The sequence below is a fragment of the Pseudomonadota bacterium genome, assembly GCA_026388275.1.
GTDB lineage: Bacteria > Desulfobacterota > Syntrophorhabdia > Syntrophorhabdales > Syntrophorhabdaceae > JAPLKB01.
Genome location: JAPLKB010000058.1, coordinates 676 through 116018 on the forward strand (window position 1 = coordinate 676; position 115343 = coordinate 116018).

At 41.4% G+C, this 115343-nt stretch carries 107 protein-coding genes, 2 tRNA genes and 1 riboswitch (1 of these 110 running past the window's edge); of the genes, 54 read left to right on the forward strand and 55 right to left on the reverse strand.

All coding sequences use genetic code 11. The features are described 5' to 3' along the window. Window positions 1-36: 36 nt before the first annotated feature. From NT010_13130 to NT010_13140, 3 genes are all read right to left on the reverse strand, one after another. A complete protein-coding gene (locus tag NT010_13130) occupies window positions 37-366 on the reverse strand; it encodes a four helix bundle protein (protein ID MCX5806981.1) in 330 nt (109 codons plus the stop codon). A gap of 760 nt (window positions 367-1126) precedes the next feature. Further along, window positions 1127-2023: a hypothetical protein gene (locus NT010_13135; protein MCX5806982.1), complete on the reverse strand. Its 897-nt coding sequence runs from the start codon at window positions 2021-2023 to the stop codon at window positions 1127-1129. 80 nt (window positions 2024-2103) lie between these two features. Next, window positions 2104-2203: riboswitch (cyclic di-GMP riboswitch) on the reverse strand. Window positions 2204-2455: 252 nt separating this feature from the next. Next, entirely contained in the window at window positions 2456-4054 is a 1599-nt protein-coding gene (locus NT010_13140; protein ID MCX5806983.1) for an MFS transporter, read from the reverse strand. 182 nt (window positions 4055-4236) lie between these two features. Here NT010_13140 and tig point away from each other — a divergent pair, with 182 nt between their 5' ends. The 7 genes from tig (at window position 4237) to NT010_13175 (ending at window position 10664) form a co-directional block, all read left to right on the forward strand. After that, window positions 4237-5514, forward strand: a complete 1278-nt coding sequence (tig, locus tag NT010_13145; protein ID MCX5806984.1) for a trigger factor — start codon at window positions 4237-4239, stop codon at window positions 5512-5514. Then, window positions 5511-6095, forward strand: a complete 585-nt coding sequence (clpP, locus tag NT010_13150; protein MCX5806985.1) for an ATP-dependent Clp endopeptidase proteolytic subunit ClpP — start codon at window positions 5511-5513, stop codon at window positions 6093-6095. The genes tig and clpP overlap by 4 nt, the downstream gene beginning before the upstream one ends. Window positions 6096-6100: 5 nt before the next feature. Then, complete coding sequence (gene clpX / locus NT010_13155; GenBank protein ID MCX5806986.1) at window positions 6101-7351, forward strand: ATP-dependent Clp protease ATP-binding subunit ClpX; 1251 nt, start codon at window positions 6101-6103, stop codon at window positions 7349-7351. A 143-nt stretch (window positions 7352-7494) separates the two neighbouring features. Continuing rightward, a tRNA-Val gene (locus NT010_13160) sits at window positions 7495-7569 on the forward strand. 7 nt (window positions 7570-7576) lie between these two features. Continuing rightward, window positions 7577-7646: transfer RNA gene (locus NT010_13165), tRNA-Asp, on the forward strand. A gap of 20 nt (window positions 7647-7666) precedes the next feature. Further along, on the forward strand, window positions 7667-9718 hold the full coding sequence (locus NT010_13170) for a DUF1926 domain-containing protein (GenBank protein MCX5806987.1): 2052 nt from the start codon (window positions 7667-7669) through the stop codon (window positions 9716-9718). 112 nt (window positions 9719-9830) lie between these two features. After that, window positions 9831-10664 (forward strand): glycosyltransferase, encoded by an 834-nt coding sequence (locus tag NT010_13175; protein ID MCX5806988.1) that lies wholly within the window; start codon window positions 9831-9833, stop codon window positions 10662-10664. 15 nt (window positions 10665-10679) lie between these two features. Here NT010_13175 and thiE read toward each other — a convergent pair whose 3' ends face one another. Together thiE and thiM are read right to left on the reverse strand one after the other, a co-directional pair. Continuing rightward, window positions 10680-11315: a thiamine phosphate synthase gene (gene thiE, locus NT010_13180; GenBank protein MCX5806989.1), complete on the reverse strand. Its 636-nt coding sequence runs from the start codon at window positions 11313-11315 to the stop codon at window positions 10680-10682. Between the two features lie 8 nt (window positions 11316-11323). Beyond that, window positions 11324-12172, reverse strand: coding sequence for a hydroxyethylthiazole kinase (gene thiM / locus NT010_13185; GenBank protein ID MCX5806990.1), 849 nt, complete (start codon window positions 12170-12172; stop codon window positions 11324-11326). A 732-nt stretch (window positions 12173-12904) separates the two neighbouring features. Here thiM and NT010_13190 point away from each other — a divergent pair. Next, window positions 12905-15460: a sodium-translocating pyrophosphatase gene (locus NT010_13190; protein MCX5806991.1), complete on the forward strand. Its 2556-nt coding sequence runs from the start codon at window positions 12905-12907 to the stop codon at window positions 15458-15460. Window positions 15461-15524: 64 nt separating this feature from the next. Here the strand turns inward: NT010_13190 and NT010_13195 are convergent, their stop codons facing one another. From NT010_13195 to NT010_13210, 4 genes are read right to left on the reverse strand one after another with little or no spacing between them, the layout of a single operon-like run. Continuing rightward, on the reverse strand, window positions 15525-16691 hold the full coding sequence (locus NT010_13195) for an ABC transporter permease (protein ID MCX5806992.1): 1167 nt from the start codon (window positions 16689-16691) through the stop codon (window positions 15525-15527). A gap of 1 nt (window position 16692) precedes the next feature. Further along, window positions 16693-17850: an ABC transporter permease gene (locus tag NT010_13200; GenBank protein ID MCX5806993.1), complete on the reverse strand. Its 1158-nt coding sequence runs from the start codon at window positions 17848-17850 to the stop codon at window positions 16693-16695. Next, window positions 17850-18539 carry an ABC transporter ATP-binding protein gene (locus NT010_13205; GenBank protein ID MCX5806994.1) on the reverse strand — a complete coding sequence of 230 codons (690 nt, stop codon included), beginning with the start codon at window positions 18537-18539 and terminating at the stop codon, window positions 17850-17852. Before NT010_13205 ends, NT010_13200 begins: the two co-directional genes overlap by 1 nt. Then, window positions 18540-19757: an efflux RND transporter periplasmic adaptor subunit gene (locus NT010_13210; GenBank protein MCX5806995.1), complete on the reverse strand. Its 1218-nt coding sequence runs from the start codon at window positions 19755-19757 to the stop codon at window positions 18540-18542. A gap of 242 nt (window positions 19758-19999) precedes the next feature. Between NT010_13210 and NT010_13215 the strand changes: the two genes are divergently transcribed. Together NT010_13215 and NT010_13220 are read left to right on the forward strand one after the other, a co-directional pair. Then, window positions 20000-20980 carry an MBL fold metallo-hydrolase gene (locus NT010_13215; protein ID MCX5806996.1) on the forward strand — a complete coding sequence of 327 codons (981 nt, stop codon included), beginning with the start codon at window positions 20000-20002 and terminating at the stop codon, window positions 20978-20980. A 71-nt stretch (window positions 20981-21051) separates the two neighbouring features. Then, window positions 21052-22038: a hypothetical protein gene (locus tag NT010_13220; protein MCX5806997.1), complete on the forward strand. Its 987-nt coding sequence runs from the start codon at window positions 21052-21054 to the stop codon at window positions 22036-22038. Between the two features lie 98 nt (window positions 22039-22136). Here NT010_13220 and NT010_13225 read toward each other — a convergent pair whose 3' ends face one another. Then, window positions 22137-22970 carry a 50S ribosomal protein L11 methyltransferase gene (locus NT010_13225; protein MCX5806998.1) on the reverse strand — a complete coding sequence of 278 codons (834 nt, stop codon included), beginning with the start codon at window positions 22968-22970 and terminating at the stop codon, window positions 22137-22139. 44 nt (window positions 22971-23014) lie between these two features. Next, window positions 23015-23887 carry a helix-turn-helix transcriptional regulator gene (locus tag NT010_13230; GenBank protein ID MCX5806999.1) on the reverse strand — a complete coding sequence of 291 codons (873 nt, stop codon included), beginning with the start codon at window positions 23885-23887 and terminating at the stop codon, window positions 23015-23017. A gap of 179 nt (window positions 23888-24066) precedes the next feature. On the opposite strand from NT010_13230, the gene NT010_13235 reads away from it, so the two are divergent. From NT010_13235 to NT010_13260, 6 genes are all read left to right on the forward strand, one after another. Further along, window positions 24067-25002, forward strand: coding sequence for a substrate-binding domain-containing protein (locus NT010_13235; protein MCX5807000.1), 936 nt, complete (start codon window positions 24067-24069; stop codon window positions 25000-25002). Window positions 25003-25007: 5 nt separating this feature from the next. Next, window positions 25008-25856, forward strand: coding sequence for a substrate-binding domain-containing protein (locus NT010_13240; GenBank protein MCX5807001.1), 849 nt, complete (start codon window positions 25008-25010; stop codon window positions 25854-25856). A gap of 138 nt (window positions 25857-25994) precedes the next feature. Further along, window positions 25995-26693: an ABC transporter permease gene (locus tag NT010_13245; protein MCX5807002.1), complete on the forward strand. Its 699-nt coding sequence runs from the start codon at window positions 25995-25997 to the stop codon at window positions 26691-26693. 59 nt (window positions 26694-26752) lie between these two features. After that, window positions 26753-27877, forward strand: coding sequence for an ABC transporter ATP-binding protein (locus NT010_13250; GenBank protein MCX5807003.1), 1125 nt, complete (start codon window positions 26753-26755; stop codon window positions 27875-27877). A gap of 241 nt (window positions 27878-28118) precedes the next feature. Then, window positions 28119-28349: a hypothetical protein gene (locus NT010_13255; protein MCX5807004.1), complete on the forward strand. Its 231-nt coding sequence runs from the start codon at window positions 28119-28121 to the stop codon at window positions 28347-28349. Window positions 28350-28409: 60 nt separating this feature from the next. Continuing rightward, window positions 28410-29240, forward strand: a complete 831-nt coding sequence (locus tag NT010_13260) for a uridine kinase (protein MCX5807005.1) — start codon at window positions 28410-28412, stop codon at window positions 29238-29240. Between the two features lie 135 nt (window positions 29241-29375). Here NT010_13260 and NT010_13265 read toward each other — a convergent pair whose 3' ends face one another. From NT010_13265 to NT010_13305, 9 genes are all read right to left on the reverse strand, one after another. Continuing rightward, window positions 29376-30722, reverse strand: coding sequence for a putative porin (locus NT010_13265; protein MCX5807006.1), 1347 nt, complete (start codon window positions 30720-30722; stop codon window positions 29376-29378). Between the two features lie 522 nt (window positions 30723-31244). Continuing rightward, window positions 31245-32456, reverse strand: coding sequence for a thiolase family protein (locus NT010_13270; protein MCX5807007.1), 1212 nt, complete (start codon window positions 32454-32456; stop codon window positions 31245-31247). 193 nt (window positions 32457-32649) lie between these two features. Continuing rightward, complete coding sequence (locus NT010_13275; protein MCX5807008.1) at window positions 32650-33855, reverse strand: thiolase family protein; 1206 nt, start codon at window positions 33853-33855, stop codon at window positions 32650-32652. Between the two features lie 60 nt (window positions 33856-33915). Beyond that, a complete protein-coding gene (locus NT010_13280; GenBank protein MCX5807009.1) occupies window positions 33916-34695 on the reverse strand; it encodes an enoyl-CoA hydratase-related protein in 780 nt (259 codons plus the stop codon). 14 nt (window positions 34696-34709) lie between these two features. Then, entirely contained in the window at window positions 34710-35573 is an 864-nt protein-coding gene (locus NT010_13285; protein ID MCX5807010.1) for a 3-hydroxyacyl-CoA dehydrogenase NAD-binding domain-containing protein, read from the reverse strand. Between the two features lie 571 nt (window positions 35574-36144). Then, a complete protein-coding gene (locus tag NT010_13290) occupies window positions 36145-38172 on the reverse strand; it encodes a response regulator (GenBank protein ID MCX5807011.1) in 2028 nt (675 codons plus the stop codon). Further along, window positions 38169-40460, reverse strand: coding sequence for a CHASE2 domain-containing protein (locus NT010_13295; protein MCX5807012.1), 2292 nt, complete (start codon window positions 40458-40460; stop codon window positions 38169-38171). The genes NT010_13290 and NT010_13295 overlap by 4 nt, the downstream gene beginning before the upstream one ends. A gap of 4 nt (window positions 40461-40464) precedes the next feature. Continuing rightward, a complete protein-coding gene (locus NT010_13300; protein ID MCX5807013.1) occupies window positions 40465-40845 on the reverse strand; it encodes a response regulator in 381 nt (126 codons plus the stop codon). A 7-nt stretch (window positions 40846-40852) separates the two neighbouring features. Then, complete coding sequence (locus NT010_13305; protein ID MCX5807014.1) at window positions 40853-42523, reverse strand: FecR domain-containing protein; 1671 nt, start codon at window positions 42521-42523, stop codon at window positions 40853-40855. A 275-nt stretch (window positions 42524-42798) separates the two neighbouring features. Here NT010_13305 and NT010_13310 point away from each other — a divergent pair, with 275 nt between their 5' ends. After that, window positions 42799-44508, forward strand: a complete 1710-nt coding sequence (locus NT010_13310) for a proline--tRNA ligase (protein MCX5807015.1) — start codon at window positions 42799-42801, stop codon at window positions 44506-44508. Next, complete coding sequence (locus tag NT010_13315; protein MCX5807016.1) at window positions 44483-45685, forward strand: Xaa-Pro peptidase family protein; 1203 nt, start codon at window positions 44483-44485, stop codon at window positions 45683-45685. The genes NT010_13310 and NT010_13315 overlap by 26 nt, the downstream gene beginning before the upstream one ends. Before the next feature lie 47 nt (window positions 45686-45732). Here the strand turns inward: NT010_13315 and NT010_13320 are convergent, their stop codons facing one another. From NT010_13320 to guaB, 5 genes are all read right to left on the reverse strand, one after another. Then, on the reverse strand, window positions 45733-47082 hold the full coding sequence (locus tag NT010_13320) for a glucose-6-phosphate isomerase (GenBank protein MCX5807017.1): 1350 nt from the start codon (window positions 47080-47082) through the stop codon (window positions 45733-45735). Further along, window positions 47079-48038 carry an acetyl-CoA carboxylase carboxyltransferase subunit alpha gene (locus NT010_13325; protein MCX5807018.1) on the reverse strand — a complete coding sequence of 320 codons (960 nt, stop codon included), beginning with the start codon at window positions 48036-48038 and terminating at the stop codon, window positions 47079-47081. The genes NT010_13320 and NT010_13325 overlap by 4 nt, the downstream gene beginning before the upstream one ends. After that, entirely contained in the window at window positions 48022-51471 is a 3450-nt protein-coding gene (locus NT010_13330; protein MCX5807019.1) for a DNA polymerase III subunit alpha, read from the reverse strand. Before NT010_13330 ends, NT010_13325 begins: the two co-directional genes overlap by 17 nt. A gap of 107 nt (window positions 51472-51578) precedes the next feature. Continuing rightward, entirely contained in the window at window positions 51579-53123 is a 1545-nt protein-coding gene (gene guaA, locus NT010_13335; protein MCX5807020.1) for a glutamine-hydrolyzing GMP synthase, read from the reverse strand. 6 nt (window positions 53124-53129) lie between these two features. Continuing rightward, window positions 53130-54596 carry an IMP dehydrogenase gene (gene guaB / locus NT010_13340; protein ID MCX5807021.1) on the reverse strand — a complete coding sequence of 489 codons (1467 nt, stop codon included), beginning with the start codon at window positions 54594-54596 and terminating at the stop codon, window positions 53130-53132. Between the two features lie 192 nt (window positions 54597-54788). Between guaB and NT010_13345 the strand changes: the two genes are divergently transcribed. The 4 genes from NT010_13345 (at window position 54789) to NT010_13360 (ending at window position 58259) form a co-directional block, all read left to right on the forward strand. Further along, window positions 54789-55754: an ABC transporter ATP-binding protein gene (locus NT010_13345; protein ID MCX5807022.1), complete on the forward strand. Its 966-nt coding sequence runs from the start codon at window positions 54789-54791 to the stop codon at window positions 55752-55754. Next, window positions 55747-56688: an ATP-binding cassette domain-containing protein gene (locus tag NT010_13350; GenBank protein MCX5807023.1), complete on the forward strand. Its 942-nt coding sequence runs from the start codon at window positions 55747-55749 to the stop codon at window positions 56686-56688. Before NT010_13345 ends, NT010_13350 begins: the two co-directional genes overlap by 8 nt. Window positions 56689-57007: 319 nt before the next feature. Next, window positions 57008-57190 (forward strand): hypothetical protein, encoded by a 183-nt coding sequence (locus tag NT010_13355; GenBank protein MCX5807024.1) that lies wholly within the window; start codon window positions 57008-57010, stop codon window positions 57188-57190. Between the two features lie 16 nt (window positions 57191-57206). Further along, window positions 57207-58259 carry a Fic family protein gene (locus NT010_13360; protein ID MCX5807025.1) on the forward strand — a complete coding sequence of 351 codons (1053 nt, stop codon included), beginning with the start codon at window positions 57207-57209 and terminating at the stop codon, window positions 58257-58259. Between the two features lie 517 nt (window positions 58260-58776). Here NT010_13360 and NT010_13365 read toward each other — a convergent pair. From NT010_13365 to NT010_13390, 6 genes are read right to left on the reverse strand one after another with little or no spacing between them, the layout of a single operon-like run. After that, window positions 58777-61197, reverse strand: coding sequence for a hypothetical protein (locus NT010_13365; protein ID MCX5807026.1), 2421 nt, complete (start codon window positions 61195-61197; stop codon window positions 58777-58779). Continuing rightward, on the reverse strand, window positions 61184-61393 hold the full coding sequence (locus NT010_13370) for a hypothetical protein (protein MCX5807027.1): 210 nt from the start codon (window positions 61391-61393) through the stop codon (window positions 61184-61186). Before NT010_13370 ends, NT010_13365 begins: the two co-directional genes overlap by 14 nt. A gap of 23 nt (window positions 61394-61416) precedes the next feature. Then, window positions 61417-61881, reverse strand: coding sequence for a hypothetical protein (locus NT010_13375; protein MCX5807028.1), 465 nt, complete (start codon window positions 61879-61881; stop codon window positions 61417-61419). A 44-nt stretch (window positions 61882-61925) separates the two neighbouring features. Beyond that, window positions 61926-62153, reverse strand: coding sequence for a hypothetical protein (locus NT010_13380; protein MCX5807029.1), 228 nt, complete (start codon window positions 62151-62153; stop codon window positions 61926-61928). A gap of 21 nt (window positions 62154-62174) precedes the next feature. Continuing rightward, on the reverse strand, window positions 62175-63155 hold the full coding sequence (locus NT010_13385; protein MCX5807030.1) for a DUF4263 domain-containing protein: 981 nt from the start codon (window positions 63153-63155) through the stop codon (window positions 62175-62177). Window positions 63156-63157: 2 nt separating this feature from the next. Continuing rightward, window positions 63158-63493, reverse strand: coding sequence for a hypothetical protein (locus NT010_13390; protein ID MCX5807031.1), 336 nt, complete (start codon window positions 63491-63493; stop codon window positions 63158-63160). A gap of 703 nt (window positions 63494-64196) precedes the next feature. Here NT010_13390 and NT010_13395 point away from each other — a divergent pair. Then, the gene (locus NT010_13395; GenBank protein MCX5807032.1) at window positions 64197-64397 is read left to right on the forward strand and encodes a hypothetical protein; all 201 of its coding nucleotides are present in this window, start codon (window positions 64197-64199) and stop codon (window positions 64395-64397) included. Then, entirely contained in the window at window positions 64394-64648 is a 255-nt protein-coding gene (locus NT010_13400; GenBank protein ID MCX5807033.1) for a type II toxin-antitoxin system RelE/ParE family toxin, read from the forward strand. Before NT010_13395 ends, NT010_13400 begins: the two co-directional genes overlap by 4 nt. 365 nt (window positions 64649-65013) lie before the next feature. On the opposite strand, the gene NT010_13405 is transcribed toward NT010_13400, so the two are convergent. From NT010_13405 to NT010_13430, 6 genes are all read right to left on the reverse strand, one after another. Beyond that, window positions 65014-65250 carry a DUF2442 domain-containing protein gene (locus tag NT010_13405; protein ID MCX5807034.1) on the reverse strand — a complete coding sequence of 79 codons (237 nt, stop codon included), beginning with the start codon at window positions 65248-65250 and terminating at the stop codon, window positions 65014-65016. A 9-nt stretch (window positions 65251-65259) separates the two neighbouring features. Beyond that, window positions 65260-65529, reverse strand: a complete 270-nt coding sequence (locus NT010_13410; GenBank protein ID MCX5807035.1) for a DUF4160 domain-containing protein — start codon at window positions 65527-65529, stop codon at window positions 65260-65262. 130 nt (window positions 65530-65659) lie between these two features. After that, a complete protein-coding gene (locus NT010_13415; GenBank protein MCX5807036.1) occupies window positions 65660-65962 on the reverse strand; it encodes a nucleotidyltransferase domain-containing protein in 303 nt (100 codons plus the stop codon). Between the two features lie 297 nt (window positions 65963-66259). After that, complete coding sequence (locus NT010_13420; protein MCX5807037.1) at window positions 66260-66499, reverse strand: CopG family transcriptional regulator; 240 nt, start codon at window positions 66497-66499, stop codon at window positions 66260-66262. Window positions 66500-66993: 494 nt separating this feature from the next. Beyond that, entirely contained in the window at window positions 66994-67371 is a 378-nt protein-coding gene (locus tag NT010_13425; protein MCX5807038.1) for an ArsR family transcriptional regulator, read from the reverse strand. Further along, window positions 67368-67625 (reverse strand): DUF6516 family protein, encoded by a 258-nt coding sequence (locus tag NT010_13430; protein ID MCX5807039.1) that lies wholly within the window; start codon window positions 67623-67625, stop codon window positions 67368-67370. The genes NT010_13425 and NT010_13430 overlap by 4 nt, the downstream gene beginning before the upstream one ends. A 381-nt stretch (window positions 67626-68006) precedes the next feature. On the opposite strand from NT010_13430, the gene NT010_13435 reads away from it, so the two are divergent. Further along, on the forward strand, window positions 68007-69404 hold the full coding sequence (locus NT010_13435) for a CoA-binding protein (GenBank protein MCX5807040.1): 1398 nt from the start codon (window positions 68007-68009) through the stop codon (window positions 69402-69404). A gap of 4 nt (window positions 69405-69408) precedes the next feature. Beyond that, on the forward strand, window positions 69409-70071 hold the full coding sequence (locus NT010_13440; protein ID MCX5807041.1) for an acetate--CoA ligase family protein: 663 nt from the start codon (window positions 69409-69411) through the stop codon (window positions 70069-70071). A 320-nt stretch (window positions 70072-70391) separates the two neighbouring features. On the opposite strand, the gene NT010_13445 is transcribed toward NT010_13440, so the two are convergent. From NT010_13445 to flgM, 4 genes are all read right to left on the reverse strand, one after another. Next, a complete protein-coding gene (locus NT010_13445) occupies window positions 70392-70841 on the reverse strand; it encodes a PEP-utilizing enzyme (GenBank protein MCX5807042.1) in 450 nt (149 codons plus the stop codon). 94 nt (window positions 70842-70935) lie between these two features. After that, window positions 70936-71580, reverse strand: coding sequence for a TetR/AcrR family transcriptional regulator (locus NT010_13450; protein MCX5807043.1), 645 nt, complete (start codon window positions 71578-71580; stop codon window positions 70936-70938). 469 nt (window positions 71581-72049) lie between these two features. Next, a complete protein-coding gene (locus NT010_13455; GenBank protein ID MCX5807044.1) occupies window positions 72050-72706 on the reverse strand; it encodes a flavodoxin family protein in 657 nt (218 codons plus the stop codon). Between the two features lie 189 nt (window positions 72707-72895). Continuing rightward, window positions 72896-73201 carry a flagellar biosynthesis anti-sigma factor FlgM gene (gene flgM, locus NT010_13460; protein MCX5807045.1) on the reverse strand — a complete coding sequence of 102 codons (306 nt, stop codon included), beginning with the start codon at window positions 73199-73201 and terminating at the stop codon, window positions 72896-72898. Window positions 73202-73518: 317 nt separating this feature from the next. Between flgM and NT010_13465 the strand changes: the two genes are divergently transcribed. Continuing rightward, window positions 73519-74094, forward strand: coding sequence for a flavodoxin family protein (locus NT010_13465; GenBank protein ID MCX5807046.1), 576 nt, complete (start codon window positions 73519-73521; stop codon window positions 74092-74094). An 89-nt stretch (window positions 74095-74183) separates the two neighbouring features. Here NT010_13465 and NT010_13470 read toward each other — a convergent pair whose 3' ends face one another. Together NT010_13470 and NT010_13475 are read right to left on the reverse strand one after the other, a co-directional pair. Beyond that, window positions 74184-74516, reverse strand: coding sequence for an arsenate reductase family protein (locus tag NT010_13470; protein MCX5807047.1), 333 nt, complete (start codon window positions 74514-74516; stop codon window positions 74184-74186). A gap of 150 nt (window positions 74517-74666) precedes the next feature. Beyond that, window positions 74667-75569, reverse strand: a complete 903-nt coding sequence (locus NT010_13475; GenBank protein MCX5807048.1) for a hypothetical protein — start codon at window positions 75567-75569, stop codon at window positions 74667-74669. 48 nt (window positions 75570-75617) lie between these two features. On the opposite strand from NT010_13475, the gene NT010_13480 reads away from it, so the two are divergent. After that, window positions 75618-75854 (forward strand): hypothetical protein, encoded by a 237-nt coding sequence (locus tag NT010_13480; GenBank protein ID MCX5807049.1) that lies wholly within the window; start codon window positions 75618-75620, stop codon window positions 75852-75854. A 6-nt stretch (window positions 75855-75860) separates the two neighbouring features. Here NT010_13480 and NT010_13485 read toward each other — a convergent pair whose 3' ends face one another. From NT010_13485 to NT010_13495, 3 genes are all read right to left on the reverse strand, one after another. Then, window positions 75861-77222, reverse strand: a complete 1362-nt coding sequence (locus NT010_13485) for an HD domain-containing protein (GenBank protein MCX5807050.1) — start codon at window positions 77220-77222, stop codon at window positions 75861-75863. 2 nt (window positions 77223-77224) lie between these two features. Further along, window positions 77225-77809: a hypothetical protein gene (locus tag NT010_13490; GenBank protein ID MCX5807051.1), complete on the reverse strand. Its 585-nt coding sequence runs from the start codon at window positions 77807-77809 to the stop codon at window positions 77225-77227. A 222-nt stretch (window positions 77810-78031) separates the two neighbouring features. Continuing rightward, window positions 78032-78286, reverse strand: a complete 255-nt coding sequence (locus tag NT010_13495; GenBank protein MCX5807052.1) for a translation elongation factor-like protein — start codon at window positions 78284-78286, stop codon at window positions 78032-78034. Window positions 78287-78655: 369 nt separating this feature from the next. Between NT010_13495 and ftsH the strand changes: the two genes are divergently transcribed. Genes ftsH through NT010_13520 form a run of 5 tightly spaced genes read left to right on the forward strand, consistent with a single transcriptional unit; the run spans window position 78656 to window position 83921 of the window. Further along, window positions 78656-80575, forward strand: coding sequence for an ATP-dependent zinc metalloprotease FtsH (ftsH, locus tag NT010_13500; GenBank protein ID MCX5807053.1), 1920 nt, complete (start codon window positions 78656-78658; stop codon window positions 80573-80575). Beyond that, window positions 80547-81431: a hypothetical protein gene (locus NT010_13505; protein MCX5807054.1), complete on the forward strand. Its 885-nt coding sequence runs from the start codon at window positions 80547-80549 to the stop codon at window positions 81429-81431. The genes ftsH and NT010_13505 overlap by 29 nt, the downstream gene beginning before the upstream one ends. Window positions 81432-81445: 14 nt before the next feature. Continuing rightward, a complete protein-coding gene (locus tag NT010_13510) occupies window positions 81446-81673 on the forward strand; it encodes a zinc ribbon domain-containing protein (GenBank protein ID MCX5807055.1) in 228 nt (75 codons plus the stop codon). 21 nt (window positions 81674-81694) lie between these two features. After that, window positions 81695-83086 carry a tRNA lysidine(34) synthetase TilS gene (gene tilS / locus NT010_13515; protein MCX5807056.1) on the forward strand — a complete coding sequence of 464 codons (1392 nt, stop codon included), beginning with the start codon at window positions 81695-81697 and terminating at the stop codon, window positions 83084-83086. Between the two features lie 10 nt (window positions 83087-83096). Further along, window positions 83097-83921 carry an alpha/beta hydrolase gene (locus tag NT010_13520; GenBank protein ID MCX5807057.1) on the forward strand — a complete coding sequence of 275 codons (825 nt, stop codon included), beginning with the start codon at window positions 83097-83099 and terminating at the stop codon, window positions 83919-83921. A gap of 70 nt (window positions 83922-83991) precedes the next feature. Here NT010_13520 and NT010_13525 read toward each other — a convergent pair whose 3' ends face one another. The 3 genes from NT010_13525 to NT010_13535 are packed head-to-tail and all read right to left on the reverse strand — an operon-like array spanning window position 83992 to window position 86145. Then, window positions 83992-84351, reverse strand: a complete 360-nt coding sequence (locus tag NT010_13525) for a DUF2304 domain-containing protein (protein MCX5807058.1) — start codon at window positions 84349-84351, stop codon at window positions 83992-83994. A 13-nt stretch (window positions 84352-84364) separates the two neighbouring features. After that, complete coding sequence (locus NT010_13530; protein MCX5807059.1) at window positions 84365-85075, reverse strand: glycosyltransferase family 2 protein; 711 nt, start codon at window positions 85073-85075, stop codon at window positions 84365-84367. Next, a complete protein-coding gene (locus NT010_13535) occupies window positions 85072-86145 on the reverse strand; it encodes a glycosyltransferase family 2 protein (GenBank protein ID MCX5807060.1) in 1074 nt (357 codons plus the stop codon). The genes NT010_13530 and NT010_13535 overlap by 4 nt, the downstream gene beginning before the upstream one ends. Before the next feature lie 421 nt (window positions 86146-86566). On the opposite strand from NT010_13535, the gene NT010_13540 reads away from it, so the two are divergent. From NT010_13540 to NT010_13570, 7 genes are read left to right on the forward strand one after another with little or no spacing between them, the layout of a single operon-like run. Further along, window positions 86567-88105, forward strand: a complete 1539-nt coding sequence (locus tag NT010_13540) for a hypothetical protein (protein ID MCX5807061.1) — start codon at window positions 86567-86569, stop codon at window positions 88103-88105. A gap of 54 nt (window positions 88106-88159) precedes the next feature. Then, window positions 88160-89329 (forward strand): UDP-galactopyranose mutase, encoded by a 1170-nt coding sequence (glf, locus tag NT010_13545; GenBank protein ID MCX5807062.1) that lies wholly within the window; start codon window positions 88160-88162, stop codon window positions 89327-89329. Further along, window positions 89326-90030: a glycosyltransferase family 2 protein gene (locus tag NT010_13550; GenBank protein MCX5807063.1), complete on the forward strand. Its 705-nt coding sequence runs from the start codon at window positions 89326-89328 to the stop codon at window positions 90028-90030. Before glf ends, NT010_13550 begins: the two co-directional genes overlap by 4 nt. After that, on the forward strand, window positions 90027-91763 hold the full coding sequence (locus tag NT010_13555; protein ID MCX5807064.1) for a hypothetical protein: 1737 nt from the start codon (window positions 90027-90029) through the stop codon (window positions 91761-91763). Before NT010_13550 ends, NT010_13555 begins: the two co-directional genes overlap by 4 nt. Window positions 91764-91793: 30 nt before the next feature. Next, window positions 91794-93176, forward strand: coding sequence for an FAD-dependent oxidoreductase (locus NT010_13560; GenBank protein ID MCX5807065.1), 1383 nt, complete (start codon window positions 91794-91796; stop codon window positions 93174-93176). Between the two features lie 43 nt (window positions 93177-93219). Continuing rightward, entirely contained in the window at window positions 93220-94317 is a 1098-nt protein-coding gene (locus NT010_13565; GenBank protein ID MCX5807066.1) for a DegT/DnrJ/EryC1/StrS family aminotransferase, read from the forward strand. Then, complete coding sequence (locus NT010_13570; GenBank protein ID MCX5807067.1) at window positions 94298-95629, forward strand: B12-binding domain-containing radical SAM protein; 1332 nt, start codon at window positions 94298-94300, stop codon at window positions 95627-95629. Before NT010_13565 ends, NT010_13570 begins: the two co-directional genes overlap by 20 nt. Before the next feature lie 76 nt (window positions 95630-95705). Here the strand turns inward: NT010_13570 and NT010_13575 are convergent, their stop codons facing one another. Next, window positions 95706-96014, reverse strand: a complete 309-nt coding sequence (locus tag NT010_13575) for a hypothetical protein (protein MCX5807068.1) — start codon at window positions 96012-96014, stop codon at window positions 95706-95708. Between the two features lie 171 nt (window positions 96015-96185). Next, window positions 96186-96371, reverse strand: a complete 186-nt coding sequence (locus NT010_13580) for a hypothetical protein (GenBank protein MCX5807069.1) — start codon at window positions 96369-96371, stop codon at window positions 96186-96188. Between the two features lie 18 nt (window positions 96372-96389). Between NT010_13580 and NT010_13585 the strand changes: the two genes are divergently transcribed. From NT010_13585 to NT010_13635, 11 genes are all read left to right on the forward strand, one after another. Next, entirely contained in the window at window positions 96390-97541 is a 1152-nt protein-coding gene (locus tag NT010_13585; GenBank protein ID MCX5807070.1) for a glycosyltransferase family A protein, read from the forward strand. A gap of 11 nt (window positions 97542-97552) precedes the next feature. Further along, entirely contained in the window at window positions 97553-99706 is a 2154-nt protein-coding gene (locus NT010_13590; protein MCX5807071.1) for a glycosyltransferase, read from the forward strand. Then, window positions 99703-100491, forward strand: a complete 789-nt coding sequence (locus tag NT010_13595) for an ABC transporter permease (GenBank protein ID MCX5807072.1) — start codon at window positions 99703-99705, stop codon at window positions 100489-100491. Before NT010_13590 ends, NT010_13595 begins: the two co-directional genes overlap by 4 nt. Window positions 100492-100495: 4 nt before the next feature. Then, window positions 100496-101266: an ATP-binding cassette domain-containing protein gene (locus NT010_13600; GenBank protein ID MCX5807073.1), complete on the forward strand. Its 771-nt coding sequence runs from the start codon at window positions 100496-100498 to the stop codon at window positions 101264-101266. Further along, the gene (locus NT010_13605; GenBank protein ID MCX5807074.1) at window positions 101241-102224 is read left to right on the forward strand and encodes a glycosyltransferase family 2 protein; all 984 of its coding nucleotides are present in this window, start codon (window positions 101241-101243) and stop codon (window positions 102222-102224) included. Before NT010_13600 ends, NT010_13605 begins: the two co-directional genes overlap by 26 nt. Before the next feature lie 420 nt (window positions 102225-102644). Beyond that, window positions 102645-104585, forward strand: coding sequence for a tetratricopeptide repeat protein (locus tag NT010_13610; GenBank protein ID MCX5807075.1), 1941 nt, complete (start codon window positions 102645-102647; stop codon window positions 104583-104585). 113 nt (window positions 104586-104698) lie between these two features. Further along, window positions 104699-105271: a flavin reductase family protein gene (locus tag NT010_13615; protein ID MCX5807076.1), complete on the forward strand. Its 573-nt coding sequence runs from the start codon at window positions 104699-104701 to the stop codon at window positions 105269-105271. 55 nt (window positions 105272-105326) lie between these two features. After that, window positions 105327-105500 carry a redoxin domain-containing protein gene (locus tag NT010_13620; GenBank protein ID MCX5807077.1) on the forward strand — a complete coding sequence of 58 codons (174 nt, stop codon included), beginning with the start codon at window positions 105327-105329 and terminating at the stop codon, window positions 105498-105500. Beyond that, a complete protein-coding gene (locus NT010_13625) occupies window positions 105469-106221 on the forward strand; it encodes an ABC transporter ATP-binding protein (GenBank protein MCX5807078.1) in 753 nt (250 codons plus the stop codon). The genes NT010_13620 and NT010_13625 overlap by 32 nt, the downstream gene beginning before the upstream one ends. Beyond that, window positions 106218-107027, forward strand: a complete 810-nt coding sequence (locus NT010_13630; protein ID MCX5807079.1) for an ABC transporter permease — start codon at window positions 106218-106220, stop codon at window positions 107025-107027. Before NT010_13625 ends, NT010_13630 begins: the two co-directional genes overlap by 4 nt. Before the next feature lie 145 nt (window positions 107028-107172). After that, window positions 107173-108363 carry a pyridoxal phosphate-dependent aminotransferase gene (locus tag NT010_13635; protein MCX5807080.1) on the forward strand — a complete coding sequence of 397 codons (1191 nt, stop codon included), beginning with the start codon at window positions 107173-107175 and terminating at the stop codon, window positions 108361-108363. Window positions 108364-108493: 130 nt separating this feature from the next. Here NT010_13635 and NT010_13640 read toward each other — a convergent pair whose 3' ends face one another. Beyond that, on the reverse strand, window positions 108494-109372 hold the full coding sequence (locus NT010_13640) for a dihydropteroate synthase (GenBank protein MCX5807081.1): 879 nt from the start codon (window positions 109370-109372) through the stop codon (window positions 108494-108496). A 359-nt stretch (window positions 109373-109731) separates the two neighbouring features. Between NT010_13640 and NT010_13645 the strand changes: the two genes are divergently transcribed. Then, window positions 109732-111606: an ASKHA domain-containing protein gene (locus NT010_13645; protein MCX5807082.1), complete on the forward strand. Its 1875-nt coding sequence runs from the start codon at window positions 109732-109734 to the stop codon at window positions 111604-111606. 6 nt (window positions 111607-111612) lie between these two features. Here NT010_13645 and NT010_13650 read toward each other — a convergent pair whose 3' ends face one another. From NT010_13650 to NT010_13660, 3 genes are read right to left on the reverse strand one after another with little or no spacing between them, the layout of a single operon-like run. After that, window positions 111613-112314: a DUF1638 domain-containing protein gene (locus tag NT010_13650; GenBank protein ID MCX5807083.1), complete on the reverse strand. Its 702-nt coding sequence runs from the start codon at window positions 112312-112314 to the stop codon at window positions 111613-111615. Beyond that, on the reverse strand, window positions 112278-112940 hold the full coding sequence (locus tag NT010_13655; protein MCX5807084.1) for a cobalamin-dependent protein: 663 nt from the start codon (window positions 112938-112940) through the stop codon (window positions 112278-112280). The genes NT010_13650 and NT010_13655 overlap by 37 nt, the downstream gene beginning before the upstream one ends. A gap of 7 nt (window positions 112941-112947) precedes the next feature. After that, window positions 112948-113706 carry a GntR family transcriptional regulator gene (locus NT010_13660; GenBank protein MCX5807085.1) on the reverse strand — a complete coding sequence of 253 codons (759 nt, stop codon included), beginning with the start codon at window positions 113704-113706 and terminating at the stop codon, window positions 112948-112950. A 298-nt stretch (window positions 113707-114004) separates the two neighbouring features. Here NT010_13660 and NT010_13665 point away from each other — a divergent pair, with 298 nt between their 5' ends. Continuing rightward, entirely contained in the window at window positions 114005-114634 is a 630-nt protein-coding gene (locus NT010_13665; GenBank protein ID MCX5807086.1) for a cobalamin-dependent protein, read from the forward strand. 4 nt (window positions 114635-114638) lie between these two features. Continuing rightward, a protein-coding gene (locus tag NT010_13670; GenBank protein ID MCX5807087.1) for a uroporphyrinogen decarboxylase crosses the window boundary here: on the forward strand, window positions 114639-115343 show its 5' portion. 633 nt of this gene lie beyond the right edge of the window; 705 of the gene's 1338 nt are visible here — the first part of the coding sequence; the start codon lies at window positions 114639-114641; its stop codon lies off the right edge, out of view.

The window sequence follows — 115343 nt, forward strand, 5'->3', positions numbered from 1 at the left end:
AGTGTACGGTTTAATCCCGCTTAATGCGGGACATAGTTAAAGACATTTTATTAATCCAGTAATCATTTTATTTATTGCGTTAATATCAGCTTGAATATCCCTGTTTTTATCTTTCTTCAAAAAACCCAATTCCTCAGAAAGCAGCACCTGAGTTTCCAGCTCTGCTAATGACCCGAGTGCTATATACAAAAACTGTTTATATTCCTTATTATACCTTCTCATGAAACCTTCGGCTATGTTTGAAGTTACTGACACAGCAGATCTCCGCATCTGACTTATTATTCCGTAAGTCTCTTTTGCAGGAAAAGAATCTGTTTCTTGATAAATAACCTTTGCTAATTCCATACTAGTTTGCCATATCTTCAAATCTACTAGTTTGCCATATCTTCAAATCCTTGAAATTTTTAATCTTATCTTCCATTTTTTACTATTCACTAAATACTATTCACTGTTCACTGCTTTTTTATGATTTAACTTAAGATGCCCCGACAAAAGATGTACTTACAAAGATGTGCTTTAATTTATAAACATGTATTGTAATAGATACACTATATCAAATATTATTTTCAAGAATATTTTTACAAAAAAATACAAAATATTCAAAAACTTTTATCCGGCCTTTCCCTGTGATCCCTGTGAGAGACAAATGCATTTGTAGTTTTTCCTCAAGGCTTGGGTATTATAATAGGTATTGTCAATAGTTGCATGAAAAATTGGTTCACAGAATGAATATATACAAGCTTTTACAAAGAGAAAACAGGGGGAGGGAGAGCAACAAATTGAAGATGGAAAAATTTGCCCCCTTGTTTATTCCGGATTCACATAATCGTATATGTGAATCCGGGTTGAGTGGGTTGCGGCATGTCGGGGATGTTGCAGATGTGGATGGGCTGTGAGATTTGCAGGCCGCAGACGTACTGAACGTACGTCGGAGGATCGCAAGGCGAAGCAGAACGCCGCAGATCAATATCCCCGAACATGCCGCAGACCGACCGAGAGAAAAGAGCTAAAAATACTCAAAGAGGAGCTTGTTCGACAGGGAATTTAAAGTTGAGAAAAGGGAAGATCAGATGAACAAAAAAGGCAGGGCTGAATTGACCCTGCCTCGATGATTGATCGTTTATGATTACTTTGTGAATCTTCTCCTTATTGCTGCAATACCTGCAAGGCCGGGGGCGAGAAGCAGAAGGCCGGATGGCAGGGGCACGGGGTGGGAATCAACAAGCGTGGCATAGTAGAGCCCGCCCACATCGACACTTGTGAATGATGGGTCTAATCCTTCCGCTAATCCTCCCGGAGCAAAAGAGATCAGGAGGCGCGGGTCGCCGTTAAAATGCACACCGGTAAAGGTCATAATCGTCACGGGAGTAAGGTCACTCCACGTGCTGGTGTCGGTAGAAGCAAAGTAGCCCAACTGTAATTCCGTCTTGTCAGGGTCAGGGTCAGGTTTGTAGTTGAGTTCCAGTCCGCCCGAGGTACCCATATAACTGCCGCCGCCCTTGCCAAGGACTGACAAACCATTTGCGCTATATTCTTTCCATCCTATGATGTCTTGACCTGAGGGGTTTACGGCCCGGGAAATGAGGAAATAGGGATTGGACGCAACGCCGCCCACCCAGTCACCAATGGCCAGAGTGATTGAAGGAGGCGGATTCGTGCCCCCTGAGGCAAAATTCCCGGAATGTTCAAAGTTGAAGAAGGTCAAGCCGGCCCCGAAGTAGCCTGAAAAGGTGTTCTTTGTCACGAGCCTGGCGCGGTCATAGTTAGCGGTTCCGTATCCTTCCGCATGGAGCACATAGTTCGACGGGGAGTTCAAAATGCTTGGCCGGACGCTGAGATAGTTGGTAGTGCCGCCCGGCATCCACTTGTCAGTATCGATGTACCCTTTCCAAAAGTTGTCATATGTATTGATAGTTGCGGCAGAGGCACCCTGTCCCAGGGAGAAAAGGATGACAAAAATGATTGCAAAGGTGAGTACCCAAGCGCTCCGCGCTGTCTTAATGCTTCTCGATACGGTTTTCATTATGATATCCTCCTTAATGGAATATTATTGCTCTTTCGACTGTCGAAAAAATAGCGCTGCACCATAGCCTGCAGCACATCTTCGGCAGCCGGCTGTCTTCTCGTGAGAACGCAAAAATATCTCTACCGAGACCCTTTAGCTTTCCATCCCGTCCTCGCGGATAGTTTGGTTTTTTCATACTTACTTTAACAAAGTATGACAAATTTAATTTTTTGTATGTAGGATAAGTACGACATGTTGTGTAGGATAAGTACGACATTTATTATAATATTATGACAGGATATTTTATGCCCTTTAGATTCTTACTTCTGACGATTCTCAAGACCCATGAAAATACTTGATTTCAAAACATAATTCACGATCAAAGCTAAAAGGCCATATGCTCGAATTGTGAAAGAGGAGTTGTCCCAATAAGGACGGAAAGGGCGCATTTCAATCCGTAATGTCCTCTGCGATGAAATGTTTGACGATTTGGGGTTCAGAACCAGCATGAAAGGATCTGGCGAGATTCCATATCGCATGGTCTGATACAGTCATACGTTCATGCTGCCGCATATGCTCTCCCCATGATTCAACGATAAAGGATTCAGTATAATTTTTTGGGTTTGCTATTTCGTGAAAGAGGTTCCACTTTATTGCACCGTCTCTCCGGCGTATTGTCTTTAATGCTTTCATTGCCTGTATGAACTCCTTTGACTGTGAAGGTTCAACACAATATTCCACAATAATAAGCACCGGCCCCTCGTCGGTTTCCGGTTCATTGGAGACAGTCAGTACAGGCCAATGCTGGGATGGGGTGAGATCCAGACCTTCTCCGCTCGTGAGTTTGAACCGCAAGGTAAAAATGGCGCTGATAATAAGGCATAACGATATGATGGTGAGTGCCCAGGGTATGCCTCCTATGGTTGCCATTGATCCGCATAGAGCGCTCCCGGTTGCCATCCCTCCAAAGAAGATAAGCAGATATACAGACAAGACCCGTCCCCGTACCCAGGATGGTATTACGGATTGTACAACCGTATTGAAAACTGAAAGCAGTATCAGCCAGGTTATGCCGCCTGCTGCCATGGTTATACCGAGCAATATAAACGATTTGACATAAGCGAGTGAAATTATGGCCAGTGCAAAAATGATTTTAGCCGTCAATACAAGTAGATTCAAAGAAATTTTATTTCTCAGCAAATTTAGAAGAGCTGCACCTGAAAGTCCGCCTATACCGAAAAGCCCCATCAGAATTCCATAACCCAATGAACTCAATCCAAGGTCTTTCCGAGCTATAATCGGCAGAAATGCCCAGAGAGAACTGCTGAAAATAGAAAAGAATATAGAATGGATTAAAACAGCCCGTACCTGAGGTGCATTTCTCACATATCTTATCCCGGTCTTTATGGCGCCGATCAAACGTTCTTCGGGAAGTGTATTTTTTTTGTACTCTCTTTTCCAACCTTTCAGAACAATGATTACCCCGAGAAAAGATGCGCCGTTTAAAAGAAAAGTTGCGCCTGTGCCGATAGCTGCTATTACAATGCCGCCAAGAGTAGGGCCTGCGACTCTTGCTATATTAAATCCGGCTGACGTAAGGGTGATGGCTGAAGGCAAATCATCACGATGGACAATTTCCGGGATTATAGCTTGCCAGGCAGGGGCATTTATTGCAGCACCCAAAGAGAGAAAAAAAGTAAAGAAAAGTAAAATTAAGGGTGTTGTTAAACCAAAAACCGTTGTTATACCCAGACATACAGACACACAAAGCATCCATATCTGGGCAATAATAAGAAGGCGCCGCCTGTCAAAAATATCAGCCAGTGCGCCGGCAGGGAGGGAAAGCAAAAAAAAGGGCAAAGTAGTGGCTGTTTGAACCATAGCAACCATAAAAGGAGAGGGCGCAATTGTTGTCATAAGCCAGGAAGCTCCGACCTCATGCATCCACGTTCCTATCAGCGATACCACATTGGTAATCCAAAGCATCCTGAAAAAAGGCTGTTTGAGGGAATTCCAGACTGGTGTTGTTGAATGTCCTTTTTGTAACATGTCGGCTGCTACAGTATATCAGATTTGAATGATACTTAAGCGTATTTTATACGGCATATATTTAGAAACAAGATTGAGTTTACATCTAAGGCTGTTGCCTGAAGCTGGCGCCATGCCCCGAAATATCTTGATAATTTGGGAAGTTGTGTTTATAATACATAATCTGACAATGGAGGATTTGGATGAAAGTAGAAGTGGTAGAAATTGATCGTGTAAAGAAAAAGGTTGAGGTCGTATTTCCCGAAGAGAAGTTTGCGGAGACGAGGGAAGGGGTATATGAAGAACTGAAAAAGCATGCCAAGATAAAAGGTTTCAGACCCGGAAAGGTTCCAAAGTCAATTCTGACAACCTATTACAAGGACTATATCGATGATGAAGTAAAAAAGAGACTTTTAGAAGTTTCAATGGCAGATGCCATTTCTGAGGCAAAGATTGAACCGATTACTGAACCCATAGTGGATTTTATCGAAGAAGACGGACGTTATGGCTATACACTTGAATGTGAAGTTATGCCCGAAATAGAGATACCCGTTTATAAAGGTGTTGAGGTTGAGGTTGATGCTATTGAGGTAACGGATGAAGATGTTGAAAAAAGGTTGAATAGTTTAAGAGAAATGCATGCACAGATGTCAATAAAGGAGCCTGATGCAGTGGCACAAAAAGGCGATTTTGTTATTATTAAGTATCAGGGGTATATGAACGGGAAGCCTGTAAAAGATATCATTACTGAAGGCTACCCTATGGAACTCGGTTCTCCCCAATCAATGCCTGAGTTTGAAAACGGGGTTTTCGGTATGAAATCCGGTGAAGAGAAAGATATAAGCGTAGATTTTCCGGAGGATTACCCGAATAAGGATATTGCAAAAAAGACGATTCTATTTAAAGTGATGATAAAGGAGATTCGCGAGAAGAAACTCCCTGAGATAAACGATGAATTTGCAAAAGACATTAATTTTGAAAATATGGAAAAGGCCAGAGAAGGTTTGAGGGAAGAGATTAAAAAGGAGAAAGAGAATTCGAGGAATCAGTTTATATCACAGAGAATAATTGAGACTTTGATTAATGGTGCCGATATCCCCGTTCCGGAGAGACTTCGCGAAAAACGCATAGAGGGTATGATGAGTGATGCGTTATCACGCTTTGACGTAAATAAATTTTCTGCTGAAGATCTCCAGCAGTTTGAAAAAAATATCAGAATAGATTTTGAAAAAAAGGCTGAGGAAAGGATTAAAGCAGACTTTGTACTTTCGAAGATAGCAGAAAAAGAAGGGATAAAACTGGAAGAAAACGAAGTATACGAAAAGATGAAAAAACTTGCCGACGAAACGAAAAGGTCTTATGATGATGTGAAAAGCTTTTATGAAAAGAACGGACTTATGGGTTATGTAGAGGGCAGCATTGTACAGGAAAAGACAGTTAATTTTTTGAGAGAAAACGCTGTCATTAAGGAGAAGGTATGAACCTTGTACCAATTGTCATAGAGAAGGATGGAAGGGGTGAAAGGGCTTACGATATATATTCAAAACTCCTTAAAGAAAGGATTGTTTTTCTCGGGACAGCTATTGATGATAATGTAGCCAATATTGTTATTGCGCAGCTCCTTTACCTTGAATCTGAAGATCCTTCAAAGGACATATATCTATATATTAATTCTCCCGGCGGGCATATTACCAGCGGTCTTGCCATATATGATACGATGCAGTATGTGAAATCTCCTATTGTAACAATGTGTTTAGGCCAGGCGGCAAGTATGGGCGCAGTTCTCCTTACGGGTGGAGCAAAAGGCAAACGATATGCCCTGCCTCATTCGAGAATCCTTATTCATCAGCCGCTCGGCGGCGTGCAAGGGCAGGCGACAGATATTAACATTCAGGCAAAAGAGATTTTAAGGATGCGTGAAGAGATCAACAAGATTTTTACGGAGCACACTGATCAACCTATTGAAAAAATTGCCCTTGATACAGAAAGGGATTTTTATATGAACCCCGAGCAGGCTAAAGAATATGGTATTATTGATGAAATTGTGGAGAAAAGACGATGACAATGATTAAAAAACCTAATGGCAGGGCAATGAAATTGTACTGTTCATTTTGTGGTAAAAGTCAGGATGAAGTAAAAAAACTTATCGCAGGACCCATGGTATACATTTGTGATGAATGTATAGGATTATGCAATGAGATTATACAGGAAGAGGTAAAAAAAGAAAGATTTGATTACATAAAAACATCCATACCGAAACCGCATGAGATCAGAAAACTTCTCGATGAATATGTTATCGGACAGGATTATGCAAAAAAGACCCTTTCTGTAGCTGTATACAATCATTACAAGAGGATAGAATCCAAGCTCAGCTTTGATGAGGTTGAGATTCAGAAGAGCAACATTCTCATGATCGGACCAACGGGTTCCGGCAAAACCTTGCTGGCGCAGACACTTGCAAGGGTCCTTCATGTCCCGTTTACAATAGCAGATGCAACTACGCTTACCGAGGCCGGATATGTTGGTGAAGATGTAGAAAACATAATACTGTATCTTCTTCAGGCTGCAGATTATAATGTGGAAAAGGCAGAAAAAGGCATTGTCTATATAGACGAGATAGATAAAATTTCAAGAAAAACGGATAGTCCGTCGATAACGAGAGACGTATCGGGAGAGGGCGTTCAGCAGGCGCTTTTAAAGATTATAGAGGGTACAGTTGCGAATATACCGCCAAAGGGCGGCAGGAAACATCCTCAGCAGGAATACATTAAGGTAGATACATCAAATATACTTTTCATATGCGGCGGCGCTTTTAACGGTGTAGATTCGATTATTGCAAACAGAATCGGGAAAAAAGGAATTGGCTTTGGAGTTGATGTAGAGGGCGGACGCGATAAAAGATACTCAGAACTGATTAAGGAAATCCAGCCGGAAGACCTTTTGAAATACGGGCTTATCCCGGAGTTTATAGGAAGACTTCCTATAATAGCTACGCTTGACGAACTGACCGAAGATGTGCTTGTAGAGATTTTGAAAAGGCCGAGAAACGCTATTATTAAGCAGTATAAAAAACTTTTTGAACTGGAGAACGTAAAGCTTACTTTTACAGAGGGGGCTATCAGAGCAATCGCAAAAGAGGCCATGAAGAAAAAAACCGGCGCCAGAGGTTTGCGCTCAATCATGGAAAAGACTATGCTGGACGTAATGTATGAGATACCCGAACTCCCCAATGTTAAAGAGTGCGTTTTAAGTGAAGATGTAATTATAAACAGGGAACGTCCGATTTTCATATACGAAGAAGAGGCTGAGATAGCCTGAAAAACCGAAAATTAAAGAAATGAAATTGTGAGATATGAATTTGACAATATGTTCTATTACCTCTCATTTTTCTTTCTCATTACGGGATTTTGACTTTGAACAGTTTGACATTTAAAAATGAACCTGCTATATTAACCGAACATGGGCGGATAGCTCAGCGGGAGAGCATCGGCCTTACAAGCCGGGGGTCGCAGGTTCAAAACCTGTTCCGCCTACCATTTAAGCGGGGATGTAGTTAAGTTGGTTATAACGCCGGCCTGTCACGCCGGAGGCCGCGAGTTCGTCGTCCCCGCCATTTTATTTAAAAGGATGCACATGCATCTAATCATTTGTATTCATAATCATCAACCAGTCGGAAATATGGATTTTATCCTCGAAGAGGCTTATGAAAAGGCTTATAAACCTTTCTTCGAAGTAATGGATGAATTTACGGACATCAAAATAAACCTCCATTTTTCGGGTTACCTCTTGATGTGGTTGAATCAGAATAAACCTGATTACATCAAATTATTGAAAAGACTTGTAAAAAAAGGGCGGATTGAGATTCTTTCCGGCGGTATGTATGAGCCCATACTGTCATTCCTGTCGGAAGACGATGGGATTTCTCAAATTAAAATGCATATGGATTATGCTGAAAGTATTTTTGGAAACAGGCCGAAAGGGATGTGGCTTGCCGAAAGGGTCTATGAGCCTTATATGCCGAAAATCATAAACAAGGCCGGTATCCATTACACCCTTGTTGATGATAACCATTTCAAGTCTGTCGGTGTTGCAGATGAAGACCTCTTCGGTTATTTTATTACTGAATATGAAGGAAAGAAGCTGTTTATTTTCCCGGGGCTGGAATCCTTGAGATATACAATCCCCTTTAAACCGATTGAAGATATCGATCTATATTTCAAAGGCGTTGAGAAAAGGGGAGGGGATCTGACAGTTTTTGGAGATGACGGTGAGAAATTCGGTCTTTGGCCTGGAACATATGACCATGTTTATACTAAAGGCTGGCTCAGAACGTTTTTTGCATACCTTCAGAAAAATAAGGCATGGCTGAAAACAACTACATTCAGTAAATACATGTCTGATAATCCTCCTAAGGGACGTATATATCTAAACTGTAATTCCTATAAAGAGATGGCAGAGTGGTGCCTCCCTGCATGTCAATCCGGAAAATACGATGCCTGTATAAACTGCGCAGAAGACAACTACAGAGATTTTTTAAAGGGCGGCTATTTTAAGTATTTTCTCATAAAATACGATGAGAGCAACGATATGCACAAAAAGATGCTCGATGTTACGCAAAAAGTTGGGCAGAATGAAGAAGCCCGAAGACATGTTTTCATGGGACAGAGCAACGACAGCTACTGGCATGGAGTATTCGGCGGTCTGTACCTTCCCCATCTGCGCGCATCGGTGTACGAGCATCTTATTGAGGCTGAGAAACTGCTGGAGCTTAAAAAACCCTTTGCTGAAGGTGTATTGAAAGATATAAATATAGATGGTTATGATGAGGCAATACTTGATAATAACGATATAAAAGCCTGTTTTTTTCTTAAAGAGGGCGGTGTCATGTATGAGCTTGATTACAAGCCTTCTTCGGTAAATATAATGGCAACGCTTCAGAGAAGATACGAGGGTTATCACGATAAGATAAAAGCAGCTGTATCTGCTGATGTTGCCGATGGGACAAAGACAATTCATGATATGGTGATTGCCAAGGAAGAAGGTCTCAGTAAGTACCTCCATTATGACTGGTACAGAAGAGCTTCCTTTATTGATCATGTAATGGGAAAAGATGTTGAATTTGATAGTTTTTACAAAAGCAGCTACTTTGAACCGGGTGATTTTGTGAAGGAGCCCTATGAAGCTGTAATAAAGAAAGAAAAGAATCTTGTAAGACTTTCCATGGAAAGAAAAGGTCGTTTTCTTAAACACGGACAAGACATTGCATTAAAAATAAAGAAAGACATTATTTTAATTAAAGGCGAAAACACAATTCTTGCCGATTATATGATTGAAGGCGAATTTGATGAGACATTTTACCTGGGTATTGAGTTCAATTTTTCTTTTCTTGGAAGCGGCGGCGACAGATATGTTGAGATAGATGGAGAAAGGTTATCTCTTACGACACAGGGTGTGTTGAAACCGTCCGGACGCGCGTTATTTCATGATCCCTACCAGCATATTGATGTTTCGCTTGACTTTGATGATCCTTTTGCTGTCTGGACCCATCCGGTGGAAGTTGTTTCGCTATCCGAAAGCGGGTTCGAAAGAAATTATCAGAGCACCATGTTTATGCCTGTCTGGGGTATTAATCTCTCAGAAGGTCCGAAAAGAATAACAATAAGACTTCAATTGAATAAAGCGTGATATTTGTTTACGATCTAAGGTTCAAAGTTAGCAATTTAAAAAATTATTGCTTTAATCCTAAATCCGCAATCCGTTTTTTAAAACCCGACAAAAATAGAGAAGTTTCATAATAATGAATAATTTGGTTTCAGTAATAATCACAACCTATAACAGGCGCAGTTTTCTCAAAGAAGCAGTTTTTTCTGTTGTAAATCAGGATTATCAGAATAAGGAAATTATAGTTATTGATGACGGCTCTACGGATGAATCTGTTAAAGAGATAGACGGGTTGCCTGTAAAGTATATTTGGAAAAAGAATGGTGGAATCAGCAGTGCGAGGAATAAAGGTATTGAAGTCGCGCAGGGAGATTATATTGCTTTTCTTGATGTAGATGATTTGTGGAAGAATGGTAAACTTGCTGTGCAGATGAAACGAATGATGGAAGAGGGATTTTTAATTTCTTATACGGACGAAATTTGGATAAGGAATGGAAAAAGGATGAACCAGAAATTGAAACACAGGAAATATTCAGGCTATATTTTTGAGAAATGTCTGCCTCTCTGCATTATAAGTCCTTCGTCTGTTGTGATAAAGAGAGAAATGTTTGATAAGGTTGGTTTATTTGATGAGTCTATGCCCGTCTGTGAAGACTATGACTTATGGCTTAGAATTTCTGCACAATATCCTGTTTTATTTATTGAGCAGCCGCTGATTGTTAAAAGAGGCGGGCACGATGATCAGCTTTCGAAAAGCTATGAAGCAATGGATAAATTCAGGATTCAAAGTCTTGCCAATTTATTGAATAGCGGAATATTGGATGAAACACAGAAAATCAAGGCAGCGGAAGAACTAAAGACAAAATGTCTGATAGTCGCCAACGGCGCAAAGAAAAGGGGTAAATCAGAGGAAGCGGAACATTACCTTAGACTTGCTGACATTGATTATATGTATCCTGTTATACCGTGATGTTGAAAAAAGACCTTATTCATCCATAATATCAAGAAAAGACCTGCAGGTTTGAGGAATATTGTCTGACATGGTAATGGCAGTTACAACTGCTATGCCGTGAGCCCCTGCTTCGATAACACTGCGGCAGTTACTCAGAGTTATTCCGCCGATACCGATAACGGGCAAACGGGTAATCTCACGTATGCGGGTAATTCCTTCAAGTCCGACACAGTCTCCCAGATCTTCTTTGGTAGCAGTTGGGAAAATACCATTGACCGCTAAATAATCTGCCCCGTTTTCCTCAGCATAAACAGCTTCATCCTCGGTTTTAACGGATATTCCGATAACCGCACCAGCGCCCAGAATATTCCGGGCTTCTTTAATAGATATATCCTCCTGGCCCAGGTGAAGTCCATCTGTCCCTACAGCCATTGCCACTTCAATGGCGTCGTTGATTATCAAAAAAGCATCGTGAGCACGGGTAAGCTTCAATGCTTCCGAAGCCAGTTTAATGTAGTCCAGTATGGGCATTTTTTTTTCTCTTATCTGGATGATCTTTACTCCTCCTATAAGGGCAAGCTCTACCTGTTCAAGCACAGAATAACCCTTGTTTAAAAGAGGGTCTGTTACCAGGTATAGCCGGAAATCATGCAATAATGGTTTTTTCATAATGTTTGTTATGTTTCTTTTGGAACCGGTATTATTTTGAGACCTTCAAGTATTTTATCTTCGGAAAGGTTATAAAGCGCATCATATAAGGCCACTTGAAAGCTCCCTGGCCCTTTTGATATGCGAGCCGCTTCTTCTCCTGCAAGTCCATAATAACCGAGAGCTGCTGCTGTTGCCACAAGAGGATCCGGTTCAACTGCACAAAAACAGGAAATAGCAGTAGTTGCGGCACAGCCCGTACCGGTAACCAACCCGAACATTGGATGCCCATTGTGCACTTCTATAGCATGTTCACCGTTTGTTATAAAATCAACCTTGCCAGTGACAGCAATAACCTTATTAAGTATTTTTGCCAGATGATGTGCGCCGTCACGAACAGCATCAACTGTTTCAAGTGAATCCACTCCGCGAATTTTTATTTCTTCTTCAGGCGCTATTAAAGACATTATCTCGGACGCATTACCCCTGATGACAGTTACAGGTATCTCTGCAATAATTCTTTTAACGGCTTCGGTTCTCATTGAGGTTGCTCCCGAACCTACAGGATCCAATATAATCGGGATGCCTCTTCTCCCCGCGGTTTTTCCTGCTATAAGCATTGAATCTATCCAGTACGGTGTTAAAGTACCTATATTCAGGTTAAGTGCGCCGGCAAAGGCAGACATTGCTTCCATTTCTTCATGGGCATGAGCCATAACAGGTGAGGCGCCTATTGCAAGCGTCACATTGGCTGTACTGTTCATGACGACAAAATTGGTTATATGATGAATCAAAGGATGTTTTATTCTGATATCATTCAGTATTTTGACAGTTCTTTTTGAAAATTTATGCTCATTCAGTGAAATATATTCGTTCATAATGTTGTCTCCTCGGCTGCTTTTTCTTTTGTCTTTGTAATCAGGAACAGGGCCCTTTTTTCAACTGGTTTAAAATCTGATTATGTCCATTTTTCTTTGCTATATATTGCATCTTGCCGGCAAGCTTAAGCAGGTCTGAAGCCTGCTGGCCCTCTGTGGGTCTCCTTGAAAGAACTCTATTATCTTAAGATGCTGACGCTTTGGTTCCAGTTCTTGAATTAACTGCTCCCTTGTCTTTTCTTGATCTTCTATAAGCGTGTCCTTAAGAGAAACTATGTATGGAATGTTTGTGTATTCATTCCACCTGGTTATTCATTTGTTGAAATCTTACCATATAATCAGTATGAAGAAAAGCTTGTGAAGTACGGCACTTACTTTAAATTGCTATTTCCGGGGTTTACACTTGTCTTTCAAAGAGTTAGCGGAGGCGGACCACCCTTTCCCAACGGCAAAACTGTCTGGAATTTCGCAGGATTATTAATGTTTATCATTTTTACTTATAATAGATAATAAAATATTAAATTTTTGTTTGACATGCAAAAATGATTGAGTTATATTTCACAAATGGAAGATTGGTTTACTGTCAAGGAGAAGATTAAATTATAATTCAGAAGTAAATGAGAAAGTTGATATCATGATATTTGAGTACTAATGAAGAACATTGTCAATGCTGGTTTAATAAAATAACGTCATTGACAAATATTTTATTCAATTTACAGGAGGATGTATACAATGATGAATCTACAGAACCTCTTTAAGAAATTTTCTAAAACATCCAGGCGTAATTATCTTATAGCAATGATGTTTTTCTTCGCAGGAGCATATCTTTTCTTACCTGGAACCTCTTTTACTCAGGCAGAAGCGACTGCATCTCATGAATCGGTTTTCAAACTGTTTTCGCTTTTCAGCGACCCCCGCTTCAAACCTATTGAAATTTACGGGCTTCTTGCTGTCCTTTGTATCGCTATTGCAGGTTTGTTATATGCTGCCATGCTTGTTAAACAAGTAAGGAGAGCAGACCAGGGCACAAAGCAAATGCAGGATATTGCCTCTGCAGTCCGTGAAGGTGCAAATGCCTATCTCAGAGCACAGTTTAAAAAGATCGGACCATTAATCATCATTATTACCATTTTGTTATTTTTAACTTACACCGGTACAGTAGATCTATTTCGTTGGGGTCGTGCCGGCGCATTTTTTATCGGTGCACTGTTCAGTGGATTGGTTGGTTTTGTCGGTATGCGTCTGGCAACAGAAGGCAACCTCCGTGTTGCAGCAGCGGCAAAGCACAGTTATGGAGAGGCCCTTCAACTTGGATATAGAACAGGAACCATAACGGGCATGCTCACAGATGGACTGGGTCTCCTTGGTGGAACCATGATTTTCATAATGTACGGTGAACAGGCATACGAAGCCCTCCTGGGATTCGGATTCGGCGGTACGCTCCTTGCTTTGTTCATGAGAGTCGGCGGTGGTATTTATACAAAGGCCGCAGATGTCGGCGCTGATCTTGTCGGAAAGATCGAAAAGGATATTCCTGAAGATGATCCGCGTAATGCCGCAACTATTGCCGACAACGTCGGCGACAACGTAGGCGACTGTGCCGGTATGGCAGCAGACATTTTCGAAAGCTATGAAGTAACTATTGTTGCTGCAATGATCCTTGGTATGGCAACTTTTGGTCATAAGGGTGTTATCTTCCCGCTTCTTGTTCGCGGTATCGGCGTGCTCGGCTCCATTATCAGTACCTATACTGTTAAGGCAGGTGCTGACGATACATCAGATACGGCATTGAAAAGCGTTCATCGTGGATTCTGGATCGGTTCTGTAATTAGTATAATTGGGTTTGTCCTTATCGGATATTTTTATTTAAATTTTGACGCTGTCTATCTTACCGGTAACCCGACGGCATTAGCAGGCTTTCCGGGTGGCGATCCTTCTAAACTTGGATGGCTTGCAAATTTCGGCATTGCCGGATTGGATATGCGTCCGGCAATTACATGCCTCATTGGTATTTTTCTTGCTGTTGGATTGAATAAAGTTACCAGCTATTATACACACACAAGTTATTCACCGGTAAAGAGTCTGGCAAAAGCCTGCCAAACCGGACATGCGACAAACATCATTCAGGGGTTTGCAGTAGGATATGAGAGCACTGTCGCAGCCGTTGGCGTCATAGCTGTTGCAATCTTCCTTTCAGTCCTGACCTATGCCGGGACACCTCCTCTCTTTATTGCTTATGGTGTTGCAATGACTGGTATCGGTATGTTGACCCTGACAGGCAATACTATTTCTATGGATGTATTCGGCCCTGTAGCAGACAATGCCAATGGTATCGGCGAAATGGGGTACAATAAGGAAGAGATGGAGAAAGAGAGACCGGGCAGCTACAAACGTGCCCGTCAGATACTTGCCGATCTCGATGCTGTCGGGAATACTACAAAAGCTGAAACAAAGGGTATTGCAATAGGTTCTGCAGTTATCGCAGCAGTCTCATTGTTTGCAAGCTTTATCGCCGTCATAGCAGTTGGCAGCGAAGAAAAAATTCACTTAATGACTGTGTCGCAGTATGTTATTGAAGCTGGAAAGATCACTGTTGCAGATCCTACGGTTTTTATCGGATTCCTCCTTGGCGGGGCAGTTCCATTCCTCTTCAGCGGAATGTTGATCCGCGCTGTAGGACGCGCTGCATACTGGATTGTCAAAGAATGCCGTATTCAATTCCATGATCCTGATATATGGAATGGCACCAAAAAACCTGATTATGGTCGTGTAGTAGATATTTGTACACAGACTGCACAGAAAGAATTAATCGGCCCGGGTCTGCTTGCCATCGTGACGCCTTTGCTGGTAGGATTCCTGCTCGGCCCATATGCACTTGGCGGATTTTTAGCAGGCATGATCCTTGTTGGCCAGTTGCTTGCAGTTTTTATGGCAAATGCAGGCGGCGCATGGGATAATGCCAAGAAGATGATTGAAGACGGCATATACGGCGGCAAGGGTTCAGAAGCTCACAAAGCAGCTGTCACAGGCGACACTGTCGGTGATCCGTTAAAAGATACAGCAGGTCCTGCGATCAACCCATTGATAAAGGTTATGAACATGGTCAGCTTGTTGACGCTTGGGTTGGTCCTTAAATATAACCTGATTGCCCCGCGGGTAGCACAGGAACAACTCGGTACATCGCGTATTGTCAGTGTTATTGTTATTGTTGTGTGTGTGGCTGCTTTATGCTGGGCCATCTATCAGAGCAAACGCGATACCGGCGAATTGGTTGAGACGGAAGAATAATATTATATAGAACTCAAAAAAATAAAGCCCGGTAGGTTTATATCTGCCGGGCTTTATTTTTTAGTCAGGCTTGTCGTAATGCATCAACGATATTCATCCGCGATGCTCTCAAGGCAGGAAGAACGCCGCCTACAAAACCCATAATTAATGAAAATATGAGCGATTTGAAGGCAATATTAATGTTGAGAGAAAAAGAAAAGGCAAGTTCGGAAAATGTCTGGAAGTTCATGGTAGATATGGTAAAAAACTGTAGAAATGAAGCAAAAAATAATCCTGCAATTCCTCCTGCAAGGCTGAGAAGCAATGATTCCAAAAGAAAGGCGCCCATAATGCTCCTCCTTTGAAAACCCAGGGCGCGCATTGTGCCGATTTCTGCAACCCTGCTTGCTACAGATGCATACATGGTAATCATGGCGCCGATGACTGCCCCGAGGGAAAATATTATCGTCAATGACATTCCAAGAATACGTAGGAATTTTGCCATCATTTCCGACTGATCGGCATAATATTTTGTTTCTCTTTTAACTTCATGATTCATACGGGGGTCTTTTTCAATACGTTCTTTCAATTTTCCAAATTCGGAAGACTCTTTTAATTTAAATAAAAGAGATGAATAAACCGGCCTTCGAAAGGCCTGCATAAGCTGATCATTATCGCCCCATATTTCGGAATTGTAACCTGTATTACCTGCATCAAATATGCCTACAATATTCCAGTCACGCATACCGAATCTAAGCGTCATGCCAATATCGACCCCCTTAAACCTTTTTACCACACTTCTACCTGCTGCAACTTCGGAAGAACCCTGTTTCGGCATACGTCCGTCTATAAGTTTTACCTGTGGACGTAGTTTTAGCGAGGCATTTCCTATACCCCTTATTGTTACATTTGATTGTTTGTTGTCGCCTTTTTTAGGGAGTGTTATGAGAATGTTTAATTCTTTCGCAAAAAGCGGTTTTCCGTCAATTCCGATTGCAACCTGAGGATCTGATTCGACAATAGAGGCTTGTGAACGGGAAACCCAGCTCATTAACTCAGCACCAGATCCCTTGCGGATTACCATACCGTTATCATAAGAGCCGGTGTCTATAAGTGTTTTTTCAAGACCATGGGCCATCATCAAAATTGTTGTAAAAACGAATACTACAAGAGCCATACCCGATGCAGTCAAAACGGTAGTTATCTTACGGGTCAGGAGATTTTTTATACTGTACGATAAAGGAATAAACAACTTAACCGATCCTCCGCAAGCCGTCTGCGATAGGGATTTTTATGCTGTGATATGTAGGGATAATTGCTGCAAGTATACCGACAAGTATAGAGAATACAATATCCATAAGTATTGTATCTGCAGTAACATTAAAAGTAGGGAAATAAGAACCCACAGTATTTGCAAAGGCCTTGGCAGATGGGAATGTAAAGATGATGCCCATTGTACATCCCATCATGGTTATGATAAGTGATTCGCCAAAGATTAATCCTGCTATGCGCCATCCTCCGAATCCAAGTGTCTTGAATACCGAATATTCACCGATGCGTTCACGGGCTGTCATGTTGATGGTATTTGCAACTACGGCAAGTATAATGAAAATAACTATGTAGGTCACCAGTCTCAAAGCGGTAATAATAGCATCAGACATGGAGACAAAACCCAACTGAAAAGCCTTTTCCGTTTCTGTCAGCGTTTCAGCAAGGGAATTGTGAAAGGTTTTGTCGATCCTTAATGCAACATCAGCAACAATGTCAGGGCTTGTAACTTCCATCATATAATAACCTACGTGGTCGGCCCTGGTAGGTGATGTCTTTTTAAGGGCCTCATTCAGATAATTGAAATGAAAGAAAAACTGGCTCTCATCGGTATTTTTATCCTGTCCCCTATAGATGCCGCGCAAAACAAATTCCCAATTTCCGGGATATATGGTTCCCTTCAGTGTCACTATATCACCTATTTTCCAGCCGAATCTCTTTACGAGTTTTGCTCCTGCAGCACATGATTTCTTATCACGAAGAAAGGCCGCTTTTTCGTCAGGTTGCAGTATATACTCAGGGTATAACTCAAGGAAGCTTTTTGCCTCAACGGCAAAATTTGCAAAGAAATTTTTTTCCTCAATATAAAATCCGCCAAACCAGGTTCCATATGATACAATTTTTACCCCTTCGATCTGACGGATCTTTTCTGTATAAGAGATCGGAAGTGTTAGCACCATTGATACGGCATGTCTTGTAACAAGCCTGATTACAGACGATGCCTGAACCCCGGCATACCAAGCGTCAATGACCGTTCGCAAAAGACCGAAGGCTAAAATAGCAATAGCAACACTCAAAATAGTGAGGCATGTCCGAAGTTTGTGACGGAAGGTGTTTTTAATGAGCAGCTTGATTATATACATTATAGATTACTGTTAAAAATACCCTTGTCGAGATGTCTTAATACACGTGCTTTTCCTGCTGCACGGGGGTCGTGTGTTACTAAAATGATTGTTTTGCCCGATTCAATATTAAGGCGCTCCATTAGTGCCATGATTTCTTCTGCTGATGTACGATCCAGATCTCCCGTCGGCTCATCAGCTACAAGTATCGTCGGGTCAGTTACAATAGCTCTTGCAATCGCTACACGTTGCTGTTGTCCACCGGAAAGCTGGCCTGGATAGTGATCCATGCGGTCGGCAAGGTTTACTACATTGAGCGCAATCTTGACGTGTTCTTTGCGCTCTTTTTTTGAAAGATTGGTCAAAAGTAGCGGAAGTTCCACATTGTCGAAAGCGGTAAGAACAGGAATAAGATTGTAGAACTGGAACACAAAACCGACGTTGACCCCGCGCCATCCGGCAAGTTCAGTCTCGGACAATGTGGTAATATCAACGCCGCCTACCCGGATTATGCCGCTATCAACTTTGTCAATGCCTGCAATAAGGTTTAAAAGTGTTGTCTTGCCTGAGCCTGATGGTCCCATGAGAGCAAGAAAGTCACCTTTATATATATTAAAAGTAATATTGCTCAATACCGGTATGATCTGATTTCCGCGGTTGTAAGATTTATTGAGGTTGATTACCTCTACAATAGGAACCGAATTATTCATTTATCGCTCTATAACCTTTATTTTTGATCCATTCCTAAGTTTATTTGAAGGGGTTGTCACTATTTTATCTCCTGCATTTATCCCGTTTGTTATCTCAATCATTTCGCCAAAGGTTCTACCGGTAGTCACAGGTGTTTGTGTAACACTATTTCCTTTAACGAGGAAAACCATTTTTTTGCCGCTAAGTTCAACAATGGCCTTATTCCCGATAAGTGTTCTCGGTTTTTCATCAGCTTCACTTACAGATTTTGAGAGGAAGGCTACCTTTGCGCTCATTTCAGGAAGTATGCGGATGTCTTTGCCAATAAAACGAACCTTTACCATTACTGTTGCTTTGCTTCTGTCAGCAGTAGGGACGATCATGTGTATAATCCCGCGAAACCTTGAATCAGGAAAAGCATCGAGTTGGATTTCACAAGGCTGTCCTACCCTGATTTTCTCAAGATTAGACTCGGAAACATCAGCCTCTACCTGCAGTGAATCCATATCAGCTATTGTTACAACAGCAGCCTTTGCATTTGCGGCTGCTCCCAGAGGGGTTATAATATCACCTATATCGGCATTTTTTGTCAGCACGATGGCGTCAAAAGGGGCACGTATCGTGGCATACCCTAATGTTACACGGGTATTTTCGAGCGCTGCAGCATATGATTTTACCGATGCTTCCCCGCCGGTAACTGCCGCCGCAGCTTTTTTGTAACGAGCTTCTGCTGAATCATAGGATGCTTTTGTAGTAAATTCTTTCTCCAGAAGGTTCTTTTCCCTAGTAAAATTGATGCCTGCATCTTTTAATTCTGCCTTGTACTGCTCAAGGTTTGACCGTGCAGCTTCAAGATTGGCAGCAGCCTGCTTCTCAAGAGCAACAATGTCATCATTTTCAAGCTTTGCAATGACCTCTCCCTTTTTGACCTTACTTCCTTCCTCTACGTGAAGGGATAAAATCTTGCCGGTTATTTTGGATGCTACCGCAGCCTTACGTTGTGGCACAACATAACCACTGGCATTTAACAGGGCAAAGGTCTGAGCAGGGTAGACTTGCGATACAGTTGCAATATCAACCTGAACAGCGAAGGTGAATACCCCTTTTATATAGAGGAGCATGATTATTAAAATAAGAAATATTGCCGATATCCAATAGAACAATTTTTTACTTGATCCTTGCCGTATCGTTGTCTTAGATTTGTCTATCTTAAGTTTTGAAAGATCTTCATCAGCCATTTATTGACTCCTTATGTACTTTTCTACTACTTTTCCTGAAAAAAATCATGCCGTACTGTCAAGGAATGCATTGAGATTCCGTCCTCATTTGCTTTTTTTCGCTCAATCCTGATAAATAAGGTATTATATTGTTGTATATTTGTAGCATTTTGTTTATTAATTATAGATAATTTACATTATTTAGATTGATGGTAACAACGAAAAAGGGAGAGGTTTACCAATATTCTTCATTGGAGGGGTGAGTGAAGGTATATTTCTGGGGGACACGGGGTTCATTGCCTGCTTCTTACACATCTGAAATAATAAGGAAAAAAATATTTAATATTATCAAGGCATCGCAAGGCCTAAGGCTTTGTAGTGATGAGGATATTGAGAAATTTATTTGCAACGATCCTATAAACAGAAACCTTAATTTCTCTGCAACCGGTAGTTATGGCAGCAATACCTCATGCATGGAAATAGACGGAGGCGACGATTATATCATCTGTGATGCCGGAACCGGGTTAAGAGACTTTGGAAACGATGTTATGAAATCTGCTGCTAAAGGACCCCAGGAAAAGTCTAATGTATTCCACATTTTCATATCTCATCTCCATTGGGATCATATACAGGGGTTCCCTTTTTTCGTACCCGCCTTTATCCCGGGGAACCAGGTGCATATATATGGATTTCATAAAGAACTGGAACATGCCTTTATAACCCAGCAGGAATATCCATTTTTCCCTATACCTCTTAAATCATTGAGCGCAGATATAAGATTTAACATGCTGGAAGAAAATAAAGAATATAAGATAGCCGGCTTTACCGTTAAAGGTATCAAACAGAACCATCCCGGGGATTCTTATGGATACAGGTTTGAAAAAGATGGCAAAAGTATCGTGTACTCAACTGATTCGGAACATAAAGAGAATGCTTGCGACGAGGAATACAGTTTTAGAAATTTCTTCAAAAATGCCGATCTTCTTGTTTTTGATGCTCAATATTCCTTTGCCGATGCGACTTCTGCAAAGGAAAACTGGGGTCATTCAAATAATATTGTAGCTGTGGAGCTAAGCGTAAAGGCCGGTGTGAAACATCTGTGTATCTATCATAACGAGCCTACCTTCGATGATGAAGGTTTGGATGATTTTTTGGAGAATACAAGGCGGTATTTAAAAATTTATTCAGAAACATCTCAACTCACGATAGATATTGCTTATGACGGTATGCAGATTGGTTTATAGAAAAAATTTGTAATCTGCTTTACATAGTAGCTTTCCTGTGTTAAAAATTCCAAAAAGTCCTAAGGTGGAAAATGATTACAGGAATAGGAAGTTTCCCTTTTACAGACATAGACGAGGCCATTGATGTAATATTTTCTGTTTGTCCGGAAATACCTTTTTGGCCGCAGTTGCCTAAAAGATCTAATAGAGAAAATATGTACACAACTTTTCTTGAGGCAGTGCCATGCATTGTTCTTGATGATATTAACGGCACAGTTTTTATGAATACGGAAGAGACAAAAGGTATAGAACAATTCTATGAAGATTACTATAGCGGAAATTTAGGGGTTTTCTCGCTTTCTAAGAAGGTGGCTCCAGGTTTTTACAAATTTTTAGAGAGACTTAAAGATATAAAGGAAAATGTTTGTTTTATTAAAGGTCAATTAACAGGACCTTTCAGCATGGGACTTGGTTTAAAGGATGAAAACGGCAAACCTATAATATACAATCATAGTTTTTTCGATATTATTAAAAAAGCCCTGAACATGAAGGCAAAATGGATGGTTAATGCCTTTAAAACAATGTATCCCGAAAAGGATGTGATTATTTTTTTTGATGAGCCCTACATGGTTTCATTTGGTTCAGCCTACGTGTCCATATCAAAGGAAGAGACAATTTCCCTACTGAATGAAACATTGGAAGGAATAGATGCAAAAACAGGTGTCCATTGCTGCGGGAATACAGACTGGTCGGTACTATTTGGTGCTAATGTCGATATTGTAAACTATGATGCCTATAACTTTTTGGAGACAATATTTTTTTTCAAAGAAGATCTGTCAAAGTTTCTGAAAAGAGGCGGATGGATATCTCCTGGTTTTATTCCTTCATCTGAGGAAGTGTTAAATATATCAAAAGACGATATTATAAAACTTATGGACAGGTTTGCAGAGTTTATGATGAATCTTGACCTGAAGTCTGAAAGCAAGAACTGGCTTTTAACAACAAGCTGTGGACTTGGCAGCCTAAATATCCCTGAAGCCAAAAGGGCAATGGAACTGCTTAAGGAGATTTCATCTTAAAAAACTGTTTTATAGGCGATAAAAAACACTATCGTAAACCAGACAAATCTGCTCTTCAATATTTACTACCTTCAAAATTTATATACTACATTCTCAAATTATACGTTACGCCCGAACACAAATCCGCACCAGGCATTTTTCTTTTCTGTTTGTGTGAGTAAAAAAGGATGAAAAAGAGGAACCAGCTTTTTTCTTTCCTTCCACAATATGCCGGAGACGATGATGTACCCATATCTTTTCACGAATTCTTTTATCTTTTCCGAGTAACTGGTGAATGTCCTGATATCAAGGTTTGCCAATACAATATCATATCTTCCTGAAACATGCTGGAGATCTGTACAGGCGAGGGATATTTTTTCCGTATTGTTGAGAGCGACGTTCTTTTTTGCAGAAAAAACCGTATCAGCATCATTATCAATTGAAGTGACTTTCCTTGCTCCGAGAAGGACAGCATTTATAGAAAGTATTCCTGAGCCACACCCGAGATCAAGAACTGTTTTGTCCTCCATGTTAATATGCTCCATAAGTTTCATCATTATTCTTGTTGATTCGTGCCTGCCAGTTCCAAAAGCCATTCCCGGATCAATGATGATCGATCTTCTATTTGTATTCTGTTTGTTCCAGGGAGCAAAGATAGTTATGTCGCCAATTTTTATTGGCCGAAAATATTTTTTTGTCAGCCCGGCATAGTCCTGTTGTTCTTCTTTTTTAATATCGGTTTTCTTAATATTAATTTTCAGCTTTTTGAGATATTCAAGGTATATTTCAATGTCTTCAGGATAGGATTTTATTACAATATCGTTGCCGTTTTCTTCAATCCATGTTCCGGAATTTGATAAAAGACTGTATATTTCTTCAGTAAACAGTTCTTCTGTTCCTTTTTCTGTCAGGATGTCTACACGTGTTTTAAATGTTTTTTGTGTTTGTTTCACAAATATTTGTCATTCAGTTGAAGAAATGGATTTAAAGAACTTTCTCATACATTGGGATAAATTATATTACCCATTCTGGACGCATCATAGCCGGTAAAATCCTTAATGTGAGTATGCAGAACAGGTTGCTCAAAAAATGTCAGGAAGTTCTTTACATAGCTACTGAGGGAATGTTCCTTTGGAATGACCATGTCGAACCTTTCCCTGAATAAAGGGACAAAGTTTAAGCCGAGCATGTGGGCTAAATGTATAACACCAAAAGCAACATCAGCATTACCCTTTACAACATTCAAGCCTGCCTGAAGGTGCGATTCTACTTCGTTGTTGTATCCTTTAATATCTGATGGATCTATCTTCTTTTCTCTGAGCAGAAAGTCGAAGAGAAGTCTGGTGCCTGACCCCTGGTTCCTGTTTATAAATGTTGCACCTTTAGCTGCAATATCCTCAATGGAGTTTATTACTTTTGAATTATTTTTCTGGAGATAAAGCCCTTGTTCCCTGAAGAACATTTGAATGACAATATAATCATCACCTGAAAGGTATCTTTCTATATAAGAGGTATTATATTCTTTTTTTTCTATATCAAGAATGTGGACACAGGACATGGTTGCAGCGCCTTTTTTTAAGGCTTTTAATCCGTTGATGCTTCCGACAGGTGCATAGTAGATTGTAGAGCTGTTTTTGCTATTATACACATCAATAATCCTGCGTAACAGGATATCATCACTGCCTGCAATAAATATATTTTCTTCTCTTGCGGTACTTTCTAGTATCCATTTATCGATCGTCTCTTTTGTAAATGCTATCTTGCCGCCAATTTTTATATGCGGCAGTTTTGATTCCTGAACGAGTTTATAAATCTTTTTCTCGTTTATTTTTAAATACTTTGAAAGATCTCTTGCAGATATAATTTCCATTTATTAATTATAACTAAAAGAAAGAATATTATCAAATTTAAAATATAAGTTTTTTCAATAAATGCAGTTCTATAAAATATTTATTGTTAGTAATGTAGCATAAAGGTAATTAAATATATTAAATGGTAATAATAAGGGTGTTTAAAGGCATTTTATAATGCAGTTGTCTTGATTTTACGATGTTTATAGTATATTCTATAAAATTAACTGAAGATATTAGCTATTCAGGGAGTGTCGAAATAAAATATTTCTTTTTCACAGTTGCATTATGCATCGTTTTTGTTTTGCCTCATTCCGGTAATGCGGAAAGTAGTAATTTTATCCTTTTGTCAAGTACAATAGGTCCTATCGATTCAGGTATCGTCAGTGTTCTGGAAGATCAGTTTGAAAAAGAGACAGGGATAAGGGTGCGCCACGTTGGTGCAGGGACCGGTGCCGCCCTGGATATTGCACGAAAAGGCAATGTTGATCTTGTCATGGTCCATGCCAAATCACTTGAAGAGAAATTTATACAGGAGGGATTCGGAACAGAAAGGATTGACCTCATGTATAACGATTTTGTTATTGTAGGCCCCAAGGACGACCCTGCCGGTATCAGGGGAATGAAGCAGGCCACGGAAGCCATTAAGCAGGTTTCTGCAAAAGGTGCAGCATTTATTACAAGGGGAGATAAATCAGGAACACATATGGCAGAGATGGCGCTTTGGGAGAAGGCTGGTATAAAGCCTGCGGGCGCATGGTATGTAGCTTACGAAAAAGGTGCAGAGGGAAATGTCCCCACTCTTCGATTTACAGACCAGAAGGGCGCATATACAGTCATCGACAGGGCAACATTTCTTTCGATTAAAGACTCAATCAAACTTTTAGTGCTTGCGGAAGGCGATGAAGTCCTTTTAAACTATATTTCTCTGATCCCGGTAAATCCTAAAAAATTTACTGGAGTAAATGAGAAGGATACTGCAACATTTGTCCAGTGGCTCACAGCGACGGACAAAGGCCAGGCCATTATCAGGGACTTCGGCAAAGACAAATATGGCAGTCCTCTTTTCTTCCCGAATTCAAAGGAATGGAAGGATGCTCAAAGGGTAAAAAATAATATTCTTATAAAGGAGTGAGAGTTATGAAAAAATTGGTAAGTTTATCAATAATCTTATTGGCAATATTTTTATTGTCCGGCATTTCACCTGTTCAGGCTATAGATAAGAACATAATTATGGCTACTACGACAAGCACCCAGGATTCAGGTCTTCTCGATGTACTTTTGCCTGTTTTTGAAAAGAAGACGGGCTATTTTGTGAAAACTATTGCTGTCGGATCAGGACAGGCAATGGCAATGGGCCAGAAAGGAGAAGCAGATGTACTGCTTGTTCATTCCCCGGCTGCCGAACAGGTGTTCGTGAAAGAGGGCTATGGTATCAACAGAAGACTTGTTATGCACAATGACTATGTTGTTGTGGGACCGGCCTCAGACCCTGCGAAAATCAAAGGCATGAAATCTACCATAGATGTCTTCAAAAAAATAGCTTCGACTGGAAATGTTTTTATGTCAAGGGGCGATAATTCCGGAACACATTCAAAAGAAAAGGATATCTGGAAAAAAGCCGGTGTGAAATATGAAGGTGAAAAGTGGTATCAGCAGACGGGTCTTGGTATGGGACAGACATTGAATGTTGCGTCAGAGAAAGCGGCATATACACTGGCTGACCGCGGCACTTACATGGCATTAAAGAAAAGACTCAGCCTTGACATACTTGCCGAGGGTGACTCCGTACTTCTTAATATTTACCATGTAATCGAAGTAAATCCTTCAAAATGGCCCAAAGTAAATGCTCCCGGAGCCAGAGCATTCGCAGATTTTATGGTATCAAAGGAAGTGCAGGACATTGTTAAGACATTTGGCGTGGACAAGTTCGGTTCTCCGCTTTTCTTCCCTGATGCAGGCAAAAAGGTAGAGGATCTTGGGAAGTAAGTACAAAGATCTTAAGGATTACAAAATACTAATAAAATAAAAAAGCATATAGAATAATATTTTATTTACAGTTAAACTTGCTTTACCTTGATTTGCTTTGCAGGGTAAAGCAAGATTTTTTTTGTAACAGGGGTCAAGATGGACTTGATTTTTGAAGGAATTAAGAAGGCAATTCTATTGCTCTTTACCATGGACCGCGAAGTGCTGGAGATTACCTTCCTGTCTCTAAAGGTTTCCGGTATAGCAACTATAATCAGTCTGCTTATCGGTATATCAATCGGCACACTTGTTGCCCTTACACGATTCCCGGGAAAAAAAATAGTTGTGAGTCTTATCAATACTGCCATGGGATTACCGCCTGTTGTAGTTGGACTTTTTGTTTCAATTTTTTTATGGCGAAGCGGCCCATTAGGTTTTTTAGGACTTCTTTATACTCCATCAGCTATTATTATTGCACAGTCTGTCATAGCTACCCCGATAGTGATGGGTATTACTGTTGCAGCTATGCAGCAGCTTCCAAAAAAAATGAGGCTTCAGATACTTGCCCTTGGCGCTAACAGGCTTCAGATGGTCTGGATGCTTATTAAAGAAGCAAAGCTTTCTTTACTGGCAGCAGTTATGGCAGGTTTTGGCGGAGTAATTTCAGAAGTAGGTGCTTCAATAATGGTCGGTGGAAACATAAAAGGTTATACACGTGTCCTTACAACAGCTACTGTAATGGAAACAAGCAAGGGCAATTTCGATATCGCTATCGCTTTGAGTATAATATTGCTTGCCCTGGCGTATTTTATAAATATTATTTTGACGTATGTGCAGCAGAGAGAAAGACCAAAGTGATAACAATAATTAAGAATTTGGAATGTTAGAATTCATAATTATTGATGAAGGCCGTTACGATGGATGAAAATAAAAATATATATATACTTAAAGCACTTAAAATTAAGGTCGAAAGAGGAAATACTATTCTTGTCGACATACCTTTTTTTGCTATAAGAGAAGGCGAGACTGTATCGCTTATCGGTCCTAACGGTGCAGGAAAAACAACTCTCCTGCAAACCCTTTGCTATTTATTAAAACCTTTTGAAGGTGAAATATATTTCAGAGGTGACAGAGTAGGGGAAAAATATCCTTTGAACGGATACAGGCGCAAGCTTGCCATGGTTTTTCAGGAGCCTCTGCTTTTTGATACAACAGTTTTTAACAATGTTGCATCAGGTCTGAAATTCAGGGGGGTTAAAAGATCAGAAATCAAAAACATAGTTATGGATAATTTACGCCGCTTTGGTATTGAACATCTTAGTGACCGTTCGGCCAGAACGCTTTCAGGCGGAGAAGCGCAGAGGACAAGCCTTGCAAGAGCATTTGCCACAATGCCGGAGATATTGCTTCTTGATGAGCCTTTTTCAGCTCTTGACCCTCCCACACGTGAAGCTCTGGTGGAGGATGTGGAAAAAATATTAAAAAAATCCGGGATTACAAGCATACTTGTTACTCATGACCGGATGGAAGCATTAAGGCTTTCTCATCGCATTGCAGTAATGAAGGATGGACAAATTCTGCAGATAGGCTCTCCAGCTGAAATAATGAATCATCCGGCCAGTGAGTTTGTTGCTTCCTTTGTGGGTGTTGAGACAACGCTTGACGGAACAGTTGCAGGAAAAGAAGACGGTGTCCTTACAGTCTCAGTTGAAGGGCAAATTATTGAAGCTGTTGGAGATATGAATATCGGAGAACATGTAATTCTTTGCATAAGACCGGAACAGGTTGTTGTCTCACATAATTCCGTAAAAGGATCGACAAGTTTAAGAAATATATTTTCGGGAACCGTATTAAAAGTAACCCCACTCGGGCCCTATCAGAAAATACATCTTGATTGCGGTTTCCCTCTGGTGGCGTATATTACGAACAGTTCAAACAGGAAACTTGCCTTAGAGGAAGGAAAAGAAATAACCGCGTCCTTTAAAGCAACATCTGTTCATGTAATAGCAGCAAAAGAATCTAATAATACACAAAAGGTATAATTCAGGATATTTTTCGAAATAAATATTATTTTAGGATACGGTTAATTCAAATAGCGCAAAAAATGTTAACATGATTAACAACAGATAAATATGCATAATTATTATGATAATAGAAATTGGCCGACTTGACAAGTAGTAAAATGTATGCTTAAACTAAAAAATATAGAAACTGTTCAGTGCCTCTTTAATTAGGTGTTATTGAGATACTGACAGAGTTTTAAAAAAAAGGAGGTATAGTATAATGGCTGGGAAAATATTTTACAGAGAAAGGGAAAAAGTTGAAGAAGGTAAAAAACAGCCGAGATTCAAACTGGTTGCTGTGGCAGATGTGAGCTTGAAGATTTACGGTAAACATCTGAGGAAAAGCGAACTTGAACAGATTGCCCGGGCAGTTGGCGCAGAGCTTGTGCTGCTTTCGCATGGCGACAAAAAATATAAAGAAAATTCTGAAAATGTGGAGGTTGAGTCCTGACATAAGATGAGATTTATCACAAGAAGTATATAAGTAAATAAATCGCTGGAAGAGGTATATATGACCCTTATAAGAGAGAGGGATGGACGTCGTCTGCATATCAAAAGCAAGCTTATGGGTGAAAGCCTTGTAGGTAAAACCTTTGTCGAAGGTTTAGAAATAGCTCCACAGGAAAGACTTTTTCCTGATGTAAATATCATAAAAATTGGCGGTCAATCTATTTGTGACAGAGGTGCAAAGGCGCTTCCGCCGATTATTCAGGAAATTATAGAAAACAGCAAGAACCATAAGATGCTTTTAACAACAGGCGGTGGAACAAGAAGCAGACATATTTACACGATCGGTCTTGAACTCGGCATGCCCACAGGCATACTTGCGAAATTCGGAAGTTCCATATCAGAGCAGAATGCATTGCTTGTTTCAATGCTCCTTGCTCAACATGGTGGTATAAAGATCGGCCACGATGAGATTGTCAAACTTGTTAATTATTTTGCACAGGGGTGTATTCCGGTTATGCACGGCATGCCGCCATATGATTATTTTGCATTGCCTCCGGCAAAGGGACGTATACCTGTTCATCGTACGGATGTCGGAACAATACTTATGGCAAATTTGATCGGTGCACGCAAATGTATCTTTATTAAAGATGAAAAGGGCCTCTACACGGATGATCCTAAGAAAAATCCCCAAGCTGAATTTATACCTGAAATAGGTGCAAAATCATTGATTGAGAAGGATCTGGAAGATCTTATTATTGAACGTCCATGCCTTGAGATCCTTCAGAACAGTGAAGTGCTTAATGAAATCCAGATCATTAACGGTCTGGAAAAAGGAAATATAACACGTGCTCTTAATGGGGAACATGTGGGAACCACTATCTTCAAAGAGTAAAGTTATAGACTTAATACCATGCTTATTTGAACAGGGAATTTCCGCAGAAGATTTAATTCCGTTTATAGGTTAAAACATCAAAAAAAAGGGAGGCATTCAGCCCCCCCTTTTTAACCGAATATATTCAAAGTATTGTTAGAACTTGAAGAGGAAATCCAACTGTCCCAAGTTTTCCACAGACTGGTTGCCGTTTCTATTAGCGGCTGCTGGAACCGGTCGAACTGTCCAGGTATTGTAGTAATTCAGCCCGAGACTTATATTTTTTGTCAAGCCGAAGGCAGCCTTAATCCTGTGACCCATCGCATTCGTGGCGCCGCCGTAAAAGCTTGTGTCAGGGAATATATCGAGCACGGAGTCTCTTTCATACCTGCGGAATGTGTATTCGAGGTTCCAGTCGGCAAAGTTTACAATGCTCGGATATCCTATGTTGAACCCGGCAAGATACGCCTTGTTGTCACGTCTGGGATCAGAGTTGGTAATATATCCGCCCAGAATGGCGAAATAAGGTATCATCTTTGAACCGAAGGGGTTCTTGAAGCCCAACTCGGTGCCGAAGGTGTATGCATTGTACTCGTAGAGATAATTCCCTTTACTATTGAGCGTGTTGGTAGCTGTTGTCCCCGTAAAGGGAGTAAATCTTGCGACATTGTCGAAACCATAGTATCCGGCGGTGAGCCTCAGGGATGTATCCTTGGTGAAATTAAGCTTGATACCTGGCTGGGCCACATACATGATGGCATCAGGATCGGTTGTTCTCTCTGAAAGGAGATAGAATGCTCCGTCAAAAAAGAGATCGACATAGGGAGATACGGTACCGCTCAGTTTGATTGCAGCACCTTCAGGGTTTACTTCGCTGCATAGAAAAAAGTCTGAGGGCTGCCATACAGGGTTATTGAATTTACCGCCCATGATGGAGAACCACTTTGCCGGCTTGTACGTAACGTATGCAGTGTCTATCCAGACCGGTTTCCTGGTAAAGGAGTCGCTCAATGTCTGGTTTCCGGAGCGCGCATTGCCGTTTGCACCGGCTAAGGTACTGGCATATTCTCCACTGCCGAGCCCAAAGCCTACCGTAACCTGGTCGGTTATTGCTGTTTCAGCGCCCACTCTCAGTCTATACCGGAGTCTTTCACGCGTGCCCTTTGTGTTGTTCTCCAGCCTGTCACTAACTTCACCGCGCAGCCTGAGGTCTCCCTTGAATTTTGTATTCTTTAGCCAATCCGGTGTTTCCCATTCCTTTTTTGCTTCATCATTCTTTGCCAATGTTTGTTTTGTCGCTGCTTCCTCTTTTGCCTTTGCTGCCTCTTTGGCAGCAATCTCCTTGGTTTCTTTTGCAATACTTTGAGCTTCTGAAGACGTGATGATCCCTTTTTTCTCGAGTATCTTCAGCAAAACCTCCATTTCACTGCTTGATCCATACGCGGAATGTGTAAAAAAGATTGCAATAAATAAACCTGTCAAAGCATAGAACCATTTTTTCATCTCTCTTCTCCTTTCTAATAATCTAACATTCTGTATTTCTTCCGAATGATCCTCTAAATTCCTGTTTTCATATTTTGCTACTACATTTCATAAAACTTTTGACAATACCCTAATGCTGAAAGTCATAATATAAAGTTTTTCTACTACAATATTTTTTTAATGTATCACAAAAAGGTATTATTATCTATAATAAAGAAAATATGTAACTAATAATCAATATATGGATATTATCAAGTATTTAACTATCGAATATATATTCTTAGATTATCCCTCAATTATTGTTGGAAAATATTTACAAAAGCATTGCCTGATGTATTATTTTGTAATTTTCCTGTTTTTACGGGGACAGGCTCAATATAAGCAGATAAAACAAAGCGATATCCCACGTAGGCGGGACATACAATAATTTAAACTATATTTTTCATTGAATAAAAAAAGGCCGTTCCTCTTTGCGAGGAACGGCCGAAGCAATGTGAGCATGAACCTGAAAGCAGTTCCGGCTTATGCTCTTGTATTTCTGGTTTAGCCTACCTTAAAGATCATAGCAGCGCCGGTGTCGCCTGCTGCGCAGCCTGTCCAGAGACAATAGCCGCCACCGAGGATAACCATTTCCTCGAGCATCTCGGCAATAATTCTGCCTGCTGTCGGAGCCTGGGGGTGACCATAGATCAAAGAGCATCCGTAGTTGTTCATCTTCATAATATCGTTGCCCATCTTCTTTGCGAAATTGAGATCGTTGGCTGTAAAAGGGTTGTGGCTCTTAATGGCCTTCATATCAGAGATCTTGAGGCCTGCATTGGCGAGAGCCATCTGAGCAGCCGGTACGGGAGCTGCAGCCATGAAACCAGGATCGACGCGGGTGTAACCGTAGGAGACAATTTGTATTTCTATCTTTGGATCAGCACTCAACTCTTTTGCTTTGTCACGAGTGGTCACGATGAATCCGCAGTTGCCGTCAGCAGGGAATGTCTGTGCGCCGAAGCTGTGGATTCCACCCTTCTCAGCCGGTCCAAGCTTTGCCAGACCTTCTGCTGTGGTAGAGGTTACGCCTTCGTCTGTTTCTACAAGCATGGTTTTCTTCTTGGAAAGCTTTACCTCTGCAGGGAACATATATTTTTTCTGGAATTCTCTGTCGTTCTTAAGTGAGTCCTGATACTGCTCGTAGCGGCGTAGGACTACTGCATCAGACTCTTCTTTGGTAAATCCACCTAACTTGGCTACATTCTCAGCAGTCCCTACCATCTTTGTAGGTGGCATAACATTTGGGTCAGCGTTGAAGTTGTCCATCAGCCAGTTCTCAGCGATTACTTCTCCACCTGGACCCATCGGGTTCGGCCAAATGGTGTGAGCCCCGTTGGAAGTGCGGTCGGTCATAAGGCCAAAGGCTACGTTCATAGAGCCCTGTTCTATAGCAAGAGCAGCAAGGTTAAGGATAGTGGTGGATGTGGTGCACGCCTGATTGATCATGAGGCCGGGTACATTCTTTTTGTTGTCTGTCAACATGCCTGCTGCCCAGTTGTGGCTGTAAAACAGGTGATGCTGGTGAATGGTGATGCCAAAATACAGATAGTCAATGATGCCCGGATCTATCTTCTTTTTCTCCAAAAACCACCTTCTTGCTGTTTTGGCGCCTAATTCAATGGCGTTCTCATTCTGCATACTTCCCTGCCAGCGGCAAAACGGTGTTGAGTAGTAGCCGTTGTAAGGTATATAAGCTTTTGTAAAAGTGTTCATGTAATTACCTCCTGGTTAATTGATTTGAACTGCAAGGGATTTCTGTATACATAATTTTATTAAATTTTAAAATCTTTTCATTCTTAAAACAACTAAATTCCTTCATATTGATGAAAAAGGCTGTTCCTCGTAGGAAAGAACAGCCATGTTATGTGAAATGGACATATAAATCCATCTCCCGGAAATTGCCTTATCAGCCTACCTTTACAATTAAAGTAGCAGCAGTGTCGCCTGCTGCGCAACCGGTGAACAGACCATATCCTCCACCGAGAATGGTCAATTCTTCTATCATTTCAATAATGCCCCTGCCTGCTGTAGGTCCCTGTGGATGTCCGTAAATAAGGGATGATCCATAGTTATTCATCTTCATAACATCTACGCCAAATTTTTTAGCAAAGTTAACATCATTGATTGCAAAGGGGTTGTGTGATTTAAACGATTTTATATCGCCAATTTTCAAACCTGCATTGGCAAGTGCCATTTCGGATGCAGGCACAGGGGCTGCAGGCATAAACGCCGGTTTTGTTCTTGCAAAACCATAGGAAACGATCTGTATTTCTACACCGGGATCTGTACTAAACTCTTTAGCCTTGTCTTTTGTAGTAACGATAATACCGCAGTTGCCGTCGGCAGGGAATGTCTGTGCGCCGAAGCTATGTACTGCACCCGGACGTACCGGTTTCAGTTTTGCAAGTCCTTCTGCAGTGGTTGGAGTCCATCCCTCATCCACTTCCACGAGTTTTTTATTTTTTTTGTCAACAACGCATAACGGAGCAAACATATAACGCTTCTGAAATGCCCTGTCATTGGCAAGAGCATCCTGATACTGTTGATAGCGTTTCAAAACTACTGCATCGCACTCTTCTTTTGTAGCGCCTATTTCCTTGGCAACGTTTTCTCCTGTTTCTACCATAGCAACAGGCACGCGTGGATTACCGCCGAAATTATCCATATTCCAGTCTTCACGATAGGGTTCGCCGCCTGGTCCAAGTGGGTTTCCCCAGACAGTGTGTGGTCCGTTTGAGCAACGATCAGTCATAAGGCCAAAAGCTACATCATATGCACCAAGTTCCATATCTTTGGCTGCAAGAGCAAGAATGGTTGTAGAGGTTGAACATGCCTGATGAATAAACAGGCCGGGTACTAATTTCTTGTCGTCTGTCAATATTGCTGCTGACCATTGATGACTGAAAAACCAGTGATGCTGGGCAATGGTAGTGCCGTAGTACAGATAGTCAATTACAGTTGGATCCATTTTTCTTTTTTCCAGGAACCATCTCCTGGCTGTCTCAGCGCCAAGTGTAATGGAGTTGTCATGCTGCATGCTTCCCTGCCAGCGGCAGAAAGGAGAAGAATAGTAACCCCCGTAGGGTATATATGCTTTTGTAAAACTGTTCATAATAAATTGCCTCCTGAGTTATATAATTCAAGCCACTAGGGCATGTAAGATATGCAAAATTTATTTGCCTTTAAAGGTCGGTTTCCTTTTTTCATTAAACGCCGCAAAGCCTTCTCTGCCGTCTTCTGAGACGTAGGTAATGACAAAGCAGTTATTCTCGTATGTGATCGCCGACTGAAGATCCATGTTTATACCGTTGTCAATGGCGTTCTTTAGAAGACTTAGAGCCACTTTAGGCTTTGCAGCGAGCTTCTTTGCCATTGCTTTTGCTTCATCCAGGAGCTTATCTTTTGGAACGACTTTATTTACCAGTCCTATGCGATATGCTTCATCACCGCTAACTGTATCGCCCATAAAAAGAAGTTCCTTTGCCTTTGCAACCCCTATAAGCCTGGGCAGCCTCTGTGTGCCGCCCGAACCAGGTATAATACCAAGATTTACTTCAGGGCAGCCTATGTTTGCGTCGCTTGCTGCAATTCTTAGATCACAGGCAAGAGCAAGTTCACATCCACCTCCAAAAACAAAACCAAAAAGTACCGCAATTGTAGGTTTCTGAATACCAGCAACCTTATCAAGGCACATTCTGGAGATCCGTCCAAAGGCGAAATAATCCGGTATAGATTTACCTGCTACTTCTTTAACGTCGAGACCTGCTGCAAAGGCCTTTGCGCCTTCCCCTGTAAGTAGAATAACATTTACTGATTCATCATTTTCAAGATCGCAGAAGGCATTGTAAACATCAGTATATGCCTGAGCATTCAATGAGTTGACAGGCGGTCTGTTCAGTTTGACTATTGCAACTCCTTCTTCTTTCTCAATTAATAAGGTTTCGTAAGCCATATTTACCCCCTTAATTATTTTTTTGGATAGTCATACCAGCCTGCCCCTGATTTCATGCCGAGACGGCCAGCCTTAACCATATCCTTCAAAAGACGAGGCGCTACCCACTTAAGTTCCTTGTTGTGTTCCTGGAAGAAATAGTTAACAACGTTCAAAAGGATATCAACGCCTGTGAGATCGATGAGTTCCAACGGTCCCATTGGGTAGTTTAGTCCAAGCTTTGCAGCCTTGTCAATATCTTCTTTTGATGCTACGCCTTCCTGGAGCAGACAAATGCCCTCAACCAGATGTGGCACCATGAGCCTGTTGACTACAAAACCGGGTACGTCTTTTTTTACTTCTATAGGTTCTTTACCGAGTTTTCTGGAAAGGTCCATACAGGTTGCAATGGTCTCATCGCTTGCATAGTAGCTTCTGATAACTTCAACCAGCCGCATAAGTGGAACCGGATTAAAAAAATGCATACCTGCAACCTTATCCGGTCTCGATGTTGCTTTTGCGATTTCGGTAATCGACATTGATGATGTATTGCTGGTAATAATAGCCTCTTTCTTTGTAATCTCATCTAACTGTTTGAATACCTTTTTCTTTAGGTCCATTTCTTCAAGAACAGCTTCAACAACAAAATCGGCATCTTTCATGTCCGCTATATTTGTCGTTCCCTTGATTTTCCCCATAATCGTGGCCTTAACATCGGCAGTTATCTTGCCCTTTTCCACGCTCTTAGAAAGGAATTTGTCAATGTTCTTCAGGCCGTTCTGTACAAACTTGTCTTCGATATCGCACAATACAACATCATAGCCTGCCTGAGCAGCTATCTGTGCAATCCCGTTTCCCATTGTTCCTGCACCTAAAACGCCAATTGTCTTAATAACCATTATTTCCTCCTTTATTTATTTTGATTATTTTATGCATTTGCATAAATGCAATCAATCAGTTGTGCTATTTATGATTAATAATAATATAAAATAATTGATAAATAAGTAAAAAAATAACAAATAGATAACAATTATCCCAATATTAATAGCATATAAGGTAAGCTGTATCAACAAAATAATAAAAATCCTATTTATTTTTGTAAAAATGATTCAATGAAAAACAATTAAGTTTGGTAGATTTGTGTCAATATATTTTCGATGGGATTAAATATTGCGGATGGCATCAATAACAACTGCTGATTCCAATTCACCTTCAATCATATAACTTTGTTGACTCCTCCTTACGCTCCTCTATTTCTGGGGCTCACGTCGCCCCCTCCACCGGCATTAAGCCACGACCCGCAAGCGGGTACCCCGGCCTCCCCTTCTCGCTCACTGTGTGAGCTAATACCTGCGTTGGCTCGTCGTCGTCGCCTCGTTCTATTTATGAATCCGAATTGGTATAATATCTGATTTATTCAGCTAATTATGCATAGACAATGGGAAGTAAAAGACGTTTTCCGATGATTGTTTAGTTTTTGTCGAGTTCTTGTCTTACGGCTATGCCTATATTTTCTATGGTATACGGTTTTTTTATATATTGACCGACACCCAGTTCTAAACATTTTGAAATCAGTTCTCCTTCAGAATAACCGCTCGCTATAATAGCTTTTTGATCCGGATGAAATTCATGTATGCGTTTAAATGTTTCAAGGCCATCAATACCGGGAGCCATAACCATGTCAAGAATAATTAAATCAGCCTGATTTTTCCTGATGTACTCGACTGCTTCTTCTCCACAGGATGTTGTCGATACGGAATATCCTAACATTGTCAGAATCATTGATACCATTTGTCTTTGTTTTTCCACATCATCTACAACCAATATTGACTCGCCCTTTCCTTTATACTCTCCAATCGGTATCCGACTACTTTTTTTGGTTAATTCCTGTCTGGTTGCAGGGAAATAAAGAGAGAAGGTAGTTCCTTTACCTGAAGAACTTGCTACGTTAATGTAGCCCTTATGATCTTCCATTGTTCCCCATACAACCGTCATACCCAAACCCGTTCCGCTTCTACCCATAATCTTATTTGTATAAAAGGGGTCAAATATTTTGTCTATATCCTCAGCGGATATGCCTACTCCGGTATCAGAAACTGTAAGAATTACATAATCACCTTCTTCAATTTCCTTATTACCGCAACTTACCCTTATCCCTTTATCTACATATCTGTTTTCTGTGGATACAATAATTTTTCCACCATCGGGCATAGCTTCTGCAGCATTGAATATCAGATTCATGATTGTTTTTGACAGATGCGTTGGTGAGCCTGAGATATTGAGAAGATTGTTTTCGAGGATTGTTTCCAGATAAGTTGTCGAGTGAAATGATTTCAGTTTTTCACATTCAGGACTGTTTAGAAAATCAAAAATTATACTATTCAAATCAACCACTTCATTAGTGTTAACACCTCTTCTTGCCATAGTTAATAAATCCTGTACCACATCAGCCGCTTTTTTCCCCGATTCCTTAATAGTGAGTAAAATTCTCCTGTAAGAACTATCTGCTGGAAGTTCAAGTAACAAAAGATCAGGGTAACCTACTATAGCGGTTAAAATATTGTTCAGGTCATGTGCCACTCCTCCTGCAATGATTCCAATGGCCTCCATTTTTTGTATGTGCTGAAGTCTTTCATGGGCTTTTTTTAAATCGGAAGTACGTTCTTCTACCAAAGATTCAAGATGGTTTTGGTAGCTTTGTATTGCTTCTTCGGCGCGTGTACTTTCGGTTATGTCAGATATTAAAAGAATGGTTGTGTCGTCATCGTTTTTAAGTGGAAGTTTTTTTATAGATAATATTTTATTTTCAAGGTGCAGCGGTCCTTTCCAGTTAATAGTTGTGCTTTCATAGTTTTTGGATTTTATTATAGATTCAACCTTTGATTTTTCAGTTTCAACAAACAAAGATGATAGATTTACAGTCAAAAGTTGATATAGTGGCTTGCCTAAATTTGTTGCTGCAGCAGGATTAGCATAAACGATTTGTCCCTGGTAAATCTCGACTATACCTTGTGCGATACTGTCTAATATTGTTTCGATATGGCAATATTTTTCCAAAAGTTCTTTAGTTATCTGTCGGGGATATACAGAATCAATCCCGATAATGGTACGAACTTCATCGTTGTTAAAAGGTTTTTCCAAATCTGCTATTGCAGAGAAAACATGTTCAGCAGTTTCTTTGAAAATTCCTTTTGCAATTAATGCGTTTGCACCTATTTTTGAAGCATCAAGCTGTAATTCTTTTGCTGCGGCAGACATTACAACTATGCATATATTTTTTAAATTTTCCATATTGCGAATAATTTGACAAAGCTTATCGGCATTAATATCCGGAAGAAAAAAATCCAGGAAAATGATATCCGGGGTATAATTTGCCAATTGATTGATTGCCGACATGCCTGTAGACTCTGTTAAAACTTCATGCCCGGTATCATTGAGCAATCTTTTCATATATGAGATAAAATGGGGATTATCATCTATTATCATTATTTTTTTCATGATCCCACCTTTCTTGAAAATATGATCGAAAAAATTGATCCATTACCGTATCTGCTTTCCAATGAGACCTCCCCGCCCTGTGCTTCTATTGCCTCTTTTACAAAAGTAAGACCAAGGCCGGAGCCTTTTATATTTTCATTGCCATCATATGATGCACGGTAAAATTTATCAAATACTTTGTCAACATCTTTTTCCTGAATACCAATACCATGGTCTATAACATCAACCTGTATCTGTTTAATCCCGTCAATAAGTCTTAATATAACATTTTTACCCGGAGGACTGTATTTAATTGCGTTCTCCACAAGGTTTATAATGCATTGTTTGGTAAGATCCCTGTCGATCATTACCGGATTTGTAACTACAGGCATTTCCGATTCTATTGCTATATTCTTTTCATCTGCAATTGATTTCAATTCAAGAGCTACCTCTTTCACAACATCTGAAATGTCTGTGGAAGTAATCCTGATTTGCTGCTGGCCTTCCTCAATTCTTGAGATATCAAGAAATGTATTCAAGAATCGGATAAGTCTCTCTGACTCTTTATGGACAATGCCTGCAAACTCTTTCATTTCTCCCTCAAGGCTGTTGAAAAGAATTTCGCCGAATCCCTGAATGGATGTCATGGGTGTTTTTATCTCATGAGACACAAGCGAGACAACATGTGCTCTCAATATTTCAAGTTCTTTAACTTTTGTAATATCTGAAAATATAAAAAGAGGATATATTTTTTCTTTGATTGAAAGGGATGATATATCAACTTTGAAATATTTTTTTTCCGGCAACGGAAAAGAAACATTAAAAGATAAGTATTTTTTACCGGAGTATAATTGATCCAGATAGCTTTCAATATCAGGATTATCCAATAAGTATGACACCATATCTTTTGTCAATGTATCAATGGATGACATATCAAGTGAATTCTCTTTACATAATGCAACGGCAAGGTTGTTCGCGAGAACATTCATCCTGTCCGGTCCGAAAAGAAGTATAGCCTGGATATCACTGAAAATAGCTCTGTCTGTAAGTTCTTTTTCAAAAATGAGCTGATTTGTAATGTCGGATAGAACATGTGCCTTGGAATAAACCCCACCAGGTGTAAGTAACCCCTTTACACCCTTTTTAAATTGCCTTTGCTTCTCAGTTTCATTATACCACCTCAAGTGAGAACTGACAACCATGTATGCCGCATCGAGCTTGATAACGGCATCATTAAATTTAAAAGCATAACTTATTATAAAAGTGGAGAGAATGGTAAAAAGAAATATTGAAGGGGCAAGCCAGATATTGAATATAGAAAAAAATAAGTAGGCAATTACCGCAACAAAAAAAATTATGATGATGGCAGATATGGCTGTTCGCAGTTCATTCACTTTAAGAAAAATGAAATAAGAAAAAAGTGACAGGAAGATCGCGAGGAACCATCTGACTAAATAAGGGATGATCCCGATTTCATTGCCGAGAAGAAGGGTATTCAGTATGTTCGCATGGACTTCAATACCCGGCATCCCTCGCCTTTCCTGTGAAAAGGGGGTCATGATTATATCACCGATGCCCGTTGCAGTGATGCCTACAAGACATATTCTGCCCTTGAAGTAAGTTGGAGGGTACATCCCTCCGAGCACATCGGATAAACTTATCCTGTCAAAAGTATCGGGGCCGCCGCAGTAATTGATATTCATTCTGTCAAGCTGAGTAATATTGTTTTTTTGTCCTTGGTATTGCTTATGATATTCCCTTTTAAATGCTTTGCCGGCAGTAATTTCGTATATGACCGAGGAAAAAGATGGCAAAGAAGTATTATTATAAAAGAGCGTATGATAAGCCTCGCGTACAATCCCGTCAATGTCCTGTTCAAGATGGATGTGTCCTATGCGTTCAGGCGCAAAAGTTATGACAGGGTATTTTGTGGCAATTCCGGTTTCGATGAGAACAGGTAGTATAACTTTTCCATATTGTCTTATAGCTTCTGAAAGTATTGCGTCATCCTTTGACGGTTCAGTCATAATAATATCAAAGGCAACTGCATCCGCCTCCTTAAGCCATTTCAGAAGCGTTGCATAATGGATCCTTTTTATGGGCCATCTGCCGAGTTTTTCAAGAGTTTTGTTGTCTATTGCAATGATTACAGTTTTTTTTGATAATTCTCCAGGCCCTCGAAGTCTGAAAAAAAGATCATAAAAATAATTATTTATGCCATTGAAAAGGCCGATATATTCAATAAAGATGACAAAGACCATGAATACAACTAATACAATGACCTTCCCGTTTTGGCCGGTCGGTTTCATTGTCCTATCCAATAGATAAAAGTTTTATAACTTTTGGCATAATATCGCCTGAGTTAAATGGTTTAGAAAGCCAGTCGTCCGGTCGATATTCAAGATCTTCAGATGCCATTCCCATCGGCTCACTCCCGGTGAGAAGCAGTATCGGTATGTCAGATGTCTCAGAAGCTTTTTTCAATCTTTTTACAAGCTCATAACCATCCATAACCGGCATTTTGAAATCGCTGATAATCAGTTTGAATCTGTATTTATTTATCAATTCAAGAGCTTCAGCACCGTTTGCAGCCTGCATAACAATATGACCGGCCTTTGAAAGGATAAAATTCAATAAAAGACGTATATCCTTATCGTCATCAACAATAAGTATTTTTCCTGAGTTATCCGACATAAAATCCTTACGGTACTAACAGCAGGGTAATACCCACAGCAGTGAAAAATGCCATTAAACCGTAAATAATTTTGCTTTTTATCTCAAAGGACTGAGGCGATGAGAAGTCGCCTTCGCGACCTTTCCTGTCTATGCTGCTTGTGCGAACATAGTATTCACCGGAGTCTTCAGGCTTTTCGAAACTAATTTCAGACTTTTCAATCTTTTTATCAAGAATTACTTCTTTAAACTCCATATCTCTTGCAATCTGGAAATGATAAGTTATGCTTTCGCCAAGGTTCTTCCATTTTAGAAAAATATTTTTTTCACTTACAGTCGGTTTATCAAGTTGTGGTGATGGCGGAGGGGGGACAAGCCTGAAAGGAACGATCTCGGACCAGCCTGCTTCATAACCGTCATCAGCAATAGAACTTACTCTCAAATAATATTGATTGAAGTCAAGGGCACCTGTTTTATATGTTTCGCTACTATGGTCGGTTTTTTCTTCCATTATGGCTGCAAAATTTCTCTCAGATGCAACCTGCACATGATATTTTGCTGCATCTTTCACTTTAAGCCATTTAAATTCGGCTGATTTTCCGATAAATTCTGCTTCATCACCTTTTAAATGAATAAGCGGAGGAAGCGGATTGGCTTTAAGTTTTATTTCATAGGGCCGAGACTGGAAGCCCTCTATGCCGAGTTCATCAATCCCCTGGCAAAAGAGATAATAAGTGTCGTCAAGAAGGTTTATAAATTCAAGCGATTCCTTCTGCCTGATGATTTTTTCATCCATAATGTTCCTGCCTTCCCTATCTTTTGTAATCAAACCTCTTATAGATAAAAGACCGGGCATTTCCTTAAAGGTAAACTTAAGAGGCATATCTTTATAGATAGATCTGTGGTCGAGCAATTCAGGCGGAGGAAGAAGTTTTGCAGGCTGGGTGGGCGCGGAACCTTTCTGTACATATGTGCCTTCGCCTTCCTTCAATTTGATTGTTTTTTTCATAGCTGTGACGCCGACAATTCCGGTGAGCACTTCTGTTCGCATTGATTCTGCCTGATCCACAGAAACCCTGAATTCTGTTCCCCTGACTGCGGCAGCAGCCGAAGGTGTGTTGATTGTTATACGTGAATCGCTGCCTGTGGCTTCTTTTATTTTTGTTACAACCCTGCCGGTTTTCAGATAGAAATTATTTACAGTATAATTTGAACCTTTTTTCTCGGATGTAATGATACCCAGCGTTGTATCGGATTTTATAAAAATTGAATTTTTATCCTCAAAGGTTATTTCAGCAGAACTTGCTTTGCCTGTTTGTATTCTACTTCCACGAGAGACTGAATCTCCAATCCTTAGCTTAGCCCATTCAGATATTTCGTTTTTTTGAATTTTTACATCACCGTAAATAAAGGTAGTCCTTCCGTCAAGGGGAACGCCCTGGATAAGCCTTGCAGGTATTTTTATTCTTTGACCCGGGAGGATAAAATCCGGATTTTCCATGCGGTTAAACTTTGCAACCTCACGCCACTTTGCGGGATTTGAAAGATATTTATTACATATGTTTATAAGCTTATCGCCCTTTTCAACTCTTAACTCTACATAATCATTATCTGAAGAAGCTACAGCAGGAAGACACATGAACAGGCATAGCATCATGGCCACAAAAATATAAAGTGTAAAAAAAAGAGCTTTTTTCATTTTTTCGGCCTCACTTGATTTTGGATTATTATATTAAAGCGAAACATATCTTATAGTTAATCATGGTTTATTCCTTATATTCAAGGGAAATTCAAACAGGCGATGATAACAAAACATTAATTATAAATCCCTTGATAATCTTTACATTATACAGTAATTTTAGAGAATCTGGAATTGAGGAAACATTACCTGAAACAGGTTCTGGAATATAATGTGGTCTGAATTCCGGATTCAAAAAAATCGTGCTTCACGCATCGTTAAAAACAGGAGGCAAAATGCTGCTTTCAAAGATGTTTATCCCTACAATGAAGGAAGTTCCGAAAGAAGCTGAAGTAATTAGCCACAAATTGATGTTAAGGGCTGGATATATCAGAAAATTATCGTCCGGAATATATACATGGCTGCCTTTGGGCTTAAAGTCTGTGCGAAAAGTAGAAAATATCATTCGTGAAGAAATGAACAGGAAGGGAGCACAGGAGATACTGATGCCTCTTGTTCAGCCTAAGGAATTGTGGGTGGAAAGTAAAAGATGGGATAAATACGGGAAGGAATTACTGAGGTTTCATGACAGAAATGACAGGGAATTTTGCCTTGCCCCAACCCATGAGGAAGTTGTAACTGATCTTGTAAGAAGAGAGGTAAGGTCATATAAGGAACTGCCCTTGAGTCTGTATCAGATACAGACAAAGTTCAGAGATGAAATACGGCCGAGATTCGGAGTTATGAGAAGCAGGGAATTTTCCATGAAGGATGCCTACAGTTTTGACATGGACGAGGCTGGTGCGGAAAAGAGCTATATGGAGATGTATGATGCCTATAATAATATATTTAAAAGATGCGGGTTCCGTTTCAGGCCTGTAGAGGCAGATACCGGCCAGATAGGAGGGAGTTTTTCCCATGAATTTATGGTACTTGCTGAAACAGGAGAGGACGTTATCGTGTCATGTGATACATGTGATTATGCAGCCAATCTTGAAAAAGCAGAGGCAGGCAACAGAGGTGGTGCTTTCACAGGCAAAAAAGGCAACTACAGGCGTGTTGAGACGCCTAATCAGAGAAAGGTTGAAGAGGTGGCGTCATTTCTGAATGTTGACCCGCACAAAATTCTGAAAACAATGATCTACAATACAAATAAAGGTGTTAGCGGTGTATTGGTCAGAGGAGACAGGGAAATCAACGAAACAAAACTTGTAAATATTTTATCCCTTGATTATCTGGAACTTGCAGACAAGTATACCATAGAAGAACATACAGGCGGGCCGCTTGGTTTTTCCGGACCGATAGGACTTAAAATACCCCTCTATGCGGATAGCGATGTCCAATATATGGAGGATTTTGTAATTGGCGGAAATGAGGAAGATGTCCATGTTGTCGAGGTTAATACAGGCGATTTTAAAGTTGAAGGTTTTTTTGAGTTAAAAACAGTACGCGAAGGAGACCCCTGCCCGAGATGCAACGGCAGGTTGTTGTCCACAAAAGGAATTGAGGTGGGACATATCTTTAAACTGGGTTTGAAATACAGCGAAGCCATGACGGCAACTTTCCTTGATAAAGATGGAAAAGAGAGAAACATGGTGATGGGGTGCTACGGTATTGGAATTGGAAGAACTGTGGCAGCAGCAATTGAGCAGGGATATGATGAGAATGGAATAGTAATGCCTATGGCTATTGCACCATTTGAAGTAAATGTGCTTCCTGTAAACAATTCACATGCTGAAAGCATGGAACTGGCCGATACAATATACAGGGCACTAATGGATAAAGGCATAGATGTTGTAATGGATGACAGAGATGAACGTCCGGGGGTAAAGTTCAAGGACTGCGACCTTATCGGCATACCATTGAGAGTTACAATCGGTGAAAGGAATCTGAAAGAAGGACTTGTGGAACTAAAGATGCGTAACGAGAAAGAATCTCAGCGGATCAGCAAGGAAGATATTGTCAGGAGGGTAGTAGGCTATGTTGAAGAACTTAAACATATGTGATCTCACGCCTAAAGCGGAAATCGAAGACCGAATAGAGAAACTTAAGCAAAGAATGGCTGAAAATGACATTGATTTTGCAGTTATTTTACAGAATGTAGATATGTTCTATTTTACAGGTACATTGCAGAAGGGTGTCCTTGTTGTGCCTGTTGGAGGAGATCCTTTACTTTTTATTGAAAAGACCATGGAAAGGGCGGTTTACGAGACACCTCTCAATATAATACCCATCAAGAGAGATAAGGACGTAAAAGCCATCCTTGCAGAAAAAAAGGTATTGAAGGGTAGGGGGGCAATGGAGTTTGACGTATTACCCGTTTCTATCTTTGAGCGCTGGAAGGGTTTGCTCGGATTTGAGAACTTTGTAGACCTTTCTTTATTGATTAAGGATGTAAGGTTGATAAAAAGTCCCTTTGAGATAGAGCAGATCAGGAAATCAGGTGAGATTGTGACCCATGTTTTTGAACAGGCAAAGGATGTTGTTAAAGAAGGCATGAGCGAGGTAGAGATTGGCGCCATACTGGAAACCAAGGGGAGAATTTTCGGTCATCAGGGATTTTTGCGTATGAGGGGTTTGAACCAGGAAATGATGAATATGTATATAAGTCATGGTTATTCAGGCACCATTCAATCACATGCGGATGTGCCTATTTCAGGCGCAGGCGTTACCCATGCCGTTGCCCAGGGACCTTCAATAAACAGGATTAAAAACGGTGTGCCTGTGCTTATTGATTACGGCGGAGGATACAACGGATATATTACTGACGAAACAAGACCTTATGTGGCAGGAAAGATGAAAGATGTTTTTCGCAAAGGATACGATATTGCAAAGGAAATTATTGAAGATACAGGAGTATTTGCACGGGAAGGGGTGAACGGAACAGAAGTTTTCATGAGGGCAATGGATAAGGCAAAGAAGGCACAACTCGAAGAATATTTTATGGGTTATGGAGCCGGTAAAGTTAGTTTCATCGGACACGGACTTGGCCTTGAGATTAATGAGCTTCCTGTTATTACGCCGAGGCATGATACTATTCTTAAAGAAGGGATGGTTTTTGCATTTGAGCCTAAATTTATCATCCCCGGAGAAGGGGCGATAGGTATAGAGGTTGATTTTATTGTCCGCAAAGACGGGCTGGAAAGAGTGACGGACTTTCCGATAGATATTGTATATGTTTAGCCCACAATTACTGGTCTGGTCCCTGGCGTAAGTGTCAGGTCAGGCCGTCAAAACTTTATAATTGTTTTTGCAAAGGAAAGTTTCGAATCGATGGTTTCCTTTTTATCTTCAAGACCCTTTTTACCCATAATTGCCTTTGTATAAATCTTTCCCTGTTCTACGCCGGGCTGGTCAAATGGATTGACTTCGTAAAGATATCCGAGATAGGCAATAACCATTTCATACAGCATGAAGAGCGCACCCAGATTATACCCGCTGATTTTGTCAATGATGATAATAAGGTTAGGAGTGTTGGATTCAGTGATTGAAAGAGTAGTCCCGAGGAATTCAGCATAAAAAAGATCACGCAGATTTTTCCCTGCAAGATAATCAATGGATTCGATGTAAGTGAATGAATTAGGAATGGTCCGGTCATCATCGGCGCTGTATATGAGGGTGATGAATTTGTCTTTTGGACCGTCAATATACAGTTGGAGCTGTGAATGCTGGTCAGTAACGCCTATGGATTTTAATGGGGTAGGTCCCTTCATATTTTTTCCGAGACTCTCCCCTTCAAGCTGCCTGAACCAGTCTGCAAAACCGGAAAGTCTTTCACAGTAAGGCATCATAACATGGATGTTCTTGCCCTGTTTGTCCATAAGGTAGAGGATACTCGCAAGAATAATAGCCATATTTTCATTGTGAGATTTCTCTTTAATGTGCTGAGCCATATCTTTGGCTCCTTCCATTATCTCATCGATATCAATGCCCATGACGGCTGCTGGAAATATGCTGACAGGGGTAAGCACGGAAAACCTTCCTCCTACGCCATCAGGAACGTTCAGGACAGGATAACCTTCTTTATTGGCTATTTCCTTGAGAATCCCCTTCTCTTTGTCGGTTATTACGACTATTCTTTCCTTCGCATTGCCAAGCAATTCCTTGAAAATCATAAATTGAGATATTGTTTCAGGTGTTTCGCCTGATTTGCTTATTGCTACTAAAAGGGTATCTTCTTTTTCAGGCGTGATGATATCGATAATCATATTTATTTTATTGGGATCTATATTGTCGAGTATGAAATACTTCGGTTTATCGCCTCTTGCCGTATCACTAAGATTATGGAAGGGTTTAAGCAGGGCGTTAAAAATAGTCTCAGTGCCGAGAGAAGAGCCTCCGATGCCGAGAAGAACAATGTTCTTCAGCTTTTTCGTGTTCAGAACTTCGCAAAGTTTCTTCATTTCAGAAAATTGAAATTTGTTTACAGGCAGGTCCATAAAAGGGTAAGGTTTTGCCCAAAGCTCCCTGTTGTAGTAGTGGAGTTTTTCAGAGATAGTTGTTATTGAAGAGTTTTCGAGACCTTCTTTATTGACTGCAGTTGAAAGCACATTTGTAATATCAAAAGATATGCTGTTCATTTTTCCTCCATGAATACACCCATTTTTCTGAATTTATTATATCGCTGTATCCGTAGTTCTTCTTTTGAAATTTCCAGCAATTCTTTTAAATTTTTAGCAAAAACAGTTCTTGTATTAAAAAAAGTTTCTTCCCAGTTTCTATGGGCGCCGCCAAAAGGTTCATTAATAATATCATCAATAACATCCAGTTTCTTAAGTTCAAAAGCAGTAGGCTTTAAGGCATCGGCAGCCAAAGCTCCTTTTGTTCCGTCTCTCCAGAGGATAGCTGCACAACCCTCAGGTGATATTACTGAATAGGAAGCGTTTTCGAGCATGAGAATCCTGTTGCCTACGCCTATTGCAAGCGCGCCTCCGCTGCCTCCTTCGCCGATTACTATTGAAATTATTGGAACGGAAAGGGAGAACATAAAATAAATACTCGATGCAATCGCTTCTGCCTGGCCTCTTTCTTCAGCGCCGATTCCCGGAAAAGCTCCTGGTGTATCGATAAAAGTAATAATAGGCTTTCCAAGTCTGTTGGCCATATCCATAATTCTCACTGCCTTTCTGTAGCCCTCCGGGTGAGCCATGCCAAAATTTCTGTTGGCCATCTCCCTTGCGTCCTTTCCTTTCTGCTGCCCCACAACTGCAAGGGAAATATCCTCGTATCTTGCAAAACCGGCCACAATAGCCGGATCATCTCTGAATTTCCTGTCCCCGTGAAGCTCTGTGAAATCTGTAAAAAGATAGTTAACGTAATCAAGAGTGTGTGGTCTGTTTAAATGCCTCGATATCTGAGACCTTTGCCAATTGCTGAGCTCACCGTATGTCTCCTTTTCAACCTTGGAAATCTTTTTTGAAAGAGACGTAACCTCTTTTGAGTAGTGAGGGTCGTTTATATCGTAGAATCTTTCAATTTCATTAATCCTTCTCTCCAGGGGTTCAAGTCTCTTCTCAAAATCAAGATAAAATCTCATTTTCCACCTCGAATGTTATACCATCTGTAAAATGTTTATACAAAACAGTCATTTTATTATGGTCAACACATAAGTCTTGTATGTTTAACAATCGGTTTTCACCGTTCAGTTGTAATTCAATAGATACCTTTGATTTGCCTTTCAGGCCATAAAGAATGTCTTTCAACAGTTTCAATCCATTCTCTGGAAACAACTCGCAGTTAATTTTAATTTTTACAGCCTTTCCCATATCACGGGTAATATCTTCAAGCAGTGTAATGTTTTTTACCCTTATTTTAGCGTTTCCTTCTTCGGACTTTTCAACTGTCCCGTTGATTATCAAAGGTTTGTCTTCCTTCAATATATTGGGGCATTTTGAGAGCAAATCAGGGAAGACGATTGTCTCAACAGTGCCGTTTGTGTCTTCTATTGTGACATAGGCCATTCTATCGCCGCGTCTTGTAACAACCTCCCGATATGCGCTTACAACGCCTACAATATCCACATCCTCTGTGATATCCATCTCTTTTATGTTTTGTGTATTGTACGGTGTAATCGCACCTATAATATGTTCATACGATTGCAGGGGATGGCGGCTGAAATAAAAACCGAAGGCTTCTTTTTCCGCCCTCAGCATTTCATCATGGGTAAGTTCCTCCATATCAGGGATGTCAATAACATTGTTCATGCCGAAGTTATCCCCGAACATATCCATTTGCTGGCGGCCGTTTTTATCTTCCTTTTTTTGAAACCTGTCCAATTTTTCTTTCAGCAAATAAAGAATTTGTGATTTCTTCAGGCCCATATTGTCGAAACATCCGGCCTTGGCAAGGCTCTCAAGAACTTTTTTGTTTGATTTTCTTGAATCAACAACACCTAAGAATTCTGTAAAAGATTCAAATCTGCCGACTTTACTGCGCTCATTTAGAATATAATCAATGGCAGCGTCTCCGACATTTTTGATCCCCGACAGCCCAAATCTGATTTTATTGTTTTCTATGGAAAAAGGTTTTTTGCTTTCATTTATGTCGGGCGGAAGGATCTCTACACCTGATTCCCTGCACTCCTTGATGTATTTAAACAGTTTATCCGTATCGTTTATCTCAACTGTGAGCATGGCGGTAAGGTAATGGGTATAATAATGGGCTTTTAAATAAGCAGTTTGGTATGAAATCAGACCATAGGCCGTACTGTGCGACTTGTTGAAACCGTATTCCCCAAACCGTTGGATGACGTCATATGTTTTTGAAGCTATTTTGGTTGGTACTTTATTAGCCTCTGCGCCCGCAATGAAGCTTCCTTTATATCTTTCGAGCTCTTCAGGGATTTTTTTGCTCATGGCCTTTCTCAAGGCATCGGCATCCTTCAGTGAAAACCCGGAAAGAGCGCGAGCGATTTTCATTATCTGTTCCTGGTATATAATTACTCCGTATGTATCATGAAGAACTTCTTCGTGCACCGGTGTTTCATATTTTACAAGGGAAGGGTTATTTTTTCTCTTAATAAATTCATCAACCATTCCGCTTTTTAAAGGACCGGGTCTGTAGAGCGCGATAAGGGGCATGATGTCTTCAAACTTGGAAGGTTTTAACTTTCCGAGAAGCTCCCTCATTCCCCTGCTTTCAAGCTGAAACACGCCCGATGTATCGCCTGAAGAGAGAAGCTCATATGTTTTCTTGTCGTCGAGAGGGATATTTGTAATATCTATTTCTATGCCCTTGGATTTCAGCAATTGAAGGACATTATCTATCAGGGTAAGGGTTTCAAGACCAAGAAAGTCTATTTTGATAAGACCGATTTTTTCAATAGTTTTCATAGTAAATTGAGTGACGGTCTCACCCTTTTGACCCTTGTAGAGCGGAAGATGTTCGGTGAGCAGTTTATTTGAAATCACGATGCCTGCCGCATGGGTTGAGGCATGTCTTGCAAGCCCTTCAAGGACCATGGCATTATCGAGAAGTTCCTTTATGTTGCTGTCTTTTTCGTATAACTCTTTGAGTTGTGGTTCATCCTCAATAGCGTTTTTAATCTCCTTGCTCATTGCCGGTATGAGTTTGGCAATCTTGTCGACTTCCGCATAGGGCAGTCCCAGTGCCCTGCCTACGTCCCGGACAGCGGCTTTTGACTGCATTGTTCCAAAGGTAATTATCTGGGCTACATTATCTTTGCCGTATTTTTCCGTTACATATCGGATGACTTCTTCTCTTTTATCTTTGCAAAAATCAACGTCGATATCGGGCATACTGATTCTTTCAGGATTTAAAAATCTTTCAAAGATCAGATCATATTTTATGGGATCAATATCTGTAATGCCGAGGCAATAGGCTACAAGGCTTCCGGCTGCAGAGCCTCTTCCAGGTCCAACGGGAATGCCGTTTGATTTTGCATAGTTGATGAAATCAGCAACAATGAGGAAGTATCCTGAGAAACCTGTATTTTTAATGACTCCGAGTTCGTATTCAAGTCTTTTCTTATATTCCTGTGAAAGTCCTTCAGGAAATGATTCATAGAGTTTCCTGATCTTGGGGATTCTCTGTGTAAGACCAATACGGCAGAGCTCTTCCAGGTATTCATTCAGTTCCATTTCCTTTGGCGGTTTAAACTCAGGAAAGTGATATACGCCTGTTTCGATGGTTACATTGCACATTTCGGCAATTTTCATGGTATTCGACAGGGCTTCAGGGTAGTTTGCAAAGGCCGACTCCATGCGTTCGGAGCCTTTGAAATAAAACTCGTCACTTTTAAAGCTGAGCCTGTCCTTGTCGAGCATTGTTTTGCCTGTCTGGATGCACAAAAGAAGCTCATGTGCCTTTGCTTCTTCTTTTCTCAGGTAGTGGCAGTCGTTTGTCGCCACATAGGGTATGTTGTAATGCGAAGATAACTCAACGAGCCTGTTGTTGATGATTTCCTGTTCCTTCAGGCCGTTGTCCTGCAATTCAAAAAAAAGCCTGTCTCCGAAGATCGAGTAATATTCTTCTATAAGATCTTTCAGGTGCCTTTCGTCGCCCTTCAGGATTGCGTTGGGTATTTCGCCTTTAATGCAGGCAGTGAGACATATAAGACCCTCATGATGAGATTTTAACAGCTCTTTGTCTATTCTCGGCACATAGTAGAAACCTTCAAGCTGTGCAGAGCTTATCATTTTTATCAGGTTTTTATATCCTGTGTTGTTTTGCGCCAGAAGAATGATGTGGTAGGCATTGTCCTCGCCCCTGCCTTTTTTATCAAAACGTGATTTTGGGGAGATGTATGCCTCACAGCCGAGGATCGGTTTAATGCCTGCTTGTTTTGCAGCAAAATAAAAATCGGCAACGCCGAACATATTTCCATGGTCTGTTATGGCGCATGCATGCATTTTATATGTATGGGCAAGATCAAAGAGACGGTCGAACCTGATTGCGCCGTCAAGGAGACTGTACTGTGTATGCACATGGAGATGGACAAAGTCTTTCATTAATTATGACCAATTAAAGTTTTTATGATTCATTTCATTTATTTTCATTTATCCTTCTTTGGATTCGCAATTCAAAATTCGCAATTAAAAATTCAAAATTGCTGTTATTATTCCCATTCTATTGTGCTGGGCGGTTTAGATGATATATCATAGACAACACGGTTAACACCGGGGACCTCGTTTATTATCCTTCTCGCCACCTTGTCAAGTGTTTCATAGGGGATACGAGCCCAGTCTGCAGTCATTGCGTCTTCGCTCTCAACGCATCTTAAGGCTATAACGTGGGCGTATGTTCTTTCATCGCCCATGACTCCTACTGTTTTTACCGGTATCAATATGGCAAAAGACTGCCAGATATGGCGGAAATGTACGTCTCTTTCGATATCCTGTCTGATGATATCATCTGCCTCTTTTAAGGTGTGGAGTCTTTCTTTTGTCACATCCCCGATGATTCTTATAGCAAGGCCCGGTCCGGGGAAAGGTTGTCTGTAGACCACATTATCAGGCAATCCGAGTTCTTTTCCGACTATCCTTGTTTCGTCTTTAAAAAGCTCTCTCAACGGTTCCAGGAGTTTAAGCTTCATCTTTTTCGGGAGTCCCCCTACATTATGATGGCTTTTAATTGTTGCAGACGGACCCTTGAAAGATGTGCTTTCTATTACATCAGGGTATAGCGTGCCCTGTGCAAGATATTTTGCATTGCCGAGCTTTAATGCCTCTTCCTCGAATATTTTGACAAAAAGCCTGCCGATGATTTTTCTCTTCTTTTCAGGGTCTGTTACACCTTTTAAGGCATCAATAAATTTCTCTTCTGCGTCTACATATCTCAGATTGAGATGGAGCCTGTCCTTAAAAAGATCGAGCACTTCCTGAGCCTCGTTTTTTCTGAGCACACCGTTATTTACAAAAACACAGGTCAGCCTGTCGCCGATAGCCTTATGAATTAAGGCAGCAACAACCGAAGAATCAACACCGCCGCTGAGACCGCATATGACACTCTCATTACCGACCGCTTTCTGAATCTTTTCTATTGAAAGCTCAACAAAAGATTTTGGGGAAAAAAGTCCCTTTGCTTTACAGATATTGTATAAAAAGTTTTTCAGGATGCGTTTTCCCTTTGGTGTGTGGTGCACTTCAGGATGAAACTGGACTCCGTATATATTCTCATTTTGTTTTTTTATCGCAGCATAAGGTGAATTATCAGATTTGGCAATGGAGATAAAACCTTCCGGCATTTTAAAAATCCTGTCCTGGTGGCTCATCCATATAATATCGTTATCTTTTATCCCTTTCAGCAGGCCATCGGGTTTTTCAATGAAAATATGTGCCTTCCCGTACTCCCTCTTTTCCGACTTGTCCACCTCGCCGTTGTATAGTTTTGTGATAAGCTGGAGGCCGTAGCATATCCCCAGTATCGGAATATGTAATCTAAAAATATCGTTGTCACATATGGGTGCATCGGATTCGGATACGCTTTTAGGGCCGCCTGACAGGATGATACCCCTGGGTTTCAATGTTTTAATAGCATTAAGATTCATGTTGTATGGATATATTTCGCAATATACGCCAAGCTCCCTGACCTTTCTTGCTATGAGCTGGGTATACTGGGAGCCGAAGTCAAGTATTAAGATAATTTCCTTATGATAATCCATATTTCCTCATTCAATTCTGTAGTTGGGAGCTTCTTTTGTGATAAACACATCGTGAACATGACTTTCTCTTAATCCGGCAGAGGTTATCCTTATGAATTTGCATCCGGTCCTGAGTTCTTCCAAATTAGTACATCCTGTATATCCCATCCCGGCCTTGAGCCCGCCAACGAGCTGTTGAATACAGATAGAGAGGGAGCCTCTGTATGGGACTCTGCCCTCTATGCCTTCGGGAATTATTTTGGATTCTATCTCGTCTTCTGCGATGCAATATCTGTCTCTTGTTTTTCCTTCTTTCATGGCCTCAAGAGATCCCATGCCTCTGTATACCTTATAGGTACGCCCCTGATACAGGACCGTTTCACCGGGAGTCTCATCTGTTCCTGCGAAAAGATTTCCTATCATTACGGTATTGGCGCCTGACGCAATGGCCTTTGTTATATCGCCGGAAAATTTGATGCCGCCGTCGGCAATAGTCGGTATCCCGTGTTTTCTTGCTGCCCTTGACACTTCAGCGATGGCTGTAACCTGCGGGACGCCGATGCCTGCAACGATTCTTGTGGTGCATATCGAGCCCGGTCCGACGCCGATCTTTACACCGTCGCAGCCTGCCTTAATGAGGGCTTCGCATCCTTCTGCCGTTGCTATATTTCCTGCTATGATTTGAACATTTTTAAAGTTCTTTTTGACATCAATGATTGACTCGATGACATTTCTTGAATGTCCGTGGGCAGTGTCAATGATGATTACATCGCATCCTGCCTTTAAAAGCGCATCAACGCGGGCGTCCCGGTCCTTGCTTACGCCTACGGCTGCTCCGGTTCTGAGTCTGCCGAGATTATCCTTGCAGGAATTAGGGAATTTTCTCATCTTTTCAATATCTTTTATGGTAATCAATCCTCTAAGGTTGTATTTCTTATCAACTACAAGGAGCTTTTCAATTTTGTGTTTATGAAGGATTTTTTTCGATTCCGAAAGGCTGATGCCTTCTTCTACAGTGATCAGATTATCCTTTGTCATGACATTTTCTACAGTTTCTTCAAGGTTGGTTTCAAATCTCAGGTCTCTATTGGTTATGATGCCGACGAGTTTCTTCCCTACTGTTACCGGAATACCGGATATGCTGTATTTTGACATGAGGTCGAGGACATCTTTAATTTTATTTTTAGGTGATATGGTAATGGGATCAACAATCATCCCGCTTTCGGATTTTTTTACCTTTTCTACCTCATGGGCCTGATCTTCAACGCTCATATTCCTATGTATAATGCCTATGCCTCCCTCCTGTGCAATACAGATGGCTGCTTTTGCATCTGTTACAGTATCCATGGCAGCACTTAAAAGAGGAATATTCAGTTTTATCTCCCTCGTTATATGGGCTGACACATCTACGCTCTTAGGCATTATTTCACTGTATGACGGCACCAGGAGGATATCGTCAAATGTAAGGCCTTCTTTTATGCTTTTTTCATCCATAACGACTCCTTGTTGTAATTGTGTATCAGGTATGCTTCTTTTCTATTAATAGATTCCGGTAGTTTTATCAAATTCATAACTTGTATATTATTTGTATAAACAAAGAAGATAAACGTTATAGCCTATAAAAGGCTTGCCATTTTTTATTGGTTTAGTATAATGCATAGGGTTAAAATAATCAAAGGGATTTTTATGAACGAGCCTGCAATCAGTGTAACAGGATTAAATACATCATTTATAACGGATTCTTATATAGTCCGGGCTGTTGAAGGCGTCAGTTTTGACATTATGAAAGGTCAGATATTCGGACTGGTAGGAGAGAGCGGGTGTGGAAAAACAATGATATCCCTTTCAATTATGCGTCTTGTGCCTTCTCCGGGAAAGATAACCGAAGGTCAGATTATCTTCGAAGGCAGAGACCTTGTTCAATTAACCGGGACTGAGATGGAAAGCATAAGAGGCGACAGGATCGGAATGGTTTTCCAGGAACCCATGACAGCTCTGAATCCGGTCATAAGGATAGGGGAACAGATAAGCGAAACAATAGTGATACATAAACATGTCCAGATGAATGAAGCAAAAGAACGGTCAATCGATCTTTTAAAACAGGTCGGTTTCGATGAACCGGAAAAAAGATATATGCAATATCCTCATCAGTTAAGCGGCGGCCAGAGGCAGAGAGTGTTGATTGCCATTGCAATATCCTGCAACCCCTCTCTGATAATAGCGGATGAGCCGACGACAGCCCTTGATGTTGTCACAGAATCACAGATACTTTTTCTGCTTAAGGAGCTGGTGCGGCAATATAATACCTCGATGCTTTTCATAACGCACAATCTCAATATTGTCAGAAAATTATGCAATATAATAAGCATCATGTATGCGGGACGGATACTTGAGCAAAGCTCTGTTGATGATTTTTTCAAAGAGCCTCTGCATCCTTACAGCAAAGGGTTGTTGAATTCTGTTTTCGGATTTGGAGGCACTGAAAAAAGGTTGACGGCAATCCCCGGTTTTGTGCCGAAACTGTCGGAAATCCCTGAAGGATGTAAATTCCATCCGAGATGTACATCCGTTATGCCGATATGCAAGGAGAAAGAGCCGCTGATGATTGAGAAAAGTGAGGGCAGGTGTGTGAGGTGCTTTCTCTATGAGTGAAGTGCTTTCTGTATCAGAACTGAAAAGGACATATGAAGTCAAAAAAAGTGCCTTTTCTTACGCAAAGGAAACAATAAAAGCGGTTGACGGCATATCTTTTAGTGTGGATAAGGGGAAAACCCTTGGTGTTGTCGGCGAAAGCGGTTCAGGAAAAAGCACCCTGGCGCGATGTGTCATGTTCCTTGAAAGACCGGACTCCGGGAATATTGTTTTCCAGGGAAATAACCTTAATGACATCAATGGGCATGATTTAAGGAAATTACGAAGAGAAATGCAGATTATATTTCAAGACCCATACTCCTCCCTTAACCCGAGAATGAAGATTTTCGAAACTCTGGCAGAACCTGTTCTATTCCATAAAGCTGCGCAAAAAGACCATGTCATGGACAGGGTTGAAGAAATACTTGAGATTGTCGGGCTCAGCAACGACTTTCTCAACAAATACCCCCATGAAATGAGCGGAGGACAGAGACAGAGAGTTGCAATAGGCCGGGCACTCACGACAAATCCCTCATTGATTGTTGCTGATGAGCCTGTATCGTCTCTCGATGTGTCAATCCAGGCGCAGATAATAAACCTTTTTATGGATATAAAGGAAAAAGCCGGGATAACGATGCTGTTTATATCACACGATTTGAATGTTGTAAGATTTTTATCAGATGAAATTATTGTCATGTATAAGGGTAGGGTGGTTGAAGCAGGGAAGGGGGATGAAGTATTTTATAACCCACTCCATCCTTATACAAAAATGCTCATAGATTCCGTAAAGGGTGAGTTTGCAAAAAGGGCAGGGGATGATGGGCAGGCAGCAGGTGGGTGTCCATATTATCCGAGGTGCGAGAGGCGGCAGAGTGAGGTGTGTTTGGCAGCAGAGCCGGGGTTGGACGCATTCTCCACCAATAATCATGCTGCGGCATGCTTCCTCGTGGAGTGACCGGGCCTTTGCTATGTGTTATTTCCATGTTTTCTCTTTAGCCGGACATCGGCATGTTCAAAAATTTTGATCTGCGGCGGTCTGCTGCGCCTTGCGATCCTCCGACGTACATTAAGTACGCCTCCGGCCTGCAAGACTTACAGCCCATCCACATCTGCAAAATTTCCGAAATGCCGATGTCCACTCAACCCGGATTAGCATAAGCGTTTATGCTAATCCGGAAAATGAAAAGACATAGATTGTTTTTCATATCTTCTATTTCATTCCACTATTTTATTATAAAAACTTGAATATATTATCATGTAACCTTGCGAGAGAAATGGAACTTGTGGCAAGGGAAGAAGGCAAGCCTATCAGCGCATTGATTCAGGATGCTGTAAGGATTTCGCTGAAAGAAAGGCAGAAAAAGGAATTCTATCAAATTAAGTATATTGTGAGAAACGCAATACTTTTGGCAGACTTGACAAACAGCATACAATCACATATAATCGAATATAGTTAACAATATGCAAAAGGCAATGACTAAACTCGACAGAAGACTATCCCCCATTCCTTCTGAGGTTTTATCGAAAATAGCCAAAATTGATGAAATTAAAGGGCGTTGGATTGGCGGGCTGCAAATTAACCCTCAAGCTTTAGGCCGCTTAAAACGGTCTGTTTTGGTTACTTCCACCGGAGCTTCTACCCGTATTGAAGGGGCGAAACTCACTGATAAAGAAATTGAAAAGCTGATGCAGGGCATAACTACAAAAAAGTTTACTGATAGAGATTCACAGGAAGTGCAAGGATACTATGAACTGCTTCATAATGTATTTGATTCCTGGAAGTCTATCAAATTCAGTGAAAGCACAGTCAAACACTTTCACAATCAGTTGCTCAAATATGTAGAGAAGGACGAAAGACATCGAGGGGATTATAAGAAGACAGAAAACACTGTCGAAATGTTCGATCAAAACGGCAAGAGTATCGGTACCGTATTTGAACCTACCAAAGCCTATCTTACCCCTAAAGAAATGCAGGAACTTATGGAGTGGGCAACGCAGGCACTTGAAGAAAAGAAATATCACCCCCTCCTTATAATCGGCAACTTTCTGGTTGAATTTCTCAAAATTCATCCTTTTCAGGATGGTAATGGAAGGGTTTCCCGTATTCTGACAAACCTGCTTCTGCTTAAAGAAGGCTATGCCTTCATGCCCTATGTTTCGCATGAGAAGATAGTGGAAGATAATAAAAACAATTACTATTTAGCGCTTGTAAAAAGTCAGAAAAGTTTCAATAGAAAAACCGGGAATATTTTTCCATGGCTTAATTTCTTCCTTGATGTTTTGCTCAAACAGTCCGAGATAGCCATCAAACTAATGGGAAGCGAGGATGTGGAAAAGCTGCTTTCGCCGAAACAAATGGAAGTCTGGAACTATCTGCAAAAAGTTCCAGAGGCAGCGCCTATTGAAATTTGCCGGGAAACCAAAATAGTAAAACCTACGGTGCTTCAGGCTCTCAACAGGCTGGTTGCTCTCAGAAAGGTTGAAAGAATTGGAATGGGAAGAGGAACGAGATATAGGAAACTGTAGGCAAGTTCTATCAGAGAGCAATTCGTCAAATTTTCTGGTCATAGATTGCCGCAAGCTCCCCTGCGGCAATCTACACAGTGAGCACAGCTCGCGAGAAGGGGAGGCTCACACGGCTTTGCCGGGGGAGGGGGCGACGCAAGCCCCGGTAATAGTATAATTGAATGTGCCGTGTCGGGCAAAGCCGATGTAATTGTAACAGGCGACAAGGAGATGCTGAAATTGAAAGAATTTGAAGGGATCAGGATTATTAGTTTGAGAGAGTATTGGGAGAGTTAATAAGCGATGACTGAGTGAGGGGCCGAAGATCTTTTCGCGCCTGACCACGTTGCGCGTCGGACTGTGCTTCTTCGACGTACTAGTTTAGTACGCCTGCAAACCCCAGCCCTCGCGCGCCTACTCATCCATCGAAAATCCCTTTCGGGCAGAAGAACTGATGATTCAAAAAGTGTCGAAAGTTACGAACGTTGCCTACATATGTAGAATAATAGAAAGCCTCTAACGGTCGGATAGGTTCATTTTACTGCTTCCAATCGTAGGTCAACTTGCCGCACCCACACCTAATTTTATTTTCCACATTGTCAAAGTATTTGATAGAAATAGACTTTCCACACTCATCACAGTAAAAGATAAGAATGGTTTTCTCAATGTCTTCCCATATTGCCGCCAAGTCTGCAATACTTTCATTGAACTCGTTGTCATGGGACGTGACATTACCGATAAACATTGGTATTCCCTTTAGTCTTTGAATGTTGGCCTTGTCCTTCAATTCGCTTCCTTTTTTTGAAATTCTACTGTGCACAGCATCCAATAGTTCGGGGGCCATTCTTTTTTCATTTATTTCATTGTAACGAAAAGCCACTTGTGCATCTATGTTGTTGGCGATTTCTTTCATTATCTTTTCAGTATAAACCCTGATATCGTTACCAAGTCCATTAGTGTTTTTGTCCTCAAATTTTTTAAGAATTCGTTCTTTGATATCGGTTGTACCTTTTTCAATTCCTACCCCGTTCTCTTTTGACCATGTAAAATTTTGAATTAGCCATCCTTTGTTCTTGACATCACTGGCTACTAGTTCAAAGAATCCCTGATCGTGTGTGAGCAACAGAATTTGGTATTCGCCGAACTTATCAGTTAGCAATTTTGCAAACCTCGTTCTGTGTGGTCTGTCGAAACTGGAAATCACATCGTCAAGAATAAAAAGCTCGTTCTGCTTATTGAATGCTTTCACGGAAGCTAAAAAAAATGATAGGCCAAGACAATTGATGTGACTTTCACTTAAATAAGCGATTGGTGGCGTTTTGGTCTCATCAAAGAAGCTATACTCGATTGTTATTCCGACTAAGTCATCGTTTTTATCCTTGATTGGCACAAGCTTAATATCCTTAATCTTCTCATTGGGGTTCATGGCGGTGTAATATTCATCAATATTTGTGGAGAATGTCTTTAGAAAGACATTTAAAGCTTCTTCTTGCCTTTTAATAAAATCTGCAAAAAGCACTTGAAATGTTATTTGTTGTTTCGTCAGTATTTCTTGCTGTCTCTTAATGCTTTGATATTGATTGTAAGCAGTAACTGTTTGAAATAGCTTGGTGTAAATCTGGAATTTTGTATTTGATCCCTTGCTTTCCGTGAGTTCCTTTGCCGTGTCTTGCGCTTGCTTGGCAAGCTCAGATATTTCTTTCTTATTAATTTGTATTTTGCTCGGCTCATGAATTGAGTCTTTAGCTATCAATTCCTTTTTTAGTTCATCAGTAAAGACATTCAAGGAGGTTCTAATTTGCTGAACCTTCTCAAGAAGTGTGGCTTGTTGTTCCTCTTTGAAAAGCTTCTCTTTGAGTAGCCCATCTATTGTATTGACGTTGACTCGCAGAGTATCCTTTAATTTCTGCCCTTGTTCTTTCAACTTATCTTTCTTTTGCTCCAGCGTTTCTAATTCTCTAATCCTTTCTTCTAATTCTTTAATTAATTCTATTTTGCTCTTTTCTTGTAGACAGAGTGGGCAATAATCATCTTGGACAACATCGTTTTTCAAAACACTCTGCCCTTCTTTCAGTAAAGCAAGGAGTTGTAATTTTTGAATATTCTCAGGATCTTTTCGCAGTTCGGTGTATATTGTATGATAAGTTTTGTAGCTTGAATGTATGTTATCAATGTTCCCAAAAATTTCCGTTAAGTTTTCTCCAACCTTAGTATAGAAACTTATTTGTTCCAAAAGAGCTGTATCTCCTTTGGCTTCAATTGTTTTTAGAACATCCTTGATATCTTTATGCGATTTGATGTCCTTTCCAATATGCAAAGGTTTTATCAACAGGTTTGCTCCTGCAAAAAGTTGGTCGTCGGTATAAGCATTTTGCCCGAGGTTATCGAGAACAACAGTATGTTGGGCGTTTTTTTGATTATCAAAGTTGGCCGATTTAATGTTGCGGGCAATTCTTCCAGCAGACTTCTTAAGAAGACCACGGACATCAGCTACAGCGGAAAAGCCAATTATGTTTTGGAGTTTCTCTATCTTTTCCCCAGGGGTGGCGATAATGAATTCCACCAAGTCTCTGTAGCGTAAAATTAAATTTTCAGATTGAGTAGCTAGCAGATATTCTTTGAAATTATCAGTCGTATTGGATACGGAAGTCCTTAATGAACCGTCAATACTTTTTGTTGCATTCAATTTATTATTGGAATAATGAATATTAACGAATGCATCTTCATTGTCAGGAATGAATAGATTGCGTAATGACCCTCTTCCTTTGGTTGCGCCAGTTTCTTTGCTAATCAAATGCTCAACACCATCTGAATAGTACCACTCAATAGCATCAGTTAAAGAACTTTTGCCCGATCCATTTTCACCAAATATCAGAATCGATTTATTATCCAGATTTAGCGGCAAAGGATCTTTGATACCCCTGATTCCGCTGATGTTGATTGATTTAATTTTTGTCATCTTTTTCCTCGGTTGCGCCAAGTTCTTCTTGAAATAGTTGTCCCATTGCGTTCTCGATGTTGGTATCGGTCAGTTTCCCTTCACTATACAAAAAAATCAGCTTCTCAACAGTCTTTTTGTCTACCCCTTCTATATCCATAACCTCTGCAAAAAACTCCTCAATTAGCTGCTTGCCGCTTTTAATTTCGTCACTCATGATAAAATGCCCCTGTTTTGTATTTATTCAAAGTATGGCCAATTGATTATGAAGTTAGCCTTTAGTTTTTTATCTAATATCTCATACCCGGATTTATTGTTACAGATAGGATACACACCGTATTTTTCAACGAAGTCTAGAATGAAATAGCTTTCGAGGTCTTCAACTCTGTTACTCCAGAATTTGCGAAGCATTTCGAAGTTAATATAAGTAAAATAAAGTTGGTTCACTTTGCCGTAATTGATAAGCCCCCAGTTCTTACTTTTACCTTCAAAGTGTTCTGTTAGTCGACTACCGATACTGTTTGTTTTTTTCTCGCTCATTCCAATGTAGAGCAATCGAGATGTTTTGAAAGGGTATTGAATTCTCGTCTTATCATTAAAAATGAAATATAGTCCTGTTAGCCCCATAAGTGGCTTTATGTTCTGTATTTCAAATACCTTCGGGCTGTCAAAAAATATCTTAAGTTCTGCTGTTTCTTCGGTCATCTTACTATATATCCAAATGTATTAAGTAAAGGGTGCGTTATTTTTTATCTTAGTTTTGACTCATATCCCTTTTTAACATATTTACTAATATAACTATTCAAACCTTTTCCGGCCACGGCAAGCAATTTCATTTGTTCAATATTTGCACTACTGGTACTTCTATGGGTATAGAGATAAACCCTGCCAGTACTGAATTGAACAGTGATAGAGTCATCACCAATTTCATAGGCTAAGACTCCAGAATCTCCCCCTAAGTTCTTGTATCGTTCCATAATAAATTTCCTCTTGCTAGATCACTCCCTCAAGCCGTTTTTTACTATGAATTTGGCTCGTTCAAATAATTCGTCATACAAAACAATATCAATATTTCTCAAATTCCGCCTATACAGCTCAAGCGTCTTCAATTTTACAGCTTTTTCTTTGTCACTTCCCGATAACTCAGACCTGCTACCTATTATCAAAATACATTCAACGTCACGAGTAAGGTCTGTAATTTTGTTGCCTTCTGAAGTGTAATTATCAGCCTGACTGTTAATCTCCCAATTTGCCTTCTGAGATAAAATCTGGCTGACAGCATCTGATAAATCATTTGATAAACACCATGCATCTGATCTATTTTTTCGATTTTTGAACAATGATGTACTTGGCTTCTTCAATTCTACCAGCTTTGTAAATCTCATGTCTGATAAAAGGAAATCTGATATAACCTCATTTCCTCCATCTAAATCTGAACCTGAAACATGTGCCTCTCTTTGGAGTATTTTCAGATATCGGTACTTAAGGCCATAGCCAAATATCCATTCATTTTTTTCAAAAAATATCTGCCATTCTGGTTCAGTGATACTTTTGCCTTGTGACAATTTATTCTCAAATTCTATCAAAGACTCTTTTCTACCTAAAATAGTATTTATGTCATCTTGCGAAAGCTTGTTTCGGATAATATTCTTCAGGGCAGGAACTAGTGACGCTGTATCTGTAGCAGCAAGGAGGGACAAAATTCCTTCCGTATTGCCTGTTATTTCTACAAACTTCCCCGTTTCCTTAGGTACGACTGATTTAATCATACTGTATTTATCAAGGTGATAATATAGATTTCCTAAGTCATTAATTGACAGGGAACATGTAAACTTAGATACACCAGTAGTAGAATCGTATGCATAGAGATTGGCGGAAACTTCATCAATCTCATTTCCTCCTTTATTCAAGCCAGAAATGTTTAAGAACAATTTGCATCTTTCATCGCTTCCAATCTCAAAAGCATGGTCAATGCTCATTATCAAACCTTCGCTATGACATATTTATATCTATCCGATTCCGGATTGTATTCAGGAGACTCCTTGAATGGAGTAACAGGTTCACAAATAGCAACATTTGAGAGATGTTCTATAAAAAACATTCGAAAGCTTGGTAGTATCTTTTCGCTGGCACTGTCACTAACCCCAGATGTCTGTAAAATGTCAACTTTAGTTGATTCAGTTCCGTCATTTTTGCGCATAATATATATGGCATGTGGATTACCAATTCGGCTACCAGATGTTTTACCGGGTTTGTTGTACTCAAATGATATTGCCACTTTCCTCTTTATTGCATCCTTAAGTGTTTCGATTATCATTATTGTCCTCCTAGGTGGATCTAATACAAAGTTCACCGGAAGCCGATGGGGATGCTCAAAAATTATTAGCATCCCCTTGCAGCTGATTTGAAATGCAACGCCGAATATTCCGATAGGTCATCGCTCCCCCTGTTAAATGCACTTTATGACCCGCAAAGTTGAATGGAATATTCTATTTAACTACTTTTATTAAGGTTTTATCAATTGTTTTCTTTTAACGAAAACTGTATTGGCAGGTAGACTCCGAGAAAAGGATCTCTCAGAATAAGAAGTATGTTGATGAGAATTGATGAAACAAAGACTGGCTTGGATTTGCATACGATTCTTAATTTTCAGCAACATTTGCTGAGAATTGGATGTCCGAACTATTAATATCTTACCTGCCGTTGGTTGGAGATACTCCAATGTGCTGTTCCCACCCCCCTCAAAATATTTGCTAACACAGTGTTAGCAAATTCCAATATTCTCGTAGAGCCAATATGGAAGAAGGTTTATACGAATTTACTTTAGAAACCAAATTTACCGGATTCAAGTCTTTATCCATGACTCAGGAGCTATTATTGCCGGATGGAAACACCTGTATATCAGGTTTTTTTCAATTGTTCTTATTTTTCAATTGTTGTATTGGAAGATACATTTAATTAATTTTCACATTCATATAAAAATGATATACTTAGACAAATTTGATTAGCGAGGTTTTTATATGCTCAGTACCGTGAAAATAGATTTGAGTCGGGGAGACCTGATAAAGGCAATAAAGGCGATGAGAAAGAGCGAAAGAGACGCCTTTATAGAAGATCTTATTGCATCCACCTCTCCCGAATATCTGGAAAGTATTAAAGAGGCAAAAGCAGACTATAAAGCCGGGAGGGTTAAAACGCACGCAGAGGTTTTCGGAGAGTGAAATACAGACTTGTATATACACAAAGAGCAGTGAGGGATATCGGAAAACTTGAAGTAAATGTGAAAAAAAGAATTGGTAAAACACTTATGCGTTATCAGGATGCCCCCTTAGATTATGCTGAAAGCCTTACGGATTCAAGTCTTGGCAGTTATAGATTTCGAGTAGGAGATTATAGGATTATTTTCGATATAGAAGGCAGGGATATTGTAGTGTTGCGAGTTGGCCACAGGAGAGAGCTTTATAAACGGTAGTTGTATCCGAATGTGCCCATTATTCACCAAAAATAACTTCGGTTTGACAGACCCCCCAAGTAAAGTATATCCCATAACAAAGAGACCGTTACTGAGAATTGATAAAACAACCACTGGCTTGGGTTTGTAGATGATTTCTTAATTTTCAGCAACAGTTGCTGAAAATTGGACGTCCGAATTATAAATATCTCCCTGCCGCTGGTTGGAAATACTCCAATGTGCCGTTCCCACCCTCCTTACAAATATTTGTTACAACAGTTGTAACAAATGCCAATATCCTCGTAAAGCCAATATGGAAGCAGGTTTATACGAATTGACTTTAAAAAGAAAACTTGCCGGATATGCCGATTAACCCTGATATGTCATTATCCAATTTCTTGCAGTTCATACTCAACAGTATCTGCACTGAAATCCTGTTCGTGGGGCCACATGATACCTCCAAAAGCAGGTCTGACAGAACAAAAATATGATTGCTCCTTTAACTCATTAAAAACACCTTTGTCTATATATGGAGAGACATCAAACACACCTTTTTTGCCGTTTGAAAATTCAATTTTGAGTTTATAATCAACCAAAGGCTCAACTGATATGATTTTTACCATGAGTTCACCTCATTTTAATGGTTCAATTTTAAATGGCTGCTGGCCTTCAACCGACATTCTCCAGTCAGCAATTAATTCGTCTCTGTGTATTTCAATCCATGCCTGAATCAATTTCATTTTTGAAGTAGGAAGATTACCTTCCAGAATTGTTCCATCGTCTATTCCGATAATAGCCTCATGCTCGGCATACTGGGCATGAATATGTGGAAGATGATGTTTCTTATTATCAAAATAGAACATGAGAACAATAATACCATAGAACATCGAGATTATAGGCATATTTTCACCATCCATTATCTTTTAACTGACAGGTTTCAGACTGTAATCTTCATATCCTATTCGTTCAATTTATGACCGGATGCGATGAGCACATTCAATAATATCTTGAATGAGTTCCTGATCGTTTCGTTTAGACATAGGTCAGGGTGCTTCGTATGTCATCTGCGACTTTTTTTACGCGTATATTTTCAAGACCGTCACGAGTTAGAAGGTCCACTTTTCTTCCAAGAATTTCCTCAAGGTATTCGACAAGCCTGATAAATTTGAGGCCCATGGGCCGGCTGAACTCTACAATAAGATCAATATTGCTGCTATCGTTATCGGCTCCCGTAGCGACAGAACCGAAGAGGCCAATCTTCTCAACACCAAATTCTGAAGAAAGATAGTCACGCTGTTTTCTTATCTTTTCTATGGTGTCGTTTTTAATAGCCATTTTATACACCTCAATTCTTCATTCTACGCATAAATAGTAATGTCGTCAATTTCTTTTTCAAATTTTTCTTGAATATGTTTAGGTAATTCCTCGAAATCTCTTTTAAAGGAATCGGTACGTATTATTTTCATGCCTTTAGGTCGGCAAGGAATTCATCAATTGAAGAAAAGCTTTTAACTCTGCCCTTTTTGATGTCGCTATCAGCTTCCTTTTCCGCTTTATCACAATCATAATTTTTGAAATACGGGGGAAAGGATAACGCATACTTAAATTCAGATGTAAGAAAAATCAGGTACATCAGAAAAGCCGGCCTTTGTGATTTTTGTAATCCTCGATCCCCCGGTTCATCGAATCCTTTAGCGTTGTATTGGAATTTATCTCCGCCATCTCGAATTCATCAACAAATTCAATTTCGTTGATATACCGCAATGCGGCTGTTTCAATAAAATTAGAGATCGACCTGTTCTCTTGTTCGGCTATTGTCTTAAAGGCGTTATATACCTTATCATTAAGCCTGAGTGTTACTACTTTTGCCATATCGCACCTTCTGAAATATATTCTCAAATACTTTGTTAATCAATAATAAAAACTCGTAGAAGGTGATAGAGTTTTGCCTGGATATGGCGTTGAGGGGAGGGCAGACTATCGAGTTTTGCCGGTTTCGTCCACCTTACCACGATTGCATCTCTCAGAATAAATAAGCTGTTGCTGAGAATTGATAAAACAAAGACTGGCTTGGGTTTGCAGATGATTTTAAAATTGCCGCAACATTTGCGGCAAATTGGGATGTCCGAATTATTAATATCTCCCTGCCATTGGTTGGTAATACTCCAATGTGCCGTTCCAAACTTCCCCCAAATATTTGCTGTAACTGTTACAGCAAATATAATTACTCTCGTAAAACCAATATGGAAGCTGGTTTATACGAATTGACTTCAAAAACAAAATTTATCGGATTTGAATCTTTATTCTTGACGAAGAAGCTTTCTGAACGCACAAAGTCAAAGATTTAACAGCATGTATACACTTAATCAGGCAACCTGTATCTCCAGAAGAATTTTTTCGTAATTTACGACAGGAGTATTGCGCTCTCTGCCTTCTTTTGTTTTCTTCAAATCAATAAGACCGAGACCCGCAAGAAGTTCAACATCATCATAGGTATTTTTAACATCCCTCTTAAGAAACTTTGCAAGTTCATACACTGATGAAGGATGCTCTTTTCTAATGACCTTGAGAATCCTGAGGCGGTTTTCTGTGAGGATTTTTCTCATAGCTTCAAGGTTTTCACAGTAGAGTCCTTCATGTTTTTTTACTTTTTCTCCCTGCTCAGCTTTTTCCCATACAGCATTGACCTCATTAAATAGTTCCTTTTCCGATTTTATTGCAATCTTAATATTTTTAATCTTCATATTGCACCTTCCCTGCATCGTTGTATATCTTTTTTGAAGTCATTCCATAGCTTTTTAAGGTTCTTAAACGTATATTGGGACTCCTTTCCCTCATAATTATCATAGCCTACAACACGTTCACCATTTACGATATAGACAAATGAGTATTTCAACCCGTATGGTTTATCTTTTGTTCTGGGTAACTGCCATATTTTAATTTCTTCGATAGAACCATTGGCGTTATATTGCTTCACGTGATATATAAGCCTTGCCATATTGGTATAACTATACCATATATCGGACATATGTCAAGACAGACTGGATATGGAGCCATTTTTCAATATTTCAATATCCCTCTGACCCTGGTTGGAAATATTCCAATGTGCTGCTCCCACCCTCCCTAAAAAATTCGTTAACACTGTGTTAACGAAAACTAATATCTTCGTAAAGCCAATATGGAAGCTTGTTTATACTAATTGACTTAAAAAAAACTTACCGGATTCAAATCTTTATCCATGACTCAGGAGTCATTACCTCTGAAATGTCGGCTCCATAGCCGGGCTTGTGGTCTTGTATACAAATTGGGATTGTTTTTTGCCGGCGGATGTGGTACAGAATATCAAGACTTCCTTGAATACCTTATCGGAGCGAATGATATGATGAATCAAGACCTTGCCCGGCTTTTCTCCCCTCTCTCCGTTGCAGTTATTGGAGCATCCAACAGTTTTGACAAATTAGGTTATCATGTAATGAAGAGCCTTGCCGGCAATTACCAGGGGAAGATTTTTCCTGTAAATCCAAGAGGCGAAAAGATCTGGGGCCTGGATTCTTACCCCTCCCTGGAAGTGATCCCCGGGGATGTCGAATTGGCAGTGATCGTTGTGCCTGCCAACATGGTCCCGGAAACACTTCACGCGTGCGGGCGCAAGGGCGTGAAGGGGGTAGTGCTGATTACCGCAGGCTTTCGGGAAATTGAAGATCCTGAGGGTGGGTTTTTAGAAGAAAAGATTGGAGAGATCGCAGAGCAATATGGTCTGCCAATTATCGGACCTAATACATTTGGTTTTGTCAATCTGAGCTCCGGAGTAAATGCATCTTTCACGTCGGAATTCTCCATGATCGAAAAAGGGGGCGTTGCCCTGATAAGCCAGAGCGGAGGCATGTGCCATCTCTGCGGTTTTCTCGCCATTGAACAGAGGGTCGCCATGTCAAAATTGATGAGCCTTGGCAACCGCTGCAACGTTGATTTTCCCGAGATCTTGCCGTACCTCGTCGAGGATGATAGTTCCACAACGGTAATCGCCCTTTACATAGAGGGTCTTGATGAGCCGAGGAAACTTCTTGAGGTTGCTAAATCACTGCGCGGAAGAAAGCCTATTATCGCTTACAAGGCAGGAAAAAGCGAAAAGGGCGATAGTGCAAGCCGATTCCACACCGGGTCGCTCGCTGGAAACCATGCAATATGGAAAGGTGCCCTTCGTCAGGCAGGGATTCTGGAAGTCACATCCGCGGAAGAGTTGCTTGATACGGCAAAAGCCCTCGATGTATGCCCCTTGCCGGCTGGATCTCGCATAGCCGTGCTTTCCGGCCAGGCGGGTCCGGGAATGATTGCTGCGGACGCCCTGGAGCCTGCGGGACTCAAGCTGTCGAACTTTTCGGAGGCAACACAGAGGAGAATCAATGAGCTTTTGCCTCCAATCGCTATTCGCACAAATCCGGTGGATATGGGGCCTGCATGGTATAACCCGAAGAATATCATTGAGATCATGAAGGCAGTGATCGACGATGAGCACACGGACGGCATTGTTTTTCTTGCAATGTATGCGTCAGCCAATCTGAAGCTGGCGGCGGGGATGGAAGAATATATGAAGGCTGTAGATCCTTTCCATAAGCCAGTCATCGCCTGCTTTCCCGCTCCTCCAGGCATATGGGATGAGCCGGTAAAGGCACTTGACCGGAAGAAAGGGGTAGCGATTCTTCCTACTCCGGAGCGAGCTGTAACAGCCATGGCTAACCTGTGGAAGGTCAGCGTATTATTGAACAGGAAGAGGTAGAAAGATGGAATCATTGCTCCTCGGTGTAGAAGCTCTCACCTTTCTTAAAAAGCAGGGGTTTTCCGTGCTGGAGAGCCTTCTGGCAAAGACCGAGGATGAAGCCGCGAGTAAGGCATCAGAGATAGGTTTTCCTGTGACGCTGAAGCTCTCATCGTCGGATGTGATCCACAAGACCGAGGTCGGGGGCATACGGGTGTCACTCAAGGATGAAGCGGAAGTGAGACAGGCATTCAGAGAACTCGTTGGAACCTTTAGCTCAGACCATCCTGAAAAGAGGCTCGACGGAGTTATTGTGCAGAGACAGGGAAGCGGCTTGGAGGTGATCGTCGGAATGCTGAGGGACCCGCAGTTTGGTCCCGTTCTGATGTTCGGATTGGGAGGTGTCTTTGTGGAAGCAATGAAAGATGTTTCGTTCAGATTGATTCCGATAGAAGCTTCTGACGCGAAAGATATGATAGAAGAACTAAAGGGCTACGGGGTGCTCAGAAATCCTCGAAGCGGGTCGATAGATCTTCAGACAATTGAGAATCTTCTCTTTCGAATTTCAACGTTTATCAACAATAATCCCGAGGTTCGGGAAATGGACTTAAACCCTGTATTCATCTCCTCCCGCGGCGGCGTGCATATCTGCGACGCCAGGATCATGGGCCAAAAGGACTGCTCTTAAAATCCTGAAATAACAATTCATGATTTTCCAAAAAGGTTTGTCTCAGAATTAAGTATATGTTGCTGAGAATTGATAAAGTAACCACTGGCTTGGATCTGCAAACGATTCAGAATTTGCCGCAACTGTTGCGGCAAATGGGAATGAGCCGGGATCATCTGAAATTTAAGTATATCCCTGACGTTGATTAATGGCGGAAAGTAGAATGATAATGATAATGTGAGAGAAATTTAATGACAGGCATTAAGGCATTTCCTGACCCGGAGGTTCAGGAGAAGGCGGTCTGCCAATTTGCCTTAAAGCTTGATACATAGTTTTTTAAACTATTTTATGCTGTGCAGCTTAGTACGCTTCTCAATTTCTACAATTCCTTTTACCGCGTCTACTCTTACGATATCTCCATCTTTTATTATTTCCGTCAGACCGGGTATATTCACCAATGCAGGAATGCCGCATTCCCTGGCAAATATCATGGCATTTGAAGACTGACCACCAATTTCGGTCGCTATCGCATTCACTTTAGATAATATTGTCGCAAGTTTAGGTGAAGCTGTTTTAGAAATAATCACAGCACCATCTTTTACTTTTAATATATCGTCGTCATTTCTTATTAATGTAGCTCTACCCATTGCCACTCCTGATGATGCTATTCTTCCACGAATAGGTTTTCCATTCAAATATCCTGCTAAAATACTTGACTTGTTTCTTGAATCTTCTGCATCCGATGTATATTCTTCGGATGTAAGGTCATACTGTACTGATTCTGTTTTCATTTTGTGTTCTCCTTTTTTTGTTTTGATCGCTTTGTTGCGATTATTTGTTATTTTTATTTTTAATGCTTCCCATGTTTGCTGCATATCAGCAATCCTAATGATTCTGTTGCGGTTGATTCAATATTCCTTTTGCTAACACCATTAAGGCAAGATCATGCGTAATGCTTAAATGATTTTTCTTGGAAAGGGTGTTCTTGCTTCGTTCGAGATACACAATCCCTAAAAAAGAAGCCCATATGACTTCTGACAGTGTTCTTGAATCGACCTCAATAAATACTCCTTCTTTGACTCCGTATTCAACTATCATATGCTGTAGGCCTACTACTTTGGCGCCCGACTTGAATAAAATATTACGTAAATCTTCGGGAAGATTACGGATTATTTCTCTATGATGAACATATTGTGAAGCAGCAAAAGTTGAAGGATTCTTTTCATAAATTTGTTTAAAACATCCCCATAAATCCTCAAATAGTCTATATTTATTTTTCTCCCTATTATCATACAAGCCCTGAAGGAGGGCGGCAAAATCGTCAAAAAACGACACAGTAGCTTTAATCAGGATTTCCTCTTTGCTCTTAAAATAGAGATACAATGCGGCCCGGCTTAATTCTGAACGTTCCGCTATCCTATCCATTGTAATAGCGTGGTAGCCCTCTTCATCATATATAGCCATAGCAGCACTTATTGCCAATTCCTGTCTTAATTCCTTTTCACGTTTCCTCCTTTCCAAAATACCCATTAGACTAATCCTTTATATAATAGACACTATGTCTATATAATAGACTACATGTTATTATTTGTCAAGATATTTCTTTGTGATGGACGCTAAAAGTGTTGGAATCGATGAACCGGACAATAATCAGAAATCCAGGGAGATTACTCCTGTTGACATTGCCAGAGCAATTTCTTCGATCCAAATGATTCCCTGCAGCTTGCTGCAGGGTTACTACTTTCCCTCGCCCCTCCGGGGGAGAGGGCGGGGTGAGGGGGATATGAACCTCTTTCCAGTGATACCCCGCAGCTTGCAGCGGTGAGGTTCATTGTTTTCGGGATACCCTTAATAACCGGCACAATAGCCATAATTGGTTATGGCATATATACGATATATAAAAGGCTGAAACGATAAAATCCTTTTACTATGTGCTATACGTTTTCCTACCCATTCTTCTTATTAAATCTGTCAACTTTTAAAGCTTAACAGATGGTGATCAGGGGGTGGCATCTATTCCGGCGAATCGTTCACCCATCTCAAAGGCTTTTTCGCAATCAAGGGGGAAGACCTCTGCCCGCCTCTTTGCCTTCTTTTCAGGGTCGAAACGTGGGGCATACACCTTTGAGTAGTCCTCAAACTGGTATGTGTCATAGCTCATAAGTGATTCAGATTTGCCGAATATGGTCCTGAGGAGCATTTCATTCAGATTGATGTGGTGGTGGAAGCCGCGTTCCCTTGCCAGTTCTTCGGTAGCGCCAAGCGTATAGATAAAACCCGTTGAAATATTTCCCGGGAAAAGGGACCCCGGAGGGTCGGTATAGGTGCTGTAAGGGAAAAACAGGCGCTCCATAAAGGATCTCATTTCTCCTGTCACAGTTCCGTAATAGATGGGAGAACCCAGGACCATGGCGCCTATGTGCCCGATTTTTTCTAAAAGCGGGGTAAGACCATCTTTTACAGCACACCTTCCGTAGCTTGGGCCATTTTTTGTCTTGCACGCAAAGCAGCTTATGCAACCCCTGTAATTAAGATCATAGAGGTGGACAAGCTCGGTGTACGCTCCCAGGGATGCGGCTCCTTCCAGGGCTTTTTGGAGAAGGGCTGCCGTGTTCCATTTTTTTCTCGGGCTTCCGTTTATTGCTATCACTTTCATAATATCTGCCTCCTTTTCTCTACTTTTTAATATAACACCTGCCGAAGCCTGGGAGCAAGTTTGGTCAGGTTGTTATGAAAATTATTGTTGATAATCTCCTGAAGCATAGAGCTCATTCTGAGAAGAGGATAAACCATATCTTACAGGGAAGCAATTGATCTGTTATGGGAGTGTCAGGTTAAACATCGACTAGAGTATTTCATCCAGGAGGGTGTTCTTGATGACTGCCTTTGCTACGAGTTCGCTTTTTACTTTATATGTGCCGTTTTCTATTGCTGCTCTGATGCTGTTAACTTTATCCTCCCTTATTGAAGGCGCTGCATTAACCTTCGCAGTAATCTTAGTTATATCTATATTTTTACCTGACAATTCTACCTTGTCAGATACACCCATATTGTGTTTGTCTTCAGTAGCTGTTTGCTTTGGCGACTTAGCCTGGGCAGATTTTGTAAGCGTATCAAGCGGATTAGTTTTTACATCTTTATCAATCCTCAAAGTACACCTCCTTTTGCCTTTAGAATATACATAGTATAAAGTTATCCATTAAATATCTCAATAAATAATAAGGGGTTCCTCGTGGAGCTTGCTGATTATCTGTGAACAAATAGTTTGATGGCCTTCATTAATAGGCCCTGTATCAGCATGAAGAGTTCCCCATGCAAAAAACTTTTATATCATGCAGAATTATCCTCATAAGTTTATTTTTATAGGAACGTAATTGTCATTGACAATGTTATTCGTTAAGCATAATACTTTAGAAAATGTAAACAGCAGATTGATCCTTAAACTTGAATATACAAGGAGATCGCAATATGAAAGCAATTGCTATTAATGGAAGTCCACGTAAAGGCGGGAATACGGAATTCCTGCTGAAAAAAGTACTTGAACCTATTGCTGCAGCAGGGATAACAACAGAACTGATCCAGATTGGCGGCAAACAGGTGCATGGCTGTATGGCCTGCTATAAGTGCAAGGAAAACAAGGATTCAAAATGTGCAATTGATACAGATATCATAAATGAATGCATTGGTAAAATGGTTGAATCCGATGCGATTATTTTAGGTTCACCAACATACTTTGCCGGTATGACATCAGAAATGAAAGCCTTGATAGACCGTGCAGGATTTGTTGCCAATGCTAATGGCCGCCTCTTCTCTCGTAAAATTGGTGCTGCAGTAACTGTGAACAGACGGGGAGGAGCAACAAGTGTCATAGATTCAATGTACCATATGTTTCTAATGTCCAGAATGATTATTCCAGGTTCTACTTACTGGAATTTTGGTGTTGGAAGGGAGAAGGGAGAGGTCGAGAAAGACACTGAAGCACTTGAAAATATGAAAGACCTGGGCGAAACAATTGCCTGGCTGGTAAGAAGATTAAAGGTGTAACAATTGTTTTATTACCTGGCCTGTGGGTAATACCAGATTTCAATATCTCCATGATGTTGATTGGAAATGATTAATATACTGCTCTGTGTTTATGTCCACTCTTTCCAAACCTCAGGTTCATAGCCCACTGTTATTTTGCGACTGTCTCTTACGATGGGGGTACGGAACAAAAGTGGATGATTAAGAAGTTCCTCCTCCACATTATGAGTGAGGTATTTCAGGTTGAGCCTGCCGTATTCTTTACTACCTTTATCGATGAGGTTTTCTACTCCTATCACAGCTTTAATGCTATTCAATTCACCTCTGCTGAGACCTTTTTCTGCAAGATTAACGAACTGAAAGGGGATGCCTCTATCTTTGAAATATCTCTGTGCTTTTCGTGTTTCCTGACATTTGAGTGTGCCGAAGATCTGGATGCTCATTATTTTACCCTTAAAACTGAATTATTTTTATATTTTCTATGTTTACTTATAGCACATAAACCTGAGAATAGTCTTAGATGGCCGAAAACAGAACAGTGTGATGCGTCCATGAAATTATAAATATTTTCTTGCTGCAGGAAAAACGAAAAATCATGTTTTTTTACAGTACGGAATGTTGCAGCCCTCTCTGGTGAGGATGCGGGTTGTGTTGTCAGTCAGAGTTGATATCCTGCCGTGGTCCGTGAAGGTGGAAATATCTCCTTTTTTATGATTGTCATAATCTGGGTCCCAGGGGAAAATGAGAAAACAGTCATTTGAAATAGTAAGGAGAAGGGGAAGGATAGGTGATTTTTCGCTGGCTTTTGAAAATGAGATCGCTTCTTCTATGGTGCTGAACCTTGAAAGATCTTCCAGTGTCTTCAAAGTAGGGGGGCTTAATACAAGGATGGTTGCCAGATTTTTTTCAAGTGCCTGTCCTGCGGTCATCCAGGCCCCTTCCGTTGTTTCCTTTTCATCAGCACTTGCCTTCTGGCCTTCAGGATAGCGAGCTACAAAAAAATGTGTATTGAAACGCATAGGCCGTGCTTCAGGGGTAATCCAATAGGCATAGTGATAAAGTTGGTCAAGGGCAAGAAAGAGCCCTTCTTTTTTTACAATTTCTTTCAGAGTGATCAATCTCTTATTGAGGAGGTCCCTGTATTGATGGATGCGATCATCGGTTGCCTCATCGCGAATAGTGAAAGGCAGGCCGTCCTTATCATAGGCGAGGAAAAGCCCTGATTCTTCAAAAAGTTCCCTGATGCCAGCAATCATAAACGGGAGAAGTTCTTTTTGTGACTTGTCCGATGGAATACCATTGCAGAAAGAGAGGATTTCAGGATCACTGTCGTGCTTGTCTACAACACCGCCGGGGTAAACAAAATTACTGCCCATAAAGGCGCTCTTTTCATGCCGTTTAAGAAGGAATACTTCAAATCCTTCCGGAGAAGCTTCTTTTAAAACTATTACCGTCGCCGCATTTCTTGGAACAGCAGTCATGAGGATACTATACATCAAAAATGACCATTTCTTCAATATTCTTTAGAAAACATTTATGGGGCGATCTGCCATGAATTGAATCAGCCGCTTCAGGTAATCAGCGGCCGTATTGAAATTTTGTCTGTGGTAAACAAGGATGACCAAACACTTAAAACACTTGAAATAATGAAAAATCAGGTACACAAGATAGGCGCAATAACAAAAAAACTAATGGGATTAAAAAAGTATTCAAACCGTGATTATGCGGGAACCATCAAGATCACGGATATAGGCCAAACGCCAGAAGACGATGACCAATAGTTCAAATCAACCTATATTCAGCAGCATTCCGGCATAATGCAATGCCTCTTCTTTTTCCTTAATCTCTCCTGAAATTTGTTTTTCCCTTATAATGTTAAGAGCCTTTCCTATCTCCGGGCCTTGCCTGAATCCCAATTCGATCAGGTCATAACCGTTTACAAGATTCGGCAGAGGCTCTTTTATCCACTCATCGTATTCATTCAGGATTTCTCCGCATTTGACTTTAACGAGTCTTGTTTGCGTATTTTCTTTTCCTCCCGAACTCCCATACATATCGCATAAAGTAAGTAATATAAGTGAAGGTGTCAGGTCGCCCATCTTATATACCAGCCTCTTCGTTGCCTTTTCAGTTGATTCATTGCTGCTGATAAGGAATATTCTCATATGATTTTTGATGAGCTTTTGTATTGATCTTATTTCATAGGAGCTGAATCTGAGCCTTTCCATGATTGCCAAAGCTGTTTCACAGGAAAACCGCTCGTGGTAGAAAAAATGTACAAGACCTTTTTGCTCGTCAAAAGAAAAAGTGCAGGCCTTTCCAAGATCATGAAAGAGTAGTGCATATCCGACATTTAAAAGCATTTTTTCATCAAGGTTGTATAATTTGTTATATTTCCTCAGATATTTAAACCCGTCAATGGTGTGGCCGTAAGTTTCAAGGGTAAACTCCTTTTCAATATCCATTTGCCTTAACGCGTATAATTCGGGAAATATTTTAAATATCAGTCCGGTAGACGTCATGGTATTTAATCCTGTAAGGACATTGCCGGATATGATTACCTGATCCATTTCATATTTAATCCTTTCCGGGGCTGTCTGATTGATTAAATGTCCTAATTCGGTGATGGCATCTTTCAATTCTTTATGAAGCGAAAAGCCTTTTAACACGGATAAGTGACGAATTGCCTTTAACATTCTCAGCGGATCGTCTTTTAACGTGCTTCTTGAAGGGTATCTTATTATCCTTTTTTCAATATCATGAATGCCGTTTAGAGAATCAATAATCTCATCTCCGTGTACATCATAAGCTATAGCGTTCATAGTAAAATCTCTTCTCAGGAGGTCTTCTTCTATGTTGGTGTGAAGGATTGTAATGTCAATGGATATTTTGTCCCTTACAATCCTGTATGTTTGTGTTGGCTTTTTTCCTAATATAAAGGCGCCCGTGCCGAACAATGATTCCAGAACTACTAAATCTTTTTGCTCTGACAGAGCAAAGTCATAATCATTCGGTTTTTGATTGAGACACAACTCTCTTATTGCGCCGCCGACAAGATATACCTTGCCGTTGAAAGACTTTCTACGAAGCTCCTTTGCTACCCCTTCTCTTTTTATTCTGTTTTTGAGAGTCTGAAAGGGAATTTCCAATACTATACCTTTTCTGAGAAATCGGTAAGCCCTTCTGAAATCCTTTTTAAAGACTGTATGATGTCTATATAAATGTACGATGCCCTGGGTATACAAATACCGGTAATGAGTCTCTGCTGGTGAACAAGGTTGTTTTTTTCTGCCAACTCAATGAGTTTTTCCTTGGAAGCCTTGATCTCCCTTCTCAAATGTTGATTCTTAGTGGCAATGTAATCTTTTGTGTCGACAAACTGTGTATACATTATATTGAAAAGTTCTTCAATCTCGTCGAGGGCTTTATTTGTGAAAACAATGTTCGCCTCTACCTTTTTTTTCATTTTGTTAATAAGATTGTCAAATGAAAGCACGATGTCCTGAAATGAAACGAGCAAACCAACGTATTTCTTTTGTATCTCGTCCTTGTCTTCTTCCGCCACTACTTTCTTGGCAAAAGTAGCCCTTTCCTTAATTTCTTCTTTAAGTTTCTTTTTATTTTCTTTTAAAAGATTTACATCTTGTGTAAAAAAACCTTTTTTAATATCTTCAAGTATCAGTGCCATGTATTCAAAGCTGCCATAAAATCTTTGAGTCATTTCTTTTTCTTCCATGTTTCCTCCCGGTTCATTCTAAGTTATCTCGGATGATGCATAGACTTTTTAAGCCGGCACTTTAAGCGGATAATAATACTTGAAGACTTTTAAAATGTCCTGGCATGTTGCAAGTCCGTATCAATTTTTTACAGTAAAAAACCATTATTTTCAATGATGAACCTAATCATCATTTTCATTTTGGTTATATGCCGGATTTCTTCAGGAGCTGAGAAATCTTAATTATGTTATCAGATATACGGTATCACCTTCTCTTACTCTTTCTTTTGTTTTTATACCGATATCATCGCCTGCCTTTGCACTTTCCACGTTCATATGCTCTATCTGTATTGACTCTATAACCTGTTCAAAGTCCGTTGTGTGCCCTTTTATTGATATTTTGTCGTCAATTTTTAATTCACCGTCTGTAATCCTTATTGCAGCTACACCGATTTTTGAAAAATACCTCTCAACTCTCCCAATAAGTTTTTCTTCCATACAATCCTCCTTGACTATTATCGGGGCTCACGTCGCCCCCTCCACGAACAAAGTCCGTGGAGCCTCCCCTTCTCGCTCACTTTGTGAGCTAAGGGCTTCGCCCACTGAGACACCCGCAAGCGGGTACCCGGTCGCCCCCTCCGCCAGCTAAGCTGTCGGAGCCTCCCCTTCTCGCTCGCTGTGCGAGCTAAGGGCTTCGCCTAATGGGCCTTACATCGCCCCATCTGTCAGTAAAACTGTCGGAGCCTCCCGCACCTGCAAGTTGGTGTCGGGTACAACAAAATAATAATTATAATAACACGTTGGTTTGAAAAATTGAACAGGGAAAAACATATTTAAAAAACAACTTTTTTTTGTTACACTTCACCTATGAAAGAAAAAGTGCCGGAACAGAAAAAGAAAAAAGGGAAAAGCATTTTTCTTGAAATAAAAGACAAAGCTAAGACAAAAGATAAAAAAACAAAGAGCTTCACATTCATATATTTTATTTTAGGTATTATTGCGATAGTAATTATCAATACGTATTATTTTACAAGCGAAATAAAAAGCATACCCTATAGTGAATTCAAGGAATTGATAACTAAAGGGAAGACCACTGATTTGGTTATAGATTCAGAGGCTATTCAGGGAAATATTGCCCTTGATAATGGTAAAAAATCAAGGTTTTTAACAAGCAGAGTAGAAGATCCCGACCTTGTAAAAGATCTGCAGAAAAGTAATATTAAATTTGAAGGGCATTACGAAAATAAAGTTGTTAGAGCAATTGTATCGTGGGTTTTGCCCCTTGCGTTAATTTTCCTGATATGGAATTTTCTTATGAAGAAGATGGGTGGTGCTCCTTCAAGTGTGCTTAATTTCGGCAAAAGCAGGGGAAAAATATATGGTGAGGATGAAATAAAAATTACCTTCGAGGATGTTGCAGGTGTAGATGAAGCTAAAGAGGAATTGAAAGAGATTATTGAGTACCTGAAGACTCCGGAAAAGTTTCTTAACATAGGCGGCAAAATACCGAAGGGAATATTGCTTGTCGGTCCTCCTGGAACAGGCAAAACATTGCTTGCAAAAGCTGTGGCCGGAGAAGCAAAAGTGCCTTTTTACAGTATGAGCGGCTCAGATTTTGTTGAAATGTTTGTAGGCGTTGGTGCTTCCAGAGTAAGAGACCTTTTTGCCCAGGCTCAGGAGAATTCGCCTTGCATTATTTTTATTGATGAGCTTGATGCACTTGGAAAGGCGAGAGGTATGAACCCGCTTTCATCGCACGATGAGAGGGAACAAACATTGAACCAGCTTCTTTCAGAGATGGATGGTTTTGAGACAAAAGCAGGCGTTATAATTATGGGTGCGACAAACAGGCCTGAGATACTTGATCCTGCTCTTTTGAGAGCCGGGAGATTTGACCGGCATGTTCTTGTTGACAGACCCGATATTAAAGGGAGGGAGGAGATACTTCAAGTCCATGTTCGCGGCGTGAAAGTGGCAGATAATGTTGATTTGAAGGTAGTTGCAGCACGTACTCCCGGATTCGTCGGAGCGGACCTTGCCAACCTGATTAATGAAGCAGCCTTGCTTGCTGCAAGAAAAGAAAAAAAGTCCGTTACCATGGAGGAGTTTGAAGAAGCGATTGATAGGGTTGTTGCAGGGCTCGAAAAGAAAAAAAGAGTTATGAATAAGAAAGAAAAGGAGATAGTTGCATTCCACGAAACCGGTCATGCACTTATGGCTGAATTTCTTGAGACTACGGACCCTGTGCATAAAATATCCATTATACCAAGAGGTATTTCAGCATTAGGGTATACGCTTCAGCTTCCCACGGAAGACAGATATCTGATGACAAAGAAAGAACTGACTGACAGGTTGGGTGTTCTCCTTGGCGGCAGAATTGCAGAAGAGATAGCCTTCGGTGAAATATCCACAGGCGCACAAAATGACCTTTTCAGGGCAACGGATATTGCAAAATCCATGGTGAAGGAATATGGAATGAGTGAAAAGCTCGGATACATTACTTTTGAAACAGAAAGAAAACCGCTTTTTCTGGATATAAATCCGTCATCTGGAACAAAGGATTACAGCGAAGAAACAGCAAGAGAAATTGATAATGAGGTAAGAAAGATAATAGATGAATCCTGCAAAAGTGTAAAATTGTTGTTGCTTGATAACAAAGATATTTTAGAGAAAGTAGCAAATACACTTCTTGAAAAAGAATCGATTGACGGGGAGGAATTGCGTACTTTAATGAACGGAAAAAAAGGTGAAACCGGCGATGACCAACATAGAAAAGAAACAAATTGATCTGATCAAAGAATCGATATGTGTTTATAAAAAATTTACAGAATGCATAGCACTTTTTAAAGAAGGAAATCTGTTTTTTTTGAATATCGAAGAATTTATTGATGATAAAGGGAATAGTTGTCTTTTCAGGTTAAAAGAAATGTGTCATGACCTCTTCAGGAATTCCGACGAGGCAAATTATAAAGAAAAACTATACGACATGACAGTAGGATATGTTTTTCACGAAGCTATGAAATTAAGAGAAAATCTTTACCAGATTGAATATTATAAACCTAATCCCGAAAAGGTATCCAATTCTTTGAGTGAAACAGAAAGAAAGATTGTACGGGAAATCGATATACTTACAAAAAAGGCCGAAATAAGGATTAAAGAAGGGGTAAAAGAAGTGAAAACCCTGATTATCGAGCTTATGGGCCAATTAAAGAGCATGATTGAACTGTATAAGGATAATTATCTGCTGTCCCGTTTTATTCTTGAAAATGAAAAGAGTCTTATATCAATATATGGAAAAAAAGATTTTGGAAAGATTTTGGACGATTTGTACGGAGATGGGAGAGAGGCTTTGATCTTCAGAACAGCAAAGAGTTATCTTAAAAGTGAATATTTTAACCTTGCCCGTTTATTGTTTCGTAGAAAACTTGCAAAAGATAAAGAAAATAAGGAGGCATTATTTTTATACGATTACACCTCCGCTTTTCATTTTTATTTTATAAACAGGTTCTCCAGGTCGTTGATTTTTGCTGAGCAGGCATATGCCATGGATATAGATATTAAAAATATGGACATATACAAGGAATTGCTGCAAAAGCTTATATCCGATCTCTCAAAAGAGATCAGAAAAACGAAAAGGTTGTAAGGAGGAAGTTGAATATGCCAATATACGAGTATATATGTGATAAATGTGGTAATGAGTTCGAGCTTCTGGTATTTAAAAATGATGAACCAATGTGTCCGTCATGCGGGGCAAATAATCCGACAAAAAAGATGTCGTCATTCGGATTTTCTGTGGGTTCCAAGTATACTTCATCATCAATGGATGCAGCAGGATCGTCCTGTGCGAGTTGCGGCTCCTCAAACTGTTCGAGTTGCCATGGATGAAGCAATTCATGAAGCAAAATTGTGAATCTTGTCAATAAAGTCAAAAAGATAATTGAAAAAGAAAGGCTGATAGAAGCAGGGGATAGTATCATTATCGGAGTTTCAGGAGGGATTGATTCTACAGCCCTTGTACATGTTCTGTTTGAAATTTCAAAGAAAATTGATTTTAAGATCGGTCTGGCTCACCTTAATCACCAGCTACGGGGAGAGGAATCCGTGAGGGATGAAAAGTTTGTTGAAGAGCTTGCCGGAAGCCTCTCTATGCCAATCTATATAAAAAAGGCTGATGTAAAAAGATATGCAAAGAACTGTGGAATTTCTCTCCAGCATGCCGGGAGGGATTTGAGATATGCTTTTTTTAAAGATGTTTTAGATACACATGACTTTAATAAAATTGCTGTTGCCCATAATCTTGATGATCAGGCAGAGACATTTTTATTGAGGATGTTGAAGGGTACAGGCATAAGAGGTCTTGCGTCAATACCTGTAAAAAGAGACAGGATAATCAGACCATTCCTTGGTGTTTATCGTTTTGAAATAGGAGAGTATATCCGGGAACATTCAATAACATATGTGGAAGATTCTTCTAACAGTAAGACTGTTTATGAGAGGAATTATATAAGGAAACGCGTGATCCCGCTAATGGAAGAGAGAAACCCTCTTTTCAAAGAAAAGATTGTCATGCTGCTCCAGGATATTACGGCAATTAACAATATATACGGCAGCAAGGCTGAAGATTTTTTGAAACAAGAACAGATATTTGAAGATGGAGATATATCCTTTGAGATAGACTCTTTGAAAGAAATAGACGAAGAAACAAGATTCAGGGTATTTGTAAACACATTTACAAAGATTGAACCGGTATTTATTCCCTTGCGTGAACATGCCCGCTTGATAAACAGTGTCTTGCTGAGCGAAAAGCCGAACCTGATGCTTGATATGCCCCGCGGAATCAGGATAAAAAAAGTTTACAACAGACTTATTTTTACAAAAAAGCCTATTCTCCCGAGGATAACGGATATTTTTCCTGTAAAATCCGGGGAAAATTGGCTGGAATCCTTGGGACTAATGCTTAATGTTTTTCTGCAATTACAGGATACGGGAATACCACATTTACACGATAGATATATCGCCCGTTTTGATGGTGATAAGATCGAGGATTTATCTGTCAGAACATTTTTGAAAGGTGACAGGTTTGTTCCACTCGGTATGAAAAATCATGTTAAATTGAAGGATTTTTTCATATCTCAGAAGATACCGAAAGAAGAAAGAGGACATGTGCCCCTCCTTGTGTCAGGATATGACATTATATGGGTTATCGGTTACAGGATTGATGAAAGATTTAAGATAACGGAAGATACAAAAAAGGTGTTGGAGATTTCGGCAAAAAAGATTCAGGAGCATGAAGTATGACGGGTGACTGTTGATATTCAAGACTTCAAATGAAAAAACATGGCTGTTTCTAATCCATGGACTTGGGGTTTCGGAAAAAAGCTGGTCTGCACCAGATGAAGAAAAGATAAAGTTTATCTCTTTTAAATCCTTGCTTAAACATGAAAAAGAAAAGATTTCTTTTATAGACAGGTGTGGTGGACACTATAATATTGCAAGCTGGACGCAGAATCCTTTCAGTTCTGTAGATGATGCTGCTGCAGAGTTGAAAGATCTGGTAAGCAGCATTGAAAGCAGTGATTATATATTGATTGCCCATTCACGAGGCGGACTTGTTGCAAGACAAGCCTTGCAAAGATACGGCCTTCGGCCAAGGGCTTTGATTTGTCTTGCAACACCCCATTACGGCAGTGGACTTGCCGACTCTGTAATAAAATTTATACCTTTGATAAAGATGGCGGTTCCCAACATAGAGCAGAATAGGACTTGTATCGATGAATTGCGCACCAATTCGGAATTTATCCAAAATATAAACAGGCCTGAAAACTGTGAACATGAAAGGCATGTGCCCCATTTCGATATATGCGGGAATTCCACGCGATATTTTGATTGGGGTCTCGTAAACGTAATAGGTTCTGCGCAGTCTGTTTTGGGTAGCCGTGTGATCGATGAATGGAAAGAGGGGAGGGGAGACGGTTTTGTATCAATAAAATCGGCAAAATCGCCGGCAACCCCTGATGAACATTTTTATATATTGCCGGTGAATCATGCCAATATCCTGGTTAATAGAACGGTATTTGATATTGTATCCGATATCATGGCAAAATCTGGTTCTTTTGTATTCAAATTGCATTAAATTGCATTTACAGTCTCTGATCTTGGGTTTAAGAATCACAGTTTCACTGGTATTATGCCGATTACTCCGATCAATTTTTTACCTTAATGGACGAGTGGTCTATGCTCGCTTCTAACAGGCTGATTTTCTGAGCAAGGTTCTTCAACTGGTCGCTCAATTGGGATATTTTAATCGCAAAATGCAATGAAACAAAAACCAGGAAGATGATACTGAAAATAAACAGGGTAGTCGTCGGCGCTACGGCGCCGATCAACGTAGTCAGTTTGACGAGAAGATCATACCAGACGACGAGAACGAAAACGACAAAACCCGTCAGAAGCCACAACCAGGAATATTCTGCCCGCAGCTTTCGGTTCTGCACGAGGGTAATGATAACTACGAAGATGGCAAGACTTACAAAAACCGCGAAGATCTTCTGATGGGGTGTCATGACCGCTATCCTCCTATAATCTTGATTTTTTTCTCAAAAGAACCACGAAAATTGAAAGAAAAACATTGAATAAATAATAAGTAATTTTAAAAATACCCCGATGCATGCTTCTTCCCTCGGGATTGTGCGCCATCGTTACAGGCAGTTCCGCAATCTTGAATCCCATGCGATGAAGGTCGATGATGATATCTGCATCAGGGTAATCCCAGGGAAAACTATCCGTTGTAAAATACTGAAAAACATTTTGATTCATACACCGGTATCCGGAAGTAGGATCTGTAATAGGCTCTCCTGTAATTATCATTACAATTTTTCTGAATAACCTAATCCCTACAGATTTCAGAACCCCTGTTTTATATTTGCTGTTTTTTAGAAAACGGGAGCCGATCACCAGGTCGTACTTCTTATTTTCAATCATCGAGAACAGATCAGGAATATGTGCGGGATGATGCTGTCCGTCACCGTCGATCTGAAGGAGGAAGTCATAGTGGTTTTCAGATGCGTATTTAAATCCTGTTTGAATAGCCACGCCAGCCCCCATATTGAAGGGATGCCTGATCACGAAAACGCCCGCTGACTTGGCGCGCTCACATGTCCGGTCAACGGAGCCGTCATCGATCACCACGATATCGGCGCTGCTGTATCGCCTTATACCTTCAATGACTGAGGCGATCTGTTTCTCTTCGTTGAAAGCGGGAATGATAATGCATCTTTTTGAGCTCAATGGATTGCTCCGGGTTTCATAATCATTATCCACTTTATGATGCGCCAATATACATTCAGGATTTGATTTGCCAAACGAAGCTTCCGATTCCCCACTTCGTCATACCAGATCAGCCCACTGAAAGTTTCTATAATATCCCAATCCTTCACCCGGCGCAATGCCTGTGATTTACGCCGGGCGCTTACAATATATTGCCAATTTTTGCGGCTTAAAAAATACTTATACACATTCAGCTTATCCTTTAGCCATCCTTTCTGAAAAGCGAACAACAACAAGCCGCACTCCATGAAGACAAAGGCCGGAGAAATCAACAGCAGCGTAGCCAGCTGGTAGTTTTTGATAACGGTCAAGGTACGGTTTCTGTCCAGCCAATAATATTTCCGGGAATTTCCAGAAAATTCATACTTGTGATAGACAACTGCCTGAGATGCCAATACACATCGCCAGCCAGCCAGCCATGTCCGCCAGCCCAGATCCTGATCCTCATTATAGATCAGGAATTCTTCATCAAAAAGGCCTATTCTCTCAAGCACTTCTTTTTTGTACAGTGCTGCCGCACCGGATGGAAAGCCGATATCCCGGATAACGGGAAGTGAATGCCTGGACCATTCTTCACCGTATCCATCGCAATACCCGAATCCCAAAAAATGTGTCACATTCCCCAGGCTGTTAATCTTATCCTTCTCGGGCCAAAGCATTAGTCTGGCCTGCACGGCCCCTATTGCGCCGTCGCTTTCCGCCGCACTCACCAAATGGCTAATACAATCGGCCTCGACAATGGTATCCATGTTAAGCAAGACGAGATAATCGTACTCTCCCTGCAGTGCCAATCTCATAGCATCGTTGTTCCCCTTGGCGAAACCATCGTTTTTTTCGTTCCGGATAATCTCAACTTCAGGAGCGGCTTCTTTCAAGAACGCTAAACTCTCTGCCGTGGACTGATTATCCGTGATGAAGATCTTCTGCTCTCCGGCCCAGTCCTGCCTCCTCAAACTTTCAAGACAATCCTTCAAATATCTTTGGGCGTAATTCTTATAGTTGGGGCTGATGATAATGGCGACTTTGTTCATAATCCTCGATGCCGTGATTCAAAAATGACCAATGCTTCCATGAATTTTATATTCTCTCTGACTCCTCTTTCCAGTCATTGAGTTATAACCTACTTCGTAAAATTCTGCAATAAAGTTAAGTTATTATCGCTGTCCTTAATGTTTGCAATCACGTACTGCTTATGGTAGAAATGATACCGTTATTATGATGTGTTGCATCGCAAAAGAATTCCAGGCACCTGAATATGGCGCTGGCCCGGGAATTGAGAGGGCGGAGCTTTATTTCAAGGAGAGTAGATAACATGGGGAATAAACGGGAACACTCCGAGACCTTTGCATAGCTGACCATGTTTATCAACCTTTTTCACTATGTCCTTGCGGGAAAGAGGCCTCATTACTCAAAGCTCTTGAGAAAGTGTGATAGGGGGAAATAAGGATTGTAATGATGAGAGATAGGGGTTATTTCTGCGGCCAGGACAAAATCATTAGATTCATAAAGATTAAGGATAGATACTTCCTTTCAATTTTAGTTATTCTTTTAGCTTTCTATTGGCTACTCTTTCATTATCCAAGTCTTAATTACTATTGGTCCAGTGATGACCTGCATTTAGTACGTCAATTCTCAAAAACAGAAATTATCCAGGTATTTTCATCTACTTGGGATGTAGATAAAATAGAAACACCGGGATTTAGGCCCTTTACACTTTTATTCAATCATTTCCGATTCATCTTAATTGGTGAATCACCTGCAAATCATCGCCTATTCATTTTATCTTTGATGACAGGTCTGTTGTGGATGATTGGATGGATTAGTATAAAACTAGGACTGCAACGGGGCATAGTCGTATTTGCGTTACTTATTTTGGTATCTACAAAATCACTTACAGGGGACATAGTTTGGATTGCAGACGGAATTCACATTTTTCAGCACTGTCTGATTGCTATCAGTATAATCTTCATGATTTTATTTATTGATTATCAGTCATTATGGTCTGGTTTCCTTTCGTTAATTTTTGTCTGGATAGCTTTATGGACGCGTGAAGACAGCCTGATTTTATTATTTCTAATGCCTGTTCTTTTCACGGTGTATTACTGTCAAGGCTATGGATTAAACAAATTAAAGGAGATTTTCTTATACAAAAGAAAGTTCCTGGTTTTTTTTATTTTTTTGTATTGTATTGCCGGAGTTACTTTCCTATATAGATCATATGTAGTAACCGGCACTCCCGAAATTGGCTCAATAACTGGTTTTCTGAACCATGTAAAATGGAGTGTGTGGATTGTTGGCGATTATATTCCCGAGATCATGAGTCTGAGTCCAGAATGGGGAGTCCAGACAGGGGGACAGTTATTAGCATTAATGACAATTTTGTGGGGTGTACTAATCGGTGCACTTACTGTATTTTTTTTATTGCTGGCTCGTATAAATGTGAAAAAACAAGTGAGTATTTGTCTTCTTGGTTTATTCCTTACCAGTACTCCTGGATTGTATTTTTCACGCTCAAATTTACTATTTATGCCTACAATGTTTTTTTCAATTGCTCTTGCAATCTCGTTGTTCGAAATATTAAATTTTAGATTTGAAAGTAACAAGGTATGCGGGTTTTCTCGGACAAATAAGTCCTGTTACAGAGTTCTCCATTTACTGCTTGTTTTAATATGTATCCTTGCTGTTGGAGGTTCTTTATACCGCTCAATTATACAGCGCTTAGACATGCATCCTCTTAGCATCAATCAGATTATAAGCGACTATGATGCCCTATATGGAGAGTATGCAGAAGCAATTGTTCCTATTGAGCGACGAACTTATTTAATTGAGAAACTAAGCAGAGTTGGAATTGATGCGAGAAGCAAATCAGACATAAACATAATCTTTCATGAGTTGTATTATAAAGCAAAAATCATTGAATTGTGGTCCGTATTTTGGGCTGATAATACGAAAAGTGTATTCATTCCTATAGTTGCATTTCTGCATCCATAGTACCAAATGAGAATTATATCCAATTGAGGTGCAAATATCGCTCAACAGAATTTTATGATGGATTTTAAGGGACTTAAATATTTAGTTGTTGGCGCAGGTTTTTTCGGATCAGTAATTGCCGAAAGAATTGCGAGTGATATTAATGGAGAAGTAGTGGTCCTCGACAAATATCCGCATGTCGGTGGTCTTTGTTTGTCAGCGGTTGATGTTGAAACGGGGATTGAATTTCATAAATACGGTACCCATATATTCCACACATCAAATGAAAAAGTATGGAAGTACATTAACTCCTTCACAGATTTCAACGGGTATCGGCACCAGGTTCTCTCCACGTATAAGAACAAAGTTTACCAGATGCCAATAAATTTAGAGACAATCAATTCTTTTTATGGAGTTAATTTGAGGCCATATGAAGTAGATGCCTTCCTAAAGGTGGAGATTGCAAAAGAAAAAATAGTAAATCCGCAGAATATAGAAGAGAAGGCCATTTCACTCATTGGACGTCCCTTGTACGAGGCATTCATAAAGGAGTACACTGAGAAACAGTGGCAGAAAGATTGCGATCAGTTACCATCGTCAATAATAGAGCGCTTGCCCGTTAGAAAGAATTATGATGAAAATTACTTTTTTGATCTATGGCAGGGGATCCCCTTAGAAGGATACACAACTATATTTACAAGGTTATTAAGTCATAAGAATATTAAAGTTTACCTGAATATAGACTTTTTTGATATAAAAGATCAACTCCCTTCGTCATGTTTAATTGTTTACAGTGGGCCAATAGATCGGTTTTTTGAATATAAGTTCGGAAGGTTTGAGTGGATAACTCTTGAGTTTAAAAAGGAAATAATAGATATTGAGGATTTCCAGGGAACATCTGTCATGAATTACCCTGAGCACTCCATTCCATATATTAGAATTCACGAACCACGGCATTATCACCCTGAAAGAAATTATCCAAAACAAAAAACTCTTATTTTTAAAGAGTATCCTAAAAAAGATGATGGTAATAATCCTTATTATCCTGTAAATTCACGCGAAAATCAGGAGATGCTTCAGAAGTATAAAGAGGAAAGAAAAAAATGTTCAAATATCATTTTTGGAGGGCGATTGGGTGATTACAAATATTATAATATGGATCAGGTTATCGCTTCAGCATTGGACACCTATGAAAATAAAATAAAGAAGAGAAATGCCTGTGACTGTCCAGGGACGGTAAAATGAAAAAGGTTGAATTATCCGTCGTAATGCCTGTTTATAATGAGGCAGAGATTATTAGCAATGTAGTAAGTAAATGGACTGAAGCTCTTCATAAACTTGAGATTAATTTTCAGATTCATGCTTATAATGATGGGTCTACAGATAATACACTGCAGATTCTCAATAAACTTTCCTTAGAAAATAAAAACCTGGTTGTACATGACAAATTAAACAGCGGGCACGGACCTACCATTCTACAAGGATACCGGGAGAATTCTAATGCAGAGTGGATTTTGCAAATAGACTCTGATGATGAAACTTTTCCTGAGGAATTTGAAGTTTTGTGGAAGAATAGAGCAAAATATGATTTTCTGTTAGGTCAAAGAATTCGTTTGCACCAGCCGCTTGCAAGAAGATTAATAAGTTTAGCATCCAGAGTAATTATCAGGATATTTTACGGGACTAAAGTGGTTGATGTTAACTCACCTTACAGGTTAATGAAATCATGTTCATTAAAAGATATCTTCTTTTCACTACCAGATAATATGTTTTCGCCAAACATTGTAATTTCGGGTCTCGTTTCGATGAATAATTTAAAAGTTTACGAAATTGCAGTGAGACAAAAAGAGAGGGCAACAGGTGCGGTTTCAATTAAAAAATTAAAATTAATCAAAGCAGCCTTGAAATCTTTTCAGCAAACAATCACCTATCGTTTTAAGAAATGAAGATCCGGGATTTCGTCAAACGCTTTCGCTTCACAGCCATTCTGATTCTTTGGGGCACGATTGGAGCGTTCCTGCGTCTCTATCTGATCACTGATCAGGTTCTCCTTGATGATGAATGGCATGGCCTCTTCTATGCTACAGAGCATCCGCTTGCCTACCTTCTCCGTTACACGACGGCCGATGCCACCTGTGCTCCCATGAATGCATACGCATGGATTCTGCTTCATACGACAGGCTGGTCCGAGATGGCCTTACGCCTGCCGTCACTTGTTACCGGCCTTCTGGCGCTCGTCTTCCTCCCGTTGCTGGTTCGAAAAATTCACGGAGAAGCAGTGGCTTGCATCTTTGCGGCCTTTCTCGCGCTGTCGCCTTTTCTCACGTTTTACAGCCGGATCTTTCGGCCTTATAGCGCTCTGGCTTTTCTTGAGTTCATAGCGATTTATTCGGCTGGTATATGGTTGTACGCCGGGGGAAAACGATTTCGCCTGCTATACATCTTTGCTTCCACAGCAGCCCTCTATTTTCACCCTGTTGCGGCAATCGGCATCATGGCGCCCTGGGCAGTTGCCGGAGTGCTATATTTTTGGAGCAGGAAGAGCGCGCCCAGCACCCGCATCCCGAACTTCCGCCCCGGCTGGCAGAGCGTTATACTGACGGTGGGACTTATAGTATCTGTCTTTGCTTTGACCGTACAGCCGACGGTTATCGCAGAAAACATGGTGCCTGGACTTCCTCCCACGATTGAGACCTGGAAGCAATTTCTGCTGATGCTTTTCGGCACGTCGAGTGTAGTGCTGGCGGGCGGTCTCACGTTGATGTGTCTATTGGGATTATGGATTCTTTTCCGAAAAGACCTTTTCTGGGGAGCAGTATTCGCGCTCGTGGCTTTTCTCCATCTTCTGATGATCGCCGTATGCCGCTTTGCGGGCATCGAGGCACCGGTAGTCCTGGCGCGTTATCTGACGATTCTTTTTCCCTTAGCACACGTTTGCGCAGCTATCGGGCTGATACAAATCGCCTCCAGGATCGGCGGACTTGCCGAATTCAGGAAACCGCTTATCCGTGGACTTTCCTTTGCTCTGATGATCCTTGTCTTCGCTTCATGGATTCTCACTAATCCACTGCGGTACGCCTACGGGGCGCCGAACAATTTCACCAATCATTCGGCATTCATCGAGTCCGGCCAATTCGGGGGATGGGACACTCTTTATCACTCATGGTTCTTACCCCAATCCGTCTCCTCCGCATTGCCGCGCATGTCCGCGTTCTACCGTGGCCTGCCGCCGCGAACGCGGCGGCTAATCGAATACCCTATGATGCTGGGTGATCATTACAATTACTATTATTTCTATCAGCACCATCACGGCAAACAGATCGTGATCGGATACACGGATATAGTCGACGTTATGCCGCTCAACCGGGATTGTGTATATACGGATTTTTTTGTTGATCACGTTATTTGTGCGGTGGATGACACGCGGCGCATACGGTTCCGAAACATGGTGGATATCCTGGATATCGAGGCGATTAGCCGCTCCCAGGCTGACTACCTGATCTGCCATAAAGATCTGCTCAGAGAGTTTCTGCCTGGAATCCAGCCGTCTGCAAAGGTCCTCTTGCCAGGGTTGAAGAAATGCGTCGAGCAGTCAACGAACCATTTTGGTCCACCAATATTCGAGGATGAAACCATTGTTGTTTTCGATGTGGCGGGTTCACGGCAAGCGCCCCGTTGATCGGTGAACTCGATGAAGGAAATTTAGCGTATGGAGGCGACGGAGCGCATGCACATCATTATTCTCGGCGGCGGCATCAGCGGCCTGTCATTAGCCTGGAAACTCTGCGAAAGCGGCCAAGAGGTCACGATCATTGAAAACTCGGGATTTGTTGGAGGCTTGGCGGGTACGCAATCGGATAACGGCTATTATCTTGACTTTGGCCCTCACTCGTTTTTTTCCGAGGACCCTGAGATCCTCAAGACTGTCCTTGACCTCTTCGACAGTACCCTGTTGCCCAGACGGCGCGATGTGAAATTCTATTTCCGGGGAAAGTACCTCAATTATCCATTGACGCCGGGAGATGTGCTAATCCAGATGGGGCTGGTCCAAGGGATACGGTCGGGCTTGAGCTTTCTCAAGGGGAAGATTGGCCGCAGAGAGAAACGAAACTCAGCGACGCCTGAGGAGATGACGGTCGAGGAATGGGCGTTGGAAAACTTTGGCGAGCATCTATATTCATCATTTTTCAAGCCCTATACAGAGCAATTCTGGAAGTTGCCCTGTTGCGAACTGTCGGCGCGCACCATTCCTTATCATACGCGAACCAATTTCATTAATACGTTGAAAGTGCTATTAGGAAGACGGGCGACCCGCCAGGGGGATTCGCTGATCGAACGTGAGCAGCTTCCCACCTACTATCCCACCACCTGTTTTGGGGAGATCGCCTATCGTATTGCAGACAAAATCCGGGCGGCTGGTGGAAAGATTCTTCTCAACTCCACAGCTTGTGAGGTGGTTCTGAATGGGGATCGTTCAGTCTTGGTTCGATATTTTTGCGGTAGAGAGACTGCAAGCCTGGAGTGCGAACGCCTGATATCCACGATTCCACTGCCGCTGTTTGTAGACATGGTCAAGCCACGGCCGCCCGCTGATGTCCGGACCTCGGCCGCACGTCTGGAGTTTCGGGTGCTCGTAGTGCTCGGAATGGTCACTGAGAGAAAGAACATTCTGGGGGGCAGCTATATGTACGTTCTTAACCGTCCTTACAATCGTATCAGCGAGATGAACAAATTCAGTCCGGGAACCAGCCCTCCATCGGACAATATTATTGCCATCGAGATGCCGTGTCTCGAAGACTCACCGATTTGGAGCGCCTCAAAGGAAGAGATCTTTCAGATGTCATCCGGAAACCTGGCCCACGATGGAATCTTGCTTCCGGGCGATGTTAAGAAACTCCTGCTTGTGAAGGCTCCCTATGCTTACCCGGTTTACCGAAAAGATTATGCGCCGCACCTTAAAAAGGTTCTTGCCCATGTTCGTTCCTATCCTCAACTCGAGACTTTGGGACGATCCGGGGAATTCCTGTACCTGGATGCCGATATGTGCATGCGGAGGGCATTTGATCTCGCGGCAGGGCTTCTGAAATCCTGACAGTAAGAAAGTTGGTTCACCCCTAAATCCTTGCGGATGCAGTGTGAACTGTGAGATAATAATAAAACAATTTATGATACCGCTATTCAAACCATTCATTAATAAGGGCTGTATAAATGAACTGAAGAAAGTTCTTTATTCAGGATATATTGGTGAGGGTTCTAAGGTCAAAGAGTTTGAGAGACTCCTTAGTGTTTACTTAGATGGGTATGTTGTTTTAGTGAATAGTGGAACATCTGCACTTCACCTTGCTTTACATATCGCTGAAGTTAACAATAAAAACGTTATCTCTACACCTATGACGTGTCTTGCGACTAATACACCTATAGTCCAGAACGGTGGAAGGATAGTATGGGCAGATGTGGACCCCCAGACAGGCAACATAGACCCGGTTTCTGTATCCAAGAAAATTACTATGAATACTAAGGCAATTATGGCAGTCCATTACGGCGGGAATCTATGCGACCCTATTCTTACTGAGATATGCAGGAGCAAAGGATTAACCCTGATAGAAGACTGTGCTCATCTTAACGGCCCGGGTCTTGGCGGGATGCAGTGCTACTCTTTCCAGGCTATAAAGCATTTAACCACAGGAGACGGTGGTTGCCTTGTTACTAAAGACAAGAAGATTTGTGATAGGGCAAAACTGCTTAGATGGTACGGTATAAACCGTGAATCCGGGCAGACTATGAGGAGCATGGATTCTATATATGAAGCAGGATACAAGTTCCATATGAATGATATTGCTGCAACCATAGGAATATCAAACTTCGATAAACTTGGTGATATAATATCAAAGACTGAGAAACACGCACAATATTACAACGATGCTTTTATAGACTTAGATAATATTAAACGGGTCCCGGTTCTATATAGAAACGATTATTGGTTATACATAATCCTGGTAGAAAAAAAGAACAAATTCATGGAGTATATGAAAGATAATGGTATAGAGACCTCCCTGGTCCATGCCAGGAACGATATACAGCCTATTTTCAAGAGTTCCCGGTGCAAACTTCCGGGTCTGGAGAAATTCTGGCAGAAACAAATCTGTATACCGGTAGGATGGTGGTTAACTGATAAACAGGTAAAGTTCATAGCAGACAAAGTAAGGTGTTTTAATGAAATTTGCTCTTGTTAGTTTCGGTAATGAGGAGAACTACGGACTTCTGTTTGCAGGAACAGAGTTCAAGAAGCATGGAGAGATTAAATTCTTCGATGCCGAGATGACTGATCCTTTACAGGATATTGCTGAATATAAACCGGACTATATATGTTTCTCTCCTCTGACAGCGTTTTATCCCCAAGCTAAGCATATAGAGAGTATGTTAAGGCCTAAATTAAAATTTATCTCAATATATGGGGGGCATCATGCAACAAATTGCGGGGAGCACATTGGAGATATCACTGTTGTTGGTTCTGTTCATAATATGGACCTTAACCATCTTGGAATACAGAAGACCGGGCCAACTAAACCGGAGAATCTCAAAAATCCGGCACGCGTTGAGTACTTTCAAGATATACCTCATTTCAAAAACAGGTACCGTAAAATCATGCTCTCAGTTACAGGATGTCCCTGGACCTGTACATACTGTTCCTCTTCCTCCCAAGTAACCAGAAAACTATATGGAAGAACATCCTGCCATCTGCAACATCGCAATATAGAAGATATAATCAATGAAGCCAATTTTATTAAAGACTGTACCCAAGAAATAGAGTGGGTAGATGATGATGTATTTGTTGGAGATCAGGATTGGCTAAAGGCGTTTTACAAGAGGTGGGTTAGTGAGATCGGAATGCCTATGTATGTATCAACTACGTCCGTAAGTGCTTTAAAAGCCTCTCCTGACCTTCTTATGCTTATGCGCAATGTAGCCAATGTAGTAGGATTGGGAGTCCAGGCAACAAATCCCGAATCTCTCAAACTCCTGGGACGAGGATGGGATAATGAAGCACAAATTAAGGCAGCATATGACCGCCTCACTTCTTTTGGATTCAAGGTTAATCTGCAGTGCATTATAGGCCTTCCAATTCCAGACCCGGTAAGTGATGCTTTAAATACTATTGAGGGAATGAAGCGAATCGGTGCCGGAAGCGTTGTATCGTGCTATCCTTTACAGATTTATCCTAATACGGCTCTGGAACAGCATTCGAAAGATAATCTGTACTTACTTAATGCAGAATGTAACGGCGATACAAATAGCGGATTACCTGCCATCGATTTTGGACATCTGGTTAACAATAGAATTCGCAATATATGTAAGCTCGCGACTATGGTTGTTAAGTACAATGTACCCAACCAGTGGCTGGAAGCTATGATGGATTTGGATTTAAGTGCTTCAAGCCAACCAATGTCTTTAGTCAGATACTATGAATGTATCAGGGATAGGCTCCCTGATAAAGCTGATAAGATTTTTCATGACATAGTGAAAGGTATGAATGTCAGGTATTAGCGGAAGTGAATGAAAGATGAAACTCCACGCTGTCCTTCGGAAAATTCCTATACTCGGCAAAAGGCTCGACCGTATACTAATCCTGGAGAGTGGTCTCTTCGATTCCGGCTACTACCTTGAGCGTTATCCCGACGTCGATTCCGATCCTCTCGGTCATTACCTTCAGCAAAGTGCCTTTGAGATGCGCGACCCATCGCCATTTTTTAGAACGCGCTATTATCTTGAAAACAACCCCGATGTGGCAGCCTCCGGAATCAATCCCCTCATCCACTTCATCCTGTGGGGGGCACTGGAAGGCCGTGACCCGAATCCCTATTTTGACAGCAGCTTTTATCTGGAATCCAACGCAGACGTGCGTGACTCCAGAGCTAATCCACTCGTGCATTTCCTCTCGCAGGGGCGACGGGAAGGCAGGGATCCGTCTCCGCGCTGCGGGCCTCGCATTCACCTCTATGCGACGTGCTGGAACGAGGTGCGTTTGCTTGGATTTTTTTTCAGGCACTACGACAGTATTGTGCAAAGGTACGTGATTTATGACGAGGGATCAAACGATGGTTCACTCGATCTCCTTCTCGGGCATCCCAAGGTCGAGGTCCGAAGATTTATCCGCAGGGATCAGGATTCTTTCATTCTTTCGGAGCTCGATCTTTTCAACAACTGCTGGAAGGAGAGCCGAGGATTTCGTGGGAGCCCGATTGCCGATTTGGTGATCATATGCAACATCGACGAACATCTCGTTCATCCCGATCTCGGCGGCTATTTGTCGAGATGCCTGGAAGCAGGAATAACCGCAATCCCGGCGCTCGGTTACCAGATGTTAGTCGAGGAATTTCCGCGACCGGGTGAACATCTTTGCGAAAAGCGGACGCATGCATTGCCAGATCCGACCGATTGCAAATTGATCGTCTTCTCGCCGACATCCATCAAGGAGATCAATTTTGCAGTAGGAGGACATGCTGCTGCGCCGGTCGGATGCGTGGTCGCACCCGCTCGGGACGAACTTTTGCTCCAGAACTATCAGATTCTCGGGATTGATTACACACTGGAACGCTTTGCTGAGCTGCGATCAGGGCTCGGTCCGTTTGATCATACTCAGGGCTGGGGTTTTCACTACGGATGGATTCGCGACGATCTGAACCGGATGTACGCCGGGCTTCCTGAACAAGGGGTCAATACTGCGGCCATATCAGAGAAAAAGTGGAAAAATTATCCGCGTCCGGAATGGTGGAGAAGTCTTCCCAGAAAGCATATCCACTCGTCTCCCCCGTTACTAAGTATCGTCACCACGGTTTATGACCGAGTGGATTGTTTAGCGTCATGCATCAAGTCGGTCAGGAACCTGAATTTCCAGGATTACGAACATATCATAGTGGCAGATCACCCTCCTCAGGACATTTTTTTGAGATTCGAGAAAATTATTGCGACTGCCGGCGACTCAAGGATTTTCCTGTATAATCTGCCCAAGAGAACCAATGATTTGGGGATATCGCCTGCTGAATTCGGGCTGAAGAGATCAACTGGAAAGTATATCGCCTTTTTAGACGATGACAATGGGTATTTGCCAAATCATTTTGATATTCTCATCGATTGTTTGGAAGATAAGTCAACCATAGGATTTGTGTATAGTTCGTGTCTTTGGAACAATGAAATGATCCTCAATTACTCAACTCCGGCTTTGGGCAAGATCGATCTGGGTCAGGTGCTTTTCCGCAGGGAGACCTTTTGGAACTGCATCGATGACGAACTGGACTATTCAGGTTACGCCTGGGACTGGTATCTGATTGACGATCTTATCAGCAAGGGCGTTACATATACACATATTGACCAGGAGACGTTCATATTCAGGTTAAAACAATATCCTAAGTTCGCTCCACATGAAAGCTTTCTTTACAGCAAATCGAGTACAACATAACTATGCAGCACATGGGGAAGTATCAGAAAACAGTAGAAAAACTATTACCTCCGGTGACGCAAAGGCGATATTATTACGAACTGATACTAAATGGTATCAGGATTATTTTCAGCGAGGGCTGGCAAAGCTTCTTTAGACAAGCGAAAGACCGTTTAGGATACATCAAGTCCCCTTCAAAACAAAAGAATGTCCTCGCCTCTTCGCCAGTGGCTTGGTTATCGAGGAAAGAAGAGGAGCTAATATTTCCCGGTACTTCGCAACCGGAAGTATCCATAGTGATCCCCGTACATAATAAGTGGGAGTATACAATTCAGTGCCTAAGGTCGCTCTACGAAAATACCACGGGTAACTATGAGGTTATCATTGTTGATGATGCTTCGACTGATGAGACAGAGGGGAAGCTATCGAAAGTCAGGAATATACGTTTGGTACGAAATACGGAGAATACCGGCTTCATTGATTCATGTAATCGAGGAGCCGCACTAAGTAAAGGCGACCACATCTTATTCCTGAACAACGATACAATAGTTAACAATGATTGGCTTCCGCCTTTGTTAGAAACGATAAGGAAAGAAGGTGTTGGTGCCGTCGGGTCAAAACTTGTTTACCCGGATGGTACGCTGCAGGAAGCAGGTGGAATAATATGGAGCGATGGTTCAGGGTGGAATTATGGTCGCAGTGATAACGCCGACAAACCGGAATACAACTACGTTAGAGAAGTCGATTACTGTTCCGGCGCTTGTCTGCTGGTGAAGAGGAAACTGTTTGAGAAAGCAAGTGGTTTTGACATTAAATTTAAGCCCGCCTATTATGAAGATACTGACATTTGCTTTTCGCTTAGAAACAATGGGTATAAAATCCTATACCAGCCAAAATCGGTTGTTACGCATTTTGAAGGTGTGACATCCGGCACGGAAACTTCCGGTGGTGTTAAAAAATATCAGGAAATAAATAAGCTTAAGTTTGTAGAAAAGTGGGCAGATATTCTGCAAAAGGACCATTACAAACCAGACCCAAACAAAGTCTTATGGGCCAGGGATCGACGGTCAGGAGAACGGGTTCTCGTTATAGACCATTATCTCCCGGCATATGACCGGGATTCCGGTTCCCTGAGAATGTTCAACATGCTCGATATACTAACTGAACTTGGTCATAAAGTCACTTTTATCGGTGACAATCTGCTGAGGACTGAACCTTATGCACAAGAACTTCAGCAGAAAGGGATAGAGGTCATTTACGCCCCCCACGTCCTTTCCGTGAAAAACTATATCAAAGCATTTGGAAGATATTTTTCTGTGGTTATGCTGAGCAGACCTCATATAGCGATACAATACATAAATTCTGTAAAGAGGCGTTGCCCTGCATCCAGAATTATATATGATACTGTGGACCTTGCTTTCCTGAGAGAAACCAGGAGGGGGTTGGTCGAAAACAACAAAGAAGCTTTGAAAGAAGCTGAGAACTTCAAAAGAACGGAGATGTACCTGGTGAAAAATAGCGATATTACGTTAGTAGTCAGCCCTGAGGAGAAAGATGTACTACTGAAGGAAGACTCTTTTCTAAATATAGAGATTGTGAGTAACATTCACCGAATTACGAAACCTCAGACACCTTTTTCTGGTAGAAAGGATATTCTGTTTGTAGGAGGGTTCGACCATCCCCCGAACACCGATGCAGTCATGTTCCTAATAAATGAAGTATTCCCTCTGATAAAGCGGTTGCTGCCGAGTCTACGCGTTTATATTGTCGGGAGCAATCCAACAAGGCAAGTGGAGGAATTGAAATCCGAAGATGTAATCGTGACCGGATACGTACCTGATTTGGTTCCTTACTTTGAGAAGTGCAGAGTATTCGTTGCACCGCTGCGATATGGAGCCGGCGTCAAGGGGAAAATAAATCAGAGTATGAGTTACGGTCTTCCAGTCGTTACCACTTCCATCGGTGCTGAGGGTATTGGATTGGTCGATGGGGTGGATGCATTGATTGCCGATGAACCAGATGATTTTGCTGAAAAGGTAGCTATGATTCACGAGAACGAGGAATTGTGGAATGCGCTTTCAATTAATTCAATTGAGAATGTCAGGACACACTTCTCGCCGGAAGTTGCTAAAGAAAAACTGAAAACCGTAATGGATGTGGTTGCCAACAAGGAGCGTTATCATTGAAGAATAGATTTATCGCCACTCACAGCAATGGAGCCTATCTGCCTGGTTTGATTTGGACGCTCGTCCGTACGGATTTCAAGACGCGGTATCACGGGACTCTGGGAGGGTATCTTTGGGCTCTTGTGAAGCCCCTGACGATGTTTGTGGTTCTTTATACCGTGTTTTCTGTCATCTTTTCAATGGATACCTATTACGCCTTGAATTTGATTATCGGACTGTTTCTTTATGATTTTTTTTCTGATTCCACAAAGACGGGGCTCATGTCTCTTCAGGCTAAAACCTTCTTGCTGACAAAAACGAAATTTCCATCGTGGGTTGTCGTATTGACATCTGTCTCGAGCGCATTGATTACCGTAGTTATTTTCAGTATTGCCGTATGTGCCTACATTTCCATTTTTAAACGGCATTTAAGTTTGTTGGAAATAAGCTGCTTCAGTCTGTATGTGTTTCTTTTTCTGATCATTATCATCGGAATCTCGCTTGCCGGAAGCGTCCTTTTTCTTCGCTACCGTGATATTAATCAGATATGGGAATTGCTGATGCAGGCTGGCTTTTTTTTCACCCCGATTATCTATCCTCTTGATATTGTGCCGCATAAATATCATTTTTATCTTTATGCGTGGCTGCCCACTGCAGTGATTCAATTTTCACGGTCTGTCATTGTCAAAGGAGAGATTCCAACCATTACGGCCCATCTCATGCTGCTGGGAAGCACAGCAGCGGTTTTGTTTGCAGGCTTAGCTTTATATTGCAGGCTTGTGCCCCGTTCTCTGGAAAGGTTGTAGCGCTATGGTTGCCCTGGAAGTTCGTGAGATTAACAAAAGCTTTTTTATCCCCACGGTAAAACTGGATACCGTTCGGGAACACATTCTCAAAAGTTTAAAATTGAGAAAATATTTAAAAGAGGGTCGGGAACTCAGGGTTTTGAGCGGCGTGAGCTTTTCCATAGAAGCCGGTGAAACATTGGGGATCATGGGCAGAAATGGGTCCGGGAAAAGCACATTGCTTAAAATCATCACAGGCATATACCAGCCGGACCGGGGGACAGTTAAATGTGCCATGCCGATTACACCGATTCTGGATCTGGGCGTGGGTTGGAATCAGGAGCTGGATGCAATTGACAACATTTATCTGTTGGGTACTGTGATGGGCCTGACGCTCCGCGAGTTGAAAACCGCCAAAGACGAAATTCTGGAGTTTGCGGACCTGCAGGAGTTTTCGCGGCTTGAGCTTAAGCATTATTCGTCGGGAATGGCCATGCGACTTGCCTACTCTGTTGCCTTTCGGGCGGTCCGTGGTCTGCTTATTCTCGATGAAGTGTTTGCTGTAGGGGACATGGAATTTAAAGAGCGATGCTACAAGCGATATGAAGAGATTCGTCAGGCTGGTCATACAGTGCTGATGGTCAGTCACAATCCTCTTGATATCGAGCGATTTTGCGACCGAGCCATTCTTATCGAAGGAGGCAAGATCGTTCAGGCAGGAAGCGGGCAGGAGATCGCCCGCGCCTATGTTCGCTCATTGACCGGTGAAAATGTCAATAACGATTATAATCATTAACTGGAATAGTGGGGAGTTGCTGACAGAATGCTTGCGACGCCTCAAAGCACAGACTATTCAGCCGGAGCGTGTGCTGGTGGTGGACAATACCAGTGCTGACGACTCCTTGATCAATGCCGGGAAATTTGCCAAAAACGTTACCGTGCTTCGAATGAATACCAACCTCGGCTTTGCTGCCGGCAACAACCACGCTTTAGCAAAGTGCGACACCGAGTTTGTGGCCATGCTTAACCCCGATGCCTTTCCGGAGATCGACTGGCTCGAGCGTTTGCTTGAGGCGGCTCATACCTATCCGGGAGTGGCCGCATTTGGCTCCAGGCAATTATGCCATGACAATCCTGAAGTTCTGGACGGCATCGGCGACAACTATCACATAAGCGGGTTGGCCTGGCGTGAGTGTTATGGAATGCGGCAACAGTTGCGAGACCTTGTTTCGCAGGAGATATTTTCACCCTGTGCAGCAGCAGCCCTGTATCGGCGGCAGGCTTTAGTAGATGCCGGCGGGTTTGACGAGGATTTTTTTTGCTATCTGGAGGATGTGGACCTTGGCTTCCGCCTGCGCCTATCAGGGCATAAAGCCATATATGTGCCGGATGCTGTGGTTCATCATGTGGGCTCAGCATCCACAGGGGGGGAGTTGAGTGATTTTGCTGTTTATCATGGGTTTCGAAACCCGGTATGGGTATTTATCAAGAACATGCCCGGTATCCTGTTTTGGCTGCTGCTGCCTCTGCACATTGCTCTCAATTTGGTGTCTATCCTACTGTTTTCAATGCGGGGTCAGAGTGGAGTGATCCTCAAAGCAAAGAAGGACGCATTTCTTGGCATTTCCCGTATGTGGCGGAAGCGGCGCAACATCCAAAAGAACCGCGTCGCCTCCATCGGTACGGTATGGAAAGCTTTGGACAAACGGATCTTTATTCCGGTTCAAACGCATGTTAGAAGGGTAAAATGTTAAAGTGCCAGTTGGAACACAGCTGCGATTTCATGCAGTATAATTTCTCTTATTTCGGACATGAAAAGAAACTATTCCCGGGAAAGTCGATAGCAATAGCATGTATTCCCTTATCCATATCGAAATCTATCTTTTTCACTGTCCACGGCGGCTTCTGATTGAGAGCCTTTTCAAACAATGAGATATCGTAAGATCCATAGTTATGCTATCCTTTCTATTTAATACCAATTCGGATTCATACATAGAACGAGGCGACGACAACGAGCCGACGCAGGCGTACTTCCAGTACGTCGAGGAGCGCGAGGAGGAGGCAACAAAGTTATATGATTGAAGGCGAATTGGTATAAGGTATGAAGCAGTATATCTCATATTACCAACTCAATGTGAGAAAGAGCCGGAAACAAAAACCGGCTATGCTAACTAATGATGAATATTAGCCCAGATATTAATAAAAAATATAATCTTTTATTTATTTTTATTATCTTAATAGCAGGAGCTATTGCCTATTCCAATTCTTTTGACTGCTCGTTTCATTTTGATGACGAAAGGGTTTTAGACAGCAGTATTAAGACATATTCCACGAGCATCAATGAAGTGATTCGTATCAACCCCACCCGCCCAATAGGTATGCTCACATTTGCCATTAACTACAATATCCACAGATTTGATGTCCGTGGATACCATCTGGTCAATCTGATAATTCACCTGATAAACGCACTTTTAGTCTGGCAGCTGACCTCTATTACCTTTTCCACTCCGGTCATGAAAGATGCGCCAATCAGCAGAAACAAGACCATAATTGCCTTTTTGACCGGTTTACTTTTTGTAACCCATCCGCTGGCCACGCAGTCGGTTACATACATATCTCAACGTTTCACCTCGCTGGCAACATTATTTTACTTTTTATCTTTGATTTTATTTATCAGGGGAAGGCTCCGGCAGGGGAATAAGGGGATCGCTCTGTTTTTATTCGGTTCTTCACTTTTATCCGCTGTTTGCGGCATACTGACCAAAGAGATTGTCTTTACTCTGCCTTTTGCTGTTATTTTGTATGATTACTGTTTTTTTAAAACCTTTCCATGGAAGTTGGAAGCTAACGATAAAATCCTCTTCTTTTCTTTTATTATTCTGGTAATCTTTATCTTCTTTTTGTTCAGGCATTTTTCGCTGAAAATATTCGATATTGTCCCGCCTGATCATGGATATTCATATGCCATATCAATGAAAGAATATTTTCTTACACAGTTCAGAGTAATCCTGACCTATATACGGCTTTTCCTTCTGCCTGTTAATCAGAATCTGGATTATAATTATCCGGTATCTGCCGGTTTTTTTCAGTTAAAGACTTTTTTCAGTTTTTTGGTATTGCTGGGAATTTTATCTGCCGGTGTTTTGCTATTTAAAAGATACAGATTGATTTCTTTCGGGATATTCTGGTTTTTCCTGACTTTGTCCGTGGAATCAAGTATTATTCCGATTTCTCAGGATGTGATTTTTGAGCACCGCACCTATCTTTCGGGATTTGGTTTTTTTCTTGTCCTGACTGGAGTGTCATTTTATTTTATCAGAGAAAAACATCTTGGAATTGTCTTGATTCTTATCCTGATGATTGCCGTTCAATACACGGCACTGACATACCAGCGCAACAAAATATGGAAGGATGATTACACGCTGTGGGGTGATTGCATTAAAAAATCACCGGATAAGGCAAGGGTGAATCACAGTTTTGGTATTGCTCTGTCTCATATTAAAGGAAATGCCCGGGAAGCTATTTATTATCATAACAAGTCCATCAGTCTGAGTAAGAATTATGCCGAACCTTATGACGGCAGGGGTTTTGCTTATTATATGCTTGGTCAGTATCAGCGTGCTGTTGAGGATTACAATGAGGCCATTCGATTGAAGCCGCATATGGCTGAACTTTACAACAACAGGAGCTTTAGTTACTTAGCGCTTGGTCAGTATCAGCGTGCTGTTGAGGACTACAATAAAGCCATTCGATTGAAGCCGCATATGGTCGAACCCTACAACAACAGGGGCTTTGTTTACTACATTCTTGGTCAGTATCAGCGTGCCATTGAGGACTACAATAAAGCCATTTCTCTGAGACCGGATTATGCCGATTACTACAACAACAGGGGAAATACTTACGCTGAAATAGGACAGTATCAACATGCGTTTGAAGACTTTAATAAAGCCATACACCTGAGACCGGACTATGCCGGAGCCTACTACGATAACAGAGGAATGACCTATTTTAAACAAGGCAATAAGGAGCTTGGCTGTCGCGATGCACGAAAAGCATGCGAATTAGGAAATTGTAAAGCATTGGAAGTCGCTAAAGGCAAGGGAGACTGCCAATAAATAAAAACCTGGCGGGGCAAAAGGGTATGTGTAATAAAACTTCCTTGACAAAAAACTGACCGATACATAAGATTTAAACGAATAAATTCAAATAATTCATAAAGGAGGATATTATGGCAAAAATTGAATTAGGCAGCGACCGCTTACTTTTATCCTACCCGATGCCCTGTGCAATTGTTGGAGCAAAAGTTGAAGAAAAAGTAAATTATATTACGATAGCCTGGTTAAGTATGGTAAATCCTGCGCCGCCATATCTGGCCCTTGCAATGAATAAGAACCATTATACAAATACCGGGATAAAAGCCAACGGGACCTTCAGCGTCAATATTCCATCTTCTGATCTGGTTGAGAAGACTGATTATTGCGGTATTGTTTCGGGCCGGAAGTTCGACAAGTCCGTTGTCTTCGAGACATTCTACGGCAAACTTGAAACAGCGCCGATGATCAGGGAATGCCCCTTTAACGTCGAATGCAGGCTGGTGCAGACAGTTAATCTGCCTGCCGAAGATCTTTTCATCGGAGAAATTGTCGCAGCCTATTGCGATGATAAATGCCTCACCGAAGGCGTACCTGATTTGAGCAAAATAAACCCCTTTGTTCTTATCATGTCAGAAAGGAAGTACCGGGGACTCGGGCAGGATGTGGGTGCGGCCTGGGAGATGGGAAGGAAACTGATAAATAAATAGATTTTCAAGGAAAAATCACAGGCAATGAACAAATGGTGCATCCGGGGAGACAACAATGAAACTGAAAAAAGACGACAAAGCACCATCCTTTGAATTATACGACCAGGATAACAGAATAGTAAAACTTATTGATTTCGAGGGGCATAAATTGCTTCTTTATTTTTATCCGAAGGCCCTCACATTTTTAACAGGTAGTTATGGCAGACAGATCAATATTAGGAATCAATAATCTCACCAAGCATTACGGTGCAATTAAAGCCGTTGATGACGTTTCCCTTGAGGTCAACCCCGGTGAAATAGTCGGCCTTCTGGGTCCCAACGGGGCAGGGAAGACCACAATCATCAACATGATTCTTGGCATTCTCAAGCCCACGAGCGGATCTGTAGTGATATTGGGAAAGGATATTAAAAATCACCGGTCTGAAGTAAGCTCAAAAATGAATTTTGCCGCTGTTTATGCGCACCTGCCTGCAAATCTCACTGTTCGACAAAACCTTCTTGTCTTTGGCATGTTATATGGACAAAAAAACCTGAAAGAAAAAATATCGCTTTTTTTACAGGACTTCGGTCTGCAGAAATTTGCCGATACTAAAGCAGGACTGCTCTCTTCGGGAGAGACCAGCCTTCTAAGTCTTGCCAAAGCTGTTATTAACAATCCCAGTCTGCTTTTACTCGACGAACCCACGGCTTCACTTGACCCGAGCATAGCCCGTGTTATTCGTGAAAAGACAAAATCTTATGCAGTCAGTACCGGCGCAGCAATACTCTGGACATCACATAATATGAGCGAAATTGAGGCTGTCTGCGACAGAGTCCTTTTTCTCTCGCACGGCAAAATCCTTCTCAGCGGCAATCCAACAACCCTTCCTGAACAATACGGAAAGAAAAACCTGGAAGAACTTTTTATTGCCGTTGCCCGCGAGCCTCTACGTCTGGAACAAACTTTATGAACCTTGCAAGAATCAAGGCCATTTTTCTCAGACAGTTGTTTCTGTTCAAAAGCAATCCAACAAGACTGGCCGGAATTTTTCTGTGGCTTGTCATCGATATTGTACAGTGGGGTTTCATAAGCAAATACCTCGGCTCTTTAGGAAAAGACACCTTCAGTTTTATTACCGTAATTCTCGGTGCAATAATCCTTTGGGAGTTTGCAACACGTATTCAGCAGGGGATTATGATGGCTTTTTTGGAAGACATCTGGACGCAGAATTTTTTGAATTTTTTTGCTTCACCTCTTACAATACTGGAATATCTCGGCGGACTGGTTTTGACAAGCATAACAACCGGTATGGCCGGTTTCGGCACCATAGCTTGTATTGCAGGTATGTTTTTCGGTTATAATGTACTGAAGATTGGCCTGCTGTTATTGCCTTTTATGCTTATACTACTTATATTTGCCGTTGCCATGGGGGTTTTTGTATCTGCCATGATTTTCCGTCTCGGTCCTTCCGCGGAATGGCTTGGCTGGCCTATACCACTCATTATTTCAATTTTTGCAGGGGTTTATTATCCTGTCTCAACCCTTCCTGAGTCTATAAGAGGTATTGCAAGAATAATCCCGCCGGCATATGTTTTTGAAAGCTTGAGGAGAGTGCTCTACCCGGGTGTTTTGGGAGACAAGTTTATGCCGGATCTTCTTGTTGGTACTGTACTTGCGTTATTATACCTTGTTGCAGCATCCTTCTATTTTGTCAAAGTATACCAAAGGAACCTGATTACCGGAAGTATCGCCCGCTTTAATGCCGAATCACTTTAGAATGATTTTAACTACCTGTCAACCATTCAACTAATTTGATTGACAGCGATATCGTGAATATTGTAAATAGTATCGTTCTGCCCTTGGTCAGAAAGAAGTAACACAACGATGATAGATATATAAATGAATCAAAGGAGGCTTCAATATGTTATCAAAAAGAGCAGAAATGTTGAAACCATCACCGACATTGGCAATTACCGCAAAGGAAAAGGCTCTCAAAGCAGAGGGTCTGGATATTGCCGGGTTCGGGGCAGGAGAACCGGATTTTGATACTCCGGACCATATAAAACAGGCGGGGATAAAGGCTATTAATGATAATTTCACGAGATATACCCCTGCAACCGGAATTGATCCATTGAAGGACGCTGTCATTGAAAAATTTAAAAGAGATAATGATCTTGTATATAAACGGGATGAGGTCATAATATCCTGCGGCGGCAAACATACCCTGTACAATCTTTTTCAGACAATATTTCAGGAAGGCGACGAAGTGCTGATACCTGTTCCTTACTGGGTTTCATACCCTCCTATGGTTGAGCTTGCAGGGGCAAAGCCGGTGTTTGTAGAAACATATGAGAATGAAGATTATCAACTTACAGATGAGATGCTGAAGAAATATATAAATAAAAATACAAAAGGGATAGTCCTTAATTATCCTTCAAACCCTGTCGGTTCAATCTTTTATCGAGAAAATTTGGAAAAGATCGGGAAACTGGCAGTTGAAAATGACTTTTATATTATCTCCGATGAGATTTATGAAAAGCTTGCCTATGATGAATATGTCCACATGAGCATTGCATCGATGGATCCTTCTTTTAAAGAAAAAACCATCATCTGCCACGGCGTTTCAAAAACATATGCAATGACGGGGTGGAGAATCGGTTTTGCTGCCGGTCCGGCGCCAGTCATAAAGGCAATGGGCAATATCCAGAGCCAGAGCACGTCCAATCCCACATCAATTGCGCAGGTTGCCGCAGTTGCAGCCTTGAACGGTCCGCAGGATAGTATTGCCTTAATGGTAAAAGAGTTTAAAAAAAGACGGGACTATCTTGTGAATGAATTGAGAGGCATAGACGGAGTGACCTGCTACAGCCCAGGCGGTGCCTTTTATGTATTCCCCAATTTTAATACCATACTCGGTAAAAATTATAAGGGCAAGGTAATCGAAAACTCTTCGGTATGGACAGAAGTGCTGCTCGAAGGATTTCACACGGCAGTGGTGCCGGGAGTCGAATTCGGTAAAGAGGGCTATATAAGGCTGTCCTTTGCAACATCCATGGAAGTTATCCAAAAAGGAGTAGAGAGAATAAAACATGCAGTTTCATTGCTTAAATAGTGGTAAGTGAAGCTATTAAGCTATTATATTAGATATATATAACAAAATATTAAAGTAATATCTTAATAAAAAACCATATCCTATTGATACTAAAGTAAATATAGATATGGTTTTTTATTTATGATGTGTTTTAAAGCTCTAACCACGAATCAGAATACAGAGTCTGACCGAGAAGTACTCTTGTGGTTTTCACGTAATTCATCTCTTCTTTTGAAAACTTTGAAATATCAATTTCCTCCCCGTCCATTACTTTGTGCACAAGTGCTTCGAGTTCAGGCCTTTTACCTTTTACGATAGCCCTCAGTTCCGTATCAAAGGCATCGACGATTGCCGAATAAATACCGTATCGCTTTATCATAATGAGATAAGTTCTGTTGAGAATCCCCCTGAGGTTGTTGGGCGTCCCGTTTGATACATTAGAAAGTCCGCAGGTTGACTTGGAAGAAGGCGAAAGGTCGGGGAGCATCATGACAAATTCAGTGCAGCCCTGTAGCTGAGCCTGCTGAGTGTTGATAGGCAGTACAATAGGGTCGAACCATATATCTTCTTCTTTTAAGTCGTACCCTGCTGCTTCTGCCATAATCTGAGCGGCAAGTAACCCTCTTTCATTTGAATCCCTTGGAATACCTTCCGGTCCGAGGGTGAGCCCGATAAAATAAGCGCCGTATTGTTTTGCCAGGGGCATAAGGGCTGCCATTCTTTCGGGCCGTGCGGAAATAGAGTTAATTAATGCCTTACCCTTGTGTGCCCGCAACCCGGCCTCTATGGCTTCTATATTCATAGTGTCCAGAGAAAGAGGGATGTCAGTTACCTCCTGCACTGTTTTTACAACCCACTCCATAAGTTCAGGCCCTTCTTTACGGGCAGGCCCGAGATTTATGTCTATCAAATCCATACCGGCCTCAGTTTGAGCTTTTGCCATGGCCCTGATGGGTACAGGGTCTCTTTGCTTCAGAGCTTCCCCGATTTTTTTAGACATGACATTAAGGTTTTCCCCTATAAGTTTCATCATTATCTCCTCTTTCTAATTTGGTCCAATGCACTATGCAAGATCTATGGTAACATATAATATATAAAAGCGTGTCGAGACGCAACATTTTGTATTTCTGTAAATGAGACTCCATCATGTGGCAAGGATGTTGCATTTTAGTAAAGTTACGATGACATCTTCTTCTGAAGCTTAAGAAACTTCAAAAACAACAGGTAAAGGTTATAAGACATTGAAATTATGGATTGTGTTATAAGTATTTTAAAGGAACTATTGAATTAATCCGGGATAGAACTTATTCTTCAAGTGGCGGGTCATGTCTTATTGACCCTTGAGAATCAGGATGTTAGACTGAATGGATATGCTAAAGGCGGTAATAGATGCAAGTTGATTTTGAACCCATTGGAAAGCGTGTGATATGCGAAGGTGGAACGACGCTGCTCGAGGCGGCACAGAAGGCAGGTGTGATGCTGACGGCAATATGCGGCGGCGAAGGTTCCTGCGGAAGGTGTATTGTGCGAGTAATGGAGGGGGATGTCTCGCCCCCGACAGTCAGCGAAAAGTTGTTATTGGGCGACGATTCAACTCTTGATCTGCGACTGGCCTGTCAGACCAGAATCGTAGGCGATGTGCGTGTCCATGTCCCACCGGACTCCCTGGTATCGGCACAGCGCATTCAGACTGAAGGACAGATGCCTGTTATTGAAATGCATCCGGCCGTGCGTGCCATTGATGTTTGTATCGAGACGCCCTCCATGTCTGATCCACGTTCTGATGCAAGACGATTGGTGGACGCATTGGAATGTCATATATCCGGGGCTGATGATAATCGCATGTGCATTGATATACAGGCGATGCGTGATATGCCTGTAGATTTACGCGCATGGAATTGGCAGGCCTGTGCATTTGTGCGAGACCCCGAAAGCCCTAAGATCGCTGTTGACCCGGCTGACAGGTGTAATAACGACAACCCCGCAGGCACGAAGCTGCTGCCTGAGGTAATCGCCTTGCGTCCTGCCGGCACAGTACCCCTGGGACTGGCAGTTGACATCGGAACGACCAAGATTGCTGCGTACCTTGTTGACTTGGTAAGCGGGGACATACTGGCGTCAATGGGGGCAATGAACCCGCAGATTGCCTATGGTGAAGACGTGATAGCTCGTATTAATCATGCAGTCAGTAAACAAGATGGAGCACGGCAACTGGCTGAAGCTGTTGTTGAAGCAATAAACGGCCTGTCGGATGATCTCTGTGCACATGCCGGACGTAACGCGGCAGATATTGCAGACGCGGTTTTTGTCGGCAACACAGCAATGCACCACATATTTCTGGGCTTACCTGTCAGGCAGCTGGGGCTGGCTCCGTATGTTCCAGCATGCACTGACCCCATCGATGTTAAGGCACGGGAAGTTGGACTTAAATTTGCCTCAGGCGCCTATATTCATTTACTGCCCAACATTGCCGGGTTTGTGGGTGCGGACCATGTTGCAATGCTGCTTGCAACAGAACTGGCAGAACATGACGGCGTCGTGTTGGGTATAGACATCGGCACCAACACTGAAATCAGCTTGCGTGCCCGTGGACGACATTTAACATGTTCAACGGCATCCGGTCCGGCTTTTGAAGGTGCGCACATCCGCCATGGTATGCGTGCCGCACCAGGAGCTATTGAAAAAGTAATGATCCGTGATGGACATGTGTACTTCAGAACTGTTGACAATGCGCCGCCTGTTGGATTGTGTGGCTCAGGTATCCTTGACGTAATGGCGCAATTATTGCGTGCAGGCATACTTGATAAGCGCGGCGGCATGAAAGATCATCCTCTTGTCAGACGTGGAAATGCCGGTGCTGAGTTTATCGTTGTATCTGGTGAAGAAAATAATGGAAGCGAAATTAGCTTCAGCCGTTCAGATGTTACAGAGATTCAATTAGTCAAAGCAGCGATTCGTGCAGGAATTCACATCCTGTTAAATCATGCTGATGTTTCTGAAGCAGACATTGACGAGGTAATTATTGCCGGGGCCTTCGGGACATATCTTGATGTGCAGAGCGGCATTGACATAGGCATGTTCCCTTCTGTAGATCGTTATCGTTTTCGGCAGGTGGGCAATGCTGCAGGTGCAGGCGCATGTATGGCCCTTCTTTCGGTTGTAGAGCGCGAACATGCAGCACGGATAGCGAAGCAGATCGAATATGTTGAATTAAGCTCTGAAAAAGGATTTCAGTCTGAATTTACGCGTGCATTGTTTTTTTAAACGCAGCTAAGAATTGGGAAAAAAGTCTTCGAACCTTATGGATTGACCCGGCTTGACAACAATGAACTCATCATCCCAGGGTCCGTTAAGTATTTTATTTACCATGATTGTCGATCCTTCGATCTCTTCGTACCTCAATCCGAATCGCTGAGCGGTGTTGCGCGCATATTCCCGATAAGATTCCATAGAATGCTGTCCTGTATTAATGAGTGCGAGACGCTTATAGTTGTTTAGCATAAGATGCATTATCCGATCAGCGTGTTTTTGGCCACGGCTTGCCACCATGCGTTCATACTCGGAGAAGGGGCTCTCGCCCACCTCAATCCAGCCTTTAGTAAGGTAATATGTTCCCGGCTCAGACCTGGACTGCTGGTGGTAGGCTGAGCATGAGCCAAGAAAAATAGCAATGCAGTCATCTACACGCGGCACAACCAGCGTACAGTTTTTTGAGTGTAATCCAATTACACCCTGTGAACAAAGTCCATAGCCCAGGATAATAGTATCGAACTGGCCTTCTGATTCATTAATGGTATCCTGAAGTGCCTGGCGAAGTTTGGAGGGATTTACATGGAGGCCGAAATCAAGAATCCTGTATTCCACATCAGGCGGCAACAGAGGTAACATCTCTTCAATAACAGTGGCACAGGCTATGACTAACTTTCTTGTTTTGGTTATTGCAAATTTGTTTTCTGTACAATGCGCTGACAAATCCGCACTCCCTCCATAGCGTCAGTAACCCAGAAATCTGCACCGACAAAACGACAGATCTCCTCGCTTAATGTACTCCCGCCGATAATAATAGGTATAGCAGTTTGCCTTGATATACTGTGCTCTTTTATCAAATGTGTCGTTTCTCTCATGCTTTCATAGGCAACTGATACCAGTCCTGAAAGACCAATGATATCGGGGGGATTTTTTTGTATATTTTCAATAAATTTTTGCGGCGGCACATCTATGCCGAGGTCTTCAACGGTAAATCCATAACAACGAAGAGCCAGTTCAACAATATCTTTGCCGATGTCGTGAATATCGCCCTGAACCGTTCCCAGCAAAACTCTCCCCGAAGCATTGCCCACTAAGCGTTGTTCCATAGAGGGTTGACTGATTGCCATTACTTCACGAAAGATCTCTCCGGCCATGATAAATGCAGATAAGTAATACTCCCGCTTCTCATAACGTTCGCCTACCAGTCGCATAGCATGTTCGCAGTCCTGAATAATGTCCAGCGGATCCTGCCCTTTATCCAGTAAGTGCCGGACGGCCTTAAGGACATAAGTTTCATCAAGGTCAGCGAGATGTGCGATCAGTTCTTTTCTGCTATTTTTTTCTGTCATATCTCTCCTAAAGATCGGCGCCGGCGCCAATATAAGTTGTGAGCTTGAAATAATCAGCCCGACAGATAAACCCTCCCCAACTTACAAGTTGGTCATTGAAATCATAGAAAAAATGCTCAAGGTAAAATGCTGCTGTTCCAACAGGAATTTTAAGCTGTTCGGACTCTTCCTCTCTGATATTGACCGGTTCAATAGTCAGATGACCTCGACTCAACCCTCCGCTGCTTTGTCCCTGCAGCAAACCCTCCAATAATGTTATCTGGAGCTGTGCCTCCAACAGAGGACGTTTAGGATCGTAGACCACATATTCACGGTGATACATGGTCGGTACATTTTCATTTAATACAAGCCTCCTCAAATAGACGGTTCGCTCACCGGGTGCAATAGCCAGTTTACGGGCCACGCGTTCGTCAGCAGACACTATACGTGCCTCCAATAACCGAACGGTTGTACTATCCCCCTGAGACCAGTTATTCTTTAATTCCTGGAGCCGGAAAACTGCCTCGCCAATGTTGAGAGATTTGACAAATGTGCCCTTTCCCTGGGTGGCGCTGACAAATCCTCTTTCAACAAGGATGTTTATGGCACGACGTACGGTCATGGGACTGATGTTATATTGTGTGCAGAACTGGGCTTCTGCAGGCAGTTGATCGCCTGAGCGTAAAATGCCTGAGGCAATCTGCTCGCTTACAATGCGCACGAGCTGCATATAGGCAGGTTCATAGGAGCTGCGGTCAATGATTTTAGTCTTGGTATCCTGGTTCATTAAGGTACCGGTTTCCTTTTAATAAATTTATATATATAAATATAGAGCATTATGCTTGACAATTTATATATATAATATACAATATAAAAAAATATAGGTCAAGAGGAACGGAAAAACGTTATATTGTCCCGATATACACAAACATAGCACTTGACAGATAAGAAGTTTTTTCAGTTTTATCTTTTTGTCCGACAACGTTGATATGCTCGAGAACGCTGAATCAAGGGGGTGACAAGAGAGGCAAAAGTATTTACTACTGAATACTGAAGAACCTAATTTAAAGTGAGGAGGTAAAGGCATGGCCGAAGATATGGTTAACGCGTTAGCTGATTTAAAAGAAGATGAAGTTTTAAAAATGGTTCAGGACAGATTGAATGCCGGCGAAGAGCCGCTAAAAATTCTTGATGATGCAAGACGTGCACTGGAAATTGTTGGAGAACGTTTTGCTGCCGGCGAGTATTTCATACCCGATCTGCTATATTCCGGCGAGATACTGAAAGGTATCACTGCTATAGTTAAACCGGAACTATCGAAGACAACTGAAGCAAAAAAACTGGGTAAGATTGTTTTTGGCACTGTTGCAGGCGACATACATGATATTGGCAAAGACATTGTAGCTTTTATGCTTGATGTAAATGGTTTTGAGGTTTATGACCTTGGAGTTGATGTTCCTGTGCCGACATTTGTGGAGAAAATAAAGGAAACCGGCGCCACTATTGTTGGTTTAAGCGGGTTCTTAACACTGGCCTTTGATTCGATGAAACAGACAATACAAGCCATAAAAGATGCAGGTTTGAGAGATAAAGTAAAGATTATGATTGGTGGCGGTCAGATTGATGAACAGGTAAGAGGCTATGTTGGGGCAGATGCATATGGGAAAGATGCTATCGAAGCCGTAAATCTGGCAAAATCCTGGATAGGGGGGTAAGTCAATGGAGAAGAAATGGGAAGAGATGTCAGCAGCAGAAAAGAGAGCATCGAGATTTGAAACATGGCTGGCTGCCACAGGTATCGAGTTTCAGAACGCTGAGGCTGAAGCCAACTTTAAAGCAGCCGTCACAAGATTTAAGGACATCGTACTCATGGAAAAGGTTCCGGACAGGGTGCCTGTGCTGCCTTTCGGAATATTTATGCAAACCAACTTATATGGTGTAACGCCATATGAATCAATGTACGATACTGACAAAATGCTTTCAACTCAAGCAAGCTTTATTAAGGATTATGGGCCTGACTATTATACTACACCAGCCCTTGTCGGTTACGGAAAAATCTTTGATATTCTTGATTATAAACAGTACAAGCTGCCGGGACATGGGATCTCGGAAAAATCTGCCTACCAGTACGTGGAAGGCGAATACATGCTGGCAGAGGAGTACCCGTTACTCATCAATGATCCAACAGATTTCTGGATCAGATGCCTGATGCCTCGCGTTTACGGAGCACTCGATCCATTGAAAATGATTACCCCCTTTACTGATAATTGGGAGGTAGTAACAGTCTCGGCACAAATGATACCCTTTGGTATCCCACCGGTTCAGAACGCCTTAAAGGCGCTATTGGAAGCAGGAAATGAGGCCATGGCATGGATACAGAAAGTTATAGGCTTTGAGATGCAAGCCAGGGGTATGGGCTGCCCA

Bases quoted from the DNA above. Each gene is read 5' to 3' on its own strand.
- NT010_13135 (MCX5806982.1), bottom strand. From the start codon at position 2,023: ATGAAAACCGTATCGAGAAGCATTAAGACAGCGCGGAGCGCTTGGGTA.
- NT010_13140 (MCX5806983.1), bottom strand. From the start codon at position 4,054: ATGTTACAAAAAGGACATTCAACAACACCAGTCTGGAATTCCCTCAAA.
- tig (MCX5806984.1), top strand. From the start codon at position 4,237: ATGAAAGTAGAAGTGGTAGAAATTGATCGTGTAAAGAAAAAGGTTGAG.
- clpP (MCX5806985.1), top strand. From the start codon at position 5,511: ATGAACCTTGTACCAATTGTCATAGAGAAGGATGGAAGGGGTGAAAGG.
- NT010_13170 (MCX5806987.1), top strand. From the start codon at position 7,667: ATGCATCTAATCATTTGTATTCATAATCATCAACCAGTCGGAAATATG.
- NT010_13175 (MCX5806988.1), top strand. From the start codon at position 9,831: ATGAATAATTTGGTTTCAGTAATAATCACAACCTATAACAGGCGCAGT.
- thiE (MCX5806989.1), bottom strand. From the start codon at position 11,315: ATGAAAAAACCATTATTGCATGATTTCCGGCTATACCTGGTAACAGAC.
- thiM (MCX5806990.1), bottom strand. From the start codon at position 12,172: ATGAACGAATATATTTCACTGAATGAGCATAAATTTTCAAAAAGAACT.
- NT010_13190 (MCX5806991.1), top strand. From the start codon at position 12,905: ATGATGAATCTACAGAACCTCTTTAAGAAATTTTCTAAAACATCCAGG.
- NT010_13200 (MCX5806993.1), bottom strand. From the start codon at position 17,850: ATGTATATAATCAAGCTGCTCATTAAAAACACCTTCCGTCACAAACTT.
- NT010_13205 (MCX5806994.1), bottom strand. From the start codon at position 18,539: ATGAATAATTCGGTTCCTATTGTAGAGGTAATCAACCTCAATAAATCT.
- NT010_13210 (MCX5806995.1), bottom strand. From the start codon at position 19,757: ATGGCTGATGAAGATCTTTCAAAACTTAAGATAGACAAATCTAAGACA.
- NT010_13220 (MCX5806997.1), top strand. From the start codon at position 21,052: ATGATTACAGGAATAGGAAGTTTCCCTTTTACAGACATAGACGAGGCC.
- NT010_13230 (MCX5806999.1), bottom strand. From the start codon at position 23,887: ATGGAAATTATATCTGCAAGAGATCTTTCAAAGTATTTAAAAATAAAC.
- NT010_13235 (MCX5807000.1), top strand. From the start codon at position 24,067: ATGTTTATAGTATATTCTATAAAATTAACTGAAGATATTAGCTATTCA.
- NT010_13240 (MCX5807001.1), top strand. From the start codon at position 25,008: ATGAAAAAATTGGTAAGTTTATCAATAATCTTATTGGCAATATTTTTA.
- NT010_13245 (MCX5807002.1), top strand. From the start codon at position 25,995: ATGGACTTGATTTTTGAAGGAATTAAGAAGGCAATTCTATTGCTCTTT.
- NT010_13250 (MCX5807003.1), top strand. From the start codon at position 26,753: ATGGATGAAAATAAAAATATATATATACTTAAAGCACTTAAAATTAAG.
- NT010_13255 (MCX5807004.1), top strand. From the start codon at position 28,119: ATGGCTGGGAAAATATTTTACAGAGAAAGGGAAAAAGTTGAAGAAGGT.
- NT010_13260 (MCX5807005.1), top strand. From the start codon at position 28,410: ATGACCCTTATAAGAGAGAGGGATGGACGTCGTCTGCATATCAAAAGC.
- NT010_13265 (MCX5807006.1), bottom strand. From the start codon at position 30,722: ATGAAAAAATGGTTCTATGCTTTGACAGGTTTATTTATTGCAATCTTT.
- NT010_13270 (MCX5807007.1), bottom strand. From the start codon at position 32,456: ATGAACACTTTTACAAAAGCTTATATACCTTACAACGGCTACTACTCA.
- NT010_13275 (MCX5807008.1), bottom strand. From the start codon at position 33,855: ATGAACAGTTTTACAAAAGCATATATACCCTACGGGGGTTACTATTCT.
- NT010_13280 (MCX5807009.1), bottom strand. From the start codon at position 34,695: ATGGCTTACGAAACCTTATTAATTGAGAAAGAAGAAGGAGTTGCAATA.
- NT010_13285 (MCX5807010.1), bottom strand. From the start codon at position 35,573: ATGGTTATTAAGACAATTGGCGTTTTAGGTGCAGGAACAATGGGAAAC.
- NT010_13290 (MCX5807011.1), bottom strand. From the start codon at position 38,172: ATGAAAAAAATAATGATAATAGATGATAATCCCCATTTTATCTCATAT.
- NT010_13295 (MCX5807012.1), bottom strand. From the start codon at position 40,460: ATGAAACCGACCGGCCAAAACGGGAAGGTCATTGTATTAGTTGTATTC.
- NT010_13300 (MCX5807013.1), bottom strand. From the start codon at position 40,845: ATGTCGGATAACTCAGGAAAAATACTTATTGTTGATGACGATAAGGAT.
- NT010_13305 (MCX5807014.1), bottom strand. From the start codon at position 42,523: ATGAAAAAAGCTCTTTTTTTTACACTTTATATTTTTGTGGCCATGATG.
- NT010_13310 (MCX5807015.1), top strand. From the start codon at position 42,799: ATGCTGCTTTCAAAGATGTTTATCCCTACAATGAAGGAAGTTCCGAAA.
- NT010_13315 (MCX5807016.1), top strand. From the start codon at position 44,483: ATGTTGAAGAACTTAAACATATGTGATCTCACGCCTAAAGCGGAAATC.
- NT010_13320 (MCX5807017.1), bottom strand. From the start codon at position 47,082: ATGAACAGCATATCTTTTGATATTACAAATGTGCTTTCAACTGCAGTC.
- NT010_13325 (MCX5807018.1), bottom strand. From the start codon at position 48,038: ATGAGATTTTATCTTGATTTTGAGAAGAGACTTGAACCCCTGGAGAGA.
- NT010_13330 (MCX5807019.1), bottom strand. From the start codon at position 51,471: ATGAAAGACTTTGTCCATCTCCATGTGCATACACAGTACAGTCTCCTT.
- guaA (MCX5807020.1), bottom strand. From the start codon at position 53,123: ATGGATTATCATAAGGAAATTATCTTAATACTTGACTTCGGCTCCCAG.
- guaB (MCX5807021.1), bottom strand. From the start codon at position 54,596: ATGGATGAAAAAAGCATAAAAGAAGGCCTTACATTTGACGATATCCTC.
- NT010_13345 (MCX5807022.1), top strand. From the start codon at position 54,789: ATGAACGAGCCTGCAATCAGTGTAACAGGATTAAATACATCATTTATA.
- NT010_13350 (MCX5807023.1), top strand. From the start codon at position 55,747: ATGAGTGAAGTGCTTTCTGTATCAGAACTGAAAAGGACATATGAAGTC.
- NT010_13355 (MCX5807024.1), top strand. From the start codon at position 57,008: ATGGAACTTGTGGCAAGGGAAGAAGGCAAGCCTATCAGCGCATTGATT.
- NT010_13360 (MCX5807025.1), top strand. From the start codon at position 57,207: ATGACTAAACTCGACAGAAGACTATCCCCCATTCCTTCTGAGGTTTTA.
- NT010_13365 (MCX5807026.1), bottom strand. From the start codon at position 61,197: ATGACAAAAATTAAATCAATCAACATCAGCGGAATCAGGGGTATCAAA.
- NT010_13370 (MCX5807027.1), bottom strand. From the start codon at position 61,393: ATGAGTGACGAAATTAAAAGCGGCAAGCAGCTAATTGAGGAGTTTTTT.
- NT010_13375 (MCX5807028.1), bottom strand. From the start codon at position 61,881: ATGACCGAAGAAACAGCAGAACTTAAGATATTTTTTGACAGCCCGAAG.
- NT010_13380 (MCX5807029.1), bottom strand. From the start codon at position 62,153: ATGGAACGATACAAGAACTTAGGGGGAGATTCTGGAGTCTTAGCCTAT.
- NT010_13385 (MCX5807030.1), bottom strand. From the start codon at position 63,155: ATGAGCATTGACCATGCTTTTGAGATTGGAAGCGATGAAAGATGCAAA.
- NT010_13390 (MCX5807031.1), bottom strand. From the start codon at position 63,493: ATGATAATCGAAACACTTAAGGATGCAATAAAGAGGAAAGTGGCAATA.
- NT010_13395 (MCX5807032.1), top strand. From the start codon at position 64,197: ATGCTCAGTACCGTGAAAATAGATTTGAGTCGGGGAGACCTGATAAAG.
- NT010_13405 (MCX5807034.1), bottom strand. From the start codon at position 65,250: ATGGTAAAAATCATATCAGTTGAGCCTTTGGTTGATTATAAACTCAAA.
- NT010_13410 (MCX5807035.1), bottom strand. From the start codon at position 65,529: ATGCCTATAATCTCGATGTTCTATGGTATTATTGTTCTCATGTTCTAT.
- NT010_13415 (MCX5807036.1), bottom strand. From the start codon at position 65,962: ATGGCTATTAAAAACGACACCATAGAAAAGATAAGAAAACAGCGTGAC.
- NT010_13420 (MCX5807037.1), bottom strand. From the start codon at position 66,499: ATGGCAAAAGTAGTAACACTCAGGCTTAATGATAAGGTATATAACGCC.
- NT010_13425 (MCX5807038.1), bottom strand. From the start codon at position 67,371: ATGAAGATTAAAAATATTAAGATTGCAATAAAATCGGAAAAGGAACTA.
- NT010_13430 (MCX5807039.1), bottom strand. From the start codon at position 67,625: ATGGCAAGGCTTATATATCACGTGAAGCAATATAACGCCAATGGTTCT.
- NT010_13435 (MCX5807040.1), top strand. From the start codon at position 68,007: ATGATGAATCAAGACCTTGCCCGGCTTTTCTCCCCTCTCTCCGTTGCA.
- NT010_13440 (MCX5807041.1), top strand. From the start codon at position 69,409: ATGGAATCATTGCTCCTCGGTGTAGAAGCTCTCACCTTTCTTAAAAAG.
- NT010_13445 (MCX5807042.1), bottom strand. From the start codon at position 70,841: ATGAAAACAGAATCAGTACAGTATGACCTTACATCCGAAGAATATACA.
- NT010_13450 (MCX5807043.1), bottom strand. From the start codon at position 71,580: ATGGGTATTTTGGAAAGGAGGAAACGTGAAAAGGAATTAAGACAGGAA.
- NT010_13455 (MCX5807044.1), bottom strand. From the start codon at position 72,706: ATGAAAGTGATAGCAATAAACGGAAGCCCGAGAAAAAAATGGAACACG.
- NT010_13465 (MCX5807046.1), top strand. From the start codon at position 73,519: ATGAAAGCAATTGCTATTAATGGAAGTCCACGTAAAGGCGGGAATACG.
- NT010_13470 (MCX5807047.1), bottom strand. From the start codon at position 74,516: ATGAGCATCCAGATCTTCGGCACACTCAAATGTCAGGAAACACGAAAA.
- NT010_13475 (MCX5807048.1), bottom strand. From the start codon at position 75,569: ATGTATAGTATCCTCATGACTGCTGTTCCAAGAAATGCGGCGACGGTA.
- NT010_13490 (MCX5807051.1), bottom strand. From the start codon at position 77,809: ATGGAAGAAAAAGAAATGACTCAAAGATTTTATGGCAGCTTTGAATAC.
- NT010_13495 (MCX5807052.1), bottom strand. From the start codon at position 78,286: ATGGAAGAAAAACTTATTGGGAGAGTTGAGAGGTATTTTTCAAAAATC.
- ftsH (MCX5807053.1), top strand. From the start codon at position 78,656: ATGAAAGAAAAAGTGCCGGAACAGAAAAAGAAAAAAGGGAAAAGCATT.
- NT010_13505 (MCX5807054.1), top strand. From the start codon at position 80,547: ATGACCAACATAGAAAAGAAACAAATTGATCTGATCAAAGAATCGATA.
- NT010_13510 (MCX5807055.1), top strand. From the start codon at position 81,446: ATGCCAATATACGAGTATATATGTGATAAATGTGGTAATGAGTTCGAG.
- NT010_13525 (MCX5807058.1), bottom strand. From the start codon at position 84,351: ATGACACCCCATCAGAAGATCTTCGCGGTTTTTGTAAGTCTTGCCATC.
- NT010_13535 (MCX5807060.1), bottom strand. From the start codon at position 86,145: ATGAACAAAGTCGCCATTATCATCAGCCCCAACTATAAGAATTACGCC.
- NT010_13540 (MCX5807061.1), top strand. From the start codon at position 86,567: ATGATGAGAGATAGGGGTTATTTCTGCGGCCAGGACAAAATCATTAGA.
- glf (MCX5807062.1), top strand. From the start codon at position 88,160: ATGATGGATTTTAAGGGACTTAAATATTTAGTTGTTGGCGCAGGTTTT.
- NT010_13550 (MCX5807063.1), top strand. From the start codon at position 89,326: ATGAAAAAGGTTGAATTATCCGTCGTAATGCCTGTTTATAATGAGGCA.
- NT010_13555 (MCX5807064.1), top strand. From the start codon at position 90,027: ATGAAGATCCGGGATTTCGTCAAACGCTTTCGCTTCACAGCCATTCTG.
- NT010_13560 (MCX5807065.1), top strand. From the start codon at position 91,794: ATGGAGGCGACGGAGCGCATGCACATCATTATTCTCGGCGGCGGCATC.
- NT010_13570 (MCX5807067.1), top strand. From the start codon at position 94,298: ATGAAATTTGCTCTTGTTAGTTTCGGTAATGAGGAGAACTACGGACTT.
- NT010_13575 (MCX5807068.1), bottom strand. From the start codon at position 96,014: ATGCACGAGTGGATTAGCTCTGGAGTCACGCACGTCTGCGTTGGATTC.
- NT010_13580 (MCX5807069.1), bottom strand. From the start codon at position 96,371: ATGAACGAGATGTTCGTCGATGTTGCATATGATCACCAAATCGGCAAT.
- NT010_13590 (MCX5807071.1), top strand. From the start codon at position 97,553: ATGGGGAAGTATCAGAAAACAGTAGAAAAACTATTACCTCCGGTGACG.
- NT010_13600 (MCX5807073.1), top strand. From the start codon at position 100,496: ATGGTTGCCCTGGAAGTTCGTGAGATTAACAAAAGCTTTTTTATCCCC.
- NT010_13605 (MCX5807074.1), top strand. From the start codon at position 101,241: ATGTCAATAACGATTATAATCATTAACTGGAATAGTGGGGAGTTGCTG.
- NT010_13610 (MCX5807075.1), top strand. From the start codon at position 102,645: ATGATGAATATTAGCCCAGATATTAATAAAAAATATAATCTTTTATTT.
- NT010_13615 (MCX5807076.1), top strand. From the start codon at position 104,699: ATGGCAAAAATTGAATTAGGCAGCGACCGCTTACTTTTATCCTACCCG.
- NT010_13620 (MCX5807077.1), top strand. From the start codon at position 105,327: ATGAAACTGAAAAAAGACGACAAAGCACCATCCTTTGAATTATACGAC.
- NT010_13625 (MCX5807078.1), top strand. From the start codon at position 105,469: ATGGCAGACAGATCAATATTAGGAATCAATAATCTCACCAAGCATTAC.
- NT010_13630 (MCX5807079.1), top strand. From the start codon at position 106,218: ATGAACCTTGCAAGAATCAAGGCCATTTTTCTCAGACAGTTGTTTCTG.
- NT010_13635 (MCX5807080.1), top strand. From the start codon at position 107,173: ATGTTATCAAAAAGAGCAGAAATGTTGAAACCATCACCGACATTGGCA.
- NT010_13640 (MCX5807081.1), bottom strand. From the start codon at position 109,372: ATGAAACTTATAGGGGAAAACCTTAATGTCATGTCTAAAAAAATCGGG.
- NT010_13645 (MCX5807082.1), top strand. From the start codon at position 109,732: ATGCAAGTTGATTTTGAACCCATTGGAAAGCGTGTGATATGCGAAGGT.
- NT010_13655 (MCX5807084.1), bottom strand. From the start codon at position 112,940: ATGACAGAAAAAAATAGCAGAAAAGAACTGATCGCACATCTCGCTGAC.
- NT010_13660 (MCX5807085.1), bottom strand. From the start codon at position 113,706: ATGAACCAGGATACCAAGACTAAAATCATTGACCGCAGCTCCTATGAA.
- NT010_13665 (MCX5807086.1), top strand. From the start codon at position 114,005: ATGGCCGAAGATATGGTTAACGCGTTAGCTGATTTAAAAGAAGATGAA.